Origin of the sequence: Nocardioides sp. BE266 (genome assembly GCF_031457855.1) — a bacterium.
Lineage (GTDB): Bacteria > Actinomycetota > Actinomycetes > Propionibacteriales > Nocardioidaceae > Nocardioides.
This window is the reverse complement of record NZ_JAURTI010000003.1, coordinates 619,161-730,836: the sequence shown is the minus strand read 5'-3', so window position 1 is coordinate 730,836 and position 111,676 is coordinate 619,161. Positions and strand designations below refer to the sequence as shown.

Genomic DNA, 111,676 nt, shown 5'->3' with positions numbered 1-111,676 from the left:
ATCGACACCGCGCAGATGTACGGCAACGAGGCCGGCGTCGGCGAGGCGATCCGTGGTGTGGACCGCGACGAGCTCTACATCACCACCAAGCTCAACAACACCTTCCATCGCCCCGACGACGCGCGCCGCGAGATCGACGCCTCGCTGGAGCGCCTCGGCCTCGACCAGGTCGACCTGTTCCTCATCCACTGGCCGCTGCCGACGCGCTACGACGGCGACTTCGTGCAGACCTGGCGCGCGTTGATCGAGGCGCAGGAGGCCGGCAAGACCCGCAGCATCGGCGTCTCGAACTTCCAGCCCGCCCACCTCGACCGCATCGTCGAGGAGACCGGCGTCGTACCTGTCGTGAACCAGGTCGAGGTGCACCCGTTCTTCGCCAACGAGGACGTCCGCGCCGCGAACAAGAAGCACGGCGTGCTCACCGAGGCGTGGTCGCCGATCGCGCAGGGCAAGGTCGTCGACGACGACACCATCGGCGAGATCGCCTCCCTCGTGGGTCGTACGCCGGCCCAGGTGGCGCTCCGCTGGCACGTCCAGCGCGGCGACATCATCTTCCCGAAGTCGATGAACGCCGACCGGATGAAGCAGAACTTCGAGATCTTCGACTTCGAGCTCGAGCCGACCCACATGGCCGCCCTCGACGAGCTCGACCAGGGCGAGCCCGGTCGGATGGGCCCCAACCCCGACACCTTCGACTGGATCCCCTCCTGATCGATTCTGTGTCGGGCGGTGTGTGAGGGGGATTCCGGGGGCTCCGAATCCTCCTCACGCACCGCCGACGGGCGTGTCGTACGCGTGTCGCGCCTGGGGCGGTGCGTGAGACACCTTCCACCGGTCGAGAAGGCGCCTCACGCACCGCCCGAGCGACCACTTGAGAGGATGAGCGGGTGAGCTCGGGGGCGGCGGAGGACTTCAGGTTCCGCGACATCTGGCTGGTGGCGTACGGCCCCTCGATCGTCTCGGCGGTCGGGCACGGCGCGATGATGCCGGTGCTGGCGCTGCGGGCCCGCGACCTCGGCGCCGACGTCAGCGTCGCGGCCGCGATCGTGGCGATGCTCAGCGTCGGCATGCTCCTGGCGAGCCTGCCGTCCGGCGCTCTCATCGCCCGGATCGGCGAGCGGCGGGCGCTGATGGGAGCCGGGTTCCTCGACGCCGCGGCCATGACGCTCGCCGCGACGACCGAGTCCGTGGCGGCGCTCGCCGCGGCGGTGCTGCTCAGCGGCGTGTGCTGGACGCTGTTCCTGATCGCGCGCCAAGGCTTCATGATCGACGTCGTCCCGGCCACCCACCGGGCGCGGGCGATGTCGTTCCTCGGTGGCACCTACCGCGTCGGAGTCCTCGTCGGCCCGCTGATCGGTGCCGCCCTGATCAAGGTCTCCGACATCGCGAGCGTGTTCTGGCTCGGCGCGGTGAGCTCGATCTGCGCGGGCCTGCTCGCCGGCACGATGCCCGACCTCGGCGAGGCGAAGCGGGCGGCGGCGAGGCAGTCCGGGCACCTCCCGGTGTGGACGGTGATCCGCGAGCACCGCAGGCTGCTCGCCACGCTGGGCAGCGCGGTCGTCATCCTCGGCATGACCCGGTCGCTGCGGATGAGCCTGCTGCCGCTGTGGGCCGACCACGTGGGCCTGTCCGCCTCGACCACCTCGCTGATCTTCGCCGGAGCGGCCGCGATCGACGTCGCGCTGATGTGGCCCGGCGGCTGGCTGATGGACACCCGCGGCCGCCGGGTCGTCGCCGTACCCGTCGTGCTGTCGATGGCCGTGGCGTGCCTGCTCCTTCCGCTCGCCACGTCGGCGGTCACGATCGCGCTCGTCATGGCGCTCATCGCCGCCGGCAACGGGCTGGGCGCTGGGATCGTGATGACCCTGGGCGCGGACTCGGCCCCGGTCGACGGCCGCTCGCAGTTCCTCGGCGCGTGGCGGCTGTGCGGCGACATCGGCAACACCGGCGGACCGCTGCTGGTCAGCGCCGTCGCCGTCGTCGCGCCGCTCGCGACCGCCTGCCTGGCGGTCGGGGTGCTCGGCCTGGCCGGCTCGGTGTGGGTGGGCTACTGGACCGGCCGCGTGGACCGCGCCCGTGCCGCCGAGGCGATCGCCGAGGTCAGCCGACCGTCACGGTGATCTCGTTGGAGGTCGCGTCGGAGTCGGTGTCGACCACGCGGAACTTGTTGGGCCCGGGGCGGCTCGTCTGGACGTAGGTCGCGAAGGTGCCGCCGCTGACCGACATGGTCACCGGGAAGTCCGACCACTCGCCGTTCTCCATCCGCTGCACCTGCAGGATCGCGCCCTCGCCGGACTGGTAGGTGCCGGTGAGGTCGATCTGCTGCATCGGGCTCACCGACTGCTGGGTGGCCGACAGCGAGATGCCCTCGGCGGGCGCCTCGGAGGTCGACTCCTCCGTGCTGGGCTCGCTGGACTCCGTGGGCTCGGGGATCGAGCTGCCGGTGTCGGTCGGCTTGGGCAGGTCGAAGGTGGCCGACACGCTGCTGTCGTCGCTGGCCGACGTGCTCTCACCGATGCCGGCGGCCTTGACGCCGACGAGGACGGCGAGACCTCCGAGCAGACCGATGGCCACAGCGACGCCCACGAGGGCGACCAGCCCCGTCAGGACGGGACGGTTCTCGGTGTCCATGGAGACCTTTCAACCGGTGGGCACGGGCTCCGCCATTGTCCGTGATGGCCGGTTGCATGGCCAACCGGCGCCCACCCCACCCGGGCGTCGGACAGGATGGGCGCATGCAGTCACCGTTGCGACACGGCAGGGCGGCCCTCGGTACGACGATCGCCGGGGGCGCCCTCGCCGCGCTGTCTCAGGCGCCCGAGCGGGCTTCGCGCCTCCTCCGTCACCGCTACCCGACCGTCGCGGTCACCGGAATGACCGGCGTCGGCAAGACCCGGCTCGTCGACCGGCTGGCCCGGCGCGCCAGCACGCAGGCCGAGGGCGCCCAGGATGTCGGCTCGGCCGTCATGGAGCGTCGTACCCGCCGCGACGCGCGGATGCGCGGCTACCGCTTCCGCGTCGTCCCCGGCGAGAACGCCGCCACCCGCCTCGGCGCGCTCGACGAGGTCTTCCACGACGAGCCGGTCGACGGCGTGCTGCACGTGGTCGCCCACGGCCACGCCACCCCGCGTCGTACGGCCGGCACGACCGGCACGGCGGTCGCCACCCGCGAGGAGCAGCTGGCCGCCGAGCTCGAGGACTGGTCGATCACGGCCCACCGCATCGCCGGCATGGCCGTGCGCCGCGACCGCCCCACCTGGCTGATCATCGCGGTGACCAAGGCCGACCTCTTCGCCGACGACGTCGACGCGGCCGTCGACTACTACTCCCCCGGCAGCGGCTCGCCGTTCGGCGACAAGCTCGACGAGCTCCGCGCACTGGCCGGCGGCGCGAAGCTGTCGATCGACGTGCTGCCGGTCTGCTCGCAGGGCGGCGGCCGGAAGTCGTCCATGCCCGACAAGGCGTGCACCGACCTCCTCGGCCGGCTCGAGCTCCGGATGGCCCAGCTCAGCGGGCACGTCTGACGTGCGATCCGGGCGTCGGGTCCTCCTGCTCAGCGCAGCGGCGTACGTCGTCGCGCTGGTGTGGGCGGCGCTGGTCCTGCCCGACCGCGTGCCGGCTCACTTCGACGCCGCGGGTCGGGTCGACGACTGGTCGTCGCGCACGGGGCTGCTCGCGATGTTCGCGGTGGTCGGGCTCCTGGTCCTGGTCGGCATCCCGGTGCTCACGCGGTTGCTCGTCGCCGGCGACGGGACGTGGGTCAACCTGCCGCAGCGCTCGAAGGACTACTGGTTCGCGCCCGAGCGCCGCGCGGAGTTCCGGGAGCGGTTCGGCGACGACATGGAGGGCTTCAGCGCGTTCACCGGACTGCTGATGACCGCGGTGCTCGGCCTGACGACCTGGGTCGGGGCGACCGGCCGCGAGGAGCTCCCGTGGTGGGTCCTGGCCGGCCTCGTGGGGGTCTACCTCGCGCTGACAGCCGTGTGGACGGTGCGGCTGCTGCGGTCCTACCGGCCGCCGACCCCACCCTGACGGGCGCGGCGGTCCAGACCGCCGGAGCGTCGTAGTTCACAGTTTCACCACATCGCGTTTCGACTGCGTCCATCGGGGCAGAAGGTCGCCATGAGGCCGATCGCGATCAACCAGCGGGCGCTGCGGACCGCCAAGGAAGAGCTGGACTCCGCGCGCGAGGCGCTGAAGGACGCGCTCGGCGACGTCGACCACCCGGCCGACGACTTCCCGTGGCGCGACCTCATGGTCCAGGGCGTGCGCAGCCTCGTCGAGGACGCCGAGCAGGTCTCAAAGAAGTGCCGCACCCTCGCCTCGGCCATCGACGACTCGATCATCGACTTCGACGAGCTCGACTTCATGGTCGGCGAGGCCGCACAGGTCGCCGCGAAGCTCGACCAGGTGACGCCATGACCAAGGTCCTCGTCGACGCGATCGAGACCCAGCAGGACGGCCTGCAGTTCGGCGACCCGATCGGCTGCAGCTACCACTGGCTCGAGCCCGACAAGGTCGACTCCTACGGCGACTCCGTGCGCCGGCTCGCCACCAAGGTCGAGCTCGCCGTCGACGGCTTCGAGCGGACGGCCACCCTGTCGGAGGACGTCTTCGCCGGCGAGGCCGCCGACACGCTCCGCGAACGGGCCGGTCGCCGCCACGAGGAGTCGGCCACCGTGCGCGACAACCTCCGCGGCCTCGGGCGCGCCATCAACGCCTACTCCGACGTGCTGCGCCGCCACCGTGAGGGTCTCGAGCAGCTCCGCGCGTTCGCGACGAGCAAGGGCCTCGAGGTCCGCGACCACCGGATCTGGCCGCCCATCGAGACGCTCCCCGGCGACGCCACCCAGAAGCAGGCCGACGCGTGGGAGGCCGACTGGAAGGCCTACCAGGAGTGCTTCGACGCCAAGATCGAGCTGCGCGATGCCCGGCGGGCGAGCACCCGTGAGCTGATCAAGGCGCTCGCCGACTACGCCGACGTCCACCCCGACAAGGACAAGGCGAAGTTCGTCGCGGCCAACGCCAACCAGGTGCAGTTCGGCGAGCTGCGCCGCGAGGCCGCCGAGGAGGCGCGCGAGGCGGTCGAGGCCAACGACCGCGCCGACGCCGCGCACCGCACCGTCGACCAGCTCAAGCGCCGCGAGCAGAACTCCCTCGACCAGCTCGAGAAGATGGTCATCGAGGAGCGCTCGCCCGAGGAGATCCAGGCCCAGGCCGCCAAGGTGCAGGCCCTCCACAAGGAGCTCGTCGACGCGCGGGTCGAGGCCCACGACGCCCAGCAGGACGCCGACCGCGAGCAGGCCCAGGCCAACCGCGCGGCCCGCAACCTCGAGGCGGCCGAGTCGGGCAAGCCCCGCCTCGTCGTCGAGCGTGCCGACTGGCAGCCCGCGACCAACCTGCGCGACCGGCTCGGCTGACGTTCACCCCTCGCGCAGCTCGACGACCTCGTGGCGCGGGACCACGTTGTCACGCCGCGCCGAGCAGGTGAGCCGGTGCGTCGCCTCCCCCGCCACCCGTCGTACGACGACCAGGTGGGCGTGGCCGGCGACGTCGAACCGGGCCGTGGTCAGGTCGCCGTCGACCCGCACCGACCGGGCCACCACGTCGTCGAGACCGGTCAGGCCGAGCTCGCGACGCAGCGCGATGTCGGCGGCCTGGGCGCCCATCGGCAGGTCGGACCGGCCGCGGAGGTGGTCGAGCAGCACCTCACCCGTCGCCGTTGCGTCGGCCACCGCTGAGGCCGCGGCAGCGTCGAGCCCGCCGTAGTAGAGGCCGCGCGGCAGCACGACGAGGTTGCCGGCGAACCGGTCGCCGCCGACGTGCGAGGTCTCCCAGACGTCGTCCGCGTGGGGGCCGTCGGCCAGCGCGGCGGCGACCGGGCGGCCCAGCTCGGCGCAGCACGCGTCGTGGCGGCCGTGCGTGCAGATCGCGAGCAGCGGAGCCGCGTGGGGCTCGAGACCGAGCGAGCGGCCGGCGCCGAGCGCGGCGAGGTCGAGGTCACGCACCTGGTCGAGGTCGTCGAGGACGGCGGTCTCGGCCCACGAGTCGGGGCCGGCGGCCCGGCACGCGAAGACCCGGACCCCTCCGTCGGCGCGCCGGCCGTGGCGGCGTACGAGCAGGACGCGGACGCGGTGGCGACCGGCCGCCTCGCGCAGGTGGTCGCCCAGCCCGTCGGGGAGCCGGGCGTCACGGAGCGCGTCGGAACCCCACGGTCCGGCGTGCTCGACCAGCAGGAAGCTGCGCACGGTCGAGGCGGTGCCGGCCAGCTCGTCCCCGCGCTCCCGGCTGGCCGCGGCACAGCGGAAGTCGCTCACCGGACGACCTCGAGCAACCCTTCCCGGACCAGTCGCCGGCACAGCACCAGCGCACTCCCGGCGTCGAGCGGCAGGTCGCCCGGGGTGAGCTCGAGGTGGGTCGCGACGTGCTCGAGGGCGGGACGGATCCGCGCCGGCACGCGCAGCGCGCGGTCGCCGATGAGCACCCGGACCACGTCGCCGTGGTCGGCGAGCACGCACGGGCGGCCCGGGCGGCGGCGCAGTGCGGTGGTGGCGTCGAGTCCGGCGAGCGCCTCACGATCGAGCAGCGCACCCGGGAGGCGGGACGGTCGGCCGCCGAGGAACCGGTCGGACTGCTCGTGCGCGACGGCGGCCGGGTCGAGTCGTCGTACGGCATCGGCGAGGGCGGCGAGGTGGTCGCCGAGTCCCTCGGCCAGCCGGTCGGGGTCGTCCAGGTAGCCCGCGGGCAGGTGGTCGTCGGGGACCTCGTCGAGGAGCCGGGTCACCTCGCGGGAGACCAGGCTGCGCCACGTCAGCTGGTTGATGCCGATGGTGAGGTGGAGCGAGATCCCGTCCTGGGCGCGGGCGGCGTGCGGGGTGCCGGTCGGGAGGTAGGCCACGACGCCGGGCTCGAGCAGCAGCTCGCCCGGGCCGCCGTCGCCGTGGATCTCCCACAGCTTGGTGCCGTGGGTCTGCACGACGAAGACGTCGTGGGAGTCGGAGTGCACGGCGAAGCCCTGGGCGCCCGGCGGGGTGAGGTAGGCGTTGGCCTGGCAGGGGTGGCCGAGCTCGAGCTCAAGGTCGGCGATCAGGTCGCCGACGGGCGTCCAGTAGCGCTGGAGACCCTGGAGCACGATCGTGGCGCCCTCGTCGTGCAGGCGCATCAGCTTCACCGGGTCGACCAGGCCGGTGAGCGGCCTGCCGGCCAGGGTGCCGCCGCGGGTGTACGACGACTCGGGCAGCACCGAGCCGTCGTGCGCCACGCGGACAGCGGGGGTTCGGATCGCGGTCTCGGTCAGCAGGTGGTCGGCGTCGGCGAGCGAGAGGACCTCGGCGCCGAAGCCGGGGTCGGTGCGGTGGACGTGGACGCGCGACGCCCAGACCTTGTCGACGAAGGTCTGGGCGTCACCCGTCAGCCGGTCGAGGGCGCTCAGCCGTCGGTCCCGTCGGTGCCGTCGGCGTCGGTGGAGTCGCCGTCGGTGGAGTCGGTCGAGTCGCCGTCGGTGCCGTCGGCGTCCGTGGAGTCGCCGTCGGTCGAATCGGTGGAGTCGCCGTCCGTGCCGTCGGCGTCGCCGCCGTCGGTGCCGTCGGCATCGCCCGGAGCAGCAGGTACGCCGGTCGGGTCGGCGCCCTCGGTGGTGATCTCGTCGTCGCCCAGAGGGCTGTCAGGAGTCGTCGTCATGGATCCTCCTCGTCGTGCCGCGACGGACGGTCCGCCCCGGGCTACGCCTCGAGTGTCGTGCGCTCGACTCCCACCGTCCCACACCCCAGAGGGCGGGGTCACCGGGCCGGACGGACCTCGAACCTAGTGGTGCCCTTGACCTTGTCGTCGCCGCAGGACTGCCGCCGCGTCGGGCCGGGCACGGCGACCACCTCGTCGGCCGGATCGCCCCCGGCCAGCACGTGGAGCTCGCGGACCTGCTCGGCGCCCGGACGACCGGCACGACCGCGGACCCACTCGGTCGGCACCTCGCCGCGCTCGACCGCCTCGCAGGCGGCCAGGGCGGTGGCGGTGTCGAGACGGCCGAGGGTGAGCCCGCTGGGCAGCGCGAGCAGGGTGCCCGAGAACCGGTGGCCGCCGAGGTGCGTGGTCTCCCACGTGCCCTCCGGCCACTCCTGCGCGAGCAGCCCGGCGATCGGCCGTCCGATCTCGGCACAGCACCGGTCGCGCTTGCCGTTCGTGCAGACCAGCCACAGCGGGGCGTCGTACGACGGCAGGGTGGCGACGTCGAGGTCGAGCAGGTCCTCGGGCCGGTCGAGCACCGTGCCGCGGACGTCGTACCCCTCGTCGGTGGCGCGGGCGTGGAAGACGTGCGTGCCGGGGCCGGCGCCTCCGTCGTACCGGCGCAGGAGGAAGACCTTGAGGTCGAGCCCACCCAGGTGGTCGCGGACGGCCTCGGGCAGGCGGTTGTCGGCGAGGGCGTCCTTGCCCCACGGGCCGGGCGACTCGACCAGCAGGATCTCGGGGTCGGTCGGCGCGGTGCCGGCGATGGGCTCGTCGTCGGTGAGGCTGGCGAGCGAGCACCGGAAGTCAGGCATGGCGCCAGTCTGCCGGTCTGGTCGGACCGTCCCGTCAGGGGGAGCCGATGAGGAAGCCGACCGCCGAGATCCGGTCCCGGTCGTCGACCCACACCTGCACCGCTCCCATCTGGAGGCAGGCGTCGGCCGAGGCGGACAGCAGCGCAGAGGACCACCACAACCGGTCGACGAGGTCGGGCGGGATCGGGGCGGCCCGCACGAGGCAGTAGGCGCTCAGCCCGCGCGAGGGCTGGAGGAGGACCTCGGCGTCCATCCAGTCGAGGAGATTGATGGCAGCGAGCTCGGCGTAACCCGCCGGGAGGCGCCACGCGCCCCGGTCACCGGCCTCGGCCGCGGTCAGCCGGGCGACCTGCCGGCCGCCCTGCAGCAGGCGGACGTGCGGGGCGAAGGCGGGTGGCCCGCCCTCGCCCTTCGCCCACGCAAGGAACGCGCGGGCCAGCGGAGGCGCCGGCCGCGGCACGCACGAGGCGGCGGACGGCGTGCGCCCGAAGGTCAGCACCACCTCGCCACCACGAGCCAGGCGGGTGCCGGGCGCGGGCTGCTGGGCGACCACCAGTCCCTTCGACAGTCGGCAGTCGTGCACCACGTCGGCGCGGACGGTGAGGCCGTCGCCCTCGAGGAACTCGCGAGCGCTGCGGAACTCCACCGCCGTGAGGTCGGGGATCGTGACCGGGCGACCACGCGCGTCATCGCTCCGCGACGTGGTCGCCGACGGTGGGGCAGCGGCCGTGGCTGCGGTGCCGCTCCCGACGGGATCCCGGCCGGGATTCGTGGAGCACCCGAGGACCGCCAGGCACGTGACGAGGGCGAGTGCGACGACTCTCATGCTGGGGAGACGCGGGCGGAGCCGTCGAGGTTGCGTCTGGACGGCGTACGCCAGACCTTGGTGACACCGACGTCCGGTCCTGCCGATGACATGCCCGTACACCCGGGGCTCGGCGTGACGATGTCGTACATGTGTCCGAGAAGTTGCCCTCGATCCGTTGCACGGAGGGCGAGAAGTCGGACACGTGTGGCGTCCGCCACGACGTCAGGACCTCAGAGCAGGCCGCGCCGCCGGGCGACGGCGGCCGCCTCGGTGCGGGAGGCCGCGTCGAGCTTGGCGAGGATGTTGGAGACGTGCACCGAGACCGTCTTGGTGGCGATGAACAGCTGCTTGCCGATCTCGCCGTTGGACCGTCCCTCCGCGACGAGGGCAAGGATCTCGGCCTCGCGCGGGGTCAGCGTCGCTACCTCGGACGCCGTGGCCGGAGCGGGCGCGGACCCCTGCGCGGTGAGCTCGGCGAGGAGCGGCTCGGCCCGCATCGCGTGCGCCGACTCGCGCGACAGGTCGCCCGCCTCCCGGGCGCCCGCGGCGTCGCCGGCGGCGCGCAGCACGCCCGAGAGCCGGACCCGGGTCTGGGCGATCTCGGGCACGCTGCCGTAGGCGAGGGCGGCCTCCTCGGCCGCGCGCCAGGCCTCCACGAGCTCCTCGCTCGACGGCGGCTCGACCTGCGCCAGCCAGCGCCAGCGCAGGTGCTCGGCGGTGCGGCGCGCGACCCACATGCGGTATTCGGGGCCGCGGCTGGCTTCGTAGCGGGCGTAGAAGTCGATGACTCGGCCGCCGTCGGACATCAGCCGGTCGACGGCCGCGCGGGCCCGCTCGCGTTCGTCGGCGGACTGGTGGGCGGCGGCGCCTGCGAACACGCCGACCACCAGCGTGGCGAGGCGGAGGCGGGCCTGGAACCACTCGTGCCAGAGGGGTACGACGCTCGCGACCACGTCGTCGTACACCCCGAGCGCGGCGGCGGGATCGCCGGTCGCGGAGGCCTGCAGGATCTCGGTCGTGCCGGCGGTGATCGCCGTGATGCCGTCGGTGCCCCAGTGCTCGCGGAGCCGCTCGAGGGCGTTGTCGCTGTGCGGCTTGCCGCGCAGGCCGAACTGCACGAGCACCTGGTGGGCGAAGTACATCCACTCGTAGACCATCGGCGGGTCCTGCCCGCTGACGTCGAGCGTGCGCCAGGCGTCGCTGAGCCGCCCCTGGTGGGTCAGCGCGACGGCCAGCAGCAGCCGCGCCTCGGCGGGGTAGGGCGACCAGGTCAGGCCGCCGACGTCGCTGCGGGCGATCAGCTCGCGGTAGATCTCCACCGCACCGTCGAGGTCGCCGCGGTCGTGGAAGAGGCGGCCGAGGAAGTAGAGCGCCCGCAGCTCGGGCTCGATCAGGCCGGCCTTGCGGGCGCGCTCGGCGGCGGCGCGCCACCCGGTGCCGGGATCCTCGCCACCGGCCGGGTCGAGGCCGGCGAGAGTCGTGTGGAGCTCGACGGCGAGGCTGGTGAGGTCGTTGCGCTCGGCGATCTCGAGGGCCTCGAGCGCGGCCGTGCGCGCCTCGTCGGCGCGCCAGTTGCCGAGGGACTCGGCATGGACGAAGAGCGCCCGGGCGAGCAGCTTGGGCGGTCCGTCGCGCAGCAGGTCGACGGCCTCGGCGGCGGTCTCGCGCGGCGACTCGGTCGTGTCGGTGAGCATCAGCGCCTGCGCCACCGCGGTGAGCAGCTGGCCGCGGTCGACGTCGGAGGTGTCGGGCGCGAGGCAGGCGATGCGCGAGCGCAGCACCTTCACCGCCTTCGGCACCCGGCCGGCGGCGATCAGCGCCTCCGCGCACCGGCGGGCCAGGGAGTGGGCGTCGATGTCGGTGATCGGCGTGCGCGAGGTGTCGATCAGCTCGAGGGCGTCGAGGAAGTGGGTGGCCGCCTCGGAGGGACCGCCCACGGCCAGCGCCTCCTCGCCCGCCTCGATGGACGCACGGATCGCGACGGGCCGGTCGTCGGCGCGCCGGGCGTGCTGGGCGAGCTCGGCGGCGGTGCCGACCGCGCGCCCCTCGCCGAGCGCCGACACGAAGTCGGCGTGGAGGCGGACCCGCTCGCCGGGCAGCAGGTCGTCGTAGACCGCCTCGCCGAGCAGCGCGTGGCGGAACGCGTACGTGCCTCCGCGCGAGGCGACCAGCACGTTGGCCTCGACGGCGTCGCGCAGCGCGGCCTCGAGGTCGGTGGGGTCGAGGTCGGAGACGGCCGCGAGCATCCCGTGGCTCACCTGGCGCCCGGCGACGGACACCAGGCGGACCACGCGACGGGTGGTCTCACCGAGGCGGTCGAGGTGGACCAGCAGCACGTCGGCGAGCTCGCCCGGCACCTGGCCGGACCACGCGGCCCCGACGAGCTCCTCGACGAAGAACGGGTTGCCCTCGGCGCGGTCGACGATCGAGGTGTATTCAGCCTCGGACATGGTGCCGGGGCGCAGCGCGCGCACGAGACGTCGTACGTCGTCGTCGGGGAGGGGGTCGACCTGGAGTCGGTCGACGCCGCGCAGGCGCATCCACTCGGCCACCTGGCGGCGGAGCGGGTGGCGGCGGTGGAGGTCGTCGGCGCGGTAGGAGACGACGAGCGCGACGCCGGGGACCGGGCGGGAGAAGAGGAAGCTGAGCATGTCGCGGGTGGACTCGTCGGCCCAGTGGGCGTCCTCGACGACGACGAGGACGGGCGCCTGCTCGGCGACGGCGGAGAGGAGGTCGCCGAACGCGTCGTAGACGTTGCCGCGGTCGAGGGCCTGGTCGCCCGACGCGGTCTCGCTGCTGCGGATCCGGCGGCCCGGCTGGAGGCGCGCCAGCGTCGGGTGCTGCTCGAGCACCCGGGCCGTGACGTCGGGCAGGTCGGCCATCAGCCGCCCGAGGATCTCGGTGAAGGGGAGGTAGGGCAACGAGCTGTCGGCGAGGTCGAGGCAGTGGCCGGCCACGACCTGCCAGTCGGCCTCGAGCGCGGTGTCGCGCAGCGCCATGATCAGGCGCGTCTTGCCGACCCCCGCGTCGCCGGCGACGAGCATCGCGCGCGCGGACGGATCGCCCCCGGACGCGCGAATGCCGAGCTGGGTGGTCAGTTCCTCCAGCTCGGCATCGCGTCCGATGAGATCGGTGGTCCGCAGCGTCGGCACGCTCGACATTGTGTCGTGCTCGTCCGACAACGTCGCACCGATCGCGGTGCGGGTCACTTCTTCTTGATGTCGTCGCCGCGGGTGGGGCGGGTCCAGCGGTGGATCAGCCCGTAGTCGCGGCGCACCTTGTCCTGTCGGTACGAGATCTCGGCACCCAGGAAGCTGTCGGTGTTGAACATGTGCTTCTCCTCATCTCAGGGTCCTTTCTGGACCGTGAGGAGAGATTCCGTCGCTGAGGTAGGCACGGACATCGGGTGCGTGCCCTATTCACGCTCGGCGGGGTACCTCAGATGCGGCCTCAGGCGGCGTACGGGCGCGTCTGAGGTAGCCGCCTCGTGGGGTAGTCCAGTGACGAGTTGTCCTCTGGTCTCGGTAGTCCAGTGGCGAGTGGTCGTCGGAATGGCCGTCTGACAGCCATTCGCCACTGGACTACCCCGAGACGACGGGACGACCCTGCTGCCAGACCCCGGAGACGAGCGGAACGCCGGGGCGGTAGGCCAGGTGGACGTACGACGGCGCGTCGAGGAGGACGAGGTCGGCGGCCTTGCCGGGGGCGAGCACGCCGACGTCATTGCGGTCGAGCGCGGCCGCCCCCATGGCCGTCGCGGCGTGCAGCGCCTCGGCCGGACTCATCCGCATCTCGCGGACCGCCAGCGCGATGCACAGCGCCATCGAGGAGGTGAAGCACGAGCCCGGGTTGCAGTCGCTGGCGAGCGCGACGCGGACGCCCACGTCGATCAGCCCGCGCGCGTCGGGATAGGGCTGGCGGGTGGAGAACTCGACGCCCGGCAGGAGGGTCGCGATGGTCCTTGAGTCTCGGAGAGACTCAACGTCGAGGGTGCTCAGGAAGGTGCAGTGGTCGACCGCCGCCAGGCCGAGCTCGCAGGCCAGCTGCACGCCCTTGCCGTACGTCAGCTGGTTGGCGTGGAGCCGCCCGCGCAGGCCGCTGTCGGACCCCGCGGTCAGGATGGTGCGGGCCTGGTCGACGTCGAAGGCGCCGTCCTCGCAGAACACGTCGATCCACCGGGCGTGCGGTGCTGCCGCCGCGAGCATGGGGCCGGTGACGAGGTCGACGTAGTCCTCGGGGGTGGTGTCGGCGGGGACGACGTGGGCACCGAGGAACGTGGTCTCGTCGGTGAACTGCCGGGCCACCGCGAGGCTGCGGGCCTCGTCGGGCACCGACAGCCCGTAGCCGCTCTTGATCTCCACGGTCGTGGTGCCCTGCGCGCGCATCTCGGCGACGAGCCGGGCGACGTGAGACGTGAGCTGCTCGTCGCTCGCTGCCCGGGTCTTCGCGACCGTGGTGCGGATGCCGCCGGCGGTGTAGGGCTCGCCGATCATCCGTGCCTCGAACTCCGCCGACCGGTCGCCGGCGAAGACGAGGTGGCTGTGCGAGTCGACGAAGCCGGGGATGACCGCGCGTCCGCCGGCGTCGACCTGGACGTCCGCGTCGGGCGCCTCGGCGGCGGGGCCGACCCAGGCGATCCGGCTGCCGTCGACCACGACCGCCGCGTCGTGGAGCAGGCCCAGGAGCCCGTCCCGTTCGGGGTCGTTGGTGGCCAGCTCGCCGATGTTCGTGATGACCGCGGTGCTCATCCCCAGATCCTCCCGATCACGTCGTCCAGCTCGCGCCCGATCTCGGCCCGGTCGCCGTCCTCCACGATCCACCGGCCACCTGCCATGACACGTCGTACGTCCTCGGCGGCGGCCGCGAAGACGACGGTGTTCTCGTCGCGGCCCGTGCCCGCGGTGCGCGGCGAGACCGGGTCGAGGACGACGAGGTCGGCCCGCCTGCCGACCGCGATCGCGCCGGCGTCGTCCCACCCGAGCGAGGCGTGGCCGTCGGTCGTCGCCGCGGCCAGCAGCTCGCCCGCGGTCCAGTGGCCGCGCTGCTGGGTGGCCAACCGCTCGTCGAGCTCCACCGCGCGCATCTCCTCGAAGAGGTCGATCACGGCGTGGCTGTCGCTGCCGAGGGTCAGCCGCGCGCCGGCGTCGTGGAGGCGCCGCGAGGGGCCGATGCCGTCGCCGAGGTCGCGCTCGGTGGTCGGGCAGAAGGACGCGTAGGTGCCCGCGCCGCCGATGAGCGCGATGTCGTCGTCGGTCAGGTGGGTCGCGTGGACCAGCGAGGTGGTGGGCCGGAGCAGGTCGTGGTCGGCGAGCAGCCGCGCGGGCGTGACGTCGTACGCCTCGAGGCAGGCGTCGTTCTCGGCGACCTGCTCGGAGAGGTGCACGTGGAACGGCCGGTCACCGACCCACGCAGCGACGGCGTCGAGGTCGGCGGCGGGCACGGCTCGCACGGAGTGGACCGCCGCCCCGACCCGCTCCGTGGGCGACGTGCGGGCGAAGCGCGCCTCGAGCCCGCTCACCCGATCGGTCCAGGCCTCGACGGAGCCGTCGCTGTAGCGCACCTGCGCGCCCTCCGGCGCCGCGCCGAAGCCCGAGGACAGGTAGAGCGTGTCGAGCAGGGTGATCCGCACACCTGCCTCGCGGGCGGCGTGCACGAGCGCCTGACCCATCTCGTTGGCGTCGGGGTAGCGGGTGCCGTCGGGCTGGTGGTGGAGGTAGTGGAACTCCCCGACGCAGGTGATCCCGGCGGCCGCCATCTCGCGGTAGGTCGCCCGGGCGAGGGCGAGGTAGGTGTCGGGGTCGAGCCGCGCGGCGACGTCGTACATCTGGTCGCGCCAGGTCCAGAACGTCCCGCGCTCGCGCTGCGTCCGGCCGCGCAGGGCGCGGTGGAAGGCGTGGCTGTGGGTGTTCGCGAGGCCCGGCACGACCAGGCCGCGGACCGGGATGGCCCGCGGCGGGTCGGCGTCGGGGGTGACCGAGGTGAACCGGCCGCCCTCGACCTCGACGAGGACGTCGTCGCTCACCGCGCCGCCGATCCACGCACGCTCGAGGAGGTACGACGTCATGCGCCCGCCAGCTCGACCAGCACGTCGGCGAGCGCCTCGACGCCGGCCAGGCAGTCGGCGGTCTCGGCGTGCTCGTCGGGCGAGTGCGAGACGCCGGTCGGGTTGCGCACGAAGACCATCGCGGTGGGGATGCCGGCGTCGGACAGGATGCCCGCGTCGTGCCCCGCCTGCGTCGGGATGACCGGCCAGCCCCCGAGCGACGCGAGTCGGGTCGCGAGGTCGGCGTCGAAGGCCACCGACCCGGAGACCGACTCGGCGGTGACGGTGAGCCCGGTGCCGTCGCGCCCGGCGCGGTCCTCGGCCTGACGCTCGATCGACGCGACCAGGGAGGCGAGGGCATCGTCGGAGGAGGCGCGCGCGTCGAGCCAGGCCGTGACGAGCGAGGGCACGGCGTTGGTGCCGTTGGGCTCGACCGCGACCCGGCCGAAGGTGGCCCGCTGCTCGGCGAGGCGGGCCTGCTTGTTGGCGGCCAGGGCCGTCATCGCGTAGGTCAGCATCGGGTCGTGCCGATCCTCCATGCGCGTGGTGCCGGCGTGGTTGGCCTGGCCGGCGAAGTCGAAGCGCCAGCGGCCGTGCGGCCAGATCTCGCTGGCAAGGCCGACGGCGACGTCGCGGTCGACGAGGTCGCGGCCCTGCTCGACGTGCAGCTCGACGAAGGTGCCGACCCGGTCCAGCGACAGCAGCCCGGCCGACGGGTCGAGGCCGGCGTCGGCGATCGCGTCGGCGAGGAAGACGCCGTCGCGGTCGCGCAGCTCCTTCGCCTGGTCCCACGTCGTCGCACCGGTCACCAGCCGCGAGCCGAGGCAGGCCCGGCCGAACCGGGAGCCCTCCTCCTCGACGAAGACGCCGATCCCGATCGGCCGCTCGGGCTCGACGCCACGGGCCCGGAGGGTGTCGACGGCCGCGAGGGCCGAGGCGACGCCGAGCGGGCCGTCGTACGCGCCGCCGTCGAGGACGGAGTCGAGGTGCGACCCGGTGAGCACGCCGGGCAGGTCCGACTCGCCCCACCAGGCGACCTGGTTGCCGATGCCATCGGTCTCGACGGTCAGCCCGCGGGCGGCGCACTCCTCGGCGAACCACGCGCGCAGCTCGGACTCGGCCGACGTCCAGGGCTGGCGGAAGTAGCCGCCCGAGGTCGCCGAGCGACCCACCGGCGACAGGTCGCGCCACATCTCCTCGAAGGCCATGGGCCAAGTCCATCGACATCCTCGACCCGGGTCAACGAGGACGCCCGGCAAGTCGTCTCGGATCCCAGACGCCGTGGCTTCCGTCAAGCCGGGCGCTCCGCCGCTGTAACGCCCTGTTACTACCTGTAGGCACCCCCGCACACCATGGGTAGAACAGGTGGGAACACGGCGTTACAGCGGGGTGGGTGCCGGCGGTGGCAGAGTCGACCCCATGGAGTTCCGTGAGGTCGTACGACGCCGGCGGATGGTGCGCCGCTACTCCGGGGAGCCGGTCGACCCGGCGGTCGTGGACCGGCTGCTCGAGCACGCGCAGCGCGCGCCCAACGCGGGCTTCACGCAGGGGTGGGCGTTCCTGGTTCTCGACACCCCCGACGACGTCGCGCGCTTCTGGGAGTCGACCGGCGCCGACCCCGACACCCACAACGCGTGGCTCGACGGCATGCGCACCGCGCCCGTAGTGATCGTCCCGTTGGCGTGCAAGGCCGCCTACCTCGAGCGCTACGCCGAGGCCGACAAGGGCTGGACCGACCGTCGCGACGACCGCTGGCCGGTGCCGTACTGGTACGTCGACGCCGGCATGGCCTCGCTCCTCATCCTCCAGACCGCCGTCGACGAAGGGCTCGGCGCCTGCTTCTTCGGCATCCCCGGCGAGCACACCGACTCCTTCCGGGCGGCCTTCGGCGTGCCCGAGGACCACAAGCCGGTCGGCGCGATCACCATCGGGCACCGTGAGACCGACACCGGCGCGAAGGGCTCGCCGGCGCGGCGCGAACGGCGTACGAATCTGGTCCACCGGGGACGCTGGGGCACTACGGTCACCCCATGACCGACCGCGTGGTCACCGCGCTGCAGGCCCTCGTCCGCATCCCGACCGTCTCCGACCGTGATGCCTCGCGCATCGACACCGACGCCTTCGACCGGCTGCTCGCCGAGCTGGCGACGCAGTTCCCGCTGCTGCACGAGCGGCTCGAGCTCACCCGCGTCGGCACCCACGGGCTGCTGTTCCACTGGGCCGGCGCCAGCGCGGAGAAGCCGGTCGTACTGATGGCCCACCTCGACGTCGTACCCGTCGACGGGGAGGCTCCGTGGCAGCACGACCCCTTCGGCGGCGAGATCCACGACGGCGCCATCTGGGGCCGCGGCACCCTCGACGACAAGGGCTGCGTCGCCGCGATCTGCGAGGCCGTGGAGTCCCTGCTCGAGGCCGGGCAGACCCCGGCCCAGGACGTCTGGCTGTCCTTCGGCTGCGACGAGGAGGTCAGCGGTACGGCGGCACCCGAGGCGGTCGCCGTGCTCCGCGACCGCGGCGTGACGCCGTGGCTGGTGCTCGACGAGGGCGGCGCGATCGCCGGCGGCGCGTTCCCCGGCGTGAAGGCGCCGCTCGGTGTCATCGGCGTGACGGAGAAGGGGACGACGTCGCTCGAGCTGGTCGCGGAGGGGCGCGGCGGCCACGCCTCGACGCCCGCGAGGAACGGCCCGACCGCCCGCATCGCCCGCGCGATCCTTCGGGTCGAGAAGTCGCCCTTCCCTGCCTCGGCCCCCGCGCCGACGCTCGAGCTGATGCGCCGCCTGGCGCCCCACCTGCCGCTCCCCGTGCGGCCCCTGCTCGGGCGCGCCGACCAGCTGGCGCCGGTGATCACCCGGGTGCTCCTCGCGGCCGGCCCCGAGGCCGCCGCCATGACGCGTACGACGGTCGCGGCCACCACCCTCAGCGGCTCGCCTGCCCTCAACGTGATCGCCTCGACGGCCAAGGCCGGGCTCAACATCCGGGTGATGGTGGGCGACACGGTGGCCGGCGTGGTCGACCACATCCGCAAGGCCGTCGCCGACGAGTCGATCCGGATCGACGTCGTCGAGTCGGGCGAGCCGTCGCCGGTCTCGCCGATGGACGAGCCGTTCCAGCTCGTCGAGGCGTGCATCGGCGAGGTGTTCCCGGAGGCGATCGCCACGCCCTACGTGATGATGGCGGCCACCGACTCGCGGCACTTCACCGCCATCAGCGAGCACGTCTACCGCTTCGCCCCCTTCCGGATGACCAAGGCCCAGCGCCAGGCGATCCACTCCTACGACGAGCACATCGGCGTGGCCGACCTCGTCGACGGCGCCCGGTGGTACCAGCTGCTGATCGAGAGGCTCCCACATGACTAGTTTCGACGAGCTCAGCCGGCGGGCGGATGCGGCGCCGACAGCGGTCAAGGGCCTGGCCGCGATCGTCGGCTTCCTGGTGATGGTGGAGTTCGCCAGCGGCATCCTCCAGGGCTTCTACACCCCGATCTACCCGCAGATCGCCGACCACCTCGCGATCCACGAGGGCGACATCAACTGGTTCGAGGCGGCCCAGCTGATCGTCAGCGCGCTGTGCATCCCGCTGCTCGCCCGCCTCGGCGACCTGGTCGGCCACAAGCGCGTGCTGCTGATCTCGACGGCCGTGACCGCCCTCGGATCGTGGTGGCTCGCCTTCTCGCCGACCTTCACGACCTTCCTCATCGGCTGGGCCATCCAGGGTGCGTACGTCGTCTGGCTCCCGCTCGAGATCGCGATCATCCACCGCCGCACGCGCACGTCCGGCCGCCAGGAGCTGCTGACCCGGCGCGGCGCCGCGATCCTGGTCGGCTCGCTCGAGCTGGCCGTCATCATCGGCGCGGTCACCAGCGGCGCGCTCGTCGAGACGCTCGACATGAACGTCCTGCTCACCCTCCCGGCCCTCGTCGTGACGGCCGTCTTCTTCGTCATCCTGTTCGGCATCGAGCAAGCGCCCGGCGACGACGCCGGCGGCATCGACTGGGCCGGTCTCGGCCTGGTGACCGTCGCGCTCGGCGTGCTGATGGGCGGCCTGGTGTGGCTGCGTCTCGACGGCCCAGGCTCGCTGCGCGGCTGGCTCACGATCGTGGTGGCCGTCGCGGTGTTCGCGGCGTTCTGGCGCTTCGAGCAGCGCCACCCCGAGCCGATCGTCGACGTCCGCCTGCTCTCCAGCCCGGCGCAGTGGCCGGTGCAGCTGACCGCCTTCCTGTTCGGCATCCCGGTGCTCGGCGGCCAGATCCCGCTCTCGACCTTCGCCCAGGCCGACCCCGTCGAGCGCGGCTACGGCCTCGGCGCCGACTCGAGCTTCATCTCCACCCTGATCGGCGTCTACGTCATCACGCTCGCGATCGGCGCCTTCACCCTCCCGCTGACGACCCGCCTGCTCGGTGGCGTACGACGCGCGCTGGTCGTCGCCTGCGTGCTCGTCGGTGTCGGCTACCTGCTCTGGCTGCCCTTCCACGAGCACACCTGGCAGGCCCTCATCAACATGGCCGTCGCCGGCATCGGCTCGGGCGCGCTGGTCGCAGCACTGCCCGCCGCCGCGGCAGCCGCGGCTCCGCCCGAGCGCACCGGTATCGCGACCGGCATGACCAACGGCACCAAGACCGTCGGTGGTGCCATCGCGTCCGCGATCTTCGCGATCGCGCTGACCGCCACCGGCTCGCTGGAGGAGACCTCCGAGAAGGTGGCCCCGCTCAGCGGCTACCTCACCGTCTGGGCGGTCTGCGCCGGAGCGTCGTTCCTCGCCGCCCTCGCCCTCCTCGCGGCACCGCCCCACGCGTTCAGCGACGTACCAGCCGAGACCGCCGGCCACTGAGCAGCCGATGAGGTGGCTCGTCGCGCCGCTGGCGCTCATGCTCGCCGGCTGCGCGCCGCCGTGGTCCGACGACGAGCCGGACGACACGTCGGGCTCGGTCCAACTGGTGACGCGCCCCGAGGGTCGCAACGACTCGACCTGGGACGAGGACACCGGGACCATGCGGGTCGAGGCGGGATGCGTGCTGTTCAAGGGCCAGCTGACGGCGTTCCCGTACGGCACCCGCGTGGTTGATGACGGCGCCGCGATCCAGCTGGACGAGGACTCCGCGCCGGTGGCGCTCGACGGCCGGACCGAGGTCTACGTCACCGGGAGCGAAGTCCCGCTCGGCGAGGACGGGGACTGGGACCACGCCATGGATCGAACCAACCTCGAGCGATGGGACGAGTGCCGCCGACGCGTCGCCCCCTCGCCGTACGCCGACTGGTGGCAGGTCACCGGCTTCGAGGCGACCGGGAGCTGACGGGTGGTGTGGTCAGGGCGTGACGGCGCCGGACAGCAGCGCGGCGGCCCGCGGGTCGAGCCCGGAGGTGTCGGCGCGGTGCCAGAGCAGGCGGAGCAGATCCTCGGCCTGTCCCTCCACGACGAGCGGGTCGCCGGTGCCGAGCGTGACGTCGGCCGCCACGTCCACGCCGCGGATCCGCACGGCGGGGATCAGCGGTGCGACGCGCCCGAGCCGGACCTGACGGGGGTACATCACCGTGGCGACCTCCAGCACGCCGTCCCAGGCGAGCGCGGGGTCGAACGGGCGAGGCGTTCCGAGCGCCTCCTCCGCGTCCCACGTGTGCATGAGGGTCTCGTGCACCTGGCGGCGCCGCCAGAAGCCGGCTGTCTGGTCCTGCTTGTCCAGGGTCCACGCGGGCGCGTCCGCCGGCGTCGACCCGAGCACGTCGACCAGTGCCACGGCGTGCGTGCGGTACCACCCCGCGAGGTCCGCGCCACGCTCCAGGCGCACCGGCTCCAGGCTCGGGTCGCCCGCGACCACGGCGTGGCCGGCCCACTGGTGCACCCCGCCGAGGTGGTCCACCAGGTCGTGCAACGTCCAGCCCGGGCACCACGTGATCGGCACGTCGGGGTCGACGCCCTCGAGCGCGGCGGCGAACCGGTCGGTGGAGTCGCCCAGGAGCGTGAGCCAGTCGTAGGACATGGCCAGAACCTAGTCGGGTCAGCTGGTCGGGTACGACCGGGCGGTGGCGGCCTCGATGCTGTCCTCGGACGGCATGAGGAACCAGAGCAGCGGGTAGACCAGGATCTGGCTGCCGGGGATCGCGAAGAGCGTCACGATGAACAGCAGGCGCGTCACCCACGGCGTGAGGCCGAGGCGGCGTCCGACGCCGGCGCAGACGCCGCCGATGATGGCGCGGTCGGTGGAGCGGACGAGGCCCTGACGGGCCAGTGAGGTGCGGATCGTTTCCATGCCTTCAGCGTGCGTCGTGCGAGGCACCCACACCATCGGGATCAGCCCCGGCCGGACCCTGACCCCGCCCGATGAACTTCCACCCGAGCGCGTGGAAGTTCAGGCCGAACCGGGCACCCCCACACTCAGCCCCCGATGAACTTCCGCCCGAGCGCGTCGAAGTTCAGGCCGAACCGGCCACCTCCACGCTCGGCCCCCGATGAACTTCCACCCGAGCGCGTGGAAGTTCATCCGGCGGGCGGCGTACAGCGCCGATCCGTCAGCTGCCTGCCGGACGGGTCAGGCGGCGAGACGGCCGGGGAAGTGAGGCCGCCAGTCCTCGCTGGGCCGCTCCGGCAGGCCCTCGAGCCCGCGTCGCTCCAGGAGTCGGAACACCCGCCGCACCGTGCGTTCGGGCTCGGCGTAGATGCCCGAGGCGACGACCACGAGGATCCGCCACTCGTCGTCGTCGATCTCCTCGCGCCGGTCGAGGTCGGCTTCCCACTGCTCGACGCGCTCGACGTGGTGGCGGCCGTCGTACTCGACGACCACGCGGACCTCGGGCCAGCAGAGGTCGAACCGGCGTACCTCGTCGCCGTCCACCAGGCGCACCGTCATGTTGACCTCGGGCTCGGGCAGCCCGGCGAGGACGATGAGCATCCGCAACCGCGTCTCCATCGGGGAGTCCACTTTCGCCCGGACGTAGCGGGCCGCCCGACGTGCCAGCCGCGCATGCGGTCCTGTTGCTCTCATCGCAGCGCGACGAAGCTCCTTGACCCGGACATGGTGGCGCCGCACCATCCAGTCGCCGGCGACCACCAGCTCGACGAGCGACAGCTCCTCTGCCAGTTCGACGAACAGGTCGACGAGCGCAGACACGCGCACGCCCTCCCGTACGACGATCGAGGCGCCCGGTCGGTGGTGGGTCGTGACACCGACGCGGCGGAGGCGGTGGGCCTGGTCCGGGACGGTGACGTGCTCGCCCGGACGAGTCTGCACCGGGACCCGCCACACCCTCGCGGCCGACGCGTGGCTGGCGAAGGCGGAGTCGAAGTAGCACGCGAGCGCAGCCTTCACCCGGAGCACGGCCGAGTCGGGCACGTCGGCCGCGACGATGACGCCGTGAAGGAGCCGCCTGAAGGCAGGCGAGTCGACCGTGGCGCGGGGGATGCCAGCCTTCAGCGCCCGGAAGCGCGGGAAAGGTTGGCTCGGGTCGAAGGGGCGGCGGCGATGCACCAGGTCAGCCTGCCCGGCTCCGGACGAGGGCGTCGTACGTCATCCACAGGGCCGTGCCCACTCGCTCGTCGATGAACGTCCACCCGAGCGCGTGGAAGTTCAGGCCAGCCGAGCCGCCCCACGCTCAGCCCTCAATGAACTTCCACCCGAGCGCGTGGAAATCCATCGGGCGGCCACCGACGAGGCGTCGTCGTAGGCTCGGGGCATGTCGGCAGACGACGAGTTCGAGACCGCGGACACCGAGTCGGTGCGCGAGGTCGAGCGGGACGAGCGCACCGGCCGGTCCGCCGCGGCCGCACGGATCCAGCAGCAGGCCAGCTGGGTCGACCTGCAGGTACGACAGGCGATGGAGCGCGGCGAGTTCGACAACCTGCCCGGCGAGGGCAAGCCGATCGAGGACCTCGGGGTCGAGCACGACCCCGACTGGTGGCTCAAGAAGCTCGTCGAGCGCGAGAACATCGCCCTCCTGCCGCCGGCGATCGCGCTCCGCAAGGAGGACGCCGAGCTCGACGCGCGCCTCGACGCGATCCCGGCCGAGAGCGAGGTGCGCCGCGAGCTCGCCGACTTCAACCGGCGGGTGGTGGAGACCCGGCGGCAGCTGCAGGGCGGCCCGCCGGTCGTGACACCGACCCGCGACGTGGACGACGAGGTCGCGGCCTGGCGTGACCGTCGTACGGCGCTCATCGAGGCGCAGCGCGCCGCCCGGGCCGTGCGCCCGCCGTCGCCGCAGAAGCGGTCGTGGTGGTACCGCTGGCGCAGCCGCTGACCCGCCCCGGAGAGACATCCGTCATATCGACGCACGCGTGAGCGGCGGTAGTTTGCGCGCATGTCACGAACCGCCAAGGACTTCTTCGCCCCGCTCGCCGTCGGGGCGCCCGCGCCGCTGCGCGACATCCCCGCCCGGCCGAGCCGCGCGATCCACTTCTTCGACCCGGGCAACGAGAAGATGGCGGCCAAGGTGCCCGGCATGGTCGGCACGGTCGACGTGCTGCTCGGCAACCTCGAGGACGCGGTCAAGGCGGAGAACAAGGAGAAGTCCCGCCAAGGCCTCGTCGAGATCGGCAAGTCGACCGACTTCGGGCCGACGCAGTTCTGGACGAGGATCAACTCACTCGACAGCCCATGGGTGCTCGACGACCTGACCACGCTGGTGCCGGAGATCGGCGACAAGCTCGACGTGATCATGGTGCCCAAGGTGCAGGGCGCCGAGGACATCCACTACGTCGACCGGCTGCTCGCGCAGCTCGAGGCCAAGGCCGGCATCGACCGCCCGATCCTCGTCCACGCGATCCTCGAGACCGCGCGCGGTGTGGCCAACATCGAGGAGATCTGCGCGGCCAGCCCGCGCATGCAGGGCCTCTCCCTCGGCCCGGCCGACCTCGCCGCCGACCGCCGGATGAAGACCACCCGCGTCGGCGGCGGCCACCCCGGCTACCTCGTGCGCCAGGACCCGCCGCGCGACGACCTCGGCGTGGCGCAGTACGACGCCCAGCGCACGACGTACCAGCAGGACCTGTGGCACTACACGATCGCCCGGATGGTCGACGCGTGCGCGATGCACGGGATCTACCCCTACTACGGACCCTTCGGCGACATCGCCGACACGGTCGCCTGCGAGGACCAGTTCCGCAACGCGTTCCTGCTCGGCTGCGTCGGCGCCTGGAGCCTGCACCCGGCGCAGATCAAGATCGCCAACAAGGTCTTCTCCCCCAGCGTCGAGGACGTCGCGCACGCGCGGCGGGTGATCGCCGCGATGGGCGACGGCACCGGCGCGGTGATGATCGACGGCAAGATGGAGGACGACGCGTCGGTCAAGCAGTGCCAGGTGATGGTGCGCCTGGCCGAGGAGCTCGCCGCGATCGACCCCGACCTGAAGGCCGCCTACGACCAGATCGAGGTCTCCGATGTCTGAGTTCACGCCCCTCCGCTCGGTCCTCTACATGCCCAGCTCCAACGAGCGGGCGCTGGAGAAGGCGAAGTCGATCGCCTGCGACGCGCTGATCCTCGACCTCGAGGACGCGGTCGCCCCCGACGCCAAGCCCGCGGCCCGCGAGGCGGCAGCCGCAGCGGCGGCCAGCGGCGACTACGGCCGGCGCTCGGTCACGATCCGCGTCAACGGCATCGGCACCGAGTGGCACGACGCGGACATCGCGGCTGCCAGCCAGGCCGGACCGACCGCGATCGTCGTGCCCAAGGTCAACAGCGCCGACGAGGTCGCCCAGCTCGTCGCAGCGATGGAGAAGGCGGGCGCCCCCGACCACACGACCCTGTGGGCCATGGTCGAGACGCCTGTGGCCATCCTCGACGCGCTCGCCATCGCCCGCGCCTCCGAGCGCCTCGGTGCCTTCGTCCTCGGCACCAACGACCTCGTCAAGGAGCTGTACGCCGAGCACGTCCCGGGTCGCGCGCCGATCCTGCCGAGCCTGCACACCGCGCTGCTCGCCGGTCGCGCCGCCGGCATCGCGGTGATCGACGGCGTCTACAACGACGTGAAGGACACCGACGGCTTCCTCGCCGAGTGCGAGCAGGGCCGCCAGATGGGCTTCGACGGCAAGACCCTCATCCACCCCGGCCAGGTCGAGGGCGCGAACACCGCCTTCGCCCCCAGCGAGCAGGCCGTCGCCGACGCCCAGGGGCTCATCGCCGCCTGGGAGGACGGCATGGGCGCGGGCGTCGTGACGCACAACGGGAAGATGGTCGAGAACCTCCACGTCGAGTCCGCCCGGCGCACCCTCTCCATCCACGAGGCGATCCAGGCGCTGTCCGCCGACTGAGGCCTCCGTCGGGCCGGTTTCCGACCACCACCCGCAGGGAGGGTCCCGAATCCGGACGCAGACGACATAGTGGATCGGCGCCCACCGTGGGCTGCATCAAGGAGGAGAAGAAAGAATGATTGTCCTCGGACTGATCCTGCTCGTCCTCGGGCTGCTTCTGCCCCAGAGCATCCTGGTCACGCTCGGCATCATCCTGCTCGTGGTCGGTCTGGTGCTGAACTTCGTCCCGATCGGCGGCAGCAGCCGCCGGGTCTGGTAGCGCTCTCCACCTCGGAAACGGGCCTCGGACACCTCCATGGTGTCCGGGGCCCGAGCTCATTTCGGGGCTGCCGACCGGGCGCGCCACTAGGGTCGGCACATGCCCGGCCCGCTCACCCTCTTCGGGGTCGCCTCGCCCTATGCGTTCGACGTGGTCGAGTCAGCGCGCCGCCTGGGCCGCGACGTGGTCTGCGTCGACAACTTCGGCGGCGCGGACCCGCGCCTGCCGGGGCTGAGCGACCTCACCGAGGACACCCGGATCACGCCGTTCGCGCTGGGTCTCTCGTCGGCCGCCCACCGGGCCAGGGCCGCCTGCGCCGCAGCCGAGGGCGGGTGGACCACGCCCGAGTGGCTGGTCGACCCGACCGCGGTGCTGCCGTCGACGGCCTCCGTGTCGCACGGCGCCTACGTCAACGCCGGGGCGGTCCTCGGCTCGCACGCCGCGATCGGCTGCCACGCCAACGTCAACCGGTCCAGCTCGATCGGACACGACGCGCGGCTCGGCTTCGCGGTGTCGACAGGCCCCGGGGTCGTGCTGGCCGGCAACGTGGCGGTGGGGGCGGCCGCCTTCATCGGCAGCGGCGCGACGATCCTGCCCGGGGTGGCGATCGGCCACGGTGCGACCGTAGGTGCCGGCGCGGTGGTGACGCGCGACGTCGAGCCGGGCGCCGTCGTCGTCGGCAACCCCGCCCGCGTGCTGCGCACCGAGGACGTCGAGGAGCTGACGTGCCCCCACTGCTGAGCGACCTCGACCGGCCGGCCCCCCTCGTGCTGGCGCCGACCGGGATGGTGCCGACGCGGGCGATGACGCCACACGTGCCGCTGACCCCGGCCGAGATCGCGGCCGACGTCGCCGCGGCCGCGTCGGTCGGCATCACCTCGGTCCACCTCCACGCCCGCGACGACGACGGCGACCCGACCTGGGAGCGCGAGGTCTACGCCCGCATCGTCGGCGCGGTCCGCGAGAAGGCGCCCGAGGTGGTCATCAACGTCAGCACCAGCGGCCGCACGTGGTCGGAGGTCGAGCGCCGCGCCGACTGCCTCGCGCTCGACGACGACCTCAAGCCCGACCTCGCCTCGCTCACGCTGTCGTCGCTGAACTTCCTCACCCAGGCCTCGGTCAACAGCCCCGACACCATCCACGCCCTGGCGCAGGTCATGCTCGACCGCGGGATCGTCCCCGAGCTCGAGCTCTTCGACTTCGGGATGGTCAACTACGTCGGCGTGCTCCAGCGCAAGGGCCTGCTGCCCGGTCCCGTCGTGGCCAACCTGTTCTTCGGCAACGTCGCCGGCATGCAGGCCACCCTCGGCGAGATCGGCCTCGCGGTCGACCGGCTGCCGGCCGGCACCATCTGGTCGGGCGCCGGCCTCGGTGACTTCGGGCTGCCGGTCCAGTCGCACTCGATCGCGGCGGGCGGCGGCGTACGGGTCGGGCTCGAGGACGGCATCTGGTTCGACCGCGGTCGCACCCGGCTGGCCACCAACCCGATGCTGGTCGAGCGAGTCCACGAGCTGCTCGAGCTCCACGGCCGCACGATGATGACGCCCGACCAGCTGCGCGCGCGCCTCGCGGCGGGGTGAGGCCGGTGCCTCGCGCCTCGGTGCTGATCCCCATCCACAACAAGGCGACGACGCTCCCGCTCACCGTCGACACCGTGCTGCGCCAGAGCGTCACGGACGTCGAGGTGCTGCTGATCGGCGACGGCGTCACCGAGGACGTACGCCGGGTCGCCGAGGACCTCGTCGCACTCGATGCGCGGGTCCGCTTCCTCGACCTCCCGAAGGGTCCCCACCACGGCGAGCGCCACCGCCACACCGCGGTCGAGGCTGCGGAGAGCGACGCGATCTTCTACCTCTGCGACGACGACCTGCTGCTGCCCGACCACGTCGCCGACCTGCTCGACCTGCTGGCCGACCACGACCTGGTGCAGTCGCTCAACGGCTACCTCACCGCCGACGGGCGGGTCCGGCTCTACGCCGCCGACCTCGCCGACCCCGACGACGTCGCCCTCCACCTCGACGACGACGTCGAGCACAACGCGATCTCGATCACCGGCACCGCCCACACCCGGGCGGCGTACGACCGCGTGACGCCGTGGGACACCACGCCTGCGGGCTGGTGGCCCGACCGCTGGCAGTTCCGCAAGATGCTCGGGTTCGGCTTCCGCGCCGCGACGTCCGCACGGATGACGGCGCTCCAGTTCCCCACCAGTGCAGACGGCCGCGACACCTGGACCGACGACGAGCGAGCGGCGGAGGTCGTGCCCTGGCACGCGCTCGTGACCGGCCCCGGCGCCCAGGACGAGATCGACCGCCGGGTGCGGGCCAGCCTGCTCCCACAGCTCGTCGAGGAGCGCGGGCAGCTCGCGCGACTGCACGCCGCGCTCGCGTCGCAGCGCGCCTACCAGGACGACGTCGTCCGCGCCCGCGAGGCGGAGGCGGCCGACCTGCGGTCCGAGGTGGAGACGCTGCGCACCCACGTCGACCGGCTCGTCGAGATCCGGGCCGCCCAGGAACAGCAGCTCGCCAAGCTGCGCGAGCGGCTCGCGCACAAGGACGAGGTGCTGGCCCAGCTGCGGGCCAAGGTACGCCGACCGCCACAGACGTGAGCCGGGCGACGCCGCGGTCCGAAACCCGCGTGCCCCTGTCGGTGCGGGGAGACAGAATCCTCGGGTGAGCTCCTCCACGACCCTGCGCCAGTTCTGGGCCCAGCTCTCCCCCGAGGGGCGCTGGCTGCTCTCGACCGTCGCGGTCCAGACCCTCGGTCGCGGGCTGACGCTGCCGTTCACCGTCATCTACCTGCACGAGGTGCGCGGCTTCTCCCTCGACCTGGCGGGCACCCTGATGGCGTTCATCGCGGTGGTCGCCCTCCTCGTGACCGGCCCCGGAGGTGCGCTGACCGACCGCGTCGGGGCGCGGCGGGTGCTGCTGTTCGCGACGACCTCCCAGCTGGTCGGCTGCGCGATCCTCGCCTTCGCCACCACCCCGGCCGTCGCGGCGCTCGCGATGGCCTTCCTCGGCATCAACTTCGGGATGTCGTGGCCGGCCTTCAACGCCCTCATCGCGGCCGTGACCACCGGCGAGATGCGCCAGCAGTACTTCGGCATCAACTTCGCTCTGGTCAACCTCGGCATCGGCGTCGGTGGCGTCGTCGGCGGCATGTACGCCGACGTGTCCCGGCCGCACACGTTCACCGTCATCTTCCTCGCCGACGCCGCCAGCATGCTCGTCCCGATCGCCTTGCTGCTCGGCCCGCTGCGCCGCGTGACCGCCGTCCACGAGACCCCCGACGACGCCGACGCGTCGAGCGGCTCCTACCTCGCCATCCTCCGCAACCCCGCGGTGATCGGGATGACCGCGCTGACCTTCACCGCGGTGTTCCTCGGCTACGGCCAGCTCGAGACCGGGCTCCCGGCGTTCGCCCGGCAGGCCGAGGTGTCGACGCGGGTCGTCGGCTTCGCCTTCGCGGTCAACACAGCCGTGATCGTGCTGCTTCAGTTCCTGGTGCTGCGCCTGATTGCCGGGCACCGCCGCACGCGGGTCATGCTCGTGATGTGCGCCCTGTGGGCACTGTCGTACGTCGTCCTGGGCGCCACCGGGCTGGTGCCGGGCGCAGTGGCCGCGGCCGGGGTGCTGGCCTACATGGGCGCCTTCGCGCTCGGCGAGACGATGATGCAGCCGACGATCCCGGCGATCACCAACGACCTGGCGCCCGACCACCTGCGCGGCCGCTACAACGCGGTCAACGCCGGCGCCTTCCAGGGCGGCGCGATCACCGGTCCGCTGTTCGCCGGGTTCGTGCTCGACCGCGGGTGGAGCATCGCCTACGTCACGGTGCTCGTTGCCGGCTGCGGACTGATCGCCGTGCTCGCCCTGGTGGTCGAGCGGCTGATCCCCGCGTCCGTCAACGGCGTCCCCGACGACGCGACCCTGACCGCCGACCCGGCCACCGGCGACCGGGCGCCGCAGGGCCAGCCGGGCCAGGGTTGAGCGTCAGGCGCTCTCGCCGCGGCGGAAGCGGTCGTTGAGCCAGGTGCTCGCCGAGCCCATCCAGCCGGCGAGGTCGTGGACGAGCTTTCCGAGGGTGTCCTGGGTGCGCTCGAAAGCGTCGGAGTAGCTCGCTGCCGCCTCCTGGGCAGCGGCGCTGACCGATGCCGAGTCGTCGTCGGCGCGCCTCGGGTAGTCGCCGCCGAGGATCCCGGTGTAGGCGCCGGTGTCGACCCAGCGACGCAGCTCCGTGGCGCGGACGACGGCGAACGGCACCTGCTGTCGCTGCAGCAGCGAGAGCTTGATCAGCGACTCGCGGACGTCGCCGCCCTCGTCGTACTCGGCTCCCTGCTGCAGGAACGAGGTGACGTCGAGCTCCTCGAGGGTGCCGCCGCTGGCGAGCTTCATGTGGGTGCGCAGGGCGGCGTTCGGGTCCTGGCTGGCGAGCAGGCCGGCGCGGTCGGCCGACAACTCGGCCTTGCGCGACCACTCGAGCAGGCCGACGGAGATCATCCGGAGACCGATGGCGCCACCGGGGAGGGCGTTGAGCAGGTTGCCGAGCCCGAGGATGCGATCCAGGAGCGTGCGGTAGACCGCGTGGCCGGTGACCGCGTGGCCCAGCTCGTGGCCGATGACGAAGCGCAGCTCGTCGTCGTCGAGGTGCTGCACCATGCCCGACGACAGCACGATGATCGGCTTGTCCATGCCGACGCACCGGGCGCTGAGCCTCGGGTCCGCCGAGACGTACATCTCCGGCAGCGTGGTGCAGTCGAGGCTCTGACCCACCTCGGCGAGGATCCGGTGCAGCCGCGAGAACTGCCGCTCGTCGACCCGCACCGCCGAGCCGAGCAGCGTCAGCCGCCAGGCGCGCTCGCGGAACACCCCCGACATCGTCTTGAGCAGCACGTCGAAGCCCTTGAGCTTGCGCAGTGCCACCAGTGCTCCGCGGTCGGCTGGGTGCTCCCAGGCGCGCGAGCTGATGTCGGTCAGTGTGACGCGCGTGCGCGCCGGCTTCTTGCCCCCCGTATTGGCCATGGCGAGATCTTGGCAGAAGAGCGAGTCGCACGCAGCGCTTCGGCGCTGACCCGAGCCTTTACCCGGACGTCGGGCAATCCACCGGAAAGGGCCCGGTCGCGAAGCGCGCGACCTACCGTGGAGGAATGATCGATCGTGCCGACCTCGAGCCGCGGGACCCGAAGGCAGCCACCACCTTCGCCGTGACGCTGTGCGTCGTCGCGGGTGGGCTGAGCGCCGTCATCACCGCACTCACGCCCCAGGACCTCGTTCCGGGGATGCAGGCCCCCGTCATCGCGACGTCGTTGGCGGTGATGCTGGCCGGCGTGCTGCTCGTCGTCGTCAAGGAGCAGCTCAAGGTGTGGCTGTGGCTGCCGGTGCCGCTCCTCGGCATCGGGGCAGTCGTGCTCGCCGACCTCGCCACGCACGACGCCTCGGCCGCGGGCCAGGTCGTCCTCTGCGCCCCGGTCCTCTTCGCCGCCTCGCAGCTGCGTGCACTGGCGGCCTGGGTCGTGACCTCCTGCGCGGTCGCCGCCGATGCTGCGATCGTCCTCACGCTGAGTCCGCTCGAGCAGGCCCTCCCCGACCTGGCCACCGTCGGCGTGCTCCTCGCGATCACCACCTGGCTGCTGGTGCGCGCCAGCGAACGCACGGCGCGGCTCACGGACAAGCTGCGCGAGCAGGCGGCCATCGACCCGCTGACCGGCCTGGTCACCCGCCGGGTCCTCGACGACGCCGCCCGCTCCGTGCTGACCAGCAACGACGGGGACGGTGGCACGTCCCTGATCCTGCTCGACGTCGACCGGTTCAAGCAGATCAACGACACGTGGGGACACCCTGCGGGAGACGCCGCCCTCACCCACCTGGCCGAGGTCCTGCGGGCCTGCAGCCGCCCCGACACGGTCCTCAGCCGGCTCGGCGGTGACGAGATGGCGATGCTGCTGCCCGGTTGCCCGTACGACGTCGCGCTCCGGCGCGCGCAGGAGCTCGTCGAGGCGGTCCGGACTCGCCCGATGTCCCTGCCGCACGGCGAACAGATCACCCTCTCGATCAGCGTGGGGGTCGCGCACGCCCCGGTGCACGCCGACAACCTGCAGGGTCTCTACTCGACGGCGGACCTCTCGCTCTACGACGCCAAGCGCAACGGGCGGGGTCGCGTCGGCGGCGCCCCGGACACTGTCGACGGTTCGCCCGCGCGAGCGTGACCTGCGAACTTCGGCAATCGCCTGCGGCGGGCCGACGTCCCTGACTAGCCTCCGCCGGTGAGCCTCCCACTGCCCCGACGCCGCCTGCGGTCCTGCGCCGCGCTGCTCGCGCTCGGCGTCGTCGCCTCGACCACCTCAGTCTCCTTGGCGTACGCCGAGCCGGCGCCGGCCGGCACCACCCGCCTCGCCGAGCCGCACCTGCTCGACGAGCCGGCCCGAGGCGCCGCGGCCATCCGCGAGCTCGGTGACGACCTGCAGGTCGCCGCCGTGCGCAACGACCTCGGGACCAGCGAGCTGCGCGACCTGCTCCGCACGGACCGGACCGCCTGGCTCGACGTCGACGGACGCGTGCACTTCGTCGATCCCGCGGCGGGAGCAGACCCCGCGACCGAGGTCGCACCGGCGGCCGTGGCTCCGCTCGCCGACACCTTCTCCCTGCACAGCAACCCGGGCTCGAGCCTGAAGATCTTCCTCGACGTGGACGGCGCCGACGTGTCGGGAACGGCGTGGAACGCCAGCGACGGCGTCACCGCCGGCACGCACCCGGCCTGGGACCCGGCCGGCGACGGCGCCTCCTTCAGCGACAGCGAGCGCGCCGCCGTGCAGGAGGTGTGGGCCCTCGTCGCCGAGGACTACGCCCCCTTCGGCGTCGACGTGACGACCCAGGACCCGGGCACCGCCGGTCTGGTGCGCAGCTCCTCGAGCGACACGGCGTACGGCACCCGGGTGCTGATCTCGCCGAGCAACGACGCGTGGAGCAAGATCTGCGGCTCCGGCTGCGGCGGCGTCGCCTACCTCAGCGTCTTCGACGAGATCGACTCCCCGTACCAGCCGGCCTGGGTCTTCCCCCAGGCCCTCTACGACGAGCCCAAGGCCGTGGCAGAGGCGGCCTCGCACGAGGCGGGGCACAACCTCGGCCTGGCCCACGACGCCACCGCGTCCAGCAGCTACTACTCCGGGCACGGGAACTGGGCGCCCATCATGGGCGTCGGCTACAACCGCCCGATCGTCCAGTGGAGCCGCGGGTCCTACCCGGGAGCCAACAACACCCAGGACGACGTCGCAATCGTTGCCGGCTATCTCGGGCGCCGCACGGACGAGGACGGGACGTCGGGGGAGCCGGTCGCGCTGCCCGTGGGGCCGGCGGTCATCTCTGCCGCCTCCGACGTGGACACCTACCGTCTGGGCACCTGCCCGGCCAACACGGTCGTCGAGGTCGACCCGGTGGCGTACGCGCCCAACCTCGACGTGCAGCTGACGGTCCGCGACGGCACCGGCAGCGTGGTGTCGACCGTTGCTCCGGCCTCCGGTTTCGGTGACGGCGCTACGGCCACCGGGCTCGGCGCGAGCGTCACGCTCGCCGCGACCGGTCCGGGCTGGACGATCTCGGTCGACGGCGTCGGCGAGGGCACCTGGGCAGGTGGGTACGACGACTACGGCAGCCTGGGTGCCTACACCGTGAGCGCCCCGGGGTGCACCGGTGAGACGGACGAGGACGTGCCGACCGCCCCCCGGACCCCGAGCGCCGGGTCTGCGACGACCAGCAGCCTCACCCTGGGCTGGACCGCACCCGCCAACGCAGGGATCAGCCCCGTCACCGGCTACGTCGTGGCGCGCTACGGCTCGACCCAGACGTGGACGCTGCCGGCCGATGCCCGCAGCCACGTCTTCACCGGGCTCGCCGCCGGGACGGCGTACGTCCTCTCCGTGCGCGCGGTCAATGCTGCGGGCGAGGGCCCGGCGGCCACGACCAGCGCGTCGACGCTCGCCCCGCCGGTCGTCCCGACCGCACCCGGCGTCCCGGCCCAGGTCGTGGTCAGGTCGGGCGACGCGTCAGCGGTGGTGACGTGGGCGGCGCCGGCGGCCAACGGCTCGCCGATCACCGCCTACACCGTGACCGCGCGTTCCTACGGCATGCCCACGCGCACCGTTGGCGTGACGGCGCCGGCTACGAGTGCCACCCTTACGGGGCTCACGAACGCGATCCCATGGCTGATCACGGTGTCGGCCACCAACGCCGTCGGAACCTCCGCGGAGTCCGCCGCCCTCACGGCCGTGCCGATGGCCCCGCCGACGCCGACACCCCCCGCCAACACCACCCCGGTCCTCACCCCGACGACGGCACCGGCGCGCATGAAGGCCCCCAGGCTCTCGGCGCGGCGTCGCACGATGACCGTGGTGTGGACGGCGGCCAGCAGCCCCGACAGCCTCGTCACCAAGTACCGCATCGACCTCTCCAAGGGCCGCGACCGGACCACGACAGGTGGGATCACCCGGCTCGTGATCCGGAGGCTCAAGCCCGGGACCTACCGTGTGCGCGTCTCCGCGCTCAACGCGGTGGGCTGGTCGCCCTACAGCGGTTGGGCGCGGATCCGGGTCAGGTAGCCGCTCAGGCCTCGCGCACCGGGATCCGCACGCCGCGCTCCTCGGCGACCTCGACCGCGCGGTCGTAGCCGGCGTCGACGTGGCGGATCACGCCCATGCCCGGGTCGTTGGTCAGCACGCGCTGGATCTTCTCGGCCGCGAGGTCGGTGCCGTCGGCGACGGTGACCTGGCCGGCGTGCAGCGAGCGGCCGATACCGACGCCGCCGCCGTGGTGGAACGACACCCACGTGGCGCCCGACGCGGTGTTGACCAGCGCGTTGAGGATCGCCCAGTCGGCGATCGCGTCGGAGCCGTCGAGCATCGCCTCGGTCTCGCGGTAGGGCGAGGCGACGGAGCCGCAGTCGAGGTGGTCGCGGCCGATGACGATCGGCGCGGAGATCTCACCGCTGGCGACCATCTCGTTGAACTTCGCGCCGGCCTTCGCCCGGTCGCCGTAGCCGAGCCAGCAGATGCGGGCCGGCAGGCCCTGGAACTGCACGCGCTCGGCGGCCATGTCGAGCCAGGTGTGGAGGCGGGCGTACTCCGGCTTGTCGTCGGCCGGGAAGAGCTCCTTGATCGCGCGGTCGGTCGCGGCGATGTCGGCCGGGTCGCCGGACAGCGCGGCCCAGCGGAACGGGCCCTTGCCCTCGCAGAACAGGGGCCGGATGTAGGCCGGCACGAAGCCGGGGAACTCGAAGGCCCGGTCGTAGCCGCCCTTGCGGGCCTCGTCGCGGATCGAGTTGCCGTAGTCGAAGACCTCGGCGCCGGCGTCCTGGAGCTCGACCATCGCGCGCACGTGCGTGGCCATCGACTCCTGCGCGCGCTTGGTGAAGCCGCGCGGGTCCTCGGTGCGCTCGCGCTCCCAGTCGTCGTACGACGTCCCGGCGGGGAGGTAGAAGAGCGGGTCGTGCGCGGAGGTCTGGTCGGTGACGACGTCGATGCGCACCGAGCCGTCGAGGTGGCGCTCGAGCAGCTCGGGCAGCACCTCGGCGGCGTTGCCGAGCAGGCCGATCGACAGGCCGCGGCGCTCGTCGCGGGCCTCGATCGCGAGCTCGATCGCGTGGTCGAGGTCGCGCGCCTGCACGTCGAGGTAGCGGGTCTCGAGGCGGCGGTCGATGCGGTGCTGGTCGCACTCGACGCAGATCGCGACGCCGTCGTTCATGGTGACGGCCAGCGGCTGGGCACCGCCCATGCCGCCGAGGCCGGCGGTGACGGTGATCGTGCCGGCGAGGGTGCCCCCGAACTTCTTGTCCGCGATCGCGGCGAAGGTCTCGAAGGTGCCCTGGAGGATGCCCTGAGTGCCGATGTAGATCCACGAGCCGGCGGTCATCTGGCCGTACATCGTCAGCCCGAGGTCCTCGAGCCGGCGGAACTCCTCCCAGTTGGCCCAGTCGCCGACCAGGTTGGAGTTGGCGATCAGCACGCGCGGCGCCCAGGCGTGGGTGCGCATCACGCCGACCGGCTTGCCCGACTGCACGAGCAGCGTCTCGTCGTCCTCGAGGTCGCGCAGGGTGCGGACGAGGGCGTCGTACGCCTCCCAGCTGCGCGCCGCCTTGCCGGTGCCGCCGTAGACGACGAGGTCCTCGGGACGCTCGGCGTTGTCGGGGTCGAGGTTGTTCATCAGCATCCGCAGCGGCGCCTCGGTCTGCCACGACTTCGCGGTCAGCTCGGTGCCGTGGGCGGCATGGATGGGGAGGCGGGGGTTCGTGCTCATGCGCCCATCGAACTCCGACGAGCCGTCACCCGCCAGAGTGGCGACGCTCGCTAGCGTCTCGGATCCGAGATTCAGGGGAGCTCGGGCTCGACCGGCCGGCACCCCGCCGAGGAGTCGTCCGGCCCGCGGTGCAGCACGACGTAGCCGTCCTCGTCGTAGGCCACCTCGAGCCCGTCGCCGTACGTCGTCCGGGCGAAGGCGAGCAGGTCGTCGGTCGTCACGAAGGCCCCGTCGGTGATGCGTCCGCCCCAGATGTGGCGCTCGGGCGTGCCCACGTGGGCGACGAAATAGTCGGGCCGCGGACACCCACCGAAGGTGGTGACGTGGTAGGTCGTGCGGTCGCCGGCCAGGTGACCCACGAGGTAGTCGTCGGCGACGACCGTCGCACCGACGGGCACCTGCGCCAACGCCCGGCGGGCGGCGTCCGGGCGATCGGAGCCATAGGCGTCGACCACCAGCGCTGCCGGAACCACGGCCAGCCACGCCAGCATCAACGCCGTGGTGGCCGCCGCCACCCCGAGAGCGAGGCGACGCTGGAGCGGACGAGCGCGCGCGAGCACCGGGACGGCGGCGAGGAACACCACCGGCATGAGGGGTGCCGAGTAGTGCCAGAGTGGCGTCCAGTAGGCCATCTTCGGCGCGGTGAACCGCCACGCGAAGGTCGGCACGGCCACGAGCGCCCAGCGGTTGCGGAGGCACGCGAAGCCGACGACGCCGAAGGTGACCACGAGGGTGAAGAGCTTCACGCCCCACCCGGAGGCCGCGGCGTCGAGCATGCTGCCCGACGTGCTGGCGTACGCCGACGTGCCGCCGTCCGCGAAGTGCGGGATCAGCACGGCCACGATGACGACGAAGGCGACGACACCCGTGGCCATGAGGGCGACGCCTGCACGGCGGGAGCGGGAGTCGAGCGCCAGCACGAACCCGATCGCCGCGACTGTGAGCCCGAGGTCCTCCTTGACCAGCAGCAGGCCGAGGCTCGCCAGCACCACGCCGCGCGTCGACCCGTCGAGGAACGCCGCGCCGGCCAGGGCGAGGAGCAGCACCGCGAACGGCGTCTCGCGCGCGCTCATCAGCACCCCGTTGACCAGCCCGAAGGACAGTGCGTAGAGCACCGCGAGGGCGAGGCCGGTGCCACGCCCCAGGCGCTTCGTCGCGGCGACCAGGACCACCACGACCGACAGGCCGAGGACGGCGCCCTGCACCGCGAACAGCGTCTCGGGCGCAGGCACGAGGCGGTAGAAGGGCGCGTAGACCGCGAGGACCGGGGAGAAGTGATCGCCGAAGTAGTTCACGCCCGCGCCCTCGACCTCGGTGACCGGAGCCGAGAAGTGGGCGAGCCGGTCGACGACCTGCTCGATGATCGCGTGGTCGAAGGCGGTCACCACGAAGGAGCGGAAGACCACCGTCGTCAGGGCGGCGTACATCGTCGAGCTCACCAGCCACACCAGGGCCAGGCGCCACCGGGGCCACACCGACTCGCGGGTCAAGGGCTCCCCCTCCTGCGGTGCGCGACGACGGCGGAAGTCTAGGCACCACCGGCCCGGCAGGAGGTGGGTTCAGGGATGTCGGTGGGGCCCGCCGGGGTCTACGGTCTGCTCATGGGGGACCTGGTGCTGAGGCAGTCGTCGGAGGACCGGCGCAGGTACGACGTCGAGGGCATCGGCTCGATCCGTCGGATGAGCCTGTTCTCGCGGACCGCGCTGCTGCTCCCGGTGGACGGCGAACCGCTCACGGCCCAGTCGCGCGGCCTGCTCAGCGGCGAGGCCGAGGCGGTCACACCCAAGGGCGAGGTGGTCGGCGCCTTCACCCGACCCGATCTCCTGACCCGCGGCGGCGAGATCGCCTGGCACGGTCGGAGGCTCCGCCTGAGGACGACCCCCGTGCTCGTCAGCCGCTACTCGCTGCGCGACGGGGAGACGACGCTGCTCGACCTCCAGGCCACCGGCTGGGGCACCTCCCCGGCCCAGCTGACAGTGCACGAGGCGACCGATCCCGGGCTGGTGCTGTTCGTGCTCTGGCTCGCCCAGGGCTTCGTCGACCACGACTCCGGTCGGGGTCGGACCGGCGCCGCGGCCACCACCTGACGGCACGCTGGTCACGCCAGCTCCCCGACCACCGACTCGGCGGCGGCGAGCACCGCACCGGACCTCACGAGCTCCACGGCAGCCTCGATCTCCGGCGAGAGGTGGCGGTCGGGTCCCGGGCCCTCGATGCCCGCGGACCGGAGCAGCGCGACCACGCCGCCGGTGGCCGGCGAAGGCGTCAGGGGCGCGCGCAGGTCGAGCGCACGAGCGGCGGTGAGCACCTCGACGGCCACGACCCGGGTCAGCCCGTCGACCGACCGGCGCAGCTTGCGGGCGGCGTTCCAGCCCATCGACACGTGATCCTCCTGCATCGCGCTGGAGGGGATCGAGTCGACCGACGCGGGCACGGCGAGCCGCTTGAGCTCGGAGACGATCGCGGCCTGGGTGTACTGCGCGATCATGTGGCCGCTGTCGACGCCGGGGTCGTCGGCGAGGAAGGGCGGCAGCCCGTGGTTGCGGGCCTTGTCGAGGAACCGGTCCGTACGACGCTCGCTGATCGACGCCACGTCGGCCGCGACGATCGCGAGGAAGTCGAGGACGTAGGCGACCGGGGCGCCGTGGAAGTTGCCGTTGGACTCGACCGCGTCGCCGAGCACGACCGGGTTGTCGATCGCGCTGGCCAGCTCGCGCCCGGCGACCGTGGCGGCGTGCTCGACGGTGTCGCGGGCCGCGCCGTGCACCTGCGGCGAGCAGCGGAGCGAGTAGGCGTCCTGCACCCGGTTGCAGTCGCCAGTCCTGTGCGAGGCGACGATCGCCGAGTCGGCCATCAGGGCAGTGAGGTTGGCCGCCGACAACGCCTGGCCCGGGTGCGGCCGGATCGCCTGGAGCTCGGGCGCGAAGACCCGGTCGGTGCCGAGCTGGCCCTCGACGCTCATCGCGGCGGCGATGTCGGCGGTGCGCAGCAGCATCCGGAGGTCGGTGATCGCCATGACCAGCATGCCGAGCATGCCGTCGGTGCCGTTGATGAGGGCGAGGCCCTCCTTGGCGACCAGCTCGACGGGCTCGAGCCCGACGGCGGCGAGCGCCTCGGCAGCAGGCATGAGGGTGCCGGACGCGTCGCGGACGTCGCCCTCGCCCATCAGCGCGAGCGCGCAGTGCGACAGGGGCGCGAGGTCGCCGGAGCAGCCGAGCGAGCCGTACTCCCGCACCACCGGCGTGATGCCGTGGGTCAGCAGGCCGGCGAGCAGCTGCGCCGTCTCGCGTCGTACTCCGGTGCGCCCGGTCGCCAGCGTGGAGAGACGCAGCAGCATCAGCCCCCGCACCACCTCCCGCTCGACCTCCGGGCCGGAGCCGGCCGCGTGCGAGCGGACCAGCGAGCGCTGGAGCTGCGCGCGCATCTCGGTGGGGATGTGCCGGGTGGCGAGAGCGCCGAACCCCGTGCTCACGCCGTACGACGGCGTCTCGGCCGCGGCCAGTGTCTCGATGACACCGCGGGCCCGGTCGACGGCGGCCAGCGCCTCGTCGGTGAGCTCGACGCCGAAGCCGTCACGGGTGACACGGATGAGGTCCTCGAAGGAGACGGGGCCCACCCCGACCTGGATCGTCTGCATGGCGCCATTGAAGCCCGCGCCGCGCGGTGGCCACCAGAGGCCGGTGAGGCACGAGGGTCTGGGATACGAGACATGTGGCCTCACCCTGCAGGGGGAAACCAACCGGCCGCGGTTGTGGCACGGTCGAGGACGAGGCGGCACACCCACGCCGCCGGGGAGCAGGTTGTCATGAGCACCACCGCATGGATCATCGTCGTCATCGTCGTCGTGCTGGCCGTCGCGGCACTCGTCGCCTGGATGGCCGCACAGCAGCGCAAGCGCAAGCACGTCGAGCACGCCGAGAGCCTGCGCCACGAGGCGCAACAGCACGCCAGCGAGATCCCGGAGAGCCAGGTGCGCGCCAAGGAGGCCGAGGCCGAGGCCGAGCGCGCCCGCCTCGAGGCCGAGCGTGCCCGCGAGAAGGCCGAGGAGGCCAAGGTCGCCGCCACCCAGCAGCAGGCCGTGCACGAGGACCGGCTGCGCACCGCCGACCAGGTGGACCCGCGGGTCGACACGGCGTCCGAGGGCTACAGCCCCGACACGGTGCTCGACGCGGACGACGCCCGGCGTACGGACTCCGGGGACGGCACGCACCGAGCCTGACCGCCCCCGCCGGGGCCCCTAAATGGGGATGACGGTCCGCTGGGCCGGGTCTAGCCTCGATCGCGAGGGAAGACCATGCCGGACCTTGTGCTCAGCGAGATCGAGCAGCAGGCGCTGCGCCACCTGCTGGACACGAGCCCCTGCCCGGGATCCCCGCTCCCGTCGCGCCAGGTGCTCGAGTGGTTGAGCGTGCTGATCCCCTCGGACGGCGTGATCGCCGTCTTCCAGGACGGCACGCTGCGGATCAGCGACGTCGTCACGTTGGGCTATCCCGACGCGGACGGCGACGACCGACCCCACGGCGCTCCCTACTACCTCGGTGTCATGCACTGGAGCCGCAACCCGCTCGCCGCGGAGGCGTGCCACGCGATCGACGGGCTCGCCGACGGGCTGGCGATCGGCTTCCGCAACGGGCCCGACGCGATCGTGCAAGTGGCGTTCGGACGGGAGCACCGCTACTTCGACGAGCACGACCTCGCCATGGCCCGCATGCTCACGCCGCTGCTCGGCCGCCTGGTGCGCGAGCGGCCGACGCCGACGCTGCCCGCCAGCCTCACGGTGCAGGAGCGCCGCGTGCTGAGCCACGTGGCCTCCGGAGCGTCCAACTCCGCGATCGCCGAGGACCTCTTCATCTCCCCCGCGACCGTGCGCAAGCACCTCGAGAACATCTACCGCAAGCTCGGCGTCTCGGGCCGCCTGGCCGCCGTCGCGCGGCTGCAGGGCCGCGACCTGCCCGACCTCGACCTCCGCGAGCGGATCGAGCGACTGGGCTAGACGGGTGCGTCACCGGGCCCGAACGTACGCGCAAACGCGTATGGCCCGTGCGCCAAGGGGCGCCTGACACTCACGAGCAGGGACACCCTTCTCGCGAGAGGCACCTGCCATGACACTGAAGAGAACCCGCGTCGCACTCGGCGCCGCGGTCCTGCTCGCCGCATCGATCTCCGCCCCGTCGGCCACGTCCAGCGCCGCCACCGGCGGCGGGGCACGCCACCATCACCACCATCACACCGACCCGCCGAGCTCGCCCGACAGCGGGCAGGTCGTGCTCGACTGGGAGCGCGTCGCGTTCGCCACGATCTACCCCGTGACGCCCATCCCCGTCGGCGTACCGCTGCTGGGCTACACCTCCACCGCGATGTACGACGCCATGCGCGCGTCCGCGTCGCGCCACGACAGCTCGGAGACGGCCGCCGTCGCCCAGGCGGCGCACGACGTGCTCGTCCACTACGTGCCGGCCGCGGCGACGTCGCTCGACGCCAGCCTGCCCACCTCCCTGGCCGGCGTGCCCGACGGCAGCGCCGAGGACCGAGGCGTGTGGATCGGCAGGAAGGTCGCCGCCCGGCTGATCGACGAGCGCGCCGACGACGGCTACCTCGACACGACCATCCACTACACGCTGCCCCCGGGCATCGGCGTCTGGCAGCCGACGCCGCCGGCCACCGACATGCTGGCCGCGTGGATCGGCTCGATGGATCCGCTCGTGGTGAAGCGGCTGGCCCGCGTCAACGGACCGGACGCCCTCACCAGCGACGACTACACGACCGACTACAGCGAGGTGAAGCTCCTCGGCGGCACCGGCTCGACCGTGCGCAGCCAGGCCCAGTCCGACACCGCGGTCTTCTTCAACAGCAACTCCGCGACCATGGTCGGCGACGCCCTCGTGCGCTACCTCGAGACACATCCCCAGAGCCTCGAGGACACCGCCTGGATGTTCGCCGCCATCCACGGGGCGATGACCGACTCCCTGATCAGGTGCTGGCAGCTCAAGCGCGACGTCGGCTTCTGGCGCCCGTTCCAGGCCATCGCCCGCGCCGCGGACGACGGCAACCCCGACACCGCGCCCGAGGCCGGCTGGACGCCGTACCTGCCCAGCCCGCCGTACTCCGACTACGTCAGCGGCCACGGCTGCCTGACCAGTCCCGCCGTCGAGGTCATCCGGGAGCGGCTCGGCGAGACCACCCCACTGGAGCTGCGGTCGAGCAACTTCCCGACGGCGCCGCGTACCTACGCCACGCTCACCCAGCTGGAGTACGACGCCCTCAACGCCCGCATCTGGGGCGGCTTCCACTTCCGTGACGCCATGTCCGACGCGTACGCCATCGGCCACCGCACGGCGAGGACGGTGATGGAGCGACTGCACTGACGCCCACGGTTGGGGCCCACGGTCCGGCACACGCGAACACCACCCCTGCGGGTGGGCGCGTGTGCTGGACACGGGCAGCAGGGCTGCGAGACTGGCCGCATGACCACGCTCATCACCATCACGCTGCTCGTCGTGCTCGTCATCGCCCTGGCGCTGGTGGTGCCCCACGTCCTCCGGAAGAACCGCGAGAGCAACGTGGCACGTGCCGACCAGTTGCGCTCCGAGGCGGCTGCCAGCGCCCAGACGGTGCTCCCGCCCGCGCAGGCCCGGGCAGAGGAGGCGGAGGCCACGGCCGAGGAGGCTCGGGCAGCCGCCGACCAGGCCGAGGCCGAGGCCGAGCGGGCCCGCATCGCCGCGAGCCAGGCCGAGGCCGCCCACGAGGACCGCATCCGCGCCGCCGACCGCCTCGACCCCCGCGTCGACCACAAGGCCGACGACTACACCCCGCAGGTCGGCGCGTCCGAGCCTGTGCAGCCCACGCCGCCGGCCGAGGTGAACGCCGAGCCCGAGACCGCTCCCACCCCGGAGACCACGCCGGAGACCACGCCGGCCCCCGAGCCCGAGCTCGAGACCGCTCCCGAGCCGGAGCCCGCACCCCAGGCCGAGCAGCCCGCCGAGCCCGCAGCCGAGCAGCCGCCGGCCACCGGCTCGCCGCTCCTCCCGCGCCGCACGCCGGGCGCCAACGACATGCCCGGCAAGCCGATGGAGAGCGAGGGTGGCGGCGGCGGCTGGTTCACCAAGAAGGACACCACCGACTCCTGATCCCGGACGTGCCACGATCGGCCCCGTGAGCCAGGTCCCCGCAGCCACCCGCGCCCTGCGCGTGCTGCGCTTCCTGGCCACGCAGGCCGACCCGGTCCCCCTCGACCGGATCATGCGGGCGTGCGACCTGCCGCGCAGCACGGCCTACCACCTGCTCAACACGATGATCGACGAGGGCTTCGTCGTGCACCTGCCCGACGAGCACCGCTACGGCCTCGGCGTCGCGGCGTTCGAGGTCGGCAGCGGCTTCACCCGGCAGGAGCCGCTGGCCCGGCTGGCCCGCCGACCGCTGGCCGAGCTGGTCGACCGCACCGGCCACGGCGCACACCTCGCGGTGCTGCACGGCCGTGACGTGCTCTACGTCATCGAGGAGCGCGCACCGGGCCGCCCGCCGCTCGTCACCGACGTCGGCGTACGGCTCCCGGCGCACCTGACCGCGTCGGGCCGGGCTGTCCTCGCCGCGCTCCCGGCGAGCCAGGTCCGCGCGCTCTACCCCGACCGCAGCGCCTTCGTCGACCGCCACGGCAAGGGACCGGCGTCGCTCAGCGCGCTGCGCACCATCCTCACCGAGACCCGCCAGCGCGGGCACGCGTCGGAGGACGGCGAGGTGACACCTGGGCTGCAGAGCGTGGCGGCGGCCGTGCTCGACCACAACGGGCACCCCGTGGCCGGGGTCGCGGTCACGTTCCCGAGCGACGCCGACGCCGACGTGGCGGCCATCGCGCGGGCGGTCGCCGCGACGGCGGCCCAGCTCACCCGGCGGGTCAGCGGGAGCCGGCCGACGTAGCCCCGGCGGGGACCGGGTCGTTGAGCCCCCGACGACAAGGAGCCGCCGTGTCCCCCACGCCCCACCCCGTCCGCCGCGTCCTCATCTCCCTGGTGACCGCAGGCGGAGTGGTCACCGCCGGAGCGCTCACCGCCGCGCACGATCCCGCGCCGTCGGCGAACCTGTCGTCGACCTACGACGCGCAGGCCCGCCAGCGCGCCGAGGTCGCTGCCGAGCAGCGCCCGCACACGCACGCGGCCGTCGACGGGATCGACGGGTTGGACGGGATCGCGTCGGTGCTCGACGACGGGCACGGGCACGTCCACAACGACCCGACCACCAAGAACGCGATCAGCCGCAGCGGCGAGGCCGCGACCGCGCCCGACCCGACGACGCCCCGCGAGCGCGCTGCCAGCCGGGCCCGCGTCTCCGCCCAGCGGACGCTCGCAGAGCCGCGCCTGACGAAGGTGCCGCTGCGCAGCCCGCGGCGCCTCGTGCCGGAGAGCCGGTACGCCATGGCCGGCGGGTGCTACTCCCTCGCCGGCCGGCCGACCGCCTTCCAGGCCACCGGCCTCGGCTCCTACCTGCTCTACGCCGCCGACCGCACCTTCCTCGCCGCCACGTCCGGCGGCGGCACGACCTCGGCGGCCGCGCCGTCCCCCGACTCCGACTGGACGGTCCGCGGCGCCGGACGAGGCCGCTTCACCTTCACCCTCGCCGACGGCCGCGCGCTGCGTCGTACGGCATCGGGGCTGGGCACGGGCGCCGCGGAGCCCTTCGCCCTCCGTCGTACGGACGGCTGCACCGCCTTCCCCGAGGTCGAGACCAACGTCAGCGGCCGCCCGTTCGGCGGCGCGACGCCGTTCCAGGAGGTGCGCGGCTACGTCGACCCGCACGTGCACGGCCAGACCCACGAGTTCCTCGGCGGCCGGGTGATCTGCAGCCCGCCCTTCCACAAGTACGGTGCTGCGGCGGCGCTCGTCGACTGCCCCGACCACCAGGTCGCGGACGGTCGCGGCGCGCTGCTCGAGGACGTGCTCGCCGGGCACGCGCCCGGCACCGGCCACGACCCGGTCGGCTGGCCGACGTTCTCCTACTGGCCCAACCCGCACTCGCTGACGCACCAGCAGGTCTACTACACGTGGCTCGAGCGCTCGTGGCGCGCCGGCCTGCGCATCCACACCAGCCTGCTCACCGAGAACCACATCCTCTGCACGGTCTACCCGCTGAAGAAGAACTCCTGCGACGACCGCGACGCCGTCCGGCTCCAGGCCAAGGACATGCGCGCGATGCAGGACTACATCGACGCGCAGTACGGCGGCCCCGGTCGCGGCTGGTACCGCATCGTCACCGACCCGTTCGAGGCCCGGAAGGTCATCAACCAGGGCAAGCTCGCCGTCGTCATGGGCATGGAGACCTCGGTCCCGCTGGGCTGCAACGTCCAGCTCGGCCGGCCGACCTGCACCGAGGAGCAGATGCTCCGCGAGCTCGGCGAGATGAAGCAGCTCGGCGTCAGCCAGATGGAGCTGACCAACAAGTTCGACAACGCCTTCACCGGCGTTGCCGGCGACTCGGGGACCAACGGCCCGCTGACCAACAGCGCCAACTTCCTCAGCACTGGGTCGTTCCTGCGGATGCAGACCTGTCCGTCCACCAACCCGCCCGGCATGGAGGACAAGCTCCAGTCGCCCAACCTCGGCGACCTCTCCGGCGGCGCCGGCGCGCAGGAGCCCGATCAGGACGCCATCTTCGGCGCGATCTGGAAGCTCTTCGGCGACGTCGGGGTCCAGCCCGCACCGGTCTACCCGGCCGGCCCGCACTGCAACCAGCTCGGCCTGAGCCCGCTCGGCCAGAAGCTGCTCTCGGCGATGATCGACCAGAAGATCCTCTTCGACCCCGACCACATGAGCGTCGCTGGCCGCAACGCCGCGCTGGACTACATGGAGCAGCAGCAGGCCGCCGGCCGCACCCCCGGCGTCGTCTCGTCGCACTCGTGGTCGACCCCCGACGCCTACCCGCGGATCTACCGGCTCGGCGGCTTCGTCGCCCCCTACGCCGGCGACTCGACGGGCTTCGTCGAGAAGTGGCGCCAGCACCTCGGCTGGACCGACCCGCGCTACTACTTCGGCTTCGGGTTCGGCTCCGACATGAACGGCTTCGGCGCCCAGGGCGACCCGCGCGGCGCCGGCGCGAGCAACCCGGTGACGTACCCCTTCACCGGGCTCGGCGGCGTCACGATCAGCCGGCAGCGCAGCGGGGAGCGGGTCTTCGACATCAACACCGACGGCGTCTCCCACTACGGCCTGTACGCCGACTGGGTCGAGGACGCCGAGCACGTGGCCGGCGCCGACGGCGACGCGCTCGCCGACGACCTGTCCCGCGGCGCGGAGGCCTACCTCCAGACCTGGGAGCGCGCCTGGGGCCTGGCGCCCGACTCCTGCCGCAACCCCGGGCTGCGGATGTCCGTGCACGCCTTCACGAAGGCCGCCGACACCGGCCTCTCCACCCGCGCGCTGATGCGGCGGATCGGCCAGCCGTGGCAGCGGCTCGGGCAGGAGTTCACCTACTGCGCGAAGCAGCCCGGGCGGAAGCGGGTGCTGATGACGGTCGAGCTCTCCCGTGGCGGGACGGTCAAGGCGGTCCGCCGGGCCTGATCGCTCAGGCCCGGCCCGCGACCCGACCCGCCAGGAGGCGCAGGTCGGCGGCGTCGAGCCCGGGCCAGCCGTGCACCACGGCAAGCCACTCCTCGGGCAGCGACGACGCGCCGTGGGCGGCACCGAGCAGGGCGCCCGCGATGGCCGCGACCGTGTCGGTGTCGTTGCCCGCGTGCACCGCGGCCACCAGCGAGCCGACGGTCGGGGAGCCCATCTCCACCGGATGACGTACGGCTGACCAGGCGGCCTGCAACGCGGTGACGACGAACCCGTTGGGCGAGAAGTCGGAGGGCATCCGCCGCTCGGCGTCGGTGATCCAGCCGGCCCACTGGTCCCGGCGCTCCGACGGGACCTCACCGACGAGGTCACCCAGGTCGGGCACCTCACCGCCGAGCACGGCGTGGCGGATCGCGAGGCACCAGAGCACGCACGCGTCGCCGGCGAGCGGGTCGGCGTGGGTGAGGCCGGAGATCGCGCGGGCCTGCTCGGCGAGTGCGGCGGGATCGTCGAGGAAGGCGAGCGCCACCGGCGCCGTGCGCATGAGGGAGCCGTTGCCTGCGGTGTGGCCGGTCTGCGCGTGCAGGGAGTACGACGCCAGCCGGGCGTCGTGCGCCGGTCGGGTGAGTCCCCCGGCACCCACCTCCGCGAGCACCGACCGGGTCTGATTGCCGACGTCGGAGGCACCGTCGCGGAGCCAGCCGACCCAGCCGTCGACGACACGGTCGAGCGCCGCCTCGTCGCGCAGCCCGTGCTCCGCCGCCACCTGCGCGACCACGACGGCCATCTGGGTGTCGTCGCTCCACTCGCCGGGCGCGTAGGGGCCGAGCCCGCCCCCGATCATGCGGGGCACCTCGCCGGGAGCCAGCGGCGCCGAGCCGAACTCGTAGGGCACGCCGAGGGCATCACCGCACGCGGCCCCGAGGAGGACCCCCTCGACCCGGTCGCCGAAGCCCGGCGCAGGAGCGCCCAGCTCGATCACGCGACCTCGATCACGCGATGTCGCCGGCGAACTTGCCCGGGATCGATGCCGGCACGGGCTCGCGCAGCTCGGCCTGGAGGAGCGCACGACCGATCTCCTCCTCCACCGCGGCGAAGTCGACGGCCGGCGGGTCGGTGTCGGATGCGGGGACGAACTCCTCGACGATGGTCACGCCGAGGTCCTTGAACCGGACCCGCGTGACCAGCGTGAAGATCGTGCCCGGCAGGAAGACGACCTCGTGCTCGTGCCGGGCGGCCGAGAACGGCTCGATGTCGCGGCCCGAGCGGCTGAGGATCGCGTAGACGGCCTCGGTGCTGAAGTTCTCCGTCGCGACGCGCGGGTCGCGCGAGGTCGACAGCAGCGCGTCGGTGACATGGGCCCGCCCCGCCCACCGCTCGTGGCTGCGCGCCTCGCAGCCCCGGAAGACGACGCCCTCGTGCGGCGGCAGCTGCTCGAGAGTGGCGAGGAAGGCTTCCAGGTCGGGCGTCTGGGTCACGGCTGTCCCTCCATGTTGGTCTGCAGGCTCCACCGGGCGCTCGCGCCCGAGCCGTCACCGTGCCGCGCGACGACGGGCACGGTCAACGTCTCGACCCGCACGCGGCCGCGGTCGCCCGGAGCCCACTGCTCGCCGTCGGCCCGGGTGCAGGCCCACGTGGTGCCCTCGAGCTCGACCAGCAGCTCGTCCTGCCCCCGCGCAGGTCGTACGCCGCCCAGGGTGCCCTCGACCTGCACGCCGTCGCCGCGGTCGACGAGCACCCGCTCGCCGGCGCGCGTGTGGAACATGTAGGCGACGAGGTTCCAGTGGGGGTAGTCGTCCTGCTTGGCGCGGTTGAACTCGGGCAGCGGGTCGTCCTTGTGCGCCTCTTTGGCAGCGGCCCAGTCGCGCGCGGCCCAGTCGGCGATCTCCTCGGGGGTCATGTCACCCAGGTCCTCGCGACCGCTCACGGGATCTCCCTCACCACCAGCTGCCGGACCCCGTCGGGCCCGATCGTGTTGCTGAGCACCTCGAACTCGGTGCCTCCCTTGAACAGGATCTCAGCCTCGGACTTCGCGGCGGAGAACGGGCCCACGTTGCTGCCTGAGTGACCGTCGATCGTGATCCGGGTCGGGTTGTCCTTGCCGGGGTTCATGAAGCCCTCGGCGACGTTCGGGTTGGTCGAGCTGCTGGTGAAGGCGCGGTCGGAGTAGGTGCCGCCGTTGTTGATGTGGTCGACCACGGAGTCCGGCAGGTTGGTGGCGCGGTAGGTCGTGCCGTCGTACTTCGGCAGCTGGTCGAGGCCCTTGTTGGTGGCGTCGATCCGCTGCTGCACGCTGAGCTCGTTGGGCCCGATCTCGCGCATGTTGCCGTTCATCACGTCGTAGCCGTCGTTGGTCGTGTAGTCCCAGATGCCACGGACGCCGTCGCGGTCGAGCTCGGGGTGCTGCTTGGTCACCTCGTCCAGCCACGGCTCGAGGGCCGGGTCGTCGAGGGTGCGACCGACGCCCTGGGGCGATGTGGCGACGTCGTCGTACTTGTGCAGGTCGGCGAGGTCGTCGAGGTGACGGAGGTCGCCCAGGTCGTCGAGCTTGTTGAGGTCGCCCAGGTCGTCGAGGTGACGGAGGTCGGACAGGTCCTCCAGCCTGGACAGGTCGTGCAGCCCGTCGAGGAGGTCCGCGCCGCCCTTCGCGCCACGGGTCGCGAGCGCTCCCGAGCCCGCGGTGGCGACCGCGATGACCGCGTCGGGCACCAGGTGGCCGAGGGCGCGTGCCGGGTCGTCGGCCCAGGTGTCCCAGTCGAGCAGCGACTTGCCGAGCTCCTTGCCGAAGCCGATCGGGTCCGTGGTGAGGCCGGTGTAGATGCCCTGCGCCATGTCCCACGCGCTCTCGGCGGAGAGCTCGTACTTCTTCATCAGCTCCTCGGGCGTGAGGTCGCCCGTGGCGAGCTTGTAGGAGTCGATGACCATGTTGACCGGGCTGAACGGCACCATGGTCAGCAGGTCCCAGACCGCTTCACCGGCGCCCTCGAAGATGCCGCCGACGAACTTGAGGCCCGACTCCCACCAGCTCGGCTCCTCCGGCGCGTCGGCACAGCCGGCCTTGACCTCCCCGGCGCAGACGTGGGCGGCGTTGTCGAGATCGGCCCGCGCGGACGCCAGCTCGCCGAGCGCCTCCTGCTGGATCGGGTCGCCCCAGTCGTGGAACGGCTCGGCCTGGTCGGTGCCGCCGCTGCTCCAGTAGGCCTGCATCTTGCCCATGTAGGAGTCGTACTGGGTGCGCGCGCTGGCCGACTCGCGCTGGCCGCGCTCGTACTCCTTGCGCGCCCACTCGGCCCGGGACTGCGCGTTCTCGAGCTCGCCGGCGTACGTCGTCAGGCCGGCGGCGGCCTTCTTGAAGCCGTTGCCGGCCTTGACCCAGCGCTCGGGCTCGAGGTCGTGGGCCTCGCGGAACTCGTCGGCCGCGCGGCCGGTCCAGCCGGAGACGTCGATCTTGGCGAGGGCATCGCCGGTGTCGTAGAAGAGCTGGCCCTTCTGCTCCATGGTCAGCGCCTTGGAGCGGATGTTGCCGGGGTTGCCCTCGATCTCGAAGTCCGGCATCTCACATCACCTTGATGGCGGCGATCGTGCCCTTGAGGGCGGACAGCGACTCGCGCCCGGCCTTGTCGGTCTCGAAGTAGTTCATCGCGATCTTGCCCAGCCGGCCCGACATCTCCTCGACACCCTTGCAGAGGTTGTTGACGCCTTCCTCCCAGCGGTTCTTGAACTCGTCGAGCGCGTCCCACACCACGTCGCTGCCGACGTCGCCCTTGCTGGGCACCAGGTCCTCGACGTCCTTGTCCTTGAAGAGCTTCACGGTGTCGTTGAGACCCTGGGCGGCCTTGCCCATGCTCTCGAGGTCGACTTCGTAGTCGTAGGACGGCATGGCTGTGGAGTTCCCCCTCGCGAGGCTCCCCAAACGCGCCGAACTGGTGCAGGTTGGGGCGTGTAGACCCGCGTGCGCGGGGGTATGGATCCTGCGACACCCGAACGGAAGGGGGCGGCCGTGGCCGTCGGACTCGTCTACGCCGAGATGCAGGCGGCCGCCCAGGCCGCGGCAGACGCCGTGGAGCCCTTGCAGCAGACGCTGCAGGACCTCGGCTCCACCATCGAGACCGAGGCCGGCGCGGGCTTCAAGGGACAGGCCGCCGCCGGGTTCGGCGAGGCGATCAACGAGTGGTTCACCGTCGCGATCACCCTCGGCCCGATCCTCGAGGGCTACTCCCAGAACCTGATGTACGTCGCCCAGGAGCACGCCACCAACGATGTCGCCCAGGCCGAGCGGGCCGGCCAGCTCGCCGACCGCCTCGGTGGTGGTCCCCGATGAGCGAGCGCGGACTGGTCGTCCACCAGGGGGCGCTGTCCTCGATCGAGACCGCGCTCGGCAACGCCACGACCGCGATCACCCAGCAGATCGACACGCTGCTCCAGGAGGCCGAGCGCCTCACCCCCAGCTGGGAGGAGAGCAGCGAGTCGCACGCCGCCCACCTCGACTACCAGCAGAAGCTCCGCGACGGGGTGAAGCAGCTGACCGACGCCCTCGACCAGGTCAAGCAGAAGCTCGCGACCTACCGCGAGGACGCCCGCGAGATCGAGGTGGAGAACGTCGCGATCGTGAACTGATCGCACGCGCCTCCACCACTGAAGTTACCTGCGGGTAGGATCCTTCTCACTCGTACGTGCCCTGCCGTCGGCACCATCGACGGCCATATGCTCCGGCTCGTACGCCCCGACCGAGGAGCAGTCCTTCATGCAGATGTTCGCGATCGTCGTCTCGTTCGCCCTGACCGTCGCCGCAGTGGCCCTCCTGGTGCCGGCCGTACGCCGCATGCTGGGCGTGATCCGGTCCGGCCAGCCGGCGCCCGGGCGCAACGACAACCCCGGCGGTCGCTTCGCGACGATGCTCAAGGAGACGTTCCTCCACACCCGGATGCTCCAGTGGCACTGGGTCGGCATCATGCACTGGTTCGTCTACGCAGCGTTCCTCTTCCTCAGCACTGCCGTGCTGGCGGCGTACTTCCAGCTCTTCACGCCCGACTTCGCCTGGCCCGTGATCGGCCACTGGTACCCCTACGAGTGGTTCAGCGAGCTCATCGGCCTGCTCAGCACGGTCGGCATCATCTACCTGATCGTCTACCGGCAGACGCACCACCCGCGGTCCGAGGGACGCAAGAGCCGCTTCTTCGGCTCGACCTTCTGGCAGGCCTACTTCGTCGAGGCGCTCGCGCTGCTCGAGGGCTCCGCGATCCTGTTCGTGCGCGCCGCGGAGTGGAAGCTCGACGAGGAGGTCGGCCGCTCCCACTACCCGATCGCCTCGTGGATCGGCGACGCGATGTACCCGGTCGACGAGTCGTCGCTGCACAACCTCATCTACTTCATCGCCGCCTTCAAGATCGCGCTCGCGATGATCTGGCTGATGGTGATCGCCCGCAACATCACCATGGGCATCGCGTGGCACCGCTTCACCGCGTGGTTCAACATCTACTTCAAGCGCGAGGCCGACGGCAGCACGGCGCTCGGCGCGATGAAGCCGCTCACCTCGGACGGCAAGGCGATCACCCTCGACGACATCGACGACCTCGACGAGGACTCGGCGCTGGGCGCCGGCAAGGTCGAGGACTTCTCGTGGAAGGGCATCCTCGACTTCACGACCTGCACCGAGTGCGGTCGCTGCCAGTCGCAGTGCCCGGCCTGGAACACCGAGAAGCCCCTCTCGCCCAAGCTGCTGATCACCAGCCTCCGCGACCACGCGTACGCCAAGTCCGCAGGCGACGAGGCGCACGCAGAGCGTGCGCTGGTCGGCGTCGGCTCGAAGGGCGAGTCGGCCGGCTCGGGCACCGACGTCCTCGACTACTTCTACAACCCCGGCGACGGCGACTTCGTGATCGACGAGGACGTGCTGTGGAGCTGCACCTCGTGCGGCGCCTGCGTCCAGCAGTGCCCGGTCGACATCGAGCACGTCGACCACATCATGGACATGCGGCGCTACCAGCTCCTGGTCGAGTCGAACTTCCCGGCCGAGCTCAACCAGCTCTTCAAGGGCCTGGAGAACAAGGGCAACCCGTGGAACATGTCTCCCTCGGGCCGGCTCGACTGGGCCAAGGGCCTGGAGTTCGACGTCCCGGTCGTCGGTGACGACCTCGAGTCCCTCGAGTCGGTCGACTGGCTGTTCTGGGTCGGCTGCGCCGGGGCCTACGAGGACCGCGCCAAGAAGACCACCCGCGCGGTGGCCGAGCTGCTCAACATCGCGGGCATCTCCTTCGGCGTCCTCGGCAACGGCGAGACCTGCACCGGCGACCCGGCCCGCCGCGCCGGCAACGAGTTCGTCTTCCAGGGCCTCGCGCAGCAGAACGTCGAGACCTTCAAGGAGTACAAGGTCAAGAAGGTCGTCTCGACCTGCGCCCACTGCTTCAACACGCTCAAGAACGAGTACAAGGACTTCGGCATCGAGCTCGAGGTCGTCCACCACACGCAGCTGCTCAACCGCCTCGTGCGCGAGGGGAAGCTGACCCCGGTCAAGGACGGCGCGGGCGCCGCGAAGCGCTCGATCACCTACCACGACCCGTGCTACCTCGGTCGCCACAACCAGGTCTACGAGCCGCCGCGCGAGCTGCTCCAGGTGCTGCCGGGCGCCGAGTACGTCGAGATGGAGCGCAACTCCGAGCGCTCCTTCTGCTGCGGCGCCGGCGGCGCCCGCATGTGGATGGAGGAGAACCTCGGCGAGCGGATCAACGTCAACCGCACCAAGGAGGCCGTCGGCACCGGCGCCGACCAGATCGCGGTCGGCTGCCCGTTCTGCCGGGTGATGCTCTCCGACGGCCTCACCTCCCAGCAGGCCAAGGGCGAGGCCCGCGAGGAGGTCGAGGTCCTCGACGTCGCGCAGATGCTGCTCGCGTCGGTGAAGGGCGAGCAGGCCACCAAGGCCGCTCCGGGCTCGTCTCCCGCACCCGCGGCTGCCAGCGCGAGTGCGACGACCGACGTGGCGACCAAGGACGAGCCCGAGGCCGGCGACGTCACCATCACCGAGGACACCGTCACCGAGACCGCCGACGCCGGTCCGGCCGCGAAGGCCTCGGGAGGTACGTCGCTCTTCGACACCCCGGCGCCCGAGCCCGAGCCCGCCGCGAAGGTGGCCGAGAAGCCCGCCGAGTCCGGTGGCTCGCTCTTCGACACCCCGGCCCCCGAGCCCGAGCCCGAGCCCGAGCCCGAGAAGCCTGCCGAGAAGCCCGCGTCGTCCGACCTGGGTGCCGGCGGATCGCTCTTCGACGTCGGTACGCCGGCCGAGCCCGAGGCTGCCCCGGCAGCCGCTCCCGAGCCCGAGGCGAAGGAGGAGCCGGCGGCCGAGGCCAAGCCGGCCGCCGCGCCCGCCACCGACCTGGGTGGCGGCGGTTCGCTCTTCGACATCGCCGCCCCCGAGCCTGCCGCTGAGCCCGAGGCGAAGCCCGAGCCGGAGCCCGCCGCCGCGGCGGAGCCCGAGCCTGAGCCCGAGGCAGAGCCCGAGTCAGAGCCGGCAGTGGACGTTGAGTCTCCCAGCGACTCAACGCCGAGTGCGCCGGCCGCACCCGCCCCGACGGTGGACCTCGGTAGCGGCGGCTCGCTGTTCGACATCCAGGCCCCGGAGCCGGCTGCTGCACCCGAGTCGCCGAGCGACTCAGCCCCCAGCGAGCACGCAGAGGCTGAGGTCGACGACCCCGAGACGGTCCTCGACGCCGATGACGAGCCAGAGGCGGCAGCAGCTCCGGCGACCCCGGCCCCGTCGAGCGGCACGACGTCGACCCCGAGCACCGACGTCGACATCAGCGCCGTGAGCTCGCTCTTCGACATCGACGCCCCGGCGACCGCCAGTGCCCCGGCACCGGCCGAGCCGGCAGCCGAGGCAGCGCCCGAGCCCGAGGCAACCGCCGAGCCGGAGCCCGCAGCAGAGGCAGAGGCCCCCAGCGCTCCGCCCAGCGGCGCGGACCTCAGCCAGGCGGCGACGTTCCGCGACCCCGAGGACACGCCCGCGCCCGAGGCGGAGGCGGTGCCTGCCGAGGACCCGGACACGATTCTCGACTCCGACGACGTACCGACGGACGAGCCCGAGGAGGAGCCCGAGGAGGAGCCCGCGGCCGAGGCCGCCGAGGACGAGGCACCCGCCCCGGAGGAGCCGGCCCCGAAGCCGGCCGCCTCGGCCGGGCCGGGTCACACCCCGCGCACCGACGCCGACATCGACGGGGCAGGTTCCCTCTTCGACCTCTGACCGAGTCGGCTCATCTGCACACGCAGGACCCACCGAGTCGGCGCATCTGCACAGTCACCGCGTGCAGATGCGCCGACTCGGCCCATTTCAGGCGTGCAGATGCGCCGACTCGGCGCTGATGTCAGGTGGGTGGCAACGTGATGTCACGAAGGTGTTGACATGACATCACAGTGATGTCACGATGGTGCGCATGGACATCACCCCGTACGTCGACACCCTCCGCCGCGACCTCGTCGCCGCGGCCGAGGCGGGCAGCGACGACCTGAAGCAGGCGGCCGAGCGCCTGGCGTACGCCCTGGACCCCAGCGCCCGCCTGGCGCTGATGGAGGCCATCTCCCACGCCGCGGCCGAGATCACCGCCGAGCTGCCCGAGGGCAGCGTCGACGTGCGGCTGGTCGGCCGCGAGCTCGACTTCGTCGTCGAGGTCGCCCCCCGCAGCGAGCTCCCCGCACCTCCCCCGCCGCCGGCGCCGCCGGCCGCGCCCGAGGAGGACGACGGCGACCTGGCCCGCATCACCCTCCGGATCCCCGAGGCGGTCAAGGCCCGGGCCGAGGAGAAGGCGGCTGCCGCCGGCCAGAGCCTCAACACCTGGATGGTCGGCCTGGTCCGCAGCGCCACCAACGAGCACTCGATCAACGTCGACATCGACCTGAGCAGCGTCCCCTTCGTCGGCTACGACCCGTTCGCCGCCAACCGCAAGCAGGGCGGCAACCGCCGGATGACCGGCTGGCTCTGACAGCCCGGCCCTGCTGAGGGCCACCTCACCACCCGCTTCAGCGGACCGGCACCGGCCGGCCCGTCGGACGAACACACCTTCTGGAGACCACCATGAGCAACCAGCTGGACCTCGCCTTCGACACCCCGGAGCCGGTCGACCTCTACGTCGAGAACGGCCGCGGCAGCGTCGACGTCACCGCCACCGACACCACCGAGACGACCGTACGGATCACCGGCGAGCGCGCCGAGGAGTACGACGTCCGCGACCTGGGCGACCGGATCGCGATCATCGCCCCCAAGCGTGGCGGCTTCCTCGGCAAGGACGCCCGCGCCGAGATCGTCGTCGAGGTGCCCGTCGCCAGCGGCCTCTACGCGAAGGTGGGCAGCAGCGACGTGGTCACCCACGGCCGGTTCGCCGACACCAAGATCGACAGCGGCTCGGGCGACGTCTCGCTCGACGTCGTCGACGGCGACACCACCGTGCAGTCCGGCTCGGGCGACGTCGTCGCAGAGCACCTCGCCGGCGACGCGCGGGTCAAGTCGGGCTCGGGCGACGTCCTCGTGCGCCGGGCCGACTCCCACCTGGTCATCACGACCGGCAGTGGCGACGTACGCGTCGAGGCCAGCCGTGACGAGCTGGCCATCAAGACCGGCTCGGGCGACGCCGAGGTCGGCTCGCTCACCGGCGAGGCCATCTTCACCACCGGCTCCGGCGACCTCGTCATCGGCCGAGCAGCGGCCGGCCGGATCACCGCCAAGACCGCGAGCGGCGACGTCCGCATCGGGGTCACCGCGGGCCTGCCGGTGTGGACCGACGTCCGCACCGCGAGCGGCCGCCTGGCCTCCGACCTGCCCGGCACCGGCGAGCCCGGTCCCGACCAGCCCTACCTCGAGGTGCGTGCCACCACCGCCTCGGGCGACGTCATCCTCCACCAGAGCTGACCCCGGTCAGCCACTCCCCTCTCGTCGAAAGGAGCACGGCCATGTTCGACTCGCTCACCGACATCGAGCTCATCGCGCGACACCGCATCGCCGAGCGCGTGCGCTACTCGCCGCGCGCGCCCAAGCGCCGCTGACGCACCACCACGCACTGGCGTCGCAGCCAGGTCGGGAGTTCGGTCAGGACTTCATGGCCACGCCGCGGCGCCAGTAGCCCATGAACGCCACCTGGCTGCGGTCGAAGCCCAGCTCGTTGACCAGGTGCCGGCGCAGGCCGGTGACCACCTTCGACTCCCCGGCGATCCAGGCGTAGGTGCCTCCCACTCCGGTCAGGTCGCCGGAGACCTCCTCGCCGGAGGAGGAGTAGAACGGCGTCTCCCACAGGTCGGGGTCGACCTCGTCGGCCTCCACCTCGACGGCGGCGCCGGGGATGCCGAGGTGCGACACGACCGCCTCCTGCAGCCCGGCGCCGAGCTCCTCGCCCTCGCGGGCCAGCCACACGACCTCGACGCCCGCCGGACGTCGTACGTCCTGGACGTCGGCCGCCAGGGGCACCTCGAGGAACGCCGTGCCCCGCGCGTCGTCGGGCAGCTGCTCCAGGATCGTGCAGACCGCGGGCACCGCGGTCTCGTCGCCGACGAGCAGCAGGTCGGCTGCGAGCGGCGGGGTGAACTCGATGCCGCCGTAGGGGTAGCCGCGGCGCGGCGCCAGGATCACGAGCCGGTCGCCCGGCTCGGCCGTCGAGGCCCACGTCGAGCCCGGCCCGACGAGGTCCCCCTCGAGGTGGAGCACCATGTCGACGACGAAGGTGGTCTGTTCGCCGGAGCCGCGCACGTCGCGGATCGTGTACGTCCGCATGTGGCCGCGCTCGCTGGCCGGCTGCTCGAGCCACGTCCCGAACCACGACTCGTCGGCACCCTCGGTCGACGTACGGCGCCCGGTCACGGGGTCGGGGAAGATCAGCTTGATCCGCTGGTCGTAGCGCGGGCCGTCGACGCCGAAGTCGGCCAGCTCTGGACCGCCGAGCTCGACGCGCAGGAAGGTCGGGCTGAGCCGCTCGACCGACACGACCTCGAGGTCGGCGAAGAGCATGGGCAGGGTCGAGGAAGTCACGGTCATCGGTTCTCCTGGTGCGGGGTGTCGGTGATGTGCTGGGCGCGTGGGCGGTGGCGGCCCACAGGCACCACCAGCGGGGTGCGGGACACGGGGTCCTCGATCACCTGGTTGTCGAGGGCGAAGACCGTGCGGACGACCTCCTCGGTCACCACCTCGCGCGGCGAGCCCTCCGCGGCCACCGCGCCGTCGTGCAGGGCGATGAGGTGGTCGGCGTAGCGCGCAGAGAGGTTCAGGTCGTGCAGCACCATCACGATCGTGGTGCCGCGGCGCGCGTTGAGCTCGGCGAGCAGGTCGAGCATCTCGACCTGGTGGGCCACGTCGAGGTACGTCGTCGGCTCGTCGAGGAGCAGCAGGTCGGTGCCCTGCGCGAGGGCCATCGCGATCCACACCCGCTGGCGCTGGCCGCCCGACAGCTCGTCGACGGCGCGGTCGGCCAGGGCGTACGTGTCGGTGAGCACCATCGCCTCCTGCACGGCCTGCCGGTCCTCGGCGCTCCACCGGGTGAAGACACCCTGGTGCGGGTGGCGGCCGCGGCCGACGAGGTCGGCGACGGCGACGCCGTCGGGGGCGATCGGGTTCTGCGGCAGCAGCCCCAGCACCTGCGCGACCTCCTTGGTCGGGCGGCGGTGGATCTCCTGGCCGTCGAGCAGCACGCTGCCGCCGTGCGGGCGGACGAGCCGGGCCAGCCCCTTGAGCAGCGTCGACTTGCCGCAGGCGTTGGGGCCGACGACGACGGTCACCTTGCCGTCGGGTATGGCGACGCTGACCTCGCGGACGACGGTGCGGTCGCCGTAGCCGAGCGTCACGCGGTCGGTGAGCAGCCTGGTGGTGGGGGTGGTCATCCGGTCCTTCCCGTCGCGGCGCCGCGCGCCAACAGCCAGAGCAGGAACGGTCCGCCGACCGCCCCTGTCACGATCCCGACGGGGAGTACGACGTCGGGGATGAGGTACGCCGCCACGTAGTCGGCGAGCAGCATGAGGATCGCGCCGACCAGGGCGCCGGCGAGCAGGCTGTGCCGTCCGCCCATCAGGGCGCGGGCGATCGGGCCGGACATGAAGGCCACGAAGGCGACGGGTCCGGCGGCGGCCACCGCAACGGCCGTGAGCAGCACACCGACGAGCAGCAGCGCGTCGGTGCGGTGGCGCCCGACGCCGAGCCCGGCCGCGGCGTCGTCGCCGAGCTCGAGCGCGGGGAGCGCGTGCGCCAGCACCGCGAGTGTCGGCAGCAGCACCGCCAGCGCGACCGCGAGCACGCCGATCGTCGACCACGGGACGTTGTTCACGCTGCCGACCAGCCACCGCAGCGCGAGCTGGACGTCCCAGGTGTTGGAGCGGGCGAGGAGGTACTGCACGACCGAGACCATCGCGGCCGCGACGCCGACACCGACGAGCACGAGGCGGTAACCGCCGGTCGTGCCGGCCACCCACCGCACCACGGCGGAGATGACCACGGCGCCGACAACGGCGAAGAGGGAGACGGCGCTGTCGCGCAGGCCCAGCGTGAGCAGGGCGAAGATGCCGGCCGCGCTCGCGCCGAGGCTCACGCCGACGATGTCGGGGCTGGCGAGCGGGTTGCGCAGCACCATCTGGAACAGCGACCCGGCCGAGCCGAGGGCCAGGCCGACCAGCACCGCGAGCACCGCGCGCGGCAGCTTGGACTCCATCAGGATGAAGGTCGAGACCGGCATCTGCTCGCCGAAGAGGATCCGGAAGAAGTCCGGGACCGTGAAGGTGTAGTCGCCCAGCAGCACTCGCACCGCGAAGGCCGCGACCAGCGCGACGAGCAGCCCGCCGAGGGCCAGCCGTCGGCGACGTCGCGGCCGGCGGGTCAGGGCGCGCAGGTCGGGCAGCTCCTCGGGCGACGCCGGAGCGGAGGTCACGGGAAGGGTCGGCGCGCTCATACGGGGTCCCCGCGGCGTTGTTCGGGGGAGCGCAGCGGAGGAGAAGAACGTCGTGGGGTGTTCACAGGCCCATCCGTCCGCGGCGTACGAGGAGCAGGAAGAAGGGCACGCCGACGACGGCGGTCATGATCCCGACCTGCACCTCCGAGGGCGGCAGCACGATGCGACCGGCGGTGTCGGCGAGCAGCACCAGCACGGCGCCGAAGCCCGCGCTCAGCGGCAGCAGGTGCCGGTGGTCGGAGCCGGTGCGGGTGCGGACGAGGTGGGGGACGATCAGGCCGACGAAGGCGATCGGCCCGGCGGCCGCGGTGGCGGTGCCGGCGAGCAGCACGATGGCGACGCCGACCAGGATCCGGTCGCGCGTGGTGTGGCGGCCGAGGCCGGTGGCCATCTCCTCGCCGAGGGCGAGGGCGTTGAGGGTACGGCTGAGGGCGAGTGCCAGCAGCGTGCCGACGAGGAAGACCGGGGCCAGCGAGACCACGAGGTCCCACGGCCGGCCGCCGATCGAGCCGACCTGCCAGCGCCGCATGACGTCGAGCGCCGTCTGGTCGACCAGCTGGACGGCGACGGTCCAGCTGCTGGCGGCTGCGGCGAAGGCAGCGCCGGCGACGGTGAGCTTGGCGGGCGTCGCACCGTCGCGGCCGATGCCCGCGATCGCGTGGACGGCGACGGACGCGACAGCCGCGCCGACCAGGCCGAGGACGACGTAGGCCCAGATCCCACCGAGGCCGAGGAACGAGATGCCGAGCACGATGGCGAGGGCCGCGCCGGCGTTGACGCCGAGGATGCCGGGGTCGGCCAGCGGGTTGCGGGTCAGGCCCTGCATGCAGGCACCCGCCAGGCCCAGGGCCACCCCGACGAACAGGCCGAGGACGGTGCGCACGGCACGCACCTCGATGACCGTTCGGTCCGGGCCTGCCTCGAGGACCGCGGTCGGGGAGATCAGCCGTGACCCGAGGAAGACGGACGCGAGGACGGCCACCACCAGCAGCCCGAGCAGCACGGCGTACGCCGTCCCCGGACCGGCCGCGGAGGTGCTCCGCGGCCGCTCCAACAGCTGAGTGGTGGCCGTCATCTCAGGTCTCGTCCGTCGTCCGGTGCCGGATCAGGGCGTGGAGCCGTCGCCGTCGACCGCCGCGGCGACCTTCGGGATGAACATGTCCATCGCGACCGGGATCGACAGCGGCGAGGGGGCCGAGAGGCCGATGGACTCGACCGGGTCGACCTGGGCGTACCAGCGGTTCTCGGCCACGGCCGGGATCTGGTTGACGAGCGGGTTGTCCGCCAGCTCCTTCACGTTGGCCTCCGAGGTGGCGTAGGTGAGGAAGACGTCGGCGTCGAGCTGCGCGGTGCGCTCGGAGGAGATGTTGAACAGGAACTGGCCCGGCTCGCTGCGCTCCTCGACCAGCGGGGAGTTCTTCATGCCGAGCTCGACGAGCAGGCGCGGGCGGTTGTCCATCACGGTGTAGACGTAGAACGACGACGGGTCGGCGTTCGGGCCGGCGTAGGTGAAGGTCTTGCCCTCGAGCTGCGGGAACTTCGCGGCGGTGTCGGCGATGACCTGCTCGGTCTCGGCCTTGACCTCCTCGGCGAGGTCGGAGCGACCGAGCGCCTTGCCGACCATCTCCAGCGACTCCTGCCACGTGGTGTTGTACGGCGCCTCGGGGTAGGCGACGACCGGGATGCCGGCGTCGGTGAGCTGGTCGTACTCGTCCTGGGTGATGCCGGACTGGGTCGCGGTCACCAGGTCGGGCTGCAGCTTGACGATCTGGTCGACCGGCACGCCGTCGGCGGTGCTGAAGCGCTTCGGCTGCTCGGCGCCCTCGATCTGACCCAAGGCCTCGTCGAACCAGTCGGAGGAGGCGTTCTCGTTGCCGGCGTACTCGATCTTGTCGGCGCCGACGGGCACGACGCCCAGCGACAGCGGGTAGTCGGCCTCGGCGTAGCCCAGCGCGACGACGCGGGTCGGCTCGGACTCGATCGTGGTCTCGCCGAGGGCGTGCTCGATCGTGACCGGGAACGCGTCGGCGTCGGCGCTGGTGGTGGCCGTCGGCTCGCTCTCGCTGGCGGACGAGTCGGTGGAACCGGTGCTGCAGGCGGTGAGTGCTGCAACGAGGAGGGTGGCCGCGGCCGCCTTCAGGGCGAGGGGAGCGGCGAGCGTTCGCTTCATCAAGATCTCCGGAACAGGGGTGAGTGAGGCTGACCTAACTTAGGAGAGCCTAACCACACCTCGTTCGATTAAGAACACACGGGTGTGCCCTAATCCACGATGTGGACCGGGTGTGAGCGGGCGCGAGCCGTCAGATGGGCGTGCGGTGGAATCCCTGGAACGACCGGCTCGGCGTGGGCCCGCGCTGGCCCTGGTAGCGCGATCCGTACTTCTCCGAGCCGTAGGGGTGCTCGCTCGGCGAGGACAGCCGGAAGAAGCAGAACTGGCCGATCTTCATGCCGGGGTAGAGCTTGATCGGCAGCGTCGCGACGTTGGCCAGCTCGAGGGTGACGTGGCCGGAGAAGCCCGGGTCGACGAAGCCCGCGGTGGCGTGGGTGAGCAGCCCGAGGCGGCCCAGCGACGACTTGCCCTCCACGCGCGCGGCGATGTCGTCGGGCAGCGAGACCACCTCGTAGGTCGACCCGAGCACGAACTCGCCCGGGTGCAGGATGAACGGCTCGTCGCCCTCCGGCTCGACCTCGCGGGTGAGCTCGGACTGGTCCGCCGCCGGGTCGATGTGGGGATAGCGGTGGTTCTCGAAGACGCGGAAGAACCTGTCGAGGCGTACGTCGACGCTGGACGGCTGCATCATCGCCGGGTCCCACGGATCGAGGGCGATCCGGCCGGCGTCGATCTCAGCGGTGATGTCGCGGTCAGAGAGCAGCACGCGGCCAACCTAGCCTCGAAACACCCAGCCCGCTGGTTGAGCAGGGCGCCCTGGCGCCCGTGTCGAAACCAAGGGCGCGACAATGATCCGGTGACCTTCCACCGCTACGTCGCCCTGGGCGACTCGTTCACCGAGGGCGTCGGCGACCCCGATCCCGCACGCCCCAACGGACTGCGCGGCTGGGCCGACCGCGTCGCCGACGTGCTGGCCGAGCAGACCGACGACTTCGGCTACGCCAACTTCGCCATCCGCGGCCGCAAGCTCGGCCCGATCGTGGCCGAGCAGGTGGACAGGGCGATCGCCCTGCAGCCCGACCTGGTCACCATCCACGGCGGCGGCAACGACGTGCTGCGTCCGCGGGTCGACCTCGACGCCCTCGCGGTGACGTACGACGACGCGATCGCGCGACTGTCGGCCACCGGCGCACGGGTGGTCATGTTCACCATCTTCGACCCGGGCGGCGGCGGGATCTACGGCCCCGTGCGCGGGCGGATGGCGATCTTCAACGAGTGGGTGCGCGAGATCGCCGACCGGCACGGCGCGACGATCGTCGACATGTGGCGGATGCGCGACATCGAGATCGCCGGCGTGATGGACACCGACCGGATGCACCTCAACTCCTTCGGCCACACCCACATGGCGCACGCCGTCCTCGAGGCCATCGGCGTCGAGCACGGCCAGGAGCCGGTCGCCGTCGGCCCGCTCCCGGTCCTCGACCGCCGTCAGCAATGGCGCGCCAACGCCCAGTGGACCCGCGAGTTCCTCGTGCCCTGGGTCCACCGCCGCATCACTGGCCGCTCCTCGGGCGACACCGTCTCGGCGAAGCGGCCCGGCCTGTCGAGCGTCCGGTAGCCCAGGTCCGGTATCGTTCGGCCCGCCGTCCCCGGACGGCACTGCGGATGTAGCTCAGTTGGTAGAGCGCGACCTTCCCAAGGTCGATGTCGCGAGTTCGAGTCTCGTCATCCGCTCCAAGTGCTAGGTGCGAAACCTAGCGATCGCAGTTGCGAAACTGTTTGCCGAAGCGCGATCTGGAGAAAACGGTGACTTGGCACCGTCCGATACGCGGCTGAGAAGCCTTCTGTCAGCACTCCCCGGAGCATCGGTCGGGGTCGCGTCGCCGGTCCGGCCCATTTCGGGCGCGCCAATGCCTCGTACCGGCAACCGGCACGAGGCAAATGTTTGTTTGAAACTTGACGGGCCTTAGGCGGCCAGCGGCGGAGACCCGCCGGTCTCCCAATCGGGCCGCTTCTTTCGCCAAGGTAGCCAGGAGGGCGGTCCGGTGAACTCGCCCTTGACCGGCTTGGTCTTCGGGTCGCTCGGCAACGGCATACCCGCCTTGTAGAACGACCGGATTTTGCGGACGTTGGTCGCTACGAGTCCGACGATGGCGATAAGGGCGTTGGCGGCAAACCCTCGAACTCGACGATTCTCCTTCATGTCGAGTTGCTCGTGCTTACCGTCCTTGGTGTAGCCGTTGTAGCCCTCGACCATCGAGCGTGCCGGGCGGTACCGGTCGTCCCACTCCTGGGAGCCGTGCTGGAGTTCCTGGACCAACTTTTCGTATGGGCCGACGTCCTCGCGTTCGATTTTTACGGTGCGCTGCGAGCAGAGTGCGCCCTGGTGATTGGGTGCTTCAGGCGCAATGACGTATTCCTTCGAGGCGACGCCGATAGTCAGTGGGCCGTCCGGCCGGACGGGGCAGGCGACTGTCGCTCGGGCGCCGAGGGCAGGGCAGGCGTATCGGTCCTTGTCGTGTCGCTTCGCGAGGTAGAACGAACGCTGACGGATGCGCTTCTGGTACGACTGCCAGTCGTCGTCCTGGTTGAAGGTCTTCTTGGCGTCGATGAGGTACTGCGGCATGTTGGGGCTGTAGAAGTTGCCTTCGACGAGGATGGCGCCGCGGACGGTGGCCGTGACACCTAGTTGGTCCTTCTTGTAGTCGCCGACGAGGCGGTAGCCGAGCGCCTCGATGGGGCGGTTGAAGTCCTCGGCAAGACAGTGGCCGAAGTAGCCGCGGTCGGTGACCATGTCACCGGCTGGGTGGCCTCGTTCGACGATGGACCGGCAGATGGCCGCGGCGTTCTCACCCGAGCGCTTGTTCGGAGTGTCCATCGACGCGCCGACAGCCAACACGGGAAAGCGGCCCGGGGCGTACGGGTCAGGTGTCGCGACGGCGAGGTGCATCGCGTAGGCCCACACCTGGGTGTCGTCATGACGGTTGTACCAGCCCGCGTACCACTCGGGGCTCATGCTGTCGGTCGGCTTGGTCCTCTTCCCGTTGGTCTTGTGCCCGCGTTTGCCCCATACCTCGATGGGCGTCGCGTCCAGAGAGATGTGACCCGTCCAGGCGGTGCGAGTTTCCTCGTCGAGCAACTGCACAGTCGCCTCAAGGAGGCGGTTCATTACCCATCGCAGTCGAGCCATCTTCGTCGCGCTCGCCTGCGGGTCCAGTGCCTGCTGGAGCGCTTCGACGTCACTACGCGGCATGCGCACGCCGCCGGACAGGGTCGGGAACGGGTCGCAGACTGCGGTGAACCTCACCCATGCACGACGGATGCGGTGCTTCACGGCGATGTCGCTGGCGCCCTTGCCCTTGGTCGGGATACCGAGCAAACGCTTGCTCGACGGCGACAGCCGGTGCTGCACCAGGTCAGAGATGGAGGCCAGTTGAGGCGTCTCACCCAGCATCTGGAGCACGTAGGTGCACACCAGGATGAGTCGGTCGCGGTTGTCGTGCCCGTCGTCAGGCTGGGCGCCGCCCAACACCCCAACCCGGCCCTTGTCAGTGTCGTCGGTGCTGCCGTACACCGCGGGCCTCCCACCCGGCCCCTTGCGTTCCAGTGTGTGCCAGTAAGCCAACTTCGGGAGAACAGCACTGCCCTTGACGAGGTCGACGGCTCCCTCGACCAACTGGGGGTCGACGAAGCCGCGGTGGTCGCTGCCGTCGTCGCGGGTCTGGACGTTGAGGCGCTGCCGCGTGACTCGGCGAGCGTTCTCAGACCAGTCGGCCATCAGAACCGGCACCACCTCAGGCGCCTGCTCCCAGCCAAGGAAGTGGCTCATTCGTCGTCCACCGCTCGGAGCGGACGGCCACTGTGCGACGCGCGGCAACCCTCGGCCCGCGCCCGCATCGTCAGGGCCGAGCGAGCCGTCCGCGCCTCCATCGGCGGGACGTGGTCGTAGAACCGACCCAGCGCACCAAGCGTCTCAATCCCAGCCGCGTCCATCAGCGCCTGCACAGGCGTCTCGGCCGACAGGTGGGTGACAATCCACGTGGCGCGCAACCGCTGCACGTTGATGGCGAACGGCTTGTTCGGCGCCTTGTGCAGCATGTCCGAGAGCACCTTCGGTGTACGAACCGCCCGCGTCGGCCGGAACAGAAACATGTCCGGCTTCCACGCCGCTGAAGCGATGTCGGCGATGACGCCTTCCCACTCGGCGAGGACCGGCACCGTCCGAGGCTTGTCACCGGTCACCTCGATGAGGACGCCTTCGTCGTCCACCGTTACGTGTGAGGCGTTCACACGGAGGGCCTCCCCGTTGCGCAGCCCGGCACCGAGACAGAGGGCGAGCAGCAGGTTGAAGTCGACTCGGTTGACTTCGCTCGGCTGGTAGTCCACCCACGCGCGAAGGATGTGGACCTCAGCGTCGCTATACGGCGTCGAGCCGTCTGCTCCGCGGAAGCCGGGCATCCGCGACGTCGGCTGAAGGTGGCCGATGTTCGCGTCGGCCACCCGCAACAACCGCGACCGATAGGTGCCAATGGTGGCGTCGGTCATGGCGGTGGTCGCACTGAGGTGGTTGCCGTAGGCGACGACGATGTCGCGCCGCAGCAGCACCGTCGGGTCGAGCGGCAGACCAGCGATGTGCGTCTGGTGGTCAAAGTAGCGGGCCACCACGACCATCAACTGTCCCGCCTCGTAGGCGGACACGTCTGCGCATCGCATCACCACGTCGCGGGTCATATCCGCGATGGGCGCCCAGCGGGCAGCCGTCATCCCCTTCGGGACGTACTTCTCGCGTACGCGCGTCACGGGGTCCTCGGCGGTGGTCTCAGTCGTGGCTCCGAGGGTCTCGGAGTGTTGGTAGAAACCATCATGCCGCGCGCCACCGACGCTGGGCTCGGCACCGACCTGCGGCGCAAGGCGGAGCCGCGGCCTTACCCTGACCTCATGGTCCGCAAGGAACCGACTCCCAAGCCCGCCGAACTCGTCAATGACTGGCCCCACGGCGACGCCGTGGACCCGCTGGCCGAGGTGGCTCGGCTCGTTGCGCTGCGCGTCACCGAGGCGATGGACGGACGCTCCTTGCGTTCTGTCGGTCAACTGACCAGCGTCGACTTCACCGCGCTCAGCGACCTGCTCAACGGGCGCTCCTGGCCCAGCGCACTCACCATCGCCCGTCTCGAAAGAGGTCTTGACGCCGACCTGTGGCCCGTCGGCGCGGCCCGCGCGGACAGCACGGCCCGCACCACGGAGTAGCGCACGAGTCTGGGCTTGAATGGTCACGGCTGGCTCTGTGCCAAAGGCCCGCAGCCCAGCGGCGGTATATCGGTCCTCAACTCCGAATGTCGTGCACTTCTGCACGTACTTCGTTCACATCATCACTGACTACGGTGCCCCGCCCCGGAACATCGCTACCTTCGACCCGTGCCCGGCCAGCCTCGACCTCGTGACCTGATCCAAGGCTCGCCCGAACAGTTCGGGTTCCAGCCCAATGCCCGGTGGAAGCAGCCAACGACCTTGGACGAGTTGGTACGACTGCGGCACGCCGAGATGCAGCACGAGTTCGCCTTCCGGGTCCGCATGCACCTGCGAGAACGAGGGCTCAGCCAAGCACGCTTCATCGGAGTCGCCAAGGATGAGCCCGACGGGGCCAACTGGTTCCCGAAGGACCACTTCGGCCGCGGGATCAACGGCACCGCTCGGTTCACCCTGGACCAGTTGCTGAGGATCGAGCAGCACACCGGCCCCATCCTCACTCGCCTGAAGTTCCCCAGGACGGTGCTCACGAACCCAGGGCTCATTCAAGCGGTGCCACACGCGGACGGCGTTGACCACGACGTCTATCGCCACGTGCACGGGCGGCCCCACCCGCACGCAGAGTCCGCTCGTAGCCAGGACGAGCCGCCACTCAACAGGCCCCGGGCGTAGGCGCAAGTGGGTCGGGTCAGGAGCAAAGCCGCTGCATGCCAGGCCTGGTCGTGCTCGCTATCAACGTCTGTAATGAGTACACACGGGCGCCCTGATCAGTCGCGATCCGTCGGCCACATCGCGCGCTACAGGGGTAGATTCGGCTTCTCTGCTGGTGGCGTCGCCGCCGTAGGCTCTACAGCCACTCCAACATCGCAAACGGAGGCGCAGGATGGCGTACCTCGCCGCTGCTGGGTTCATCCTCGTGGTGGTCGCGACCGTGTGGATGTCCTCCCGTCAGGGAGGGTCGGTCAATGGTTGCTGCGCACCAGCAGACCCCCGCAAAGACCTGCGGATGCGGGCCGCATACACAGACGATGAGACGCCGCCGTCCTAGCCGACGCGCCAATGGCGGCGACGTGGCCCAGGCGCTGACCGGCACCATCCGTCACCCGCGCGCCTAGCGGCTCATCAGCCGCAGCCCATCGCTCTGTTGCGACGCCCCGTTGGATAACAGCGCAGGCAGGAACGCCGTCTCGCATCCGGGTCTCCCGGCTGCGGACCGGCGTGTTGGACCTGCTCCTGGCTGGCTCCTGCCGTGGTCAGGCGGGCCGCGTAGCGGCGACGCTGTCCTCAGCGGAAGCAGTGTTGCCACTGCAGCAGCCGCCGCCACCGCAGCAGCCGCCGACGGTGTCAGAGGCGCCTTGTGCGTCGGCGGTGAGCAGCGGGAGGTTGTAAGTGTCGGGTGTCATGAGCGTTTCCTTTGTGTTGGTCGGTCAGGAGCGGACGAGTCGTGCGATGGCGGCTGAGGCTTCGGCGATTTTCGTTTCCGCTTCGCCTCCACCGGCGCGTGCAGCGTCGACCACGCAGTGGTGCATGTGCTGGTCCAGGAGTGAGAGGGCGACGTTCTCGAGGGCACGGGTGGCGGCGCTCACTTGGGTGAGCACGTCAATGCAGTAGGTCTCTTCGTCGACCATGCGTTGCAGACCCCGCACCTGTCCCTCGATGCGCTTGAGCCTGTTGAGCAGTGCTGCCTTGTCGCTGGTGTATCCAGGCGTTGTGGTCATGTCGCGCGCTTTCGGTTCGTGGTGGAGGTTCAGGCGACGGGGGTGGCGTCGTGGTGGCGCTGTTTCGAGGTCACGGCTGTGACGACGATGAGGGCAGCGACGAGCACGAGTCCAGCGGCCCACAGGTAGGCGCTGGCGTACCCGTCGGTGAGCGCGGTCGTGGTGGTCTGGTTGCCGGTGGTGACAGCCGCGATGGTCGACAGGACCGCGATGCCGAGGGCGGCACCAATCTGCTGTGCGGTGTTGAGGATGGCGGACGCGACCCCGGACTGGTTCTCCGGAACGCCTGCGACGGCAGCGAGGGTCATGGGGATGAAGCCCATGCCGAGACCGAAGTAGGCGAGGAACAGGGCGGGGAGGATGTGGGTGGCGTAGTCGGAGTCCACGCTGAGGGTGGAGAACCAGACAAGTCCGGCGGCGGCGATGAGTAGGCCGGGAACGGAGACGGCTCGCACAGGGAACCGTTCGACCAACTTGGTGGAGACCCCCGCGGACAGGACGATGCCGACGGCGGCGGGCAGGGTGGCGAGGCCCGCACGGATGGGACCGTAGTCGAGCACCTGCTGCATGTAGAGACTCAGCAGGAAGTAGGTGCCCATGAGGCCGACACCGACGAACAGCACGGTGGCGTAGGCCCCGGCACGGTTGCGGTCGCGGAGTAGCCCGAGCGGAAGCATGGGGTGCTCGCGGCGGGTCTGCAACCAGGCGAAGAGGCCACCGAGCACGACGGCGGCGAGGAGGGTCAGCAGGGTGGCGGCGTCACCCCACCCGTGTTCGCCGCCTCGGGTGACGCCGTAGGCGAGGGCGAGCATGGCTCCTGCGCCGGTAGCGGCGTCGAGGGTGTGAAGGCGTCCGGTGCTGCGTTGTCCTTCGATGAGGGTGCGGGTGCCTGCGAGGACGGCGAGGCCGATGGGGATGTTGATGAGGAACACCCACCGCCAGTCGAGCAGCCCGGTAAGGACCCCGCCAAGAAGGATGCCGACGGTCATGCCTACAGCGGACATGGCTGCGTAGACACCGAGGGCGTTGTTGCGGGCCTTGCCGGGAGCGAAGTTGGTGGCGATGAGCGCCAGCACATTCGGGGCGATGAGAGCCGCGCCGACGCCCTGGAGTCCGCGTGCGGCGACGAGGAACTCACCGTTAGGAGCGAGCCCACCGACCAGTGACGCAACGATGAACAGGACGAGTCCGACCCGAAGGATGCGGCGTCGCCCGTAGAGGTCTCCCAGTCGGCCTCCGAACAGCAGGAGCGCCCCGAACGCGAGGACGTAAGCGCTGACAATCCACGGCAGCAGCGACGTGGGCACGGACAGGTCGCCTTGGATGCTCGGCAGCGCGATGTTGGCGATGGTGTCGTCGAGGACGAGCATCAACTGAGCGGTCGCCACAACCAGCAGCGCCAGTCCGGCGCGTGGGGTCGCGGCGCTTGTGGCGGCAATGCGGGTACTGGAACCGTGGAGCGAGGAAGTCATCGAGCCGTCCCTAACGACTAGGAATAGATACCCCCTGGGGGTATGTTGATGAAAGGAGAACATACCCCCACCCCGTATTTGTTCCAACCCGAGCGAGGCAGACGCCATGAACCATGAGCACCACGACACCCAACGCGATGCGCGTCCCGCACCGACGGTCAAGGACCCGGTGTGCGGCATGGACGTGAACCCTGCGACGAGCACACTGACAGCGATGCACGACGGGGAGACGTTTCACTTCTGCTCCGCGGGCTGCCAAGCAAAGTTCGAGGCCAACCCCGACCAGTACGCCGGGCATACCGGGCACACGGGCCACGACCACGCGGCGGGCGCGGCCACGGAGGTTCCGGCGGGGGTCGAGGTAGCGGAGTACACGTGCCCCATGCACCCCGAAATCCGCCAGCCCGGACCCGGTTCGTGCCCCATCTGCGGGATGGCGCTGGAACCAGTCCTCGTCACTGCCGACACCGGCCCGAACGCAGAACTCGCCGACATGACTCGGCGGTTCTGGGTTGGTGTCGTGTTGTCCATTCCGGTGCTCATCCTCGGGATGGGTGGGGACCTGTTCCCGGCACTCCACGACCTCATCTCCCGGCGCACCTCAGCGTGGGTCCAACTGGTGTTGGCGACGCCGGTGGTGCTGTGGGCTGGCTGGCCCTTCTTCCAGCGGGGCTGGACATCGGTGCGCACCATGCACCTGAACATGTTCACGCTGATTGCGATGGGCACCGGGGTGGCCTGGCTGTTCAGTGTGGTCGCCACGGTCGCGCCCGGCATCTTCCCCGAAGCGTTCCGCATGGACGGGACCGTCGACGTCTACTTCGAAGCGGCCGCCGTCATCACCACGCTGGTCCTGCTGGGGCAGGTGTTGGAACTACGAGCCCGTGAACAAACCTCGGGTGCCATCAAGGCGCTGCTCGACCTAAGCCCCAAGACGGCCCGACGGGTCCGCGCGGATGGCACGGACGAAGAAGTGGCATTGGACGAGGTGCAACTCGGCGACCGGTTGCGGGTCCGTCCGGGCGAGAAGGTGCCGGTCGACGGCACGGTCGAAGAGGGACGCTCCTCGGTCGACGAGTCCTTGGTGACCGGTGAGTCGATGCCGACCACCAAGGCCCTCGGGGATGCGGTCATCGGCGGCACCATCAACCAGACGGGGGCGCTGGTCATGGTCGCCGAGAAGGTTGGGCGTGACACGATGCTGGCCCGCATCGTGCAGATGGTCGCGGAGGCACAACGCTCCCGTGCACCCATTCAGCGGATGGCGGACCGGGTTGCCGCCGTCTTCGTTCCCATCGTCATCCTCATCGCAGTCGTCGCGTTCATCGTGTGGGCGACCGTTGGCCCCGACCCGCGCTTGGCGCACGCCCTGGTCGTGGCGGTCGCTGTCCTCATCATCGCCTGCCCGTGTGCGCTCGGGCTCGCCACACCGGTCTCCATCATGGTCGGGGTAGGTCGAGGCGCGCAGATGGGTGTCCTCATCAAGAACGCCGAAGCGCTGGAGCGGATGGAGAAGGTCAACACCCTCGTGGTGGACAAGACCGGCACCCTCACCGAGGGACGCCCCTCGGTTACCCACATCGGTCCTGTCACCGGCTTCGAGGCCGACGAACTGCTCCGGTTGGCTTCGGGAGTCGAACGTGCCTCCGAGCACCCGCTGGCCCAGGCCGTCGTCAGCGCCGCCAACGACAAGCAGGTCCAGATTCCAGCGGTCACCGAGTTCGACTCGCCTGTCGGGCGAGGCGTCGTTGGTGTCGTTGAGGGTCGTCGGGTCACGTTGGGCAGTGCCGACTTCATGACAAGCCAGCACCTGGACCCGGCCGCCCTCCTGGCCGAGGCAGACCGGTTGCGGGGCGACGGCGCCACGGTCATCTTCATGGGCGTCGACACCGAGGCGGCGGGCATCTTTGCCATCGCCGACCCGGTCAAGGCCACCACGCCGGAGGCAGTCGAAGCGTTGCATGCGGCGGGTATCGAGGTTGTCATGCTGACCGGCGACAACCGGGTCACCGCCGAGGCGGTCGCCCGCAGACTGGGCATCGACCGGGTCGAAGCCGAAGTCCTTCCCGACCACAAGGCGGACGTGGTGCAACGCCTCCGCGCCGAAGGCAGGGTGGTCGCCATGGCCGGTGACGGAGTCAACGACGCCCCCGCCCTTGCGGCAGCCGATGTTGGCCTCGCGATGGGTACCGGCACCGACGTTGCCATCGAGTCGGCAGGCGTCACCCTCCTCAACGGCGACCTCACCGGCATCGTCCGTGCCCGGCAACTGTCCTCCGCCACGATGTCCAACATCCGTCAGAATCTCGTGTTCGCGTTCATGTACAACGTCGCAGGCATCCCGATCGCCGCGGGAGTCCTCTACCCCATCACCGGGCTCCTGCTTTCGCCGATGATTGCCGCCGCCGCGATGGCCCTGTCCTCGGTCAGCGTCATCACGAATGCGCTCCGCTTGCGTACCCAACACCTCAACTGACTCCGCATCACCTACGAACGTAGGCTGGAAGGGATGAACACCATGGGCCGAACGGCGGACACGTTGAGCAGGGCTCTGCCCGCGCTGCTCACTGCTGTCGTCGCGTCCATCGTGCTCGGCATCGTCGGCATGCACGCCCTCAGCACGCACGGCGTCTCAGGCATGGGTACGGGCTCTCTTGACCACTCGACCATGACCGGCCCGATGACTGTGGCGGATGGGGTAACGCACAGCGGCATGTCTACTGGCCCGGTCATCAGCCCGGCGGCTGGGAAGCACGCTGGCACGTCCAGCACGGCTCCCGAAGGGGATGGCGGTCACAGCCTGGGCAGCATGGTGATGCTCTGTTTCGCCATGCTTGCCGCCACGGCAGGGGCACTCTTGCTCCTGCTGCTCGGACTGCGCTACAAGCCACGGGTCTGGGACGCCCTTCGTGCGCCCACCACCGTCGCCAGGTGGGTCACCGCCCGCCTAGGGACCGGACCACCGTACGTCTGGCAGTTCTCCGTCATTCGTTGCTGACAGGCAGCACGCCGCCACCCCCGCCACGGGGCGGTGCGGCACGCTGCTGCCCTTTTCAGACACGCGTGACTCCAGGAGAACCCCTATGCGTACCAACCGCACTACCCGCGCCATCGGCGCGCTCACCCTTACCGCCGCATTCGCCCTCACTGCTGCCGCCTGCGGCAACGACGACGCAGATACCGCCACCACGTCGGAGGTGTCCACCACTGAGCACAACGACGCCGACGTGGAGTTCGCCTCCAACATGCTTCAGCACCACGCCCAAGCACTCTCGATGGTGGACCTGACGATCGAGCGCCCCCTCGACCCCGAAGTGCAGCAGTTGGCGGAGCAGATCCGCGAAGCACAGGCCCCGGAGATTGAGACGTTCACCGACTGGCTCACCGACTGGGATGAAGAAGTCCCCGAGACCATGCGTGACCACGTCAACTCTGGTCACGACATGGACGACATGGGCGGGTCGATGGACGACGAGAACATGCCGGGAATGATGACCTCGGACGACATGAGCGCCCTTGAAGACGCCTCCGACGCCGAGTTCCAGACCATGTGGCTGGAGATGATGGTCGAGCACCACGAAGGCGCAATCGAGATGGCAAAGACCGAACAAAACGACGGCCAGTACAAGGATGCCGTCGATCTCGCCGGGAACATCGTGGAATCCCAGACCGCCGAAGTCGAGACGATGAAGGACCTACTGTCCTGACCGTCAGGTGATCCGCGGGGGCGGGCGCCGATGCAACTCCCGCCCGCCCCCGGTGGCCTTCCCAGGCTCAACCCAGGCCCGCCACCCGCGCGACGCTCAAAGGCCCCCGCCATCTGCGCGCCCTGAACGACACCGTTCCCGAGGAGAACCGGACCGTGAAGACCTCACCTGCGCTCATCGCGCTCACACTCACCCTCGCGCTCGCCACCGGGTGCGGCGCGGGAACCGAGACCGCCGAGTCCGGTGCGACGCCACCGCCCGGTGCGGGCAGAGCGGGAGAGCCACGGCTGGATGGGGCCTCACGTCCACCGTGGGCCGCGCCCACTGACGTACCTGCGCGGGCGGCAAGTGCCGGACTGGACCTCGGTCCCATGGGAACCGCAGAGCACTATCACCCGCACCTGCGCATCATCATTGATGGTTCTGACGTCCCTGTTGCACCGAACATCGGCGTGGACCCTGCGACCGGCGCTATGTCGGCGCTTCACACCCACGAAGGTGACGGCACTATCCACATCGAAGCCGACACCCAGGGCGAGGTCTTCACCCTCGGGCAACTGTTTCTTCAGTGGGGAGTGAAGTTGACCCCCCACCAGATCGGCGGAGTCCGGGCTAAGCCCGGAGACATGGTCGAAGTCACGAGCAACAGCGGTGTCGTAGCCGGCGATCCCATGGACCTTCCGCTCACCCCCGAGCAAGAGATCGTGCTGACCCTCGACTAAGCGCCTGGTGCACAGTGGCCGCCCGCCGACGGGCTCCTACACCGGAGTTGCTGACGTTCGCGTCGTCCGCTCGCGTTGGGCCTTGCGCCACCCGTACGGCGTCAACCCGGTCGGCTTGTACAGGTTCAACACTTGTATGAAGAGCAGTAAGACAAGGGCTAGGACGGCGTGGAAGAGATCGCCGCCGTACTGGTCGAGGTCCCCTGGGTTCGCGGTCGCCACCGCATCTGCCACCGAGGAGACGTCAGGCATGTGGACGATCAAGATGGCGGTCGCGAGGGTGGTCAACACGAACGAGAACACGACCCAGTAATGCCGAAACAGGCCCCAGCGGCTTCCTAGAGACATCACCAGCCCGGTAGCCCACGAGCCAAGCGCCATCGGAACCAGCACGTACCAACCGACGATTTCCATGGCGGTCCACGCGCCGCGGGTCGTCTCGGTGTCTCCATTCGTTGCCGCTACCCCGAGCCCTATGTAGGCGATGACCGCACCGACCCAGCCGACCGAGCACGTCAGGTGAACCGATAGCGCGAACCGGCGGATCGGCGGCGACATCATCACCGCACGGACACCGAACCAAGCGCAGGTGCCCCCATATGACGCCCCGGTCCGTGGTTTCCCCCTGCCAGCATCGCAACGACTAGCACCACCACGAGAAGGCCGACCACGATGAGGGAGATCAGCACCCATCTCGGGAGACCGGGAGGGCCTTCCCCGCCTAGGTGATGGTCGGTGTTGGGGGCGGGCGGCGGTACCTCATTCATGGCGACAGGTCCTTCCGTGCAGGCGAGCGAATCCAGTTATCGATACACTTTGTCACACATCGGCGAAGTGCGTCATAACAGGTAGGGTTGGCGTGTGCCCAAGTTATGGACCGAGACCATCGAGACTCATCGTCATGAGGTCCGCCACGCCATCATGGACACCACCTGGACCCTTGCGACCCAACACGGACCCATGTCGGTGACCATGTCGCAGGTCGCCTCAGAGGTTGGAATCGGGCGCGCGACCCTCTACAAGTACTTTCCTGACGTGCAGGCCATCCTCGTTGCCCGACATGGCGAGCACGTCCGGCAGCACCTGGATCGCCTTCACGCGTTGCGCGACCGAACAGACGACCCGACCGAGCGCCTTAGTGCCGTCGCTCACGCCTACGCCCACATCTGTCACCACCGTGCCCAGCACGGGACTCTTGAACTTTCTGCCCTGACCCACCAACCCGAGCACGTGGCCGAACCCGAGCAGCAACTTCGGGACCTCTTCGAGGCCCTCATCGGAGACGCGGTCACCGCCGCAAGCGTCCGCACCGACATCAAGCCGCGAGAACTCGCCATCTACTGCGTGCACGCACTCGGCGCAGCCAGCAACCTGCCCAACGCCGCCGCCAGCAACCGGCTCGCGGAACTAGTCCTTGAAGCCCTGCGCCCTCTCCCTGAGTAGCACTTGGTCAAGGGCTCGCGCACCTGGTTGGTCCGTCGCCAGGCTTTCAGCCCTTCGGTATCGCTTGCACCGCCGCGTTCCGCAACTCAGCGGTGGCCTCGGCGGGAAAACTCTGGATCGTTTGTGCGGGGGAAGCACCTTCGAGGTAGGCGTTCGGGGACGACGTCCAAAGGATGAGGTTCTCGTCGCTCCACCCGGCGGGCGCGAGCAGCGCGATTAGTTGCGGCCAAGCAGGAGGGACCTCCTTTGTGCCGTCACCCCAGTCGACGATCTGGAACGTCGGGTATCGCACGCCTCCTCGCCTCTGTACTCCGATGAGCCCATCGCGGATGGTCTTGGGCAGGGCGTCGAGGTCTTCGTCGGTGAGGAAGTCGCCGAAGCGCTCCATCTCTTGCCAGTGTTCCTCGCGCAGGGCGGCTTGCGAGGCCTGCCCCGATCTCGTGGTCACCATGGCTCCCCCTTGGCTGCTCACGATAGTCGGCGAAAGCGACAACAGGACAGGCTCGGCTCTGGTGCGGCCTGTGAGACCGCGCTGCCGAGTTGAAGCGCACAACACAGGCACGGGAATGTCGACCTGCCCGAAAGGTGCCCCGTCGGCCGCTGAGCCTCTTCCACAGATGACGCAACGGATGAAAACTCTCAGGACACCACGCGCTGAGCCGAGCGGGTGGCGTGCGTCGCACTCGAGCGCGCGCCGAGGCGCGTAGTCGGCAGCACCAACGCAGAAGCGGCGAGGCCGTGAACCACCCCCAAGACATCACGGGGAATGGCGCGGTGCTCTGGGGAGAACTCTCCCTGCTGTCGGTGAGAGGAATTACACTTGTGGTAGTCCGAACACACTTTCGACGGAACCATCGCCGTGCCGCAACGATGCGACTTAATTCAAGGAGATCACCGTGAGTAGCGATAACCGACGCCACGTCGTCCCAAATCCCGACGGCGGCTGGGATGTGAAGGCTCCTCACGCGAAACGCGCGAGTGCGCACGCCGAAACCCAGGCCGAAGCAACCGCTCGCGCGAAGCAGATCGTTACCAATGCTGGAGGTGGGGAAGTCCGAATCCACGGCCGAGACGGCCGCATCCGTGACTCAGACACAGTCGCTCCGGGCAACGACCCACACCCACCCCGCGACAAGAAGTAGACAGCCGATGACGCGCAACACCTGGCCTCGTGACCGTTACACCGGCTCTGGCGGCGGACTTTCAACTCTCCCGGGTGGCGGCCTCTACACCGGCCCGGGCGGTGGAGCGTCGACCCACAGCGGTGGTGGCCTCTCGACGCGCAGCGGCGGAGGTCTCTCCAGCCTCAGCGGTGGTGGGTTGAGCGCCCGAGTTGGCGGCGGTCTCTCGACACGGAGCGGCGGTGGCCTGTCCACCCGCAGTGGGGGTGGTCTCTCTACGAGGACCGGAGGCGGCCTGTCGACGCGGCCAGGCGGCGGGCTCTACGCGGGGTCCTGCTCGGAGCCGTACCGCAGCAACATCCCTCCGATTGACGTCTTCATCGTGAAGTTGCGCGAATACGGATACGACTGGGCAGCCGACCTGCTTGCCGACGCTCACGGACTAGATCTCTGAGGTAGTCATGTCCACCACTCGCGGCAAGATGATCGACGCCAACTCTCACAAAGGCGATGCAGGAATCGCGCTGATTCACCGGCGTGTGAGCCAGATGAAGCACCTGTGGCACGAACGCAGCATCGACCCGGGCATTGACGGCACCATCGAACTGCGCGATCCGTCCACCGGGGAGGTGAGCAACCAGCACATCTTCGTGCAGTCGAAAGCCAGCGACGCCTTCGCCGGAGAGACGGAGGCGAAGTTCCACTACATCTGCAAGCAACGCGACGTCGACTATTGGATGAAGGCGGGGGACAACCCAGTCATCCTGATCTGCTCCCATCCCGACACCGGCGAAGCATGGTGGGTACACATCCAGTCGTGGTTCGCCGACCCATCCCACCGGGCGTCGTTGCGCGTCGACTTCGACAAAGCCACCCAACGGTTCGAAGGGGACATAGCAGCCAAACTATTCGCCATCACCGACCCGCACGGGCGTGCGCACACACCGGTAGTGGACGGCCGGTCCGAGACCCTGGTGAGCAACTTGCTGCCGGTGGATTTTCCGGACACCTACTTCACCGCCCAAGTGGCGCCAGGAACCACCCTGCGGGACGTGTTCGTCTCGCAGAGGGCCACCGGCAAGCCATTCCGTCGTGACTTCTTCGTCAGCCATCAGCGCATCTACGCGTGGTCACCCATCGCTGGCACCAGCCTGGCTCGAATCGCAATCACAGCCGCCAACGAGACGCCCGTGGGCGAACTTCTGGCCGGGACCGACGACGAACGACGCCTGTTCGTACGGCTCCTGAGTGCGGCGCTGCAACATGATCTGCTCGAAGTGTGCGACTGGAGCAATGCCCGAAAGTTCCTCTACTTCAGAGCATCGAGCGACCTGAGCGAACGGAAGGTGCTCAGCGGCTCGGGCCGGAGCCGCATCGCCTTCAAGGGCTTCTACCAGCGCAAGGACGACCCGACCCTCAAGCAGTTCTACCGTCACGCGGCCCTACGTTGGGACTTTGTTGACATCGGCGAGGAATGGCATTGCCAAGCGACCCCCGACTACTACTTCAGCAGTGACGGGCGCCGCGAGGCGCACTTTGCCGACGACTACCTGGCGCGACTCAAGCGCATGGAGCGGAACCCGGCCGTGCTGGGAGAGACCCAACTGTGGGCAGGGATTCTGCGCGGAGAGGCAGAGCCAACACTGCTTCCCAACACCAGTGAGGACCGGATCCTCACCTTCGGCCCGCTTGCCACCTTCGACATCACGGGGGGCATCGACGACAAGGACTGGCAAGCACCGGTCGGCGGCGACGACAACCCCGACCAGATGGCATTCGACTTCGAGGACCACGAATGAATATCACTGTCCTCGATGAACCGGCCTTGGAGTTCGCCCACGGCGGTCACCACATCGACCCCCGCCACGGGATCGACTTCTACGGCCCAGCCGACATCACCGAGACCGCTGTCCGAGTCATCCGGGTCGGCATCGTGGGACCGCAAGCCTCAATCGACGGGGTCAAGCGCTGGCTCGACACGTGCCGAAGCATCGTCACTGCCAAGAACAGCCACCTTGGGCATCTGTACATGCCGTTTCCAGGCTTCGACACCGATCGAGCATTCCGATCCACGATCGTGTGGAACGGGCGGCTCGAACGAGCAATCCCGAAACGCGACCTGGATCGCATCGCGTCTGCAAACCCACTCGATGCCACCCGTCTGGCCGTCGACATCTACGACACTGAACTGCAAGCCCTTCACGAGGAACCGAACTGCAACGTCGTCATTGTGTGCCGCCCCGACACCCTCATCGACACCGGCACCCGCACCCGCGGCAAGACCGTCAGCCACGGCACGACTGAGTCGCCCGACGAGCCATCGAACGACCACAAGCAAACGGACACTGCCGCTCACAGCCCCGAGCGCCTGACGACGCCCCTTGCCGCAGGCAGAGGCGACTTCCACTCCCTGCTCAAGGCTCGCTCACTGCGCTACAGCCAGCCGATTCAACTCATTCGACGATCCACTTGGGACCCGACCTTCAAGGAACCTAAGGACGCTGAAGCGCGCGTCAAGCAGGATGAGGCCACTCGCGCCTGGAACCTTCACACGGCGCTCTACTACAAGGCTGGAGGCGTCCCTTGGCGTTTACCCCGCGCCGCTACCGACCTCGCCAGTTGCTACGTCGGCGTGGCGTTCTACCGCAGCGGCGATCAGGAAACGCTCGAAACGAGCGTGGCGCAAGTGTTCAACCAGCGCGGCGATGGAGTGATCGTCCGAGGAGGACAAGCGCGGGTCTCAAAAGAAGACCGGCAACCTCACCTCAGCGAAGAAGACGCCCATCAACTGCTGCATGACGCCCTCGACAAGTACCGACGCGAGCACAAACAGAGCCCGGCCCGCATCGTGCTTCACAAGACATCAGCGTTCACGCCCGCCGAAACCGCCGGATTCCGTGCCGCCGCCAACGAGCAATACATCGACCTCATCGAGATGATGTGGCTGCGACAGAGCGAACGGCTTCGTCTCTTTCGACGAGGCCAACAACCGCCGCTGCGCGGCACCTTCCTGTCGCTCGATCGCGACCGGCACGTCCTCTACACGCGCGGCAGCATCCCCTTCTACAAGACGTACCCCGGCATGTACGTACCGCGCCCCCTCGGGATCCGCCTCCACGACACCGAGTCCAGCCCGACCGAACTCGCCGACGAACTGCTAGCCCTCACCAAGATGAACTGGAACGCCACCCAACTGGACGGGCGCCTTCCGATTACCTTGCGCACCGCAGACAAAGTCGGCGAAATCCTGAGGCACCTCGCGCCGACCGATCTGCCTGCTTCCAGGTATGCCTTCTACATGTGACCATCCGCGAGACTTGACCAAAACCGCCGGGCCGCTAATATCGCATTATGTCGATGACAACTGACGAGGCGATCATGTTGGACCCGGCCGCGTGCTTGTTCCACGGGTTCAGCGACCCGTCGCGGCTCGTGATCCTGCGTCACCTCGCGCTGGGCGAGCACCGAGTCACGGACCTCGTTGCCCACCTCGGCCTTGCGCAGTCCACGGTCTCCAGACACCTGACGTGTCTGAAGGACTGTGGGCTGGTGCAGTCGCGTCCGGAGGGTCGCGCGTCGATGTTCTCCCTCACACACCCCGAGGCCATGACCGAGGTCTTCGCGGCCGCTGAGCGGCTCCTTGACCTCACCGGAGAGAAGGTCGCGCTCTGCGTGAACTACGGCACCGACACGCTCCCGTCCATGCCTGGGTAGCAAGCCTTTCCACCTCGCTCACTGGCCGCTCCGGCCCTGCTCTCAAGGACATCCATGACCTCCCCCGCGCCCAACGTCCCCGGTTCCAGCGTCCTCGACGACGCACAGGTGGAACGACTAACTCGTCGCGGTCTGCGGCTCGCTCAGTTCACGGTTGCCTACAACGTCGTTGAAGGCGCGGTGGCGATCACCGTCGGGTTGATGGCCGGGCTCGTCTCGCTGGTCGGGTTCGGGCTCGACTCCGGCATCGAGTCCGCCGCCTCCGTTCTGGTGGGGCTTCGGCTCGCGGCGCGGCTGCGGCACGGTGAGGCAGACGAGGCGAAGGAACGTCGCACGTTGAAGGCCGTCGCGGTCACGTTCTTCGTGCTCGCGGCCTACGTGACCATCGAAGGCATCCGCGCGCTCGTCGGTGGTGAGACTCCCGAGCAGTCCAAGGTGGGCATCGTCTTGCTGGTCCTGTCGGTGATCATCATGCCGCTGCTCGCGCGAGCCAAGCGCCGTGTGGGCGAGGCGTTGGGTGGGGATCAGTTGATCCTCGCCGACGCGGCCGAGACGAAGATCTGCGTGCTGCTCAGCATCTCGACCCTGCTCGGGCTCGGCTTGTTCGCGCTCACCGGAGCCGCGTGGCTCGACCCCGTGGCGGGCTTCGTCATCGCGGCCTTCGCCATCCACGAGGGACGCGAGGCTTGGGAGGGCGAACTTGTCGAGGACGATGATGACGACGACTGATGGCGACTGAGGGCGTGGGCCGACCGGCGCCAGCGCAGCGAGCCGTGTTCTTCAGCGTCGCAGCGGCCGTGGTGGTCGCCGACATCGTGACCAAGCACCTCGCGGCCACGGCGTGGGCCGATGAGCCGGTCACGATGCTCGGTGGCTGGGTGCGGCTTACGGAGTCTCGCAACCCCGGCGCCGCCTTCGGGATGGCAACCTCCGCCACACCCGTGCTCGCCGTGATCGCTGCTGCCGTCGTGGTCGGGCTCGTCGCCTTCTCGGGTCGGTACACATCGCGGGGGCAGGCAGCCGTCATGGGTCTGCTGCTGGGCGGTGCCGCTGGCAACCTCATCGACCGGATGTTCCGTGCGCCCGGCGTGATGCGCGGACACGTCGTGGACTGGATCGACATCGGGGCGTGGCCGAACTTCAACCTCGCCGACTCCAGCCTGGTCGTCGGCTGCGTGCTGTTGTTCCTCACCTCGCTACGCCACGGGACCTTCGAGCCCACCGGCCGAGATCCGGATGGCGGCTCGGTCGTTGTTCAGGACGTCGTAGATACTCAGGACACCGGGAGCACCGGCTCGCGGGAACATGAAGGGTGAGCCATGAAGGTTGAGTTGCTCTACTTCGACGGCTGCCCGAACTGGATGGTGGCGGCCGAGCGCCTGGCGAAGGCTGCCGAACTCGTATCGCGTGATGACCTCACCGTTCACCAGCGCAAAGTGAACACTGAGCGGGCCGCCGTCGCCGCGGGCTTCACCGGATCACCGACGATTCTGATCGACAAGCGCGATCCATTCGCTACTGGTGATGAACAAGTCGGGTTGGCGTGCCGTGTCTACGCAACACCGCACGGGCTGGCTGGATCGCCCACCTTGGACCAGTTGGTCGAGGTGCTGTCATGAGGCGGCTCGTTGGCGTCCTGCTCAGCGGCTACTTGCTTCTTGCCGTGGGCAACAAAGTTGCGGAGGCCGCGGGAGCGCGGCGATGCCACTGCGCCGACGAATGCTGGTGCCGACGTGCGGGCCTCAGCCTGTTCCGCTGGGTGTTCCCATGGCACACGAACCGTCGGGAACAACACGACATGCACTCTGTCGCCGACAACGCCTGAGGCGTCCCGTCCAGTCGCGCTGACTTCCGGCACGTCCGGCGCCATCCGGATCTGCTGCGATCTGTTCGCTCAACGGGTGCAAGGACATGATCAGCCGTGACTCCGTGACGGGTCCTGCATCCGGCATGGAACGCCCGCGGGATATTTCCTCGCCTGTCGTGGGAACTGGTCGGAGCGACTCATGCATAGCAGCAGGTGAGCGGGGTTTCGCAACTACCCCTCCAACAGTTCGCTGACCGGGCACTTCGTGCCCGTCTTGATGATCGACCGGGCACTTCGTGCCCGTGTAGCGGCATGAACCGCCCGGTCACCGAGTGGGACTGGAGGGGGACTTGCGCCCGATGGGGCGAGAGGGGACAGTGGGGCGTCCGTTCTTCTCGGATCGAGGTACCTTCCCCATGCCTGCCCTGCCCCGCTTCCTCGCCCACCAGATCGCCGGTGGCGACCGGTCCCGCCCACTGTGGCGGCACCCCGTGACCATCGCCGCGGCGGCGCTCACGCTGACGCTCGGCGTCGTACCGTTCCTGCCCGACGGCGACGACGACCAGGGATCCATCGCGCCCAGCGGCGAGACGACGCCGACGTCCGGCGCGGGGATCGGCCGCGGCCGGGTGACCCGCGCGATGCAGGCGGAGATCGACCGCGTGGTGGCCGAGGGAGCCGGCGCCGAGCGCGCCCAGGGTCGTACGGCGCTCGCGCGCGCGTCGGTGCGCTGCGCGACCTTCGACGGCCAGCGCTACTGCCTCGGCTTCGGCTGGACCAACCAGACCCCGGAGGCCCTTGCCGCCCGCCTGACCGAGCGGCCCGCCTTCGGTCGCGAGCGCACCGGCGACCTCGACGCCGACGGGCTCATCGCCCGCACCAGCGAACGCAGCGCGACCGCGCGCGCGGAGGCCGAGCGGGCCGAGCTCACCCTGGCCGCGCAGTCCGTCGGCAAGGTCTGGATGCTCCGCCACGAGATCCAGGGCGTCGAGCTGCCGGCCGACTTCGCCGCGCGGCACCCCGAGGTCGCCGTGAGCGACACCGACGCGCGGGGCGGCTTCGGCAAGAAGTACCCCCGCAAGTTCGCCATCCTCAAGAAGTCGCGGATCCTCGCGCAGAACCAGACCTGGTGGTGCGGCCCGGCCACCATGCAGTCGATCGCGTGGAGCTCGAGCAAGAGGCGCAAGAACCAGGCCTTCTGGGCCCGACGCCTCGGCACCACCAGTGACGGCACCGCGATCACCGACATGGTGCGCGTGGTCAACGACAAGACGATCTACGCCGGCGCAGACAGGGCCGGCCCGTACATCACGCTCGACATCAGCGACTTCACCTTCAAGGAGTGGTACCGCCTGATGATGCGGCACGTGCACGACTACCGCTCCCCCGTCGTGCTCCACCCGGTGCTGCTCAAGCAGTACTACCCCTACCTCGACGACGACGCGAGCGGCCACTTCCAGGTCGGTCGCGGCTTCGACCAGAACCCCAAGGGCAACCCGCAGATCGGCTACTTCGAGCCGTGGGACCAGTCGCGCTTCGACCCGAGCGAGCCGTCCATCGGGCGCGTGCAGTGGCGCAACGCCTACCGCTCCTACCGCGCCAACCTCGACCACTTCCAGCACAACCTCGGCGTCTGACGTGAGGCGTACGACGATCGCGTTGGCGCTGCTGCTCGCGCTCACCGGCTGCGGGACCGGCGACTCCTCCCCCGGGTCGGACGCCTCGAGCAGCGCAGCCCACACCGACGACCCCGACACGTCGGGCAGCGCTGAGCCGGGCACGACCGAGCCGACGGGCGGCACGCTCGAGGACCCCGCCGTCGCCGAGCCGACGGAGAACCTCCTCGACTGGAGGAACACCGGCGCCCTGCCCCGCACCCGCTACGTGAAGGGTCCCGCGTGGGAGGCCCTCGGCAGCGAGGACGACAGCACGGTCGACCTCGCGCGCGACGGTGACGCACTGTCCATCGCCGCCGGCAGCGGACGCACCATCTCCGAGGTGCTGATGACCGAGGACTGGGCAGTCGTGGTCCGCCAGGACAAGGCCGAGACCGACCCCAGCGAGGTCGACGTGGTCGACCTCGCGACCGGCAAGCAGTCGGCCCTCGCCGGCCCGGCCCCCGCCAGCGGTGGCTCCTGGGCGCTGGTCGGCGGCGACCTCTACTACCCGACGTACGGCGACGGTCGGGCGTACTGCCTGGCCACCAGCGCGCTCGCCGACAGCAACGGCGAGGACGCCTGGTGCGCCCCGAAGGGCCATGGCTTCTCCGGGCTCACCGCGAGCGACCGCGGGATCGGGATCATGACGTTCGACGACGCCAAGCCGGTCAGCTGCCGCACCGTGAACCTGTTCGTGAACGGAGCACCGGAGCCGATCGACGGCCCCGCCGAGTGCCTCGGCTGGGACGTGGCGGCCGCCGCCGACGGCGCGGTCTGGTCGGAGGTCCCGAAGCCACGTCGCCAGGAGGAGGCGCACTTCCACGCCTCCGCCTACGGCGCGTACTTCGACCTCGGGCCGGGCCTGACCGGCTCGTTGGTGCCGTGCGGCGACTCGCAGTTCTTCGTGCGCGACCCGCAGGGCCCCGACGAGCCGGCGCGGTTGATGCGCTGGACGCCCGGCCACACCCTCGAGGTCGCCTACGAGAGCGCCTCCGTGGGCAACGCCTTCCTGCTCGAGCCGACCTGCGGTGGTGGAGTCCTGACCATTTCCTCGTTCGGCGAGAAGGGCGACGAGCAGGTGTGGGCTAGCGTCACCTAGCCTTCGAGGGTGAGCTTCACCGGATTCCCCGTCGCCGCCCTCGACTTCTACGACGACCTCGAGGTCGACAACACCAAGTCGTTCTGGGAGAGCCACAAGCACGTCTACAAGGAGTCGGTCGAGGCGCCGATGAAGGCGCTGATGGCCGAGCTCGAGCCCGAGTTCGGTACGGCGAAGGTGTTCCGCCCCTACCGCGACGTGCGGTTCGCCAAGGACAAGACGCCCTACAAGACCCACCAGGGCGCGTTCGTGTCGGCCGGCCCTGCGACCGGGTGGTACTTCGAGATCTCCCCGCGCGGCACGCGCGTCGGGTCCGGCTTCTACGACGCCGACGGCCGACGGCTGGCGGCGATCCGCGAGGCGATGGCCGAGGAGAAGACCGGCAAGGCGCTCGACCGGCTGCTGAAGAGGCTCGAGAAGGACGGCTTCGAGGTCGGCGGCGACCAGCTCAAGACCACCCCGCGCGGGTACGACGCCGACCACCCGCGGATCCACCTGCTGCGCCGCAAGCAGCTCTTCGTCGGCCGCTCCTACGGCTTCGAGGCCGACGCGATCGGCGCCGGCCTCGTCGACCGGGTGCGCGCGGACTGGCGCTCGCTCAAGCCCCTCGTCAGCTGGCTGCAGGCGGTCGAGGTCGAGCCGGTCTGACCCTCACCCGAACCAGACCTCGCTCGTGGCGATCGCCGCGAGCTCGTCCAGCGACAGCGGCGGCTCCGCCGCCAACGGGGGCGAGTCCTTCCCCGCGGCTGCGTTGCAGGAGTTGGCCCACACGACGTACCCGTAGCGGTAGGCGCTCACCCCCTGACAGGTCACCCCGTCCGCGAGCGTAGGGCCCCATGTCAGCTGGACCGTCCCGTCCGCCAAGCCGGTGCAGGACCCCCCGAGGTGGGAGTTCATCTCGTTGCACCTGGCGACGGAAGGGAGGTGGTTGAAGCCCATGCCGACGGCGCTCTCCATGCCGCCGTAGGGGAAGTAGACGACCTTCTCGTCCGGATCGTCGACCACGGTGTCCGTGGGCCGCGGGTCGGCAGCGAGCGCGGTCCCCACGATCTGGTTGACGGTGGCGATGACGTCTGCCGTGCTGAAGGCGGCCAAGGCACGCTCGGTCGCGGCCGGCAGGGGTGGCGCCACCGTCGGTGTCTCGATCGCCGTCGCCCCGTCCGTGGCGATGCCCGGGCCGGGCGCGCTGTCGGCTCCGCCGAGGTGGGGTACGACGGCCGCCAGCCCGCCGACGACGCCGATCACGGCGAGCGAGGCGACCGTCGTACCGATCCGGGCGCGGCGCTGGCGCGAGCGGCCGCGGGAGATGCCGCCGCTGACGAGGCGGTCGACGTCGGGGGTGAGGCCGTCACTTGCCTGGCGGAGCAGCTCGGTGACGCCGGTGTCGTGTGCAGTCATGGAAATCCTCCTCAGGTTTCCAGCAGGTCGCGGAGGGACGGGCCCAGCACGACACGGAGGCGGTCGAGGGCGCGGAGCGTGCGGTTGCGCACGGCGCCGGGGCTGACCCCGAGCGCCTCCGCGGTGTCGGCCACCGACACGTCCTCGAGGTAGCGCAGGACCAGGACCGCCCGGTCCATCGGCGCCAGCTCGTCGAGTGCGGCCCGGAGGGCGAGCCCGGTGGCGGCGTCTCCACCGGGTCCGGCCTTCTCGGGCAGGTGCTCGATCGGTGTCTCGTGGGTGCTGCGTCGACGCTGGGCGCTCAGGTACGTGCGGGCCAGCGTCGTGTGGGCGTAGGCGACCGGGTGCTCGATCGGCGCGCCCAGGCGGCGGTGCCACCGGACGTAGACCTTGGCCAGGGTGTCCTGGACGAGGTCCTCGGCCCGGTGCGCGTCACCGCACATCAGCCACGCGGCGCGATAGAGCTGAGGCGTCCGCGCGACGGCGAACTCCTCGAACTCCTCGCTCGTGCGGGGCATGTCTCTCCTCAGTGGTGGTGGTGTCGTGCTTCGGCGTCACCCGATGAGACGCACTCAACCACCCGTGACGTCACAGCCCGGGGAGCGACGATCGGTAAAGAGTTCTCGCCGCCGACGGCGCGCGTTCACGTCCCCGATACACGCCGGGGTCAGGCTGTCGCCATGGCCAAGCGACTGTTCCTGCTCCACATCGGCCCCGACAGCGTCGACGTCTCCGCGATGACCGAGGCGCTCGCCCTGGGCCGGATCTCCGTGCCCGACGCCCCCGCCGAGGCCTTCGCGCACGCCGGCGCCGAGATCCGTCGTACGCACAAGGCGGCCGGCCTCAAGCGCAAGCAGGTCGAGGGCTCGTGGGCCACGGTGTGCCGCCGGGCCTGGAAGACGAAGACCGACGTGTTCGTCAGCATGCCCGACTTCTTCGACGCGACGCCCGAGCAGGCCGCGCTGGCCCTCGACGGCGTGGCCGACTTCAAGGTCGTCCTCGTGGTGACCAGCGGGTTCGAGGTCGAGCCGCCCACCCCGTGGATGGAGCTGGTCAAGGACGGCCGCACGCACGTGCTGCCCTCGAGCCTCACCGACGACCAGTTGGCCGCCCAGGTCGCGCGCATCGCGCTGATCGAGGAGGAGGCGCGGCTGGAGAAGCGCCTGACCAAGATCTCCAAGCGGCGCCGCCAGGTGAACCGGAAGCTCGCCGCCTGAGCCCCGCCTCAGCGGAATCCCCGGATATCCGGGGATCCTCCCGCTTGGTAGCCAATGCATCGGCTACAAGGCGGGAGATTCGGCATCGAAGCCCGGCTCAGTGCGGCTGCCAGGCGTCCTCGTCCTCAGTGAGGGCGGCGACGCCCTGCGGGAGCCGGCCGTCGGCCAGGTCCTGGATGGTGACCTGCTCGAAGACCGCGCGCAGCGAGCTGCGGGCCGCGATCCAGACGTGCTGGAGCACCTGGGCGGAGTCGTCGTACTCGACCGCCTCGGGGCGCAGGCCGTAGACCGACACGAGGGGTCCGTCGACCGCGCGGATCACGTCGGCGACGGTGACCGACTCCGGCTGCCGGGCGAAGCGCCAGCCGCCGGACTGGCCGCGCTGCGACACCACGATGTCGGCACGGCGGAGGTCGGCGAGGATGGCCTGGAGGAAGCCGTGGGGGATCCCCTGGGCCTTGCCGAGCTGCTCGGCACTGACGGCGGCCCCGTCCGTGCGCACCGCGATCTCGATCAGGGCCCGGAGGGCGTAGTCGGCTTTGGCGGAGACGCGCATAAGGCCAGTTTGTCAGATATGTCGGCCTAGACAGTCATGCTTGGCGGTCAGGTGGGTGAAATGGCTGTACGCCGCCACCCCCGGTGCAGCGGGGGCGACGGCGTACGACGTGGATGCCCGAGCGATCAGGCGTTGGCCGCCTCGAACTCGGCCTCGTCGAAGAGCGCTGCCTTGGCCAGGCGCTCCTGCTTGACGGCCCAGACGATGCCGGCGACCCAGAGGACGAAGATCACCGCGGCGGCGACCGCGACGCCGACGCCCGGCACGCCGACGGCCTCGAGGAGTGTCTTGGAGTTGGTCAGGATGATCAGGCCACCGGCCGCGGTGCCGAGCACGCGGGCCGCGAGGTGCTTCACGAGCCAGGCGGCGATCGGTGCGGCGATGACGCCACCGGCGAGCAGCGCACCGGCGTAGCCCCAGTTGATGTTCTCGGCGCCGAGGCCGAGAAGGAAGCCGAGCGAGCCACCGACGGCGACGACGAACTCGGAGGTGTCGATCGAGCCGACGACCTTGCGGGGCTCGAGGCGACCGCTGGAGAGCAACGAGGTGGTGCCGACCGGGCCCCAGCCACCGCCGCCGACGGCGTCGAGCGTGCCGGCGACCAGACCCATCGCGGCGAGGAAGAACGCAGAAGGGTGGCCCTTGAAGGTCGGGCGCGCGCCACCGAGGCGCAGGAAGCGGTAGACGACGTAGAAGCCGAGGCTCAGCAGGATCACCGCGACGACGGGCTTGGCGACCGCCGCGTCGAGGTTGGAGAGCAGCGTGGCGCCGATGAAGGCGCCGACGAATCCCGGCAGGGCCAGGATCGAGACGGTGCGCCAGTCGACGTTGCCGAGCTTGTGGTGGGAGGCGCCGGAGACCAGCGAGGTGCCGATCTCGGAGAAGTGGACGGCGGCCGAGGCGGCAGCCGGCGCAACGCCGGCGGCCAGCAGCAGGGTCGAGGAGGTCACGCCGTAGGCCATGCCCAGGGATCCGTCGATGAGCTGGGCGATGAGGCCCACGACACCGAGCACGATGAGCTTGCGCATGCGCAGGCTCCTTTCTGGTGGTCTGTCAGGTCTAGGTCATGTGACCGTGGTTTGTCACGTGACAGACTAGACATACTTTCAGTGATAGACAAAACCGACACAGTGGACGGCGTGTCCGACCACCTCCTTTCGGACACCTGTGACCCGCGAGATAGCCCGTTCGTGTTGCGCGACCGCCGATCGCGAGGCATCCTTTAGTTACTGGCGAGTAGAACTACTCGGTAGACCTCGCCCCACGACCGCGACACGGAACAGGTGGAAGCTGTGAGCCACTACAAGACCAACCTCCGCGACATCGAGTTCAACCTCTTCGAGGTGCTCGGCCGCGACGAGGTGCTCGGCACCGGACCCTTCGGCGAGATCGACGGCGAGACCGCCCGCGAGATCCTCGCGGAGGTCGACCGGCTGGCCCGCGAGGACCTCGCGGCGTCGTACGTCGACAGCGACCGCAACCCGCCGGTCTTCGACCCCGCGACCAACACCGCGCCGCTGCCGGAGTCGTTCAAGAAGAGCTACAAGGCCTGGGAGGACGCCGAGTTCTGGCGCCTGCAGATCAGCGAGGAGCTCGGCGGCACGCCGGCCCCGTCGTCGGTCATCTGGGCCATCGGCGAGATGGTGCTCGGCGCCAACGCCCCGATCTGGATGTACGGCGCCGGCCCCGCGTTCGCGGGCGTCGTCCACCGCAACGGCAACGAGCGCGACAAGCGCATCGCCCAGCACATCGTCGACAACGGCTGGAACACCTCGATGGTGCTCACCGAGCCCGACGCCGGCTCCGACGTCGGCGCCGGCCGCACCAAGGCCACGCCCAACGAGGACGGCTCCTGGAACATCGAGGGCGTCAAGCGCTTCATCACCTCGGCCGAGTCCGACCTCTGCGACAACATCATCCACCTCGTGCTGGCCCGCCCGGTCGGCGTCGAGGGCGCCGGCGGCCCCGGCACCAAGGGCCTCTCGCTCTTCATCGTCCCGAAGGTCCACTTCGACCACGAGACCGGCGAGTTGACCGGCGAGCGCAACGGCGTCTACGTCACCAACGTCGAGCACAAGATGGGCATCAAGGTGTCCAACACCTGCGAGCTCACCTTCGGCGACTCCGCCGTCGGCGGCGGCGAGCCCGCCAAGGGCTGGCTGCTCGGCGAGGTGCACGACGGCATCGCGCAGATGTTCCAGGTCATCGAGAACGCCCGCATGATGGTCGGCACGAAGGCCATCGCGACGCTGTCGACCGGCTACCTCAACGCCCTCGACTTCGCCAAGGAGCGCGTGCAGGGCGCCGACCTGACGCAGGCCGCCGACAAGACCGCGCCCCGCGTCATCATCACCCACCACCCCGACGTACGCCGCTCGCTGATGACGCAGAAGTCGTTCGCCGAGGCGATGCGCGCGCTGGTGCTCTACACCGCCACGTGGCAGGACCAGGTGCTACTCGCCGAGCACGCCGGTGCAGCCGACTCCGACGAGGCCCGCCTCGCCGCCGCGGTCAACGACCTGCTGCTCCCGATCGTCAAGGGCTACGGCTCCGAGCGCTCGTGGGTGCTGCTGGGCACCGAGTCGCTGCAGACCTTCGGCGGCTCCGGCTTCCTGCAGGAGTACCCGATCGAGCAGTACGTCCGCGACGCCAAGATCGACACCCTCTACGAGGGCACGACCGCGATCCAGGGCCAGGACTTCTTCTTCCGCAAGATCGTCAAGGACCAGGGCAAGGCGCTCGGCCACCTGGCCAAGGAGATCGAGGGCTTCATCGCCTCCGAGGCTGGCAACGGTCGCCTCAAGACCGAGCGCGCGCTGCTCGCCACCGCGCTCGAGGACGCCAACGCCATCGTCGGCCACATGATCAACGACCTGATGTCGTCGGCCGACGAGCTGCGCAACATCTACAAGGTCGGCCTCAACACCTCGCGCCTGCTGATGGTGCTCGGTGACGTGGTCTGCGCCTGGCTGCTGCTGCGCCAGGCCGAGGTCGCGCTGGGCAAGCTGGCCGGCGAGGTCTCCGCCAAGGACAAGACGTTCTACGAGGGCAAGGTCGCGGCCGCGCAGTTCTTCGCGCAGAACAACCTGCCGAAGATCAGCTCCGAGCGCGCCATCGCCGAGGGCATCACCCTCGACCTGATGGACCTCGACGAGTCCGCCTTCTAGTCGAGCACTCGCCCTCGCTGGTTGAGGTGCGAGGAGCGCAGCGACGAGCCTCGAAACCCATGGAGACATGTGGTTTCGAGGCTCGCTGCGCTTCGCACCTCAACCACCGGTGGAGTGCGAGTCGATGACAGGTGTCACGGGGAGCTCGTGACAACTCCACCCGGGACGGAGCTGCTCCGGCCGTGAGGCTGGTGCCATGAGCACACCAGCCATCCACGCCACCGGCCTGCGCAAGGAGTTCCGCCAGGCCGACGGCACGCCCGTCGTCGCCGTCGACGACGTCGACCTGACCATCCAGCCCGGCGAGATCGTCGCGTTCCTCGGCCCCAACGGCGCCGGCAAGACGACCACCGTCGACATGCTCCTCGGGCTGACCCGCCCCGACGCCGGCACCCTCGAGGTGTACGGCGTCGAGCCGGGCGCCGCGGTGCGCGCGGGCCGGGTGTCGGCGGTGATGCAGACCGGCGGGCTGCTGAACGACTTCACCGTCGAGGAGACGGTCCGGGCGATCGCCGCCCTGCACGGCCGCCAGGACCGGGTCGACGTCGTGCTCCAGCGGGCGCGGCTCACCGAGCTGGCCGGCCGCCGGGTCGAGGCGTGCTCGGGCGGCGAGCAGCAGCGGCTGAAGTTCGCGCTCGCGCTCGTGCCCGACCCCGACCTGGTGATCCTCGACGAGCCGACGACCGGCATGGACGTCGGCGCCCGTCAGGAGTTCTGGCAGGCGATGCGCGAGGACGCCGCCCACGGCCGCACGATCGTCTTCGCCACCCACTACCTCGCCGAGGCCGACGAGTTCGCCGAGCGGACCGTGCTGATGAACCACGGCCGGATCGTCCACGACGCCGCCACCACCGACGTACGTGCTGCCTATGGCGGCCGCACGCTCACGTTCCGTCCGCCGGCCGGGGTCGTGGGGTCGGACGGCATCGACCCCGCGTGGCTCGCCAGCGTGCAGCAGGCGCTGGCACCGCTCGGCGTCACCGACCTCGAGGTCTCCGCCGCCAGCCTGGAGGCGGCCTTCCTCGCCCTGACCGCGGAGACGCCGGTCGACTCGATCCTCGAAGGAGCCATCCGATGACTGCCCAGCTGGTTCATCCCGACGTCCGCACGGCGCCGAGGCCCGACATGCTCACCTACGCCCGGCTCGACCTGCGCCGCCAGCTGCGCGACAGGTTCGGCATGTTCTTCATCGTCGGCCTGCCCACCTTCATGTTCCTCGTCTTCGGCCTCGGTTCGGACGAGCAGGTCGGCAGCGGCAACGTGGCGATGTACGTCATGATCTCGATGGCCTCCTACGGCGCTGTCACCGCGACCACGGGCGTCGCCGGCAGCGCGGCGACCGAGCAGGTGATGGGCTGGGGCCGCCAGCTCGGGCTGACCCCGATGCGCCCGCTCGCGTTCGTGGCCGCCAAGGCCGGCATCGCGATGGTCGTCGCGCTCATGCCGGTCGCCCTGATCTTCGCGATCGGCGCGGCCACCGGAGCGCGCGGCGACGCCAGCGACTGGGTGCTGGCGGCCGTGCTGGTGTGGCTCGGGTCGGCGCTGTTCGCGATCTACGGCCTGGCCGTGTCGCTGGCCTTCCGCGGTCCCAACGCCACCGGCATCGCCTCGGGCATGATCGTGATCATGGCCTTCCTCGGCAACGTCTTCACGCCGATGAGCGGCCTGCTGCTCGACATCGGCCGGCTCACCCCGCTCTACGGGTACGCCGCGCTGGCCCGCTTCCCGCTCACCGAGGGCCACCTCCCGATGGGCGGCCGCGACCCCCTCTGGCTGCCGGTCGCTAACGTGCTCGCGTGGACGGTCATCTTCTCCCTGCTGGCCCTGTGGGGAGTACGCCGGAGCCGGGCGCGGACGTGACCGGCACCGGCAACGTCTCGGACGCCCTCCCCACCAACCCCTGGGAGAAGTGGGGCTGGGCGTTCGCGTCGATCTGGCTGGTCTTCCTGATCTACCCGACCATCGCGGTCCTCGACGCCGACCAGCCCGTTGCGGTCAAGGTGCTGTGCCTGCTGTGCATCGTCGGCTTCGCAGTGTCCAACGTGCTCGGGTACGCCAGCCACGGCCGCCGTCCCTGGCTCTTCCTCGCACTGATGGTCGCGCTCGCCCTCGCGACGGTCCCCGTGATCGGCATCGAGGCGGTCTCGTACACGCCCTACCTCGCGATGCTCTCGGCGCTCGAGCTGCCGTCGCCCGCCTGGAAGTGGGCCGTGGCGTTCTGGGTGGTCGTGCCGCTCATCTCGCTGTTCGGCGTCGACGGGTTCCCGCCCTACCTCTTCCTCATGTTCTGGCCGATCATGCTCGGCGGCGTGATCCTCCGGATCTTCGGCGAGCGGGAGCAGGTCGCGACCGACGCCAGGAACGAGTACGCCATGGTGGCCGAGCGCGAGCGGGTCGCCCGCGACGTGCACGACGTGCTCGGCCACTCCCTCACCGCTCTGTCGGTGAAGGCCGAGCTCGCGGCCCGCCTGGTTGACGTCGACCCGGAGCGGGCCAAGGCGGAGCTGGAGTCGATCCAGGCCACGGCCCGCCAGGCGCTGGCCGAGGTGCGCGCCACCGTCGGCGGCCTGCGCGCCGGCAACCTCGAGGCCGAGCTCCTCGCGGCTCCGCGGGTGCTGGCCGACGCGGGTGTCCGCACGCAGGTGGTCGGCGAGGTCGCCGACACCGACCCGCGCCACCGGGCGCTGCTCGCGTGGGTGCTGCGGGAGTCGGTCACCAACGTCGTACGTCATGCGCGGGCGCAGTGCGTCACCATCGAGCTCAGCGCCGCAGGGATCGCCGTCACCGACGACGGCGCCGGTCTCAGCGGGCCCGAGGGCAACGGCCTGCGCGGCATGCGCGAGCGGGTCAGCGGCGCCGGCGGCACCCTCAGCGTCACCCCGACCACGCCCGGCACCCGAGTGGAGGTGGGACTTCCGTGATCAAGCTGCTCCTGGCCGACGACCAGGCGCTCGTGCGGGGCGCCCTGGCGGCGCTCCTCGACCTCGAGGCCGACCTCGAGGTGGTCGCGCAGGTCGGCCGCGGCGACGAGGTGGTCGACGCGGCCCGCACCTCGGGCGCGGAGGTGTGCCTGCTCGACATCGAGATGCCGGGCCTCAACGGCATCGACGCCGCTGCCGCCGTACGACGTGAGCTGCCCGGCGTGCGCTCGTTGATCGTGACGACGTTCGGCCGCCCCGGCTACGTCCGCCGGGCGATCGAGGCCGGCGCCTCCGGCTTCGTCGTCAAGGACACCCCGGCCCGCCAGCTCGCCGACGCCGTACGCCGGGTGCACTCCGGGCTGCGGGTGATCGACCCCGACCTCGCCGCCGAGTCGCTGATCGACGGCCCGAGCCCGCTGACCGACCGCGAGCGCGAGCTGCTCACCCACGCCCTCGACGGCTCCCCCGTGGCGACGATCGCCGCCCGGGTGCACCTGTCGGAGGGCACCGTGCGCAACCATCTCTCGGCAGCCATCGGCAAGACCGGCGCGACCACCCGGAGCGAGGCCGCGCGGATCGCCCAGGACCGCGGCTGGCTATGAGCCGGGGACGGCCAGGTAGCGCACGGTCACGGTGAAGGTGCCGATGTCGACGGAGTCGGTGCCGGTGGTCATGAACGACCAGATCACGCCCGGGTCGTAGGACTCGTCGTAGGCGTCGATCCCGCGGCAGCCGCGCGGGCAGTCCACCCAGGGCGTCTCGGCCGCAGTCGAGCCGGTGACGTCCACGTCCGGCAGCGAGAAGTCCTCGCGCCAGACCGACAACGTCCCCTGGTCGGTGTCGCCGTCGGCCGTCGGGCGACCGGCGAAGGCGACCTTGGCGGACCCGACGCCTCGCACGCCAGCGGTCTCGGGCACCGGGAGGTAGTGGAGCGACCAGGCCTCGCTGCGACCGTTGGCGCCGGGTGCGCACTGGGCCGAGCGGTAGCTGAGCCCGCCGGTCAGGAGCGTGCTGGGCACGACCTGACCACAGGGCTGCGGCTCCTCCCCGCACCCGTTGGCCGTGGACAGGAACCCGCAGACCGGGGTGCGGCTCTCCGACGCGGTCACCACACGGGTGGCCTCGCGCCACTCGAGTGCCTCGCGGGAGACCCAGAGCGGGTAGGCGGGCGTGCGGTTGGTGTTGCCGACACTGTCGCGGCCGCGGATGAAGGCGCGGTAGCGGCCGGCGGGCAGCGGCTTCCCGTGCAGCCTGGCGGTCCACACGACGTCGTCGGGGTGCTCCTTGCCGTAGTCGGCGTTGGTGTAGGTGGCGTCGCGCGCATCGGTGACGTCCTGGGACAGCACCGTGCGGCCCCGGGCGTCCTTGATCACCAGGTCGGCCCAGCGCGCCTTCTCCTGCACCAGCGGGCGCAGGCTCACCGCGTCGCGCACGACGGAGGTGCGCGGGTAGACGGGGAGTGCCTTGCCCTCGCGCAGCGACCAGTCGGTGCGCGGCCAGACCCCGCCGCTGAAGACCGTGTCGACCCGGGTGCGCGGCCGGCGGTAGGGCTTCACGGTCGTGCCGTCGGCGGTGGTGAGCGTGACGTTCACGTAGTAGGAGCCGTCCGCGACCTTCGCGCCGCCCTTGCCGCGGCCGTCCCACCGCCACTCGTGGCTGCCGCGCCCCTGTCGGCCGAGCTTCGCGACGGCGACGGTCTCGCCGGGGATCCCCTGCATGACGACGACCTTGACGGTGCCCGTCTCAGGCAGGTCGTAGGTCACCTTCGCCTCGTCCTTGCGGCCGTCACCGTTGGGCGAGAAGGCCCGGGGCACGTGGACCGTCAGGTCACCCGGCGTCGCGTTGGCCGTTGGTGCGACGGCGACGAGGGCGGGGGCGAGCAGCCCCAGCGCGACCACGGCCTGGACGAGACGACGTACCACTGCGAACCCCCGTTGGGACGTGCCGTCGCGGGCGCGAGCGGCGGACGATGCTACGACGCAGGGGTAGGCCGGAAAGTTGCCGGGGTCAGAGGTCGCGGCGCTCCTCGACGTGGGTGGTCTTCGAGCGCTGGTTGTTCATCACCAGGCCGAGGACCAGCGCGAGCACGCCGGCGATGACGAGGATCCAGCCGACCGTGCCCGGGTCGACGACGTCCTGCACCGACGCGGGGAACTCCTTGATCGCGAAGAGGAGGATCAGGCCGATGACGAGAAGCAGGATGCCCAGTCCGATACCCATGAGAACTCCTTCGTGAGGTGGTGCCGGTCGGCTCGGGCCCGACCGTCCTCGGCAGCGTAGGGCCTCCGGACGCGCGAACAGTGCACCCCGCTCCCCCGCAAGGGTGGGGCCTACCCTCTCCTCCATGACCGATGCCGATCGCCTCAGCTCGCTCGTCGCCGTGTGGTGGGAGGCGGTCGACTCCTTCACGCGGCTCCTGGAGCACGTCGGTGACGAGCAGTGGGCGACCCCGACCGACCTGCCCGGCTGGGACGTGCACGCGATCGCCGCGCACACCGCCCACCTCGAGTCGCTGCTCGCCGGACGGCCGCACGACGACGTCGAGGTCGGCGACGCCCCGCACGCCCGCGGGATGATGGGCCAGTTCACCGAGCAGGGCGTGGTCGCCCGTCGCGGCGAGAGCGCCGACGCGCTGATCACCGAGATCCGCGAGTCCACCACCGCGCGGCACACGCAGCTGCTGGCCGACCCGCCGACCGACCCGGCCGCGCCCGCACCCGGGGCCTTCGGCGCCATCGGCTGGACGACCGGGCTGCTGCTGCGCAACCGACCGTTGGACGTCTGGATGCACGAGCAGGACGTCCGGCGTGCGCTCGACATGCCCGGCAACCTCGACTCCGCGCCCGCGGTGCACAGCGCCGGCTACCTGATGGAGAGCCTGCCGTTCGTCGTGGCCAAGCGCGCGCAGGCGCCCGTGGGCAGCGTCGTACGCCTCGAGGTGGACGGGCACGACCCGGTGACCGCCGTCGTCGGCGAGGACGGGCGCGGGCGACCGGCTGGCCCGGAGGACGGCGAGCCGACCGTCACCCTCACCACCGACCGGGAGACCTTCATCGTGCTGGCCGGTGGGCGTCGCCCCGCCGAGCCCGGCGTCGTACGGATGACGGGGGACCTGGAGCTCGGCGAGCGGGTCGTCGCCTCGATGGGCATCACGCCCTGACCCCCGATATCTGAGGACGTCATGGTCGGGATCGGCCGTCGGATCCGTTCACCACGTCCTCAGACATCGGCTCAGCTGCGGTCGGTGACGCGGACCAGGCCGGCCATCGTGCCCATCCACACCGAGCCGCCCGGCCCGACGGTGAGCTCGGAGCCGAAGCTGCTGGCGAGGAGGCCGGTGCCGGCACGGACGCTCCACATGCTGCGGCCGGTCGCGGCGTCGAGCCCGGTGACGTACCAGGCGCTGACGCCGAGCAGCGACGGCCGCTTGGTCCAGGCGTAGACCAGGCCGTTGGGCCAGCTCGCCACGGCGCCGGAGCCGGGCGCGACCTGGTCGCTGGTCCACTGCTCGGCGCAGGACCCGTCGACCAGGTCGACGCGGGCGATGCCGTGGCTGCTGGTGAAGCCGAGGAGGGTGCTGCGGGGCGAGGAGTAGTCGTGGTCGTTGGTCACCACGACGCCGGGACCGACGGGAGCCAGCGCGGCGTCGGCCGCGCCCTCGTCCTTCTCGAAGACCGCCTGGCGGCAGACCTCCTCGCCGGTGCCCCGCTGGAGGAAGACCACGGACAGCTGCCCCTTCACCGTCTCGGTGACCGCGACCGCGCCGCCGTCGACGAGCACCGGGGTCGTGCCGCTGGCGTGGTCGGTCGCGGCCGTCCACACCACCTGCGGCGACCCGTCGTCAGAGACGGACAGCCGGTGCACGGCCTGGTCGGTCGCGAGGATCACGCCGCCGTCGGCGTCGGCGGCGAAGCCGTGCGCGACGCCCTCGTCGAGGTCCAGCACGCGTACGTCGCCGGTGTCGGGCGCGATGGTGCCGACGAGTCCCTTCGCCGACGCCCACCACACGCGGCCGGCCCAGTCGGGTGCGAGGGCGACCAGGCAGTCGGCGTACGGCACGTAGGGCTTGAGGTCCCAGGTCGTCTCGGTGTGCAGCCCGACCTTCTTCCCGGAGGCCGTGCCGACGACCAGCACGCTGCGGTCGGTCGTCGCCACGACCGCCCGGTCCTGGGCGTCGAGGTAGAGCGGGTCGGCCTCGCAGGAGGAGCGGTCGTCGGCGGCGGGCAGGTCCTTGGTCGCGCGCGGTCGCATGGTGTCGGCGTCGACGAGGCGCAGGCTCGGCCCCGACCGGTCGCCGCACAGCGCGACGAGCAGGTCGGTGGAGGTCACCTCGAGCCGGCTGCACCGCTGCAGGCCGAACCACGACGTCTCGACCTCGGGTTGTAGGCCGAGCGGCCCGGGCCGTGCCGCGGGGGCGACAGCGGGCAGCTGCGGGTTCTGCGGCAGCTCGGAGGTGATCGCGCGCGGGGTCGCCGGGCGACCGACGTACGACGGTCCGGCGAAGACTCCGGGCGCCTGCGGGATCGGGAGCCAGCCGTCGGGGACGACCAGGACGACGCCCGCCAGCAGCACGGCCGCTCCCGCGGCACGAAGGGCGATCCGCGGCTCGATGTAGAGCCGGTCCTGCACCCACCAGCGCAGGCGCGGCACGAGCAACGCCGCCGCGGCGAGGACCAGGACGACCGGTCCCCACGCGATCCAGGCAAGCAGAAGCGCCCCCACCACCCAGATCACCGGCTGACTCTAGGTCAGCAGCAGGCGTGGATCCGGGAGGCGCAACGGCTCCGGAGCGACCGCTCAGTCCTGGCGGTGGCGGTGCGGCACGACCGGCGCAGTCAGTGTCAGGTCGGCGAAGGAGCCGTGGCCCTCGCCGTGTCGCAGGAAGACCCGCGACCGGCGGGGGACGGGAATCAGAGGGCGTGTCGCCTCCGGGATCGCGATCACCTCGGGCTCACGCTGCGGGAGCATCGTCCCCGTGAGCCGTTCGAGCTCGGCAAGCCGTCCGGAAATGTCCGCAGTCTCATAGCTGTGGTCGCGCATGTCGGCGAACCCCCTCTGGTCCCCACCACCAGGCGACCCCCCACGGATCGCCTCGGACGAAAGGCTAGGAGCCGATCTGGGCGGTGGGGAATGGGCTGGACGAAGCCTGCGAAAAGTCTTGAGGGACGGTCCAGACCAGGACCGTCCCTCAGTGACGAGTTGACGTGTGCTTGACGCGCAGGGCCCTCAGGCTGCCGGGAATGCCGGCATCTCGTTGGCCACCGTCCCCCTCGGGCGCGGCACGTAGACCACGACCCGACCGGTGTCCTCCTGGAGCGGCCGCCCCACCGAACCGACGCGGATCATCGGTTCGCCCCCGTGGTGGCGGTCCTGCTCGTCATGCGCACGTCCATCTCTCCCCCATTGCTCCCCCGGATGGTGCTTCCCCCCGGAACCTTCCCCCGTCACCGCGCCCGGCACCCCCGAGCCGGGCGCGGTGTCGACATCAAGGATGTCCGGAGGGGAGATCTGATACATCCGCAGGACTACGGATTGTCCGGATCGGCGATTTCCCGGGTGGAGGGGCTCACGCAGCGGCGGCGCGCGCCTCGCTCTCGAGCTTGCGGCCCAGCAGGCGACGGGTACGACGGTCGCCGGTGGCCATCTTGTAGAGGATGCCCAGCTGCTGCGGGGCGTTCTTCGCGTTGGTGGTGGCGAGCCAGCCGTTTGGGAGCGAGAGGCGCACGACCTTGTGCCAGGCCGAGTAGACCTGCTGCGGCATCGGGCGCGCGCAGTAGGTGAGGTCGTACTTCTCGAAGAGCGCCTGCACCTTCGGCGCGATCTCGCCGTAGCGGTTGGACGGCAGGTCGGGGAAGAGGTGGTGCTCGATCTGGTGCGACAGGTTGCCGGTCATCAGGTGGAGGAACTTCGAGCCGGAGATGTTGGCGCTGCCGAGCATCTGGCGGACGTACCACTCGCCCTTGGTCTCGCCCTCGATCGAGCGCTTCTCGAAGGTCTCGACGCCCTCGGGGAAGTGGCCGCAGAGGATGACGGAGTTCGACCAGAGGTTGCGCACGACGTTGGCCGTGAAGTTCGCGGCGAGCGTCGGAAGGAAGGAGCCGGTCGGCAGCGACAGGAGCGGGTGGACGACGTAGTCCTTGGTGGCCTGCTTGCGGATCTTGCCGAGGACGGCCTTGGCGCGACGGCGGAACTCGGGGTCCTTGGTCTGCTTCTTCTTGATGACGGCGCCGAGCTCGAGGTCGTAAGCGGCGATGCCGTACTCGAAGAAGACGGCGTTGATGAAGCAGAAGATCGGCTGGGCCAGCGAGGCCGGGGTCCAGGTCTGGTCCTCGTCGACGCGCATGATGCCGTAGCCGAGGTCGTTGTCCTTGCCGATGACGTTCGTGTACGTGTGGTGCAGCTCGTTGTGGCTGTGCTTCCACTGCTCGGCCGGCGAGGCCATGTCCCACTCCCACGTCGAGGAGTGGATCTTCGGGTCGCGCATCCAGTCCCACTGGCCGTGGAGGATGTTGTGGCCGATCTCCATGTTGTCGAGGATCTTGGAGATGCTCAGGCCGGCGGTGCCGAGGATCCAGGCGGGCGGGAAGGCGCTGAACAGCAGCACCGCGCGCGAGCCGAGCTCGATCTTGCGCTGGGTGTCGATGACCCGGCGGATGTACGCCGCGTCGTTGGCGCCGCGGGTGTCGAGGACCTCCTGGCGGATGGCGTCGAGCTCGATGCCGATCTGCTCGATGTCGGCCTCGGTGAGGTGCGCGATCGGGTTGGTCTGGCCGAGGACGGCCTTCTTCTGGACGGTGGTCATGTCGATCTCCTGGGGGTGTGAGGGAGGTCTGGTCAGTGGTCGATGTGGCAGGGGCCAGCGGCGGCGTTGATGCACGTCTGCACCTTGATGTCGCCGGTCTCGCCGGGCACGGCGGTGGTGATCGCGCCGTTGCGCAGGTCGCGGACGCTGCCCTCGCGCAGCGGGATCACGCAGCCCATGCAGATGCCCATCCGGCAGCCGCTGGGCATCAACATGCCGGCCTCCTCGGCCGCATCGAGGATCGGCGTGGCGCCGTCGAGGTCGAGGGTCGTGCCGGAGGCGAAGGTCACCGTGCCGCCGTCGCCCGGCTCGACGCGCGCGGTGCGGAACTGCTCGGTGGTGAGGGTGAGGCCTGCGGCGTCGTGGTGGTCGGCGAGGGCGTCGAGCAGGCCGGCCGGCCCGCAGGCCAGGGTCTGGCGCTCGGCGAGGTCGGGGACCAGGGCGGCGAGGTCGTCGACGTCGAGGACGCCGTGCTCGTCGTCGTACCTCGCGACGAGGCGGATCGCGCCCGCTGCGTCGAGCGCCTCGAGGTCGCGGATGAAGATCGAGTCGGGGCGGCTCGGAGCCACGTGGACCACGACGATGTCGTGCACCTCGCTGCGGGGCAGACGGAGCACGCCCTCGTCGGTGCTGGGGTAGAGGTTGCGCAGCATGCCGATCACCGGGGTGATGCCGGAGCCGGCCGTGACCATGAGGAACTTGCCACCCGCGGGCGGGAGGACGAACTCGCCGGCCGCCTGCTCGAGGTGGACCAGCGTGCCCGGGCGGGCCTCGTGGACGAGGTGGTTGCTGACCAGGCCGTCCGGCACCGCCTTGACGGTGATGGAGATGCGGCCGTCGCGGCGCGGGCCGTGGGTCAGGGAGTACGCGCGCCACTGGCGCACTCCGTCGACGTCGATGCCGATGCGGAGGTACTGGCCCGGCACGTGGCCGGCCCAGTCCGCGCCGGGGCGGATCACGATGGTGGCGGCGTCGGCGGTCTCGGGGTGGACCGACTCGATGCGACCGCGCAGGTCGGCGCCGGAGCGCAGGGGCGCGAAGAGGTCCATGAAGTCGGCCGGGAGGTACGGCGTGGTGGCGGCCTCGGCGACGCGGACCAGCTGGTCGCGGACGCGGGCGCCGCGCACCGGCGGCTCGAGAGTCGTGCTCATGACACCAAATGTCCCGGACCGGGCGCCCGCTTGCCTGCTCTGGGCACGTGAATCCGCGGTAGACTCTTGTTCGCTGCGAACAAAAGCCACGTCAGGAGCCCCCGATGTCCACCCCACCTGTGCGTCCGACCATACAAATGCAGACCGTGGTCGGCCTCGACCCCCAGGTGGCCGAGGCGTTGCGCACCCGGCTCGCCGAGGTCGCGGACCGGGTCGTGCTGACCATCATCGACGAGGTGCCCAGCTATGCCGGCGCGTTCAGCGGGCGGATGGGCGAGGTGATCCGCAACGCGGTGCAGCTCGCGCTCGGCGGCTTCCTGACGCTCGCCACCCGGCAGGACGGCAACGCGCCGCCGAAGGCGCCGGCCATGGAGGGCGCCTACCAGCTCGGGCGGGGCGAGGCCCGCAGCGGCCGGACCGTCGAGGCGCTGCTCGCCGCCTACCGGGTCGGCGCGCGCACCTCGTGGCGCGACATGGCCGACGCCGCAGTCCAGGCGGGGATCGGCGCCGAACAGCTCTCTCGCTTCGCCGAGCTCGTCTTCGCCTACATCGACGAGCTGTCCGCGGCCTCCGTCGCCGGGCACACCGACGAGCTGGAGAGCAGCGGCCGCGTGCGGCAGCGCAACCTCGAGCGACTGGCGCGGGCCCTGCTCACCGGCGCCCCGGCCGACGCGATCAACGCCGCAGCCGAGCGCGCCGACTGGGAGCCCCCGGGCGCGCTGACCGCCGTGGTGCTGCCGGAGTCGCAGGTCTCCCACGCCCTGACCGCGCTCGACCCGCGGACCCTCCAGCCGACCGACGACGTGCCCGGGCTGCCCGAGGGCCATGCCTCGCTGCTCGTGCCGAGCACGGGGTCGGCCACTGCGCGTCGTACGTTGCTGCGGGCGCTGCGGGGCACCGACGCGGTGGTCGGGCCGAGCACCGCGTGGCTCGAGGCGTCGGCGTCGTACCGCCGCGCGCTGCGGTGCACCGCGCTGGAGATCGCGGGCCTCGTCGACACCGACGAGCACCTCGCTGCCCTGCTGCTGGCCGCCGACGCCGACGCCCGCGCCGACCTGCGCGCCCGGGTGCTCGCGCCGCTCGCCGACCTGCGTCCCTCGACCGCCGAGAAGCTCACCGACACGCTCCGCAGCTGGCTGCTCCACCACGGCCGCCGCGACGCGGTCGCCGAGGAGCTCTTCGTCCACGCCCAGACCGTCCGCTACCGCGTCCAGCAGCTGCGCGAGGTCTACGGCGACCGGCTCGAGGACCCCGCCTTCGTGCTCGACGCGACGCTCGCGCTCGCCTGAGCCGCGGTTGGGCGGTGGTCCACCTACATTCGGCGGCTCGGAAAGGTAGGTCCATCACCGCCCATCGGCGTGGCGCGCCGCGACACGGCCGTCGGCGGTGGTCCACCTCCCTTCGGCGGCCCGGAAATGTAGGTGGACCACCGGTCGCAGAAGGTCGGATGGCGGGCGCTCACCCGCGGGCAGCCGGGTTGGCCAGCGTGCCGGCGAAGATCAGCGACTCGGCCTGGTCGGCGAGGTCGACCATCTGGAGCGTGTTGCGCAGCTGGAGCCGGTTGAGGCAGCTGTGGGCGAACTCCTCGCGCAGCAGGTCGTACGCCTCCGCCTCGGCAGCGAGCTCCGGGTGGTCGGCGAGGTGGCCGGCGACGCAGTCGTGCACGAGCGCCCAGAAGTGGTGGTCGCACAGCAGCCCGGCCTCGGACAGGATCGCGCCGAGGTGGCGCAGGAACCCGTCGAAGACGTCGGTGTGGATCGCGAGCGCCGCCATGTCGGGCGAGACGACCGCGCGGATCCGCTCGACCTCCTCGGGCAGCGGGCGGTCGGTCAGCACGGCGACCTCCTCGCCGATGTCCTTCATGACCATCCGTACCGGCACGTGGTCGCGCAGCACCATCACGAGGTTCTCCCCGTGCGGCATGAACGCCAGGTCGTGGGCGAGGAGGCAGTGCACGACCGGGCGCAGGTAGGCGCGGAGGTACGTCGCCACCCACGTGGTCGCGTCGACGCCGGAGGCAGCGACCAGCTCGGCAACCAGCGGCACCCCGGCCGCGTCGCGGTGCAGCAGCGAGGCCATGGTCGCCAGCCGCTCCCCCTCGGCGAGCTGCGGGACCGGGCTCTCGCGCCAGAGCGCGGCGACCATCTTGCGGTAGGGCGAGGTGACCCGGAGGCGGTGGTAGGCGTCGCCCGTCCAGCCGATCGCGGCATGCTCGCGCAGCACCGTGAAGCCCAGTGCGGAGAGCTCCTCGTCCCCGGTAACGAGCTCGTGCACCCAGTCGTTGATCGCGGGGGTGCCGGCCATGTAGGCGGGCGAGAGGCCGCGCAGGAAGCCCATGTTCTGGATCGCGAGCGCGACCTTCACGTAGGACCGCTCGGGGTGGTCGACCGGGAAGAAGGTGCGGATCGACTGCTGCGCGCGGTGGGCAGCGTCGACCTCCCCGAGCGGCACGAGCGCCTGCCGGGCGACGTCGGGCGCGAAGGTGATCGCGAGCCGGTTGGTCCACTGCCAGGGGTGGACGGGGAGGTAGAGGTAGTCGGCCGGGTCGAGGCCGAGGTCGCGCAGCCGCTTCTCGAGGTCGACCAGCACCTCCTCGCCCAGCTCGTCGCGGTAGTGCTGCTCCTCGGAGCGACCGGCCGACAGCGACAGCTGCGCCTCGTCACGCCGTACGCCGACCCACCACAGGCGCACGTCCGCCCCGGTCTCCGGCGCGAAGGCGGCGTGGTCGTCGACCCCGAAGCCGATGCGGCCGTTGCAGGCCACGAAACCGGGGTGTCCTTCCGTCATCGCCGCCTCGATCTCCTGGTAGCCGGCGTGCACGAGGTCGGCCGAGGAGAGCGCGTGGTGGGTGAGCTTCCAGGCGCCGGAGGCGAGGGTCGCCGCGATCTCCTCGAGGTAGACCGGCAGCAGGTGGTCGGGGATGCCGAGCACGTCATTGCAGTCGACGACGAAGTCCTGGGCGTCGACGCCTCGCTGCGCGCCGTCGACGGTGCGCTCGATCGAGCCCGGGTCCACGACCCAGTGCTCCAGCGGGTGCCGGCGCGCGGTGAACGTCCAGGTCGAGTCACCGAGATCGAGCCGCCAGCCGTCGCCGTCCGGCACCGGTGCGAGCAGCCGCTCGTGGCTGAACTCGGCAATCGCCTTGGCGACGAGGTGGCGATGGGCGCGCGCCATGGTCTCCGGGGTCAGGTGGGTGGTGAGGTCGATCATCAGGCTGCTCCTCCGAGGGCGGATGCGGTGAAGTCGGCGCGGCTGCAGAAGCTCAGCGCCGCGGTCTTGTCGGGCAGCTCGACCGGGCGGGCGACGACGAAGCCGACGGCCGCGTTGAGGGCGGCGATCTTCTGGTTGCGGATGTCGGGCTCGACGACCACGCGCTGCACGGCTGGGTCGGCGAAGCACTCCTCCATCACCCGGCGCATCACCGCGGCGGTGAAGCCATGGACCGGGCGGTCGGTCGGGGCGACGAGCACGTGCATGCCGACGTCGCCGGGCTGCAGCTCGGGGAGCCCGGCCAGCGGCGAGTGGGCGGGGTCGTAGCGCTCCATCAGAAACGCCGGCTCGCCGTCGGCGCGGCCGAGCAGCGCGTGGTGGTGCGGGTCGTCGGCGATCCGGGCGTACTCGTCGTGCACCTGCTCGAGGGTCGCGCCCTGCATGCCCCAGAAGACCGAGCGCGGGTGTGTCACCCAGGCGTGCAGCAGGGCGAGGTCGCGAGTGTGGTCGAGGGGTTCGATCGTCAGCCTCACGACGCCTCCACGGGGAAGCGGTAGCGGTCGGGGATGCCCCACTCCTGGAAGGCGATCCGCTTCTCCACGGCGTACGGCTCGCGGCCGAGGACCTGCGCGAGGATCACCGAGCTGCGCATCGCGCCCATACCGAGGTCGGGCGCGACGAAGCCGTGGGTGTGCTCCTCGGCGTTCTGCACGAAGACCTCGGCGTCGGCGTGGTCGACGGCGAAGGTCGGGCCGGCGAGGAAGCGGCCGCGCTCGTCCCAGCGGATCCGGTCGCGGACCGGCTCGAGGAAGTCGGGCACCCGCGGGGCGTAGCCCGTGGCGAGCACCAGGGACTCGGTCGTGAGCCGGCCGGTCGTCCCCTGCTCGGTGTGCCGCAGGTCGAGGGCGAAGCGCTCGCCGTCCCAGTGCGCGGCGCTCACCTCGGTCGCGGTGAGCAACGTGGTGTCGACGCCGCCGGTGGCCTCGCGGCGGTAGAGCTCGTCGAAGATCGCGTTGATCGTCTCGGAGCTGATTCCCTTGGACAGCGCGGCCTGGCCGGCCTGCACCTCCGAGCGGCGCGGCGCCGGCAGCGCCTGGAAGTACGACGACCACTCGGGCGAGGTCATCTCGAGCGTGAGCTTGGTGTACTCCATCGGGAAGAACCGCGGCGACCGGGTGATCCAGATGAGCTCGAAGCCGTGGTGCTCCTGCTCGGCCAGGAGGTCGGCGTAGACCTCCGCAGCGCTCTGGCCGCTGCCGACGACGGTGACCGAGCCGCTGGCCAGCAGCGACTCCTTGCGGGCGAGGTAGTCGGCGGAGTGCAGCGCCGGACCCTCGACGCCGAACGGCAGCCTCGGCTCGGTGCCGGTGCCGAGCGCGAGGTGCCGGGCCCGCCAGCTGCTGCCGGTCGCGGACCGGACCACGTAGGCCTCGCCGTCGTGCTCGACGGCGATCACGCGCTCGCCCCAGCGGACCGAGTCGAGGCGGTCGGCCGCCCACCGGCAGTAGTCGTCGTACTCGCGGCGGAGGGGGTAGAAGCTCTCGCGGATGTAGAAGGGGTAGAGCCGGCCGATGTCCTTGAGGAACGCCAGGTAGGAGAAGCGCGACGTCGGGTCGGCCAGCGTGACCAGGTCCGCCATGAACGGCACCTGGAGCGTCGCGTCGGGCAGCATCATCCCGGGGTGCCAGGAGAAGCCGTCGGCGGCGTCGAGGAAGACCGCGTCGAGGTCGTCGATCGGGTCGGCGAGGCAGGCCAGGCCCAGGTTGAAGGGGCCGAGCCCGATGCCGAGCAGGTCGTGGGTCGTGGTCATCGCGCCACCGCCAGCCGCTGGCGGGGCGCCCGCGGGGCTGCGGACTCCCCGGCGATCCGCCGCCCCGCCCCACGCACCATCTCCACGACCCCGAGCACGTCGTCGACGGTCGCGATCGGGTTGAGGAGCGTGAGCTTGAGGTAGCTGCGGCCGTCGACCTTGGTGGCGGCGACCAGCGCCCGGCCGTCGTCGAAGAGCTCCGCACGGATCGCCGCGTTGAGGGCGGCGAGGGCCGCCTCGTCGGCCACGCCGGGCGGGCAGGAGCGGAACACGATCGTGCTGAGCTGCGGGGCCGCGGCGACGTCGATGTCGGGCATCGCGGTGAGCTCGGCGGCGACCGCGTCGGCCAGGTCGATGACGGTGTCGAGGTGCTCGCCGATCGCGTCGGCGCCCATCACCCGCAGGGACATCCAGAGCTTGAGCGCCTCGAACCGGCGGGTCGTCTGGAGGCTCTTGTCGACCTGGTTGGGGTGCGCGGAGTCCTTGGGGTTGAGGTAGTCGGCGTGCCACGTGACGTGCCCCAGGGTCGCGCCGTCGCGCACGAGCAGCGCGCTGCACGAGACCGGCTGGAACCAGGTCTTGTGGTAGTCGACGGCCACCGAGTCGGAGAGCTCGATGCCCTCGAGCCAGTCGCGCCGACGCGGCGAGACCAGCAGGCCGCCGCCGTAGGCGGCGTCGACGTGGAACCACGCGCCGTAGGCCCGGGCGAGGGCTGCGACCTCCGGGAGCGGGTCGATCGCACCGAAGTCGGTGGTGCCGGCCGTGGCCACCACCGCCATCGGTACGTCGCCGCGCTCCACGCTGTCGGACAGGGCGGTCGACAGCGCCGCGGGGTCCATCCGCCGCGAGAGGTCCACCGGCACCGGTACGACGGCGGCGTCGCCGAGGCCCAGCATCCGGGCGGCCTTCTGCACCGAGAAGTGGCCGTCGGCGCTGGCGAAGATGCGCAGCCGCTCGGCGGGCGCGGCCTGCTGGCCGAGGGCCAGGAGCAGCGCCTGGAGGTTGGACTGGGTGCCGCCCGTGGTGAAGATGCCGTCGGCCTGGTCGTCGTACCCGATGCGGGCGGCGGTCCAGTCGACGAGGTGCCGCTCGATGAAGGTGGCGCCGGCGCTCTGGTCGAAGGTGTCGAGGCTGGAGTTCACGCCGCTGATGAAGACCTCGGCGGCCAGCGCAGGAATGACCACGGGGCAGTTGAGGTGGGCCGCGGCGGTCGGCTCGTGGAACCAGATCGCGTCGTCGAGCCACAGCCGCGAGAGCTCCGCGAGGGCGTCGGGCCCGGCGCCGAGCGGCCGGTCGAGGTCGACGGCCGCGACCCGCTCGGCGGCCTCGCGCGGGGTGATCCCGGTGAGCGGCCGGCCGGCGGTGCCGCCGAGGTGGTCGACGAGGTGGTCGACGGCCGAGCCGACGGCCTGCCGGTAGCGGTCGGCGTTGGCCGGGTGGAAGAGGTGCTGCCAGGGTGCGCCCACGTGCGTAGCTCCCGAGACGGAGGGATTAGGTAAGGCTTACCTTACTCACATCGTCCGGGTTGGCTAGGTGGCCCGTGTCACATGCCGGTCGGCTACCTCCTGAAGACCTCGTCCCCGGCGACCCAGGTCGCCACGACGTGGTCGGCGAAGTCACGGAGGGCGTGGCCGTGCGCCTCGTCGGACTCCCCCGCGAGCGGGTCGGCGTCGAGCAGCACCAGGTCGGCCGGGTGGCCGGCCGCGACGGTGCCCCAGCCGTCGGTCGAGGCGGCGAGCGCCTCGCGCGCGGTGATCGACTGCTCGGGGTGCCACGGCTCACGGTCGTCGCCGGAGCGGTGCACCGCGGCCGCGATCGCCAGCCACGGGTCGAGCGGCGAGACCGGCGCGTCGGAGCCGAGCACCACGTCGACGCCGTCGTCGAGCATCCAGCGCAGCGGGAAGCAGCGCTCGGCCCGGCCCGGCCACAGCCGCTCGGTGACGTCGCGGTCGTCGAGCAGGTGGGCGGGCTGCACGCTGGCGCGCACGCCGAGCGCCGCCATCCGTCGTACGTCATCACGGGTGGTGAGCTGCACGTGCTCGATGCCGCCGCGGGCGCCGGTGTCGGCGAAGGCGGCGAGCGCCTCGGTGACGGCGCGGTCGCCGATCGCGTGCACCGCCACGTCGAGCCCGCCGGCAGCGGCCCGCGCGAGCAGGTCGCGCAGCTCGGCCGGCGTCTGGTTGGGCTGGCCCTCCTCGAACCCGGGGACTGCCTTCTCGGCATACGGCTCGCAGCACCAGGCCGTGCGGGTGTTGAGCGAGCCGTCGCTGATGATCTTCAGCGGCCCCATCGTCAGGCGCGGGTCACCGTCGAGCGGGTCGCCCGACCGCAGCCCGCGCGACAGCACGTCGTCGAGGCCGTCGGCGTAGCAGGCGTGGCGGATGCGCAGCAGGTCGGCGCCGCCTGCCCAGCGCTCCGCCCAGTCGGCGACGCCCCCGCTGAACTCCAGGTCGACCAGGCCGACCACGCCCTGCGCGGCCGCGGCCTCCATGGTGCGTCGGTAGGCCTCCGGGCTGGTGCCGTCGGAGCCCACCATGGCGCCGAGCCGGCCGTAGGCCTGGAACCACTCGGCCTCGCTGACCACGCTGTCGCGGATAGGCAGGGCGAGCATGTGCAGCGCCATGGTGTTGAGCCAGCCGTGGTGGCCGTCGCCCGCGATCAGCACGATCGGCTGGTCGGTCGAGATCGCGTCGAGGTCAGAGACGGTGGGGTTGTCCGGCCACGCGGTCGGCCGATGGCCCCAGCCGATGACCGGCAGGTCGGGCCACTGCTCGAGCCGCTCGCCGACCAGCGCCACCGCGTCGGCGCTGGAGCGCGCAGACGCGAGGTCGAGCCGCGCGGACGCCAGCGTCCACTGCCCGAGGTGGACGTGCTGGTCCCAGAGGCCGGGCATCAGCCACCCACCCCCGGTGTCGTACGACGACTCGCTCACGCCGGCGGCCAGGTCCGGGCCGACCTCGACGACCCGCCCGCCCTCGACCCGCACGTCGACCGGTGCGGGCGCGTGCTCGGTCACCGCCACCAGGCGGACGTTGCGCAGGAGCATGGGGCCACCGTAGGAGGTGTGGGTCAGGCCGCCACCGCGACCCCGCTGGAGGACGCACCGGGGTTGCGGAGTGGACCAGACCAGCGCCCGGCCTCCTAGACTCCCCTCCATGGGATGGCGGGGGCCTGTGGTGCTGGTCGCGCTCCTGGCCGTCGGCACAGGAGCGGGATACGCCGCATCCGGGCAGACCCGCGACACCACGATCGGCACCGGCGTACCTGCACCGGTGGTGGCCCGCGAGCCGGACTTCCCGGTCCAGGCGCCCAAGCCCTACACCCCCGACCCGGACGACCCCGCGCTCGAGCCCGGCGTCGCGATGACCACCGGCAACATGGGCAGCGGCAAGTTCGAGATCTTCTTCCCGGTGCCGCGGGGATGGCGCACCAACGCCAACGCCTCCAACGAGACCAAGTGGAAGGCGCCGGGCACCTCCAACAACAGCTACGTGATGCGGGTCGAGCAGATCGACAGCCAGGACATCACCATCGAGGACGCGATCGACATCCGCGTCGAGCGGCTGCGTGCCGAGCAGGAGGACGTGGTCATCGTCGACCGCGGCGCGAGCTCGCTGGAGTACACCTACCGCAGCAACGAGGGCAACGCCCGCCACAGCTTCATGCGCTGGCTCGACCTCGACGCCAGCGGCCAGGCCGACGTGGAGATCGTCGTCCACGGTCGCGAGCGCGACGTCCCCGGCACCAGGGACCTGATCCAGCGGGTGGCGGAGGGCATGCGCGGCGCCACGAGCGGGCCGGTCGAGTAGTGGTTGGATCTGTGCGGTGAGGACGCGGGGGCTGATGCTCGTGGGCCTGCTGCTGGTGCTGGGCGCCGCTGCAGGTTTCGGGGTGTCCCTCGCGGTCGCCGAGCACCCGCCCGGCAGCGGTACGGCGACGCCCGTGGCCGCGCTGTCACCGAGCCTGCCGGTCGACCCGGTGCCCGAGCTGCTGCCCGACCCGCAGACCGAGCCG

The 111,676-nt window shown here is 71.1% G+C and carries 111 protein-coding genes and 1 tRNA gene (2 of these 112 only partly in view); 61 read left to right on the top strand and 51 right to left on the bottom strand.

Annotated elements, in window-relative coordinates; translation table 11 throughout:
* Nucleotides 1–711, top strand: partial view of an aldo/keto reductase gene (locus J2X46_RS12130; protein WP_310250667.1) — the 3' portion only. The gene continues 129 nt to the left of window position 1, outside the view; only the last 711 of its 840 coding nucleotides appear in the window; the start codon falls outside the window, past its left edge; the stop codon is at nt 709–711.
* A gap of 176 nt (nt 712–887) precedes the next feature.
* Nucleotides 888–2,120 (top strand): MFS transporter, encoded by a 1,233-nt coding sequence (locus J2X46_RS12125; RefSeq protein ID WP_310250664.1) that lies wholly within the window; start codon nt 888–890, stop codon nt 2,118–2,120.
* Here the strand turns inward: J2X46_RS12125 and J2X46_RS12120 are convergent.
* A complete protein-coding gene (locus J2X46_RS12120; protein WP_310250662.1) occupies nt 2,101–2,631 on the bottom strand; it encodes a hypothetical protein in 531 nt (176 codons plus the stop codon). The two genes, J2X46_RS12125 and J2X46_RS12120, sit on opposite strands and share 20 nt — an antisense overlap.
* 104 nt (nt 2,632–2,735) lie before the next feature.
* Here J2X46_RS12120 and J2X46_RS12115 point away from each other — a divergent pair, with 104 nt between their 5' ends.
* From J2X46_RS12115 to J2X46_RS12100, 4 genes are all read left to right on the top strand, one after another.
* Entirely contained in the window at nt 2,736–3,524 is a 789-nt protein-coding gene (locus J2X46_RS12115) for a hypothetical protein (protein WP_310250659.1), read from the top strand.
* 1 nt (nt 3,525) lies between these two features.
* Nucleotides 3,526–4,032 carry a DUF1648 domain-containing protein gene (locus tag J2X46_RS12110; protein WP_310250656.1) on the top strand — a complete coding sequence of 169 codons (507 nt, stop codon included), beginning with the start codon at nt 3,526–3,528 and terminating at the stop codon, nt 4,030–4,032.
* 90 nt (nt 4,033–4,122) lie between these two features.
* Nucleotides 4,123–4,422 (top strand): hypothetical protein, encoded by a 300-nt coding sequence (locus J2X46_RS12105; RefSeq protein ID WP_310250653.1) that lies wholly within the window; start codon nt 4,123–4,125, stop codon nt 4,420–4,422.
* Complete coding sequence (locus J2X46_RS12100; protein WP_310250650.1) at nt 4,419–5,420, top strand: hypothetical protein; 1,002 nt, start codon at nt 4,419–4,421, stop codon at nt 5,418–5,420. Before J2X46_RS12105 ends, J2X46_RS12100 begins: the two co-directional genes overlap by 4 nt.
* 3 nt (nt 5,421–5,423) lie before the next feature.
* Here J2X46_RS12100 and J2X46_RS12095 read toward each other — a convergent pair whose 3' ends face one another.
* From J2X46_RS12095 to J2X46_RS12050, 10 genes are all read right to left on the bottom strand, one after another.
* Entirely contained in the window at nt 5,424–6,317 is an 894-nt protein-coding gene (locus J2X46_RS12095) for a sucrase ferredoxin (RefSeq protein WP_310250647.1), read from the bottom strand.
* Nucleotides 6,314–7,261: a JmjC domain-containing protein gene (locus J2X46_RS12090; RefSeq protein WP_310250644.1), complete on the bottom strand. Its 948-nt coding sequence runs from the start codon at nt 7,259–7,261 to the stop codon at nt 6,314–6,316. The genes J2X46_RS12095 and J2X46_RS12090 overlap by 4 nt, the downstream gene beginning before the upstream one ends.
* Before the next feature lie 167 nt (nt 7,262–7,428).
* Entirely contained in the window at nt 7,429–7,680 is a 252-nt protein-coding gene (locus J2X46_RS12085) for a hypothetical protein (protein ID WP_310250641.1), read from the bottom strand.
* 98 nt (nt 7,681–7,778) lie between these two features.
* Nucleotides 7,779–8,537 carry a sucrase ferredoxin gene (locus J2X46_RS12080; protein WP_310250639.1) on the bottom strand — a complete coding sequence of 253 codons (759 nt, stop codon included), beginning with the start codon at nt 8,535–8,537 and terminating at the stop codon, nt 7,779–7,781.
* Nucleotides 8,538–8,571: 34 nt separating this feature from the next.
* Complete coding sequence (locus J2X46_RS12075; protein WP_310250636.1) at nt 8,572–9,363, bottom strand: PASTA domain-containing protein; 792 nt, start codon at nt 9,361–9,363, stop codon at nt 8,572–8,574.
* 212 nt (nt 9,364–9,575) lie between these two features.
* Complete coding sequence (locus tag J2X46_RS12070; RefSeq protein WP_310250634.1) at nt 9,576–12,497, bottom strand: AAA family ATPase; 2,922 nt, start codon at nt 12,495–12,497, stop codon at nt 9,576–9,578.
* A gap of 53 nt (nt 12,498–12,550) precedes the next feature.
* Nucleotides 12,551–12,676 carry a hypothetical protein gene (locus J2X46_RS12065; protein WP_310250632.1) on the bottom strand — a complete coding sequence of 42 codons (126 nt, stop codon included), beginning with the start codon at nt 12,674–12,676 and terminating at the stop codon, nt 12,551–12,553.
* Nucleotides 12,677–12,926: 250 nt separating this feature from the next.
* Nucleotides 12,927–14,093: an imidazolonepropionase gene (hutI, locus tag J2X46_RS12060; RefSeq protein WP_310250630.1), complete on the bottom strand. Its 1,167-nt coding sequence runs from the start codon at nt 14,091–14,093 to the stop codon at nt 12,927–12,929.
* Entirely contained in the window at nt 14,090–15,409 is a 1,320-nt protein-coding gene (locus J2X46_RS12055; protein ID WP_310250627.1) for a formimidoylglutamate deiminase, read from the bottom strand. Before J2X46_RS12055 ends, hutI begins: the two co-directional genes overlap by 4 nt.
* Nucleotides 15,406–16,596 (bottom strand): allantoate amidohydrolase, encoded by a 1,191-nt coding sequence (locus J2X46_RS12050; RefSeq protein WP_310250625.1) that lies wholly within the window; start codon nt 16,594–16,596, stop codon nt 15,406–15,408. Before J2X46_RS12050 ends, J2X46_RS12055 begins: the two co-directional genes overlap by 4 nt.
* Before the next feature lie 211 nt (nt 16,597–16,807).
* Between J2X46_RS12050 and J2X46_RS12045 the strand changes: the two genes are divergently transcribed.
* From J2X46_RS12045 to J2X46_RS12030, 4 genes are read left to right on the top strand one after another with little or no spacing between them, the layout of a single operon-like run.
* Nucleotides 16,808–17,422, top strand: a complete 615-nt coding sequence (locus tag J2X46_RS12045) for a nitroreductase family protein (protein ID WP_310250622.1) — start codon at nt 16,808–16,810, stop codon at nt 17,420–17,422.
* Nucleotides 17,419–18,744: a M20/M25/M40 family metallo-hydrolase gene (locus tag J2X46_RS12040; RefSeq protein ID WP_310250619.1), complete on the top strand. Its 1,326-nt coding sequence runs from the start codon at nt 17,419–17,421 to the stop codon at nt 18,742–18,744. Before J2X46_RS12045 ends, J2X46_RS12040 begins: the two co-directional genes overlap by 4 nt.
* On the top strand, nt 18,737–20,215 hold the full coding sequence (locus J2X46_RS12035) for an MFS transporter (protein ID WP_310250616.1): 1,479 nt from the start codon (nt 18,737–18,739) through the stop codon (nt 20,213–20,215). The genes J2X46_RS12040 and J2X46_RS12035 overlap by 8 nt, the downstream gene beginning before the upstream one ends.
* Nucleotides 20,216–20,222: 7 nt before the next feature.
* Entirely contained in the window at nt 20,223–20,678 is a 456-nt protein-coding gene (locus J2X46_RS12030; protein ID WP_310250613.1) for a hypothetical protein, read from the top strand.
* A 12-nt stretch (nt 20,679–20,690) separates the two neighbouring features.
* Here the strand turns inward: J2X46_RS12030 and J2X46_RS12025 are convergent, their stop codons facing one another.
* The 3 genes from J2X46_RS12025 to J2X46_RS12015 all read right to left on the bottom strand — a co-directional run bounded on the left by J2X46_RS12025 (nt 20,691) and on the right by J2X46_RS12015 (nt 22,847).
* Nucleotides 20,691–21,362: a maleylpyruvate isomerase family mycothiol-dependent enzyme gene (locus tag J2X46_RS12025; RefSeq protein WP_310250610.1), complete on the bottom strand. Its 672-nt coding sequence runs from the start codon at nt 21,360–21,362 to the stop codon at nt 20,691–20,693.
* Nucleotides 21,363–21,380: 18 nt separating this feature from the next.
* Nucleotides 21,381–21,632, bottom strand: a complete 252-nt coding sequence (locus J2X46_RS12020; protein WP_310250607.1) for a PspC domain-containing protein — start codon at nt 21,630–21,632, stop codon at nt 21,381–21,383.
* Between the two features lie 279 nt (nt 21,633–21,911).
* The gene (locus tag J2X46_RS12015) at nt 21,912–22,847 is read right to left on the bottom strand and encodes a hypothetical protein (RefSeq protein ID WP_310250605.1); all 936 of its coding nucleotides are present in this window, start codon (nt 22,845–22,847) and stop codon (nt 21,912–21,914) included.
* Nucleotides 22,848–23,052: 205 nt separating this feature from the next.
* On the opposite strand from J2X46_RS12015, the gene J2X46_RS12010 reads away from it, so the two are divergent.
* From J2X46_RS12010 to J2X46_RS11975, 8 genes are all read left to right on the top strand, one after another.
* Nucleotides 23,053–23,613 (top strand): DUF1992 domain-containing protein, encoded by a 561-nt coding sequence (locus tag J2X46_RS12010; protein ID WP_310250601.1) that lies wholly within the window; start codon nt 23,053–23,055, stop codon nt 23,611–23,613.
* 60 nt (nt 23,614–23,673) lie between these two features.
* A complete protein-coding gene (locus J2X46_RS12005) occupies nt 23,674–24,759 on the top strand; it encodes a CoA ester lyase (protein WP_310250598.1) in 1,086 nt (361 codons plus the stop codon).
* Nucleotides 24,752–25,621 carry a CoA ester lyase gene (locus J2X46_RS12000; protein ID WP_310250595.1) on the top strand — a complete coding sequence of 290 codons (870 nt, stop codon included), beginning with the start codon at nt 24,752–24,754 and terminating at the stop codon, nt 25,619–25,621. Before J2X46_RS12005 ends, J2X46_RS12000 begins: the two co-directional genes overlap by 8 nt.
* Before the next feature lie 115 nt (nt 25,622–25,736).
* Nucleotides 25,737–25,880 (top strand): hypothetical protein, encoded by a 144-nt coding sequence (locus J2X46_RS11995; protein WP_310250592.1) that lies wholly within the window; start codon nt 25,737–25,739, stop codon nt 25,878–25,880.
* A 99-nt stretch (nt 25,881–25,979) separates the two neighbouring features.
* Nucleotides 25,980–26,621, top strand: coding sequence for a DapH/DapD/GlmU-related protein (locus J2X46_RS11990; protein WP_310250591.1), 642 nt, complete (start codon nt 25,980–25,982; stop codon nt 26,619–26,621).
* Nucleotides 26,606–27,460 (top strand): 3-keto-5-aminohexanoate cleavage protein, encoded by an 855-nt coding sequence (locus tag J2X46_RS11985; protein ID WP_310250588.1) that lies wholly within the window; start codon nt 26,606–26,608, stop codon nt 27,458–27,460. Before J2X46_RS11990 ends, J2X46_RS11985 begins: the two co-directional genes overlap by 16 nt.
* Before the next feature lie 5 nt (nt 27,461–27,465).
* Nucleotides 27,466–28,488 carry a glycosyltransferase gene (locus J2X46_RS11980; protein WP_310250584.1) on the top strand — a complete coding sequence of 341 codons (1,023 nt, stop codon included), beginning with the start codon at nt 27,466–27,468 and terminating at the stop codon, nt 28,486–28,488.
* A 64-nt stretch (nt 28,489–28,552) separates the two neighbouring features.
* Entirely contained in the window at nt 28,553–29,869 is a 1,317-nt protein-coding gene (locus J2X46_RS11975) for an MFS transporter (protein ID WP_310250582.1), read from the top strand.
* A 3-nt stretch (nt 29,870–29,872) separates the two neighbouring features.
* Here J2X46_RS11975 and J2X46_RS11970 read toward each other — a convergent pair whose 3' ends face one another.
* Nucleotides 29,873–30,901 (bottom strand): M48 family metallopeptidase, encoded by a 1,029-nt coding sequence (locus J2X46_RS11970; RefSeq protein ID WP_310250579.1) that lies wholly within the window; start codon nt 30,899–30,901, stop codon nt 29,873–29,875.
* 125 nt (nt 30,902–31,026) lie between these two features.
* On the opposite strand from J2X46_RS11970, the gene J2X46_RS11965 reads away from it, so the two are divergent.
* Together J2X46_RS11965 and J2X46_RS11960 are read left to right on the top strand one after the other, a co-directional pair.
* Entirely contained in the window at nt 31,027–32,085 is a 1,059-nt protein-coding gene (locus J2X46_RS11965) for a GGDEF domain-containing protein (RefSeq protein WP_310250577.1), read from the top strand.
* 57 nt (nt 32,086–32,142) lie between these two features.
* Nucleotides 32,143–34,470 (top strand): fibronectin type III domain-containing protein, encoded by a 2,328-nt coding sequence (locus tag J2X46_RS11960; RefSeq protein ID WP_310250575.1) that lies wholly within the window; start codon nt 32,143–32,145, stop codon nt 34,468–34,470.
* Between the two features lie 4 nt (nt 34,471–34,474).
* Here J2X46_RS11960 and hutU read toward each other — a convergent pair whose 3' ends face one another.
* Nucleotides 34,475–36,163 (bottom strand): urocanate hydratase, encoded by a 1,689-nt coding sequence (gene hutU / locus J2X46_RS11955; protein ID WP_310250572.1) that lies wholly within the window; start codon nt 36,161–36,163, stop codon nt 34,475–34,477.
* Nucleotides 36,164–36,234: 71 nt separating this feature from the next.
* Complete coding sequence (locus tag J2X46_RS11950) at nt 36,235–37,653, bottom strand: DUF2079 domain-containing protein (protein WP_310250569.1); 1,419 nt, start codon at nt 37,651–37,653, stop codon at nt 36,235–36,237.
* A gap of 111 nt (nt 37,654–37,764) precedes the next feature.
* Between J2X46_RS11950 and J2X46_RS11945 the strand changes: the two genes are divergently transcribed.
* On the top strand, nt 37,765–38,250 hold the full coding sequence (locus tag J2X46_RS11945; RefSeq protein ID WP_310250566.1) for a hypothetical protein: 486 nt from the start codon (nt 37,765–37,767) through the stop codon (nt 38,248–38,250).
* 11 nt (nt 38,251–38,261) lie between these two features.
* Here the strand turns inward: J2X46_RS11945 and hutH are convergent, their stop codons facing one another.
* Nucleotides 38,262–39,800, bottom strand: coding sequence for a histidine ammonia-lyase (gene hutH, locus J2X46_RS11940; protein ID WP_310250564.1), 1,539 nt, complete (start codon nt 39,798–39,800; stop codon nt 38,262–38,264).
* Between the two features lie 168 nt (nt 39,801–39,968).
* Between hutH and J2X46_RS11935 the strand changes: the two genes are divergently transcribed.
* The 6 genes from J2X46_RS11935 (at nt 39,969) to J2X46_RS11910 (ending at nt 46,710) form a co-directional block, all read left to right on the top strand.
* Nucleotides 39,969–40,382, top strand: coding sequence for a hypothetical protein (locus J2X46_RS11935; RefSeq protein WP_310250560.1), 414 nt, complete (start codon nt 39,969–39,971; stop codon nt 40,380–40,382).
* Between the two features lie 75 nt (nt 40,383–40,457).
* Nucleotides 40,458–41,156 (top strand): helix-turn-helix transcriptional regulator, encoded by a 699-nt coding sequence (locus tag J2X46_RS11930; protein ID WP_310250558.1) that lies wholly within the window; start codon nt 40,458–40,460, stop codon nt 41,154–41,156.
* Nucleotides 41,157–41,265: 109 nt separating this feature from the next.
* Nucleotides 41,266–42,528 carry a vanadium-dependent haloperoxidase gene (locus J2X46_RS11925; protein WP_310250555.1) on the top strand — a complete coding sequence of 421 codons (1,263 nt, stop codon included), beginning with the start codon at nt 41,266–41,268 and terminating at the stop codon, nt 42,526–42,528.
* Between the two features lie 99 nt (nt 42,529–42,627).
* Entirely contained in the window at nt 42,628–43,290 is a 663-nt protein-coding gene (locus J2X46_RS11920; protein ID WP_310250552.1) for a hypothetical protein, read from the top strand.
* 25 nt (nt 43,291–43,315) lie between these two features.
* Nucleotides 43,316–44,077 (top strand): IclR family transcriptional regulator, encoded by a 762-nt coding sequence (locus J2X46_RS11915; protein WP_310250550.1) that lies wholly within the window; start codon nt 43,316–43,318, stop codon nt 44,075–44,077.
* A gap of 47 nt (nt 44,078–44,124) precedes the next feature.
* Complete coding sequence (locus tag J2X46_RS11910) at nt 44,125–46,710, top strand: hypothetical protein (RefSeq protein ID WP_310250547.1); 2,586 nt, start codon at nt 44,125–44,127, stop codon at nt 46,708–46,710.
* 4 nt (nt 46,711–46,714) lie between these two features.
* On the opposite strand, the gene J2X46_RS11905 is transcribed toward J2X46_RS11910, so the two are convergent.
* Genes J2X46_RS11905 through J2X46_RS11885 form a run of 5 tightly spaced genes read right to left on the bottom strand, consistent with a single transcriptional unit; the run spans nt 46,715 to nt 50,587 of the window.
* Nucleotides 46,715–47,689 (bottom strand): ADP-ribosylglycohydrolase family protein, encoded by a 975-nt coding sequence (locus J2X46_RS11905; protein WP_310250544.1) that lies wholly within the window; start codon nt 47,687–47,689, stop codon nt 46,715–46,717.
* A gap of 10 nt (nt 47,690–47,699) precedes the next feature.
* Nucleotides 47,700–48,185 carry an ADP-ribosyltransferase domain-containing protein gene (locus J2X46_RS11900; protein WP_310250542.1) on the bottom strand — a complete coding sequence of 162 codons (486 nt, stop codon included), beginning with the start codon at nt 48,183–48,185 and terminating at the stop codon, nt 47,700–47,702.
* On the bottom strand, nt 48,182–48,634 hold the full coding sequence (locus J2X46_RS11895; protein WP_310250539.1) for a hypothetical protein: 453 nt from the start codon (nt 48,632–48,634) through the stop codon (nt 48,182–48,184). The genes J2X46_RS11900 and J2X46_RS11895 overlap by 4 nt, the downstream gene beginning before the upstream one ends.
* Entirely contained in the window at nt 48,631–50,262 is a 1,632-nt protein-coding gene (locus tag J2X46_RS11890; RefSeq protein ID WP_310250536.1) for a putative T7SS-secreted protein, read from the bottom strand. Before J2X46_RS11890 ends, J2X46_RS11895 begins: the two co-directional genes overlap by 4 nt.
* 1 nt (nt 50,263) lies before the next feature.
* Nucleotides 50,264–50,587 carry a hypothetical protein gene (locus J2X46_RS11885; protein ID WP_310250533.1) on the bottom strand — a complete coding sequence of 108 codons (324 nt, stop codon included), beginning with the start codon at nt 50,585–50,587 and terminating at the stop codon, nt 50,264–50,266.
* A gap of 120 nt (nt 50,588–50,707) precedes the next feature.
* Here J2X46_RS11885 and J2X46_RS11880 point away from each other — a divergent pair, with 120 nt between their 5' ends.
* The 5 genes from J2X46_RS11880 to J2X46_RS11860 all read left to right on the top strand — a co-directional run bounded on the left by J2X46_RS11880 (nt 50,708) and on the right by J2X46_RS11860 (nt 56,599).
* On the top strand, nt 50,708–51,028 hold the full coding sequence (locus J2X46_RS11880) for a WXG100 family type VII secretion target (protein ID WP_310250531.1): 321 nt from the start codon (nt 50,708–50,710) through the stop codon (nt 51,026–51,028).
* Nucleotides 51,025–51,324: a hypothetical protein gene (locus J2X46_RS11875; protein WP_310250529.1), complete on the top strand. Its 300-nt coding sequence runs from the start codon at nt 51,025–51,027 to the stop codon at nt 51,322–51,324. Before J2X46_RS11880 ends, J2X46_RS11875 begins: the two co-directional genes overlap by 4 nt.
* A 127-nt stretch (nt 51,325–51,451) precedes the next feature.
* The gene (locus J2X46_RS11870; RefSeq protein WP_310250527.1) at nt 51,452–54,940 is read left to right on the top strand and encodes a heterodisulfide reductase-related iron-sulfur binding cluster; all 3,489 of its coding nucleotides are present in this window, start codon (nt 51,452–51,454) and stop codon (nt 54,938–54,940) included.
* 190 nt (nt 54,941–55,130) lie between these two features.
* On the top strand, nt 55,131–55,676 hold the full coding sequence (locus J2X46_RS11865) for a toxin-antitoxin system HicB family antitoxin (RefSeq protein WP_310250524.1): 546 nt from the start codon (nt 55,131–55,133) through the stop codon (nt 55,674–55,676).
* A 92-nt stretch (nt 55,677–55,768) separates the two neighbouring features.
* On the top strand, nt 55,769–56,599 hold the full coding sequence (locus tag J2X46_RS11860; protein WP_310250521.1) for a DUF4097 family beta strand repeat-containing protein: 831 nt from the start codon (nt 55,769–55,771) through the stop codon (nt 56,597–56,599).
* A 177-nt stretch (nt 56,600–56,776) separates the two neighbouring features.
* On the opposite strand, the gene J2X46_RS11855 is transcribed toward J2X46_RS11860, so the two are convergent.
* The 6 genes from J2X46_RS11855 to dcd form a co-directional block, all read right to left on the bottom strand.
* Nucleotides 56,777–57,715: a siderophore-interacting protein gene (locus J2X46_RS11855; RefSeq protein ID WP_310250519.1), complete on the bottom strand. Its 939-nt coding sequence runs from the start codon at nt 57,713–57,715 to the stop codon at nt 56,777–56,779.
* Nucleotides 57,712–58,554, bottom strand: a complete 843-nt coding sequence (locus J2X46_RS11850; RefSeq protein ID WP_310250517.1) for an ABC transporter ATP-binding protein — start codon at nt 58,552–58,554, stop codon at nt 57,712–57,714. Before J2X46_RS11850 ends, J2X46_RS11855 begins: the two co-directional genes overlap by 4 nt.
* Nucleotides 58,551–59,591 (bottom strand): iron ABC transporter permease, encoded by a 1,041-nt coding sequence (locus J2X46_RS11845; protein WP_310250515.1) that lies wholly within the window; start codon nt 59,589–59,591, stop codon nt 58,551–58,553. Before J2X46_RS11845 ends, J2X46_RS11850 begins: the two co-directional genes overlap by 4 nt.
* 82 nt (nt 59,592–59,673) lie before the next feature.
* Nucleotides 59,674–60,687, bottom strand: a complete 1,014-nt coding sequence (locus J2X46_RS11840; RefSeq protein ID WP_310250513.1) for an iron ABC transporter permease — start codon at nt 60,685–60,687, stop codon at nt 59,674–59,676.
* A gap of 30 nt (nt 60,688–60,717) precedes the next feature.
* Entirely contained in the window at nt 60,718–61,782 is a 1,065-nt protein-coding gene (locus tag J2X46_RS11835; protein ID WP_310250510.1) for an iron-siderophore ABC transporter substrate-binding protein, read from the bottom strand.
* Nucleotides 61,783–61,912: 130 nt separating this feature from the next.
* A complete protein-coding gene (dcd, locus tag J2X46_RS11830; RefSeq protein WP_310250508.1) occupies nt 61,913–62,488 on the bottom strand; it encodes a dCTP deaminase in 576 nt (191 codons plus the stop codon).
* Between the two features lie 90 nt (nt 62,489–62,578).
* On the opposite strand from dcd, the gene J2X46_RS11825 reads away from it, so the two are divergent.
* Nucleotides 62,579–63,340, top strand: a complete 762-nt coding sequence (locus tag J2X46_RS11825; protein WP_310250506.1) for an SGNH/GDSL hydrolase family protein — start codon at nt 62,579–62,581, stop codon at nt 63,338–63,340.
* A 43-nt stretch (nt 63,341–63,383) separates the two neighbouring features.
* Nucleotides 63,384–63,459: transfer RNA gene (locus J2X46_RS11820), tRNA-Gly, on the top strand.
* Nucleotides 63,460–63,688: 229 nt separating this feature from the next.
* Here J2X46_RS11820 and J2X46_RS11815 read toward each other — a convergent pair.
* Both J2X46_RS11815 and J2X46_RS11810 read right to left on the bottom strand, forming a co-directional pair.
* Entirely contained in the window at nt 63,689–65,551 is a 1,863-nt protein-coding gene (locus tag J2X46_RS11815) for a hypothetical protein (RefSeq protein WP_310250503.1), read from the bottom strand.
* A complete protein-coding gene (locus J2X46_RS11810; RefSeq protein ID WP_310250500.1) occupies nt 65,548–66,522 on the bottom strand; it encodes a hypothetical protein in 975 nt (324 codons plus the stop codon). The genes J2X46_RS11815 and J2X46_RS11810 overlap by 4 nt, the downstream gene beginning before the upstream one ends.
* Nucleotides 66,523–66,585: 63 nt before the next feature.
* Between J2X46_RS11810 and J2X46_RS11805 the strand changes: the two genes are divergently transcribed.
* Nucleotides 66,586–66,969 (top strand): hypothetical protein, encoded by a 384-nt coding sequence (locus tag J2X46_RS11805; RefSeq protein WP_310250497.1) that lies wholly within the window; start codon nt 66,586–66,588, stop codon nt 66,967–66,969.
* 168 nt (nt 66,970–67,137) lie between these two features.
* Entirely contained in the window at nt 67,138–67,641 is a 504-nt protein-coding gene (locus tag J2X46_RS11800) for a hypothetical protein (protein ID WP_310250494.1), read from the top strand.
* A 581-nt stretch (nt 67,642–68,222) separates the two neighbouring features.
* Here J2X46_RS11800 and J2X46_RS11795 read toward each other — a convergent pair.
* Genes J2X46_RS11795 through J2X46_RS11785 form a run of 3 tightly spaced genes read right to left on the bottom strand, consistent with a single transcriptional unit; the run spans nt 68,223 to nt 70,159 of the window.
* Nucleotides 68,223–68,372 carry a hypothetical protein gene (locus J2X46_RS11795; RefSeq protein ID WP_310250492.1) on the bottom strand — a complete coding sequence of 50 codons (150 nt, stop codon included), beginning with the start codon at nt 68,370–68,372 and terminating at the stop codon, nt 68,223–68,225.
* Nucleotides 68,373–68,396: 24 nt separating this feature from the next.
* A complete protein-coding gene (locus J2X46_RS11790) occupies nt 68,397–68,687 on the bottom strand; it encodes a metal-sensitive transcriptional regulator (protein WP_310250489.1) in 291 nt (96 codons plus the stop codon).
* 29 nt (nt 68,688–68,716) lie between these two features.
* On the bottom strand, nt 68,717–70,159 hold the full coding sequence (locus J2X46_RS11785; protein ID WP_310250486.1) for an MFS transporter: 1,443 nt from the start codon (nt 70,157–70,159) through the stop codon (nt 68,717–68,719).
* A gap of 106 nt (nt 70,160–70,265) precedes the next feature.
* Between J2X46_RS11785 and J2X46_RS11780 the strand changes: the two genes are divergently transcribed.
* From J2X46_RS11780 to J2X46_RS11765, 4 genes are all read left to right on the top strand, one after another.
* Nucleotides 70,266–72,635, top strand: coding sequence for a heavy metal translocating P-type ATPase (locus J2X46_RS11780; RefSeq protein ID WP_310250483.1), 2,370 nt, complete (start codon nt 70,266–70,268; stop codon nt 72,633–72,635).
* A gap of 33 nt (nt 72,636–72,668) precedes the next feature.
* Entirely contained in the window at nt 72,669–73,157 is a 489-nt protein-coding gene (locus tag J2X46_RS11775; protein WP_310250479.1) for a hypothetical protein, read from the top strand.
* Between the two features lie 85 nt (nt 73,158–73,242).
* Nucleotides 73,243–73,866: a DUF305 domain-containing protein gene (locus J2X46_RS11770; RefSeq protein ID WP_310250478.1), complete on the top strand. Its 624-nt coding sequence runs from the start codon at nt 73,243–73,245 to the stop codon at nt 73,864–73,866.
* Between the two features lie 371 nt (nt 73,867–74,237).
* Complete coding sequence (locus J2X46_RS11765; RefSeq protein WP_310250476.1) at nt 74,238–74,588, top strand: hypothetical protein; 351 nt, start codon at nt 74,238–74,240, stop codon at nt 74,586–74,588.
* Between the two features lie 36 nt (nt 74,589–74,624).
* Here J2X46_RS11765 and J2X46_RS11760 read toward each other — a convergent pair whose 3' ends face one another.
* Nucleotides 74,625–75,146, bottom strand: coding sequence for a DUF2269 domain-containing protein (locus J2X46_RS11760; protein WP_310250474.1), 522 nt, complete (start codon nt 75,144–75,146; stop codon nt 74,625–74,627).
* Nucleotides 75,147–75,449: 303 nt separating this feature from the next.
* On the opposite strand from J2X46_RS11760, the gene J2X46_RS11755 reads away from it, so the two are divergent.
* Nucleotides 75,450–76,031: a TetR/AcrR family transcriptional regulator gene (locus J2X46_RS11755; RefSeq protein ID WP_310250472.1), complete on the top strand. Its 582-nt coding sequence runs from the start codon at nt 75,450–75,452 to the stop codon at nt 76,029–76,031.
* A 46-nt stretch (nt 76,032–76,077) separates the two neighbouring features.
* On the opposite strand, the gene J2X46_RS11750 is transcribed toward J2X46_RS11755, so the two are convergent.
* Entirely contained in the window at nt 76,078–76,482 is a 405-nt protein-coding gene (locus J2X46_RS11750; protein WP_310250469.1) for a hypothetical protein, read from the bottom strand.
* A 445-nt stretch (nt 76,483–76,927) separates the two neighbouring features.
* Here J2X46_RS11750 and J2X46_RS11745 point away from each other — a divergent pair, with 445 nt between their 5' ends.
* The 10 genes from J2X46_RS11745 (at nt 76,928) to J2X46_RS11700 (ending at nt 86,078) form a co-directional block, all read left to right on the top strand.
* Nucleotides 76,928–77,173, top strand: coding sequence for a DUF2188 domain-containing protein (locus J2X46_RS11745; protein ID WP_310250466.1), 246 nt, complete (start codon nt 76,928–76,930; stop codon nt 77,171–77,173).
* A 440-nt stretch (nt 77,174–77,613) separates the two neighbouring features.
* Nucleotides 77,614–78,951 carry a DUF4365 domain-containing protein gene (locus tag J2X46_RS11740; protein WP_310250463.1) on the top strand — a complete coding sequence of 446 codons (1,338 nt, stop codon included), beginning with the start codon at nt 77,614–77,616 and terminating at the stop codon, nt 78,949–78,951.
* Nucleotides 78,948–80,456, top strand: a complete 1,509-nt coding sequence (locus J2X46_RS11735; RefSeq protein ID WP_310250459.1) for a Piwi domain-containing protein — start codon at nt 78,948–78,950, stop codon at nt 80,454–80,456. Before J2X46_RS11740 ends, J2X46_RS11735 begins: the two co-directional genes overlap by 4 nt.
* A gap of 47 nt (nt 80,457–80,503) precedes the next feature.
* Nucleotides 80,504–80,866, top strand: a complete 363-nt coding sequence (locus J2X46_RS11730; protein ID WP_397214020.1) for an ArsR/SmtB family transcription factor — start codon at nt 80,504–80,506, stop codon at nt 80,864–80,866.
* Between the two features lie 54 nt (nt 80,867–80,920).
* The gene (locus J2X46_RS11725) at nt 80,921–81,595 is read left to right on the top strand and encodes a cation transporter (RefSeq protein WP_310250453.1); all 675 of its coding nucleotides are present in this window, start codon (nt 80,921–80,923) and stop codon (nt 81,593–81,595) included.
* On the top strand, nt 81,595–82,182 hold the full coding sequence (gene lspA / locus J2X46_RS11720) for a signal peptidase II (RefSeq protein WP_310250450.1): 588 nt from the start codon (nt 81,595–81,597) through the stop codon (nt 82,180–82,182). The genes J2X46_RS11725 and lspA overlap by 1 nt, the downstream gene beginning before the upstream one ends.
* 3 nt (nt 82,183–82,185) lie before the next feature.
* Nucleotides 82,186–82,485, top strand: a complete 300-nt coding sequence (locus J2X46_RS11715; RefSeq protein WP_310250447.1) for a thioredoxin family protein — start codon at nt 82,186–82,188, stop codon at nt 82,483–82,485.
* A 604-nt stretch (nt 82,486–83,089) separates the two neighbouring features.
* A complete protein-coding gene (locus tag J2X46_RS11710; RefSeq protein WP_310250444.1) occupies nt 83,090–84,310 on the top strand; it encodes a hypothetical protein in 1,221 nt (406 codons plus the stop codon).
* 1 nt (nt 84,311) lies between these two features.
* Complete coding sequence (locus J2X46_RS11705) at nt 84,312–85,430, top strand: hypothetical protein (protein ID WP_310250440.1); 1,119 nt, start codon at nt 84,312–84,314, stop codon at nt 85,428–85,430.
* 9 nt (nt 85,431–85,439) lie between these two features.
* On the top strand, nt 85,440–86,078 hold the full coding sequence (locus tag J2X46_RS11700; protein ID WP_310250437.1) for a DUF2461 domain-containing protein: 639 nt from the start codon (nt 85,440–85,442) through the stop codon (nt 86,076–86,078).
* A gap of 3 nt (nt 86,079–86,081) precedes the next feature.
* Here J2X46_RS11700 and J2X46_RS11695 read toward each other — a convergent pair whose 3' ends face one another.
* Complete coding sequence (locus tag J2X46_RS11695) at nt 86,082–86,828, bottom strand: hypothetical protein (protein WP_310250435.1); 747 nt, start codon at nt 86,826–86,828, stop codon at nt 86,082–86,084.
* A gap of 11 nt (nt 86,829–86,839) precedes the next feature.
* Complete coding sequence (locus tag J2X46_RS11690; protein WP_310250433.1) at nt 86,840–87,346, bottom strand: SigE family RNA polymerase sigma factor; 507 nt, start codon at nt 87,344–87,346, stop codon at nt 86,840–86,842.
* Nucleotides 87,347–87,508: 162 nt separating this feature from the next.
* Here J2X46_RS11690 and J2X46_RS11685 point away from each other — a divergent pair, with 162 nt between their 5' ends.
* Nucleotides 87,509–88,045 (top strand): hypothetical protein, encoded by a 537-nt coding sequence (locus J2X46_RS11685; protein ID WP_310250430.1) that lies wholly within the window; start codon nt 87,509–87,511, stop codon nt 88,043–88,045.
* A 97-nt stretch (nt 88,046–88,142) separates the two neighbouring features.
* Here J2X46_RS11685 and J2X46_RS11680 read toward each other — a convergent pair whose 3' ends face one another.
* On the bottom strand, nt 88,143–88,601 hold the full coding sequence (locus J2X46_RS11680; protein ID WP_310250427.1) for an Rrf2 family transcriptional regulator: 459 nt from the start codon (nt 88,599–88,601) through the stop codon (nt 88,143–88,145).
* Between the two features lie 125 nt (nt 88,602–88,726).
* Complete coding sequence (locus tag J2X46_RS11675) at nt 88,727–89,629, bottom strand: sulfite exporter TauE/SafE family protein (RefSeq protein ID WP_310250424.1); 903 nt, start codon at nt 89,627–89,629, stop codon at nt 88,727–88,729.
* Between the two features lie 264 nt (nt 89,630–89,893).
* Between J2X46_RS11675 and J2X46_RS11670 the strand changes: the two genes are divergently transcribed.
* The 5 genes from J2X46_RS11670 to J2X46_RS11650 all read left to right on the top strand — a co-directional run bounded on the left by J2X46_RS11670 (nt 89,894) and on the right by J2X46_RS11650 (nt 95,291).
* The gene (locus J2X46_RS11670) at nt 89,894–91,768 is read left to right on the top strand and encodes an acyl-CoA dehydrogenase (protein ID WP_310250422.1); all 1,875 of its coding nucleotides are present in this window, start codon (nt 89,894–89,896) and stop codon (nt 91,766–91,768) included.
* Nucleotides 91,769–91,964: 196 nt separating this feature from the next.
* Nucleotides 91,965–92,846, top strand: a complete 882-nt coding sequence (locus tag J2X46_RS11665; RefSeq protein WP_310250418.1) for an ABC transporter ATP-binding protein — start codon at nt 91,965–91,967, stop codon at nt 92,844–92,846.
* Complete coding sequence (locus J2X46_RS11660) at nt 92,843–93,628, top strand: ABC transporter permease (protein WP_310250415.1); 786 nt, start codon at nt 92,843–92,845, stop codon at nt 93,626–93,628. The genes J2X46_RS11665 and J2X46_RS11660 overlap by 4 nt, the downstream gene beginning before the upstream one ends.
* The gene (locus tag J2X46_RS11655; protein WP_310250414.1) at nt 93,625–94,689 is read left to right on the top strand and encodes a sensor histidine kinase; all 1,065 of its coding nucleotides are present in this window, start codon (nt 93,625–93,627) and stop codon (nt 94,687–94,689) included. The genes J2X46_RS11660 and J2X46_RS11655 overlap by 4 nt, the downstream gene beginning before the upstream one ends.
* Nucleotides 94,686–95,291: a response regulator transcription factor gene (locus J2X46_RS11650; protein WP_310250412.1), complete on the top strand. Its 606-nt coding sequence runs from the start codon at nt 94,686–94,688 to the stop codon at nt 95,289–95,291. The genes J2X46_RS11655 and J2X46_RS11650 overlap by 4 nt, the downstream gene beginning before the upstream one ends.
* Here the strand turns inward: J2X46_RS11650 and J2X46_RS11645 are convergent.
* Together J2X46_RS11645 and J2X46_RS11640 are read right to left on the bottom strand one after the other, a co-directional pair.
* Nucleotides 95,286–96,611 carry a FlgD immunoglobulin-like domain containing protein gene (locus J2X46_RS11645; protein ID WP_310250411.1) on the bottom strand — a complete coding sequence of 442 codons (1,326 nt, stop codon included), beginning with the start codon at nt 96,609–96,611 and terminating at the stop codon, nt 95,286–95,288. The two genes, J2X46_RS11650 and J2X46_RS11645, sit on opposite strands and share 6 nt — an antisense overlap.
* An 85-nt stretch (nt 96,612–96,696) precedes the next feature.
* The gene (locus J2X46_RS11640; RefSeq protein ID WP_310250410.1) at nt 96,697–96,909 is read right to left on the bottom strand and encodes a DUF6458 family protein; all 213 of its coding nucleotides are present in this window, start codon (nt 96,907–96,909) and stop codon (nt 96,697–96,699) included.
* 124 nt (nt 96,910–97,033) lie between these two features.
* Here J2X46_RS11640 and J2X46_RS11635 point away from each other — a divergent pair, with 124 nt between their 5' ends.
* The gene (locus tag J2X46_RS11635; RefSeq protein WP_310250409.1) at nt 97,034–97,849 is read left to right on the top strand and encodes a maleylpyruvate isomerase family mycothiol-dependent enzyme; all 816 of its coding nucleotides are present in this window, start codon (nt 97,034–97,036) and stop codon (nt 97,847–97,849) included.
* A gap of 71 nt (nt 97,850–97,920) precedes the next feature.
* On the opposite strand, the gene J2X46_RS11630 is transcribed toward J2X46_RS11635, so the two are convergent.
* The 4 genes from J2X46_RS11630 to J2X46_RS11615 form a co-directional block, all read right to left on the bottom strand.
* A complete protein-coding gene (locus J2X46_RS11630; protein ID WP_310250407.1) occupies nt 97,921–99,423 on the bottom strand; it encodes a hypothetical protein in 1,503 nt (500 codons plus the stop codon).
* A 63-nt stretch (nt 99,424–99,486) separates the two neighbouring features.
* Entirely contained in the window at nt 99,487–99,729 is a 243-nt protein-coding gene (locus J2X46_RS11625) for a hypothetical protein (protein WP_310250404.1), read from the bottom strand.
* A 526-nt stretch (nt 99,730–100,255) separates the two neighbouring features.
* The gene (locus J2X46_RS11620) at nt 100,256–101,491 is read right to left on the bottom strand and encodes an acyl-CoA desaturase (protein ID WP_310250401.1); all 1,236 of its coding nucleotides are present in this window, start codon (nt 101,489–101,491) and stop codon (nt 100,256–100,258) included.
* A 32-nt stretch (nt 101,492–101,523) separates the two neighbouring features.
* Complete coding sequence (locus tag J2X46_RS11615; protein WP_310250398.1) at nt 101,524–102,642, bottom strand: ferredoxin reductase; 1,119 nt, start codon at nt 102,640–102,642, stop codon at nt 101,524–101,526.
* Between the two features lie 104 nt (nt 102,643–102,746).
* Between J2X46_RS11615 and J2X46_RS11610 the strand changes: the two genes are divergently transcribed.
* Nucleotides 102,747–103,931 carry a helix-turn-helix domain-containing protein gene (locus J2X46_RS11610; RefSeq protein ID WP_310250395.1) on the top strand — a complete coding sequence of 395 codons (1,185 nt, stop codon included), beginning with the start codon at nt 102,747–102,749 and terminating at the stop codon, nt 103,929–103,931.
* Nucleotides 103,932–104,100: 169 nt separating this feature from the next.
* On the opposite strand, the gene J2X46_RS11605 is transcribed toward J2X46_RS11610, so the two are convergent.
* The 5 genes from J2X46_RS11605 to J2X46_RS11585 form a co-directional block, all read right to left on the bottom strand.
* The gene (locus J2X46_RS11605) at nt 104,101–105,852 is read right to left on the bottom strand and encodes an IucA/IucC family protein (protein ID WP_310250392.1); all 1,752 of its coding nucleotides are present in this window, start codon (nt 105,850–105,852) and stop codon (nt 104,101–104,103) included.
* Nucleotides 105,852–106,385, bottom strand: coding sequence for a GNAT family N-acetyltransferase (locus J2X46_RS11600; RefSeq protein WP_310250389.1), 534 nt, complete (start codon nt 106,383–106,385; stop codon nt 105,852–105,854). Before J2X46_RS11600 ends, J2X46_RS11605 begins: the two co-directional genes overlap by 1 nt.
* Nucleotides 106,382–107,662 (bottom strand): SidA/IucD/PvdA family monooxygenase, encoded by a 1,281-nt coding sequence (locus tag J2X46_RS11595; protein ID WP_310250385.1) that lies wholly within the window; start codon nt 107,660–107,662, stop codon nt 106,382–106,384. Before J2X46_RS11595 ends, J2X46_RS11600 begins: the two co-directional genes overlap by 4 nt.
* Nucleotides 107,659–109,128, bottom strand: a complete 1,470-nt coding sequence (locus J2X46_RS11590; protein WP_310250383.1) for an aminotransferase class V-fold PLP-dependent enzyme — start codon at nt 109,126–109,128, stop codon at nt 107,659–107,661. The genes J2X46_RS11595 and J2X46_RS11590 overlap by 4 nt, the downstream gene beginning before the upstream one ends.
* Before the next feature lie 92 nt (nt 109,129–109,220).
* Complete coding sequence (locus J2X46_RS11585) at nt 109,221–110,708, bottom strand: amidohydrolase family protein (protein WP_310250380.1); 1,488 nt, start codon at nt 110,706–110,708, stop codon at nt 109,221–109,223.
* A 109-nt stretch (nt 110,709–110,817) separates the two neighbouring features.
* On the opposite strand from J2X46_RS11585, the gene J2X46_RS11580 reads away from it, so the two are divergent.
* Entirely contained in the window at nt 110,818–111,471 is a 654-nt protein-coding gene (locus J2X46_RS11580) for a hypothetical protein (RefSeq protein ID WP_310250378.1), read from the top strand.
* 16 nt (nt 111,472–111,487) lie between these two features.
* Nucleotides 111,488–111,676, top strand: the 5' portion of a protein-coding gene (locus tag J2X46_RS11575; protein ID WP_310250376.1) for a hypothetical protein. 444 nt of this gene lie beyond the right edge of the window; the window shows 189 of its 633 coding nt (coding positions 1–189); the start codon lies at nt 111,488–111,490; the stop codon falls past the right edge of the window.

What these genes read in the sequence shown, in the direction of transcription:
- J2X46_RS11605 (WP_310250392.1), bottom strand. Translation starts at nt 105,852, where the DNA reads ATGATCGACCTCACCACCCACCTGACCCCGGAGACCATGGCGCGCGCC.
- J2X46_RS11795 (WP_310250492.1), bottom strand. Translation starts at nt 68,372, where the DNA reads ATGACACCCGACACTTACAACCTCCCGCTGCTCACCGCCGACGCACAA.
- hutI (WP_310250630.1), bottom strand. Translation starts at nt 14,093, where the DNA reads ATGAGCACCGCGGTCATCACGAACATCGGCGAGCTGGCCACCAACGAC.
- J2X46_RS11885 (WP_310250533.1), bottom strand. Translation starts at nt 50,587, where the DNA reads ATGCCGTCCTACGACTACGAAGTCGACCTCGAGAGCATGGGCAAGGCC.
- J2X46_RS11735 (WP_310250459.1), top strand. Translation starts at nt 78,948, where the DNA reads ATGAATATCACTGTCCTCGATGAACCGGCCTTGGAGTTCGCCCACGGC.
- hutU (WP_310250572.1), bottom strand. Translation starts at nt 36,163, where the DNA reads ATGAGCACGAACCCCCGCCTCCCCATCCATGCCGCCCACGGCACCGAG.
- J2X46_RS12100 (WP_310250650.1), top strand. Translation starts at nt 4,419, where the DNA reads ATGACCAAGGTCCTCGTCGACGCGATCGAGACCCAGCAGGACGGCCTG.
- J2X46_RS11730 (WP_397214020.1), top strand. Translation starts at nt 80,504, where the DNA reads ATGTCGATGACAACTGACGAGGCGATCATGTTGGACCCGGCCGCGTGC.
- J2X46_RS12075 (WP_310250636.1), bottom strand. Translation starts at nt 9,363, where the DNA reads ATGAGAGTCGTCGCACTCGCCCTCGTCACGTGCCTGGCGGTCCTCGGG.
- J2X46_RS11850 (WP_310250517.1), bottom strand. Translation starts at nt 58,554, where the DNA reads ATGACCACCCCCACCACCAGGCTGCTCACCGACCGCGTGACGCTCGGC.
- J2X46_RS12055 (WP_310250627.1), bottom strand. Translation starts at nt 15,409, where the DNA reads ATGACGTCGTACCTCCTCGAGCGTGCGTGGATCGGCGGCGCGGTGAGC.
- J2X46_RS11710 (WP_310250444.1), top strand. Translation starts at nt 83,090, where the DNA reads ATGCCTGCCCTGCCCCGCTTCCTCGCCCACCAGATCGCCGGTGGCGAC.
- J2X46_RS11930 (WP_310250558.1), top strand. Translation starts at nt 40,458, where the DNA reads ATGCCGGACCTTGTGCTCAGCGAGATCGAGCAGCAGGCGCTGCGCCAC.
- J2X46_RS12085 (WP_310250641.1), bottom strand. Translation starts at nt 7,680, where the DNA reads ATGACGACGACTCCTGACAGCCCTCTGGGCGACGACGAGATCACCACC.
- J2X46_RS11775 (WP_310250479.1), top strand. Translation starts at nt 72,669, where the DNA reads ATGAACACCATGGGCCGAACGGCGGACACGTTGAGCAGGGCTCTGCCC.
- J2X46_RS11935 (WP_310250560.1), top strand. Translation starts at nt 39,969, where the DNA reads ATGAGCACCACCGCATGGATCATCGTCGTCATCGTCGTCGTGCTGGCC.
- J2X46_RS11580 (WP_310250378.1), top strand. Translation starts at nt 110,818, where the DNA reads ATGGGATGGCGGGGGCCTGTGGTGCTGGTCGCGCTCCTGGCCGTCGGC.
- J2X46_RS12000 (WP_310250595.1), top strand. Translation starts at nt 24,752, where the DNA reads ATGTCTGAGTTCACGCCCCTCCGCTCGGTCCTCTACATGCCCAGCTCC.
- J2X46_RS11945 (WP_310250566.1), top strand. Translation starts at nt 37,765, where the DNA reads ATGGGGGACCTGGTGCTGAGGCAGTCGTCGGAGGACCGGCGCAGGTAC.
- J2X46_RS12025 (WP_310250610.1), bottom strand. Translation starts at nt 21,362, where the DNA reads ATGTCCTACGACTGGCTCACGCTCCTGGGCGACTCCACCGACCGGTTC.
- J2X46_RS11595 (WP_310250385.1), bottom strand. Translation starts at nt 107,662, where the DNA reads ATGACCACGACCCACGACCTGCTCGGCATCGGGCTCGGCCCCTTCAAC.
- J2X46_RS11740 (WP_310250463.1), top strand. Translation starts at nt 77,614, where the DNA reads ATGTCCACCACTCGCGGCAAGATGATCGACGCCAACTCTCACAAAGGC.
- J2X46_RS11875 (WP_310250529.1), top strand. Translation starts at nt 51,025, where the DNA reads ATGAGCGAGCGCGGACTGGTCGTCCACCAGGGGGCGCTGTCCTCGATC.
- J2X46_RS12020 (WP_310250607.1), bottom strand. Translation starts at nt 21,632, where the DNA reads ATGGAAACGATCCGCACCTCACTGGCCCGTCAGGGCCTCGTCCGCTCC.
- J2X46_RS11620 (WP_310250401.1), bottom strand. Translation starts at nt 101,491, where the DNA reads ATGACCACCGTCCAGAAGAAGGCCGTCCTCGGCCAGACCAACCCGATC.
- J2X46_RS12030 (WP_310250613.1), top strand. Translation starts at nt 20,223, where the DNA reads ATGAGGTGGCTCGTCGCGCCGCTGGCGCTCATGCTCGCCGGCTGCGCG.
- J2X46_RS12040 (WP_310250619.1), top strand. Translation starts at nt 17,419, where the DNA reads ATGACCGACCGCGTGGTCACCGCGCTGCAGGCCCTCGTCCGCATCCCG.
- J2X46_RS12010 (WP_310250601.1), top strand. Translation starts at nt 23,053, where the DNA reads ATGTCGGCAGACGACGAGTTCGAGACCGCGGACACCGAGTCGGTGCGC.
- J2X46_RS11790 (WP_310250489.1), bottom strand. Translation starts at nt 68,687, where the DNA reads ATGACCACAACGCCTGGATACACCAGCGACAAGGCAGCACTGCTCAAC.
- J2X46_RS11680 (WP_310250427.1), bottom strand. Translation starts at nt 88,601, where the DNA reads ATGCGCGTCTCCGCCAAAGCCGACTACGCCCTCCGGGCCCTGATCGAG.
- J2X46_RS11815 (WP_310250503.1), bottom strand. Translation starts at nt 65,551, where the DNA reads ATGAGCCACTTCCTTGGCTGGGAGCAGGCGCCTGAGGTGGTGCCGGTT.
- J2X46_RS11585 (WP_310250380.1), bottom strand. Translation starts at nt 110,708, where the DNA reads ATGCTCCTGCGCAACGTCCGCCTGGTGGCGGTGACCGAGCACGCGCCC.
- J2X46_RS11860 (WP_310250521.1), top strand. Translation starts at nt 55,769, where the DNA reads ATGAGCAACCAGCTGGACCTCGCCTTCGACACCCCGGAGCCGGTCGAC.
- J2X46_RS11675 (WP_310250424.1), bottom strand. Translation starts at nt 89,629, where the DNA reads ATGCGCAAGCTCATCGTGCTCGGTGTCGTGGGCCTCATCGCCCAGCTC.
- J2X46_RS11870 (WP_310250527.1), top strand. Translation starts at nt 51,452, where the DNA reads ATGCAGATGTTCGCGATCGTCGTCTCGTTCGCCCTGACCGTCGCCGCA.
- J2X46_RS11865 (WP_310250524.1), top strand. Translation starts at nt 55,131, where the DNA reads ATGGACATCACCCCGTACGTCGACACCCTCCGCCGCGACCTCGTCGCC.
- J2X46_RS12005 (WP_310250598.1), top strand. Translation starts at nt 23,674, where the DNA reads ATGTCACGAACCGCCAAGGACTTCTTCGCCCCGCTCGCCGTCGGGGCG.
- J2X46_RS11925 (WP_310250555.1), top strand. Translation starts at nt 41,266, where the DNA reads ATGACACTGAAGAGAACCCGCGTCGCACTCGGCGCCGCGGTCCTGCTC.
- J2X46_RS11665 (WP_310250418.1), top strand. Translation starts at nt 91,965, where the DNA reads ATGAGCACACCAGCCATCCACGCCACCGGCCTGCGCAAGGAGTTCCGC.
- J2X46_RS12035 (WP_310250616.1), top strand. Translation starts at nt 18,737, where the DNA reads ATGACTAGTTTCGACGAGCTCAGCCGGCGGGCGGATGCGGCGCCGACA.
- J2X46_RS11660 (WP_310250415.1), top strand. Translation starts at nt 92,843, where the DNA reads ATGACTGCCCAGCTGGTTCATCCCGACGTCCGCACGGCGCCGAGGCCC.
- J2X46_RS11760 (WP_310250474.1), bottom strand. Translation starts at nt 75,146, where the DNA reads ATGTCGCCGCCGATCCGCCGGTTCGCGCTATCGGTTCACCTGACGTGC.
- J2X46_RS11685 (WP_310250430.1), top strand. Translation starts at nt 87,509, where the DNA reads ATGGCCAAGCGACTGTTCCTGCTCCACATCGGCCCCGACAGCGTCGAC.
- J2X46_RS11990 (WP_310250591.1), top strand. Translation starts at nt 25,980, where the DNA reads ATGCCCGGCCCGCTCACCCTCTTCGGGGTCGCCTCGCCCTATGCGTTC.
- J2X46_RS12120 (WP_310250662.1), bottom strand. Translation starts at nt 2,631, where the DNA reads ATGGACACCGAGAACCGTCCCGTCCTGACGGGGCTGGTCGCCCTCGTG.
- J2X46_RS11695 (WP_310250435.1), bottom strand. Translation starts at nt 86,828, where the DNA reads ATGACTGCACACGACACCGGCGTCACCGAGCTGCTCCGCCAGGCAAGT.
- J2X46_RS11625 (WP_310250404.1), bottom strand. Translation starts at nt 99,729, where the DNA reads ATGCGCGACCACAGCTATGAGACTGCGGACATTTCCGGACGGCTTGCC.
- J2X46_RS12115 (WP_310250659.1), top strand. Translation starts at nt 2,736, where the DNA reads ATGCAGTCACCGTTGCGACACGGCAGGGCGGCCCTCGGTACGACGATC.
- J2X46_RS11840 (WP_310250513.1), bottom strand. Translation starts at nt 60,687, where the DNA reads ATGACGGCCACCACTCAGCTGTTGGAGCGGCCGCGGAGCACCTCCGCG.
- J2X46_RS11715 (WP_310250447.1), top strand. Translation starts at nt 82,186, where the DNA reads ATGAAGGTTGAGTTGCTCTACTTCGACGGCTGCCCGAACTGGATGGTG.
- J2X46_RS11690 (WP_310250433.1), bottom strand. Translation starts at nt 87,346, where the DNA reads ATGCCCCGCACGAGCGAGGAGTTCGAGGAGTTCGCCGTCGCGCGGACG.
- J2X46_RS11640 (WP_310250410.1), bottom strand. Translation starts at nt 96,909, where the DNA reads ATGGGTATCGGACTGGGCATCCTGCTTCTCGTCATCGGCCTGATCCTC.
- J2X46_RS11615 (WP_310250398.1), bottom strand. Translation starts at nt 102,642, where the DNA reads ATGAGCACGACTCTCGAGCCGCCGGTGCGCGGCGCCCGCGTCCGCGAC.
- J2X46_RS12065 (WP_310250632.1), bottom strand. Translation starts at nt 12,676, where the DNA reads ATGTTCAACACCGACAGCTTCCTGGGTGCCGAGATCTCGTACCGACAG.
- J2X46_RS11785 (WP_310250486.1), bottom strand. Translation starts at nt 70,159, where the DNA reads ATGACTTCCTCGCTCCACGGTTCCAGTACCCGCATTGCCGCCACAAGC.
- J2X46_RS11890 (WP_310250536.1), bottom strand. Translation starts at nt 50,262, where the DNA reads ATGCCGGACTTCGAGATCGAGGGCAACCCCGGCAACATCCGCTCCAAG.
- J2X46_RS11855 (WP_310250519.1), bottom strand. Translation starts at nt 57,715, where the DNA reads ATGACCGTGACTTCCTCGACCCTGCCCATGCTCTTCGCCGACCTCGAG.
- J2X46_RS11765 (WP_310250476.1), top strand. Translation starts at nt 74,238, where the DNA reads ATGGGAACCGCAGAGCACTATCACCCGCACCTGCGCATCATCATTGAT.
- J2X46_RS11995 (WP_310250592.1), top strand. Translation starts at nt 25,737, where the DNA reads ATGATTGTCCTCGGACTGATCCTGCTCGTCCTCGGGCTGCTTCTGCCC.
- J2X46_RS11965 (WP_310250577.1), top strand. Translation starts at nt 31,027, where the DNA reads ATGATCGATCGTGCCGACCTCGAGCCGCGGGACCCGAAGGCAGCCACC.
- J2X46_RS11780 (WP_310250483.1), top strand. Translation starts at nt 70,266, where the DNA reads ATGAACCATGAGCACCACGACACCCAACGCGATGCGCGTCCCGCACCG.
- J2X46_RS11970 (WP_310250579.1), bottom strand. Translation starts at nt 30,901, where the DNA reads ATGGCCAATACGGGGGGCAAGAAGCCGGCGCGCACGCGCGTCACACTG.
- J2X46_RS11920 (WP_310250552.1), top strand. Translation starts at nt 42,628, where the DNA reads ATGACCACGCTCATCACCATCACGCTGCTCGTCGTGCTCGTCATCGCC.
- J2X46_RS11725 (WP_310250453.1), top strand. Translation starts at nt 80,921, where the DNA reads ATGACCTCCCCCGCGCCCAACGTCCCCGGTTCCAGCGTCCTCGACGAC.
- J2X46_RS11770 (WP_310250478.1), top strand. Translation starts at nt 73,243, where the DNA reads ATGCGTACCAACCGCACTACCCGCGCCATCGGCGCGCTCACCCTTACC.
- J2X46_RS12045 (WP_310250622.1), top strand. Translation starts at nt 16,808, where the DNA reads ATGGAGTTCCGTGAGGTCGTACGACGCCGGCGGATGGTGCGCCGCTAC.
- J2X46_RS12105 (WP_310250653.1), top strand. Translation starts at nt 4,123, where the DNA reads ATGAGGCCGATCGCGATCAACCAGCGGGCGCTGCGGACCGCCAAGGAA.
- lspA (WP_310250450.1), top strand. Translation starts at nt 81,595, where the DNA reads ATGGCGACTGAGGGCGTGGGCCGACCGGCGCCAGCGCAGCGAGCCGTG.
- J2X46_RS12080 (WP_310250639.1), bottom strand. Translation starts at nt 8,537, where the DNA reads ATGCCTGACTTCCGGTGCTCGCTCGCCAGCCTCACCGACGACGAGCCC.
- J2X46_RS11835 (WP_310250510.1), bottom strand. Translation starts at nt 61,782, where the DNA reads ATGAAGCGAACGCTCGCCGCTCCCCTCGCCCTGAAGGCGGCCGCGGCC.
- J2X46_RS11635 (WP_310250409.1), top strand. Translation starts at nt 97,034, where the DNA reads ATGACCGATGCCGATCGCCTCAGCTCGCTCGTCGCCGTGTGGTGGGAG.
- J2X46_RS11750 (WP_310250469.1), bottom strand. Translation starts at nt 76,482, where the DNA reads ATGGTGACCACGAGATCGGGGCAGGCCTCGCAAGCCGCCCTGCGCGAG.
- J2X46_RS11610 (WP_310250395.1), top strand. Translation starts at nt 102,747, where the DNA reads ATGTCCACCCCACCTGTGCGTCCGACCATACAAATGCAGACCGTGGTC.
- hutH (WP_310250564.1), bottom strand. Translation starts at nt 39,800, where the DNA reads ATGCAGACGATCCAGGTCGGGGTGGGCCCCGTCTCCTTCGAGGACCTC.
- J2X46_RS11805 (WP_310250497.1), top strand. Translation starts at nt 66,586, where the DNA reads ATGCCGCGCGCCACCGACGCTGGGCTCGGCACCGACCTGCGGCGCAAG.
- J2X46_RS12050 (WP_310250625.1), bottom strand. Translation starts at nt 16,596, where the DNA reads ATGGCCTTCGAGGAGATGTGGCGCGACCTGTCGCCGGTGGGTCGCTCG.